The following is a 109,368-nucleotide window of genomic DNA, read 5'->3' as shown; positions in this document are numbered from 1 at the left end:
CGGCTTCAAGCGCCCAGCGGATGGTATCGAAGCCCAGCTTCTCGGCGCCGCCCACCTCCAGCCAGTGCATGCCGATCAGGATGGCAGGCTTCTTGTCGCTTGCCGGGCGCGCGGCCGGCGGAAAGTGCCCCGAACCCTCGCCCCGCAACAGACCGCGGCTTGTCATCTTGCTGTCGCGACGCTTTTTGCGCCGCATTTCCGCAAGATAGCGGATCTTTTCATAACCGATCGGCCAGGCTGTGAACAGGCGGGCCAAGGGGCGCACGGGCCGCCAGCTTGCGTCAGTCTGCTTGGCTTCGGTCGGAGTCGGACGGCGGGGAATCGACAGGATGATCGTCACTTCCGGGGAATCCACCCCGGCACCCGGACGGGTGACCCGTCCCAGGTATTCCGGGCTGAGGTGATGCGGGCGGAAGGTGAACGGCCCTTCGATGATGCTGGGTGCACCATGGATCGGATCCTTGCCCTGATAGAAGATGAAGGTCAGCTTCTGCGTGGGATAAAGCCGCGTATAGATCGCCATCGCCTCGGTGATCTCGTGGTCGATATGCGCGCTTTCCGTTCCGAAAGCGGGAGGTGTCATGCTGGTCATGCTGTCTCGGATCTCAATTCGGCTTTCAACTGCCACATCTTCACGAAGCTTGACAGATAGCAGGTCGCCACCGGCGATGAAACTGCCTAGACCCGCTCGGGCGGGGTTGTGCTGCACGGTTGCCCGGACAAGCGCGATCATGCTAACGCGGTCGGCGATCGGCCGGGCTTGATGCGGGTTTCTGCCATTCTATAGCCATGAGTAAGCCGCGAATGCCCCAGCCCCCCATGACCATCGCCGCCGCCGTCGTCACCCATGACAGGCTGCCCAAGCTGGTCGAGACGATCCGACGACTTCAGGCGGAACCGCTGGATCATGTCGTGATCGTCGACAATGCATCGACGGATGGCACTGCGGAATGGCTGGCGGGCCAGGATGATCCACGCATCATGGTGCATCGAAGCGACAGGAACCTGGGCGGCGCGGGCGGCTTTTCCATCGCCATGCAGATCGCGCGGGACCGGACCGATGCGGATTGGGTGGTGGTCATGGATGACGACGGAAGACCCCAGCCGGGGGCCATCGACGCCTTTCGCGCCATGGACCTGTCGGGATGGGACGCGATCGGGGCGGCCGTCAGGCATCCCGACGGCGCCATCTGTGAAATGAACCGCCCCTATCGCAACCCATTCTGGCATATGGGCCGCTTTGCCCGCACGCTGATCCGCATGCCCTTGGGCAAGGGGCGCGCGGGGTTTCACCTGTCGGATGCAGATTACCGGGCGGGCGGTCCGATCCTGCCCGTCGACATGTCCAGCTTCGTGGGCCTGTTCCTGTCCCGTCACGCGCTGTCACATGCGGGCCTGCCTGACCCGCGCCTGTTCATCTATGGTGACGACCAGCTTTACACCTTGCAGATGCGCCGCAAGGGACTGCGCATCGGCTTTGCCCCGGATATCGGGTTCGAACATGACACCCTTGCCCTACAGGGCAAGACGGGGCTGGTCCTGCGTCCCTTGTGGAAGGTGTTCTACATGTATCGCAATGCGCTGATCGCCTATCGCGTGGCGGCGGGGCCGTGGTTCTGGCCCTTGGTGCCGGTGCTGCTGCGAAAATGGCGTCGCAAGGCGGTCGATTACGGCGATGATGCCGCAACCTTCCGGGTCATGCTGAACCTGGCGGTCCGGGACGGTCTGGCCCGCAAGCTGGACCGCCCGCATGAGGAGATCCTGCGTCGTTCGGGATCTGAGTGACCAAGGCTGCGCCCTAATCCAGATGCCCTGCGATTTCGCGGCCCAGGGCAAAGGCGCGCTGTTCCAGGATGACGGGCGTTTCGCAGACATAGGTCAGCGATTTCTGCCGGTCCTGGAAGATGCGCATGTCCCAGTCCAGCGCCTCTTCCTCGACGTCGATGGCGTCGAAATCAGGGCTGGGGGCGGCCTGCATTTCCTCGAACCGGGTGCGGCGGTCCTTGATGCGATCGGCCAAGGCCACCTGCGCGCGGCCATAGCGTGATATCCCCGCGATCAGCGCGCTGCGATCGCGTTCGATGCGCGTAAAGATCGCCTGCATCAGGGCGGTCAACTGCCGGTCGTCGGCACCTTGGGCAAAGTCGCCGATCAGCGTGGCGGCCTGATCCAGGGGCAGACGGCGCTGTTCCAGCCTTGCGGCCAGCTGGGCGATGGGGGGCGTTTCCGCCAGCTCCATCACCTGTTCGTCCGGCACCGGTCCCGTCCACAGCTGCCCCAGGGACAGGTGCGGCTGCTTGCGCTGGATGCAGGGCCAGTCGGGGTCGCTGCCTATCGCGGCATGGGCGGGTGCCGCAGCCAACAGGGCCAACAACAGGGGAATGCGGATCATGAGGGTCCTCCTTTCCGACGGGCCCAGAGGCCCTTTTGCGGATCATACATGAAGACCGCCGCCCCGAAGAACCCCGCCAAACATCCCATGACCACCGCCAGCGATGTCCAATTCACCTGCAGATAAAGCGCAAAGCGGATCAGTTCGACGGCATGGGTGAAGGGGTTGAAGGCGCAGATGTCATGCAACAGCGGACTGCTTTCGCGCATCCGCCACAGCGGATAAAGCGCGGATGACGCAAAGAACATCGGGAAGATCACGAAGTTCATCACGCCCGCGAAATTCTCCAGATGGCGGATGGCCGATGACAGGAACAGCCCCATCGCCCCCAGCATCAGCCCCGACAGGATCAGCGCCGGGATCACCGCGACATAGCCCCATGCGGGCGGCGTGATGCCCCAGAACCAGGCGATGGCCAGAAAGGTGAAGACCTGGATGATCGAGACGATCACCCCCGCCACCAGCTTGGACCCCAGCAGGAACCAGCGCGGAAACGGACTGACCAGCAGCGTGCGCATGGCCCCGGTTTCGCGGTCATAGACCATCGACAGCGACGACTGCATGCCGTTGAACAACTGGATCATCGCGACCAAGCCGGGGGTCACATAGACTTCGTAGAGGACATAGGTCTGATAGGGCGGCGTGATCGACAGGCCCAGAACCGCGCGGAAGCCGGCGGCGAAGATGAAGAGCCAGACCAGCGGCCGCACCAGTGCCGCCAGAAAGCGTCCACGCTGGTTGACGAAGCGCAGCGTCTCGCGCCGCGCGATGCCCAGAAAGGCGGTCAGCCACCCGGTCACGGTGCCACCCCGGTCATGTCCAGAAAAGCTTGGGTCATCCCCTGCGATCCTGCAATGGCATCGGCTCTGCCCCGGCGCAGCACCTGGCCGCGGTGCAGGATCACCAGGTCGTCGTCGGGGGCAATCTCATCCATGATATGCGTGGCCCACAGCGCCGAGACCCCGTCGCGGGCGATCAGGCGGCGGGTCAGGGCCAGCACCTCGGCGCGGGATTTCACGTCAAGGCCCACCGTTGCCTCGTCTAGCAGCAGCAGGTCGGGGCGATGGATCAGGGCGCGGGCGATTTCGGCCCGGCGGGACTGGCCGCCGGACAGGGCCGTGACGCGGGCATCGGCCTTGTCGGCCAGATCGACCTGGTCAAGCACCTGCGCGATGCGGGGGCGCGCGATGCGGCCCGGAATACCGTGCAGGCTGGCGTGATAGATCAGGTTCTGACGGATCGTCAGGTCCGCATCCATGGCGCGGGTTTGAAAGACCACGCCAAGGCGCGCCAGGGCCTTGGACGGTTCGCGCCGCAGGTCGTGGCCACCCACGCGGATCACGCCGGACCGGTTGTTATAAAGCCGCGTGATCAACGAAAACAGCGTCGTCTTGCCCGCCCCGTTCACGCCCAACAGCGCCGTGAAGCCGCCGCGCGGGACGGTCAGCGAGACATCCTGCAAGGCCTGAACAGCCCCGAAATTATGGCTGACATGGTCGATTTCCAGCGCGGCTGCGGTCATGATTACTGGATGTTGAAGACGGCTTGCAGACTGTCGCCCGTAGAGCCCGGCACTGACAAGGTGTATCGACCGGGCAGCACCGCGACAAAGCTGAGGACCGCCGTGCCGTCGGCATCGAATTCGATGCTGTGCACGCCCATCGGCCGGATCTCGGTATCGCCGATGACGATCTCGTTGATCCAGATCGCGCGGAAGAAGTCACCGCCCGACAGGGCCAGCTCCTGGCTGCCATCGGCCACGATGTTGATGCGATAGTAGCCGCCCGACTTGATCGTGTATTCGCCGCCCGCGACGGGCTGACCGGATGCCAGCGTCAGGGGTGCCAGATCGGTGCGGTTTTCCCGCGCCAGAAGGCCCGAGAAGCCGTAATCGAACATGCCGGTCGCGTCATAGGTCCCCTTGGACGGCGCCTCTTCCTCGTCGTCATCATCATCTTCGTCCGCCTCCACGGCCTCGCCCGATTGGGTGCCCGCCTCGGCGGGTTCGCCCACCACGGCATCGCCGCCGGGGACCTGCTCGGCAGAGGCGTTGGGGGCCGCGGCATCCTGGGCGATGGCGGGCACCGCCAGGATCAGGGCCAAGGCGGCACCGGACATCAGTTTCGTCAGCGTGGTCATGGAATATCTCCTCCTCAGGATATGCAGGGATGCCGGATCAGTCCGGGGCGACGACGACACCCCAGGGCTGCTGCCCCACGGGAACAGAGCGGACGACCTCGTTGGCGGCCACGTCGATGATCGACACGTCGTTGGAATTGCCGTTGGTGGTATAGAGGTATTTCTCGTCCGGGCTGAAGGCCAGCTGCCAGACACGCTGCCCGACCAGCAGATAATCGATCACCTCGTCAGTGGCGGCGTCGATCACGGCGACCCGGTTGGCCGGCCCCAAGGCCACGAACAGCTTGGACCCATCGGACGTCACGCGCGCGCCGACCGGCTGGATCGCCTCGGGCAGGACACCGGGAATGTCGAAACTGATCTTCTTGGTAATCTGTTGCGTGACCGGGTCGATGACGCTGACCGTGCCTCCGATTTCCGAGGTCACATAGAGCTTGCTGCCATCGGCCGTGTATTGGGCAAAGCGCGGGCGGCTGTCGACCAGGACGTTTGCGGTGATCTCATAGGTCTCGGTGTCGATGAAATGCGCCATGTTCGTCGTTTCCGACGTGTTGATCACCACCCGGCCATCGGGGCTGACGCCCATGCCTTCGGGTTCGACGCCGACAGGAATCTCCGCCAGCATCTGGTGGGTCTTGGTATCGACCACGGTGACGATGTTGTCGTCCTCATTGGCGATGAACAGCGGATTTCCCGACGGGTGCAGCACGAAGAGTTCGGGGTCAGGGCCGGATGGCAGGGTGTGCATCTCTTCCATCGTCTGGGGGTCGAAAACGCGCACCAGGTCGTCATCCGACACACAGACGTAAAGCTCGGTTCCATCGGGGCTGATGGCGATGCCGCGCGGCCGGTTGCCGGCGGGATAGGTGCCGATCACCTCGAAGCTTTCGCCGTCCAGCACGGTGATGTCGTTGCTGCGTTCATTGGTGATAAAGACGCGGTTGGCAAGCGCGGGCTGGGCGGCGCAGATCAGCGCCGCGGTGGCAAGCAGATGTTTCATGACGGGTCCTCAAAACGGCATTCGGTTTCGGCGCGGTCCACGCCCAGCGTGTCCAGCTGGCTGGTCTGATGCAGATATTGTTCCTGCGGGCTGACCGAGGTGGTCAGATCGCCCGTGGTCAGCAAGATCGGCTGGCGCACCTGGTGATCCCAGTCGCGCACGGTCAGCGCCTGTCCCTTGAAGCCCGCCACATCGAATTCGGGCGACAGGATGAAATCGCGCAAGGTGTCGGGATCGCCGGAATTGGTACGGGTCGCGGCCTCTCCGATGATGCGCAGGGACAGCCAGGCTTGATAGTCGGCCTCGCGCATGCGGCGGTTGGCCAGGGCCTCGAAGCGGTTCTGGAACTGGGTCGCGCCCCAGGCCTCCATCGCGGGATGCCAGCTGCGGGGGACCAGTCCGGCCGATCCCGCCACGGGGCGTGGATCCCAGGTCAGATAGGGCAGATAGACGGCGAAGACGTCTGCTTCGTCGGCGGTGATGACGATGTCGTGGTCCTCGGCGCGTTGGGTAAAGACAGGCATCTGCGACTGGACCTGCACATGACCACTGTCGGTGCGCCTTGCGCCGCCGGTATCCTCGAATTCGCGCTCCTCGACGATCTCGGCACCGAACTTGGCCGCGGAGCGGCGATAGGCCTCGGCCATGGCCTGATCCTGTGGATGGCTGCCATGGATCAGCATCCAGCGCGGCCAGTTCTTCCACATCAGGAATTGCGTCAGCCCGTCGGCCAACATGGCCCGGCTTGGCGCAACATGGATGGTGTTCATCCGGCAATCGACGCCGCGCAGGTTGTCGCCGCGTGCCATCGCGTTGATCAGCATGGCGCGGTCGCCCACCTGATCGGCCAGCGCCAGCGTGACGTCGTCGTCCGCCATGACCACGATGAACCGGATGTCCTGATCCAGCAGGTCGCGCATGCTGTCGGCCGCCGTGTCTGGCGTCGCGGCCACCGTCACCGTCTGGAAATCCTGCCCCATGAAGCGGCCGGTCGTGTCATTGTCGTCGGTGGCCAGATCCGCCCCGGCAAAGCCCAGATCCTCGGGCGGCAGCTCCAACCGCGATATGGGCGGCAGGCCGGGGTCGTCGACCCGCAGGACGGCGGCGCGAATGACCACGGGTTCCGGTGCCTGGGCATGAACGGGCTGGGCCAATGCGCAGGCACCGGCCAGAATCCCTGTGATTCCCTTGAACATTGATTGTCTCCCTGAAGGACATGGTGATCATCGCGGGGCCTTGCGGCAAGCCGGTTATTGTTCCCGTCCGACACGGGAACTTTTTCCCTGCACCCTTGGTCGCAGAGATATCAGGCTTTGGTCTTATGGACGACGCGGCGCGCGCGGGTTCAAGCTTGTCGCATGACCATCAAACATCATATCGGGGCGCTTGCCCTTGCCGTGGCTTCGCTGGCGATGTCGTCCCAGCACGCTGCGGCGCAGGATTTGACACCCGGCCCCGCCGCGTGGTTCGGCATCCATTTCATCGACACCTCGACCGAGGGTGACATCAATGGCCCCCGCCAGGATGAAACCGACCGTGTCGCCATGACCGAGGATTACGTGGCCGGCCTTTTGACCGAACGCGGTTTCACACTGACCGAACCCGCCCCCGAAGACGTCGCCCGCATCAGGAACCCCGCCCATTCCAACGGCGCCGACACCCGGATCGCCGCGGAAATGGGGTCGCGCTATGCCATCACCGGCGAGGTGCAGAAGACCTCGAACCTGATCCAGTCGGTGAACCTGCGCATTCGCGATGCCGAAACGGGGCAGACGCTGCGGGCGGGGGCGGTCGATATCCGCGGCAATACCGACGACGCCTTTCAGCGCGGCTATCGCTATCTGTTGAAGAACATCATTTTCCGGGAGGATACCAAGGAATGAGGAAGACCCAGCTTGTTGCAGCGACGCTTGGCGCGGTGATGGCCATGACCGGGATCGCATCCGCGCATGGCCCGTCACGTCTGAAGACCGAGCAGAGCGTCGTGCTGGACGCCACCCCCGCCGAAGTGTGGGAGGTCATCGGACATTTCGACGACATGAGCTGGCACCCCGCCGTGGCATCGACCGCAATGACGCCCGAGGGCGCAGCCGCCGATGTTCCCGACGAATCGACCCGCGTCCTGACTCTGGCCGCCGAAGGCGATCCGACGATCACCGAACAGCTGATGGCCATCGACAATGACAAGATGAGCTATAAATACATGATCACCGAGGTCGATACGGCAGTCCTGCCGGTCACCAACTATTCCTCGACCCTGATGGTCAAGGACAAGGATGGCCAAGCCGAGGTGACGTGGAAGGGAGGCTTCTATCGTGGCTTTCCGAACAACGATCCCCCGGCCGAACTGAACGATGATGCAGCCATCGCGGGGGTCGACGGCATCTACAAGTCTGGTCTTGATGCCTTGGCCGAACGGTTCGGCAAGGCAGAATGAGGCTGCCCCTGCTGCTGGCGCTGCTTGCATCCCCGGTCATGGCCGGGGATCTTGCGTTCGTGACCTCGCAGAACGGGAATGCGCTGTCGGTCGTCGATCTTTCCACGGGCGACGTTACTGCCGAAGTGGTCATTCCCGACGCCCCTGCCCCTGTCGCGTATGATGCGACAAGTGGTCGGGTTCATGTCATCGCCGCCAATACCGGGCGGCTGCATGTGCTGGACAAGGCGGGCCGACTGCTGTTGCAGGCGGATCTGGGCGAAGGGGCCTTTGGAATCGCGACCGGGCCGGACGGTGCTCTCTTCGTCGCGGACTGGTTCGGGGCGCGGCTGATGCGGCTGGACCGCGATTTGCAGACCCTCTGGCAGGTCGCCACTGGTCCCGCGCCCGCAGGCGTGGCGGTCAGTGCCGAAGGTGCGCTGGTGGCCACCGCCGATCGCGATGCCGATGCGGTCGGCATCTTCGACGCGACCACGGGTGATCTGCTGCATCGGGTCGCCACTGCCGGTCCGCATCCCTTCGGGATCACGTTCCATGACGGGCTGATCTGGACGGCGGATGTGATGGGGGACCGCGTTTCGGTCATCGATCCGGTTGCCGGGCGCCTGGTGGGGCAGATCCCGACCGGCAGCCACCCCTATGCCGTGGCCTTTGCGGCGGGGCGTGGCTTTGTCACCAATCAATATGACGGCAGCGTCACGGTCTTTGATGCCGACAGCCACGCGGTCCTGGCCACTGTTGCCGTCGGGGATTATCCCGAAGGCATATCCCCCCTGCCCGACGGCAGCGCTGTGGCCATCGCCAACTGGGACAGCGACACGCTGAGCATTCTTGATGCGACCGACCTGACGGTGACCATGACGGTGGATCTGCCGTCGGGACCGCGGGCCTTTGGCGTCTTCACGGGACCGCCGTGACCAGCGACGCGCCCCCTTCCGCCAGCCAGTCATCCGTGCCGCCTGGAAACCAATAGACCGGAGAGAACCCCCATTCGACCGCACGGCGGGCGGCGTTCCAGCTCATCCAGCATTCTTCGCGGCAAAAGATGACCAGTGGCCGGTCGCTGTCCCCCTGTGCGGCAGTCAACCCGTCGCGCAGACGGACCTGTTCCTCGGGGGACAGCGCCTGATAGCCGGTATTCCACAGCCAGATCGCGCCCGGAATGGTCTGATGCGGAGGTTCGCGCCAGATCGTTCCTTCCGGCAGGCCCTCGGGGCGCAAGGTGCGCGGAAAGACGTCGACAAAGATGGCCTGCCCGGCCTCGTGCAAGTCCAAGGCCTGACTGCCATCGATGACCTGCGCGCCCTTCAGGGTATCCGGAACGGGCGCGCGGTAAGGCTCTCCGCGATAATCGCCCGGTTCGGGAATGCCTTCGGCGGCGGCAGGCAGGGCCAGCAGCGCAGCCAGCACCGCCGCGCGGATCATGGCATTACCTGCTTGCCGAAATCATCCACCAAAGGCACGCCCGCTTCGTGCAGGATCTGGTTGATGCCGTCCTGGTTGCGGCGGATCAGGCTGTTCAATTCCCGTTTCCATTCCTGCTCTTCCAGCCGGACACCCATGGTGATGCGGTAAAACAGCCTGGGATTGCCGTCTTCATGCAGCAGGGGGGTGAATTGCAGGTCCGGATCGTCCTTGACCAAGGGCCCGGCCAAGGGTCCCCACAAGACGGCGATGTCCAGATCGCCGGATCGGATATTGTCCAGCATGTCGCCCGTGGGGTCCTGGACGCGCCGGTCGACGAACAGGTCGGCCCCGCGCATGTTCGCCGCCAGACCGTTTCGCGCCAGATGGGTCGCGGGCGGCGTGCCTGCGACGACACCGATATCGGCATTCTTCAACGCCGGGTCCGACAGCCGGTCGACCCGAGCCAGATCGCCGTCGCGCCGCGTCACCAGCCCATAGACCGAGGTGTAGTAATGGTTGGTGTTCTGCACCAACTCATCACCCTGGGCATAGCCGATGACGACATCACAGGTCCCCGCACGCAGCGTCTTGGTGATGAAACCCATGCCCGATGGGAACCAGGCATAGGTGACGGGCCTGTCCAGCAACTGCCCGAAATACTCGGCCAGCTTGTTTTCGAACCCCGTTCCGTCACGCGTGGTGACGGGGGCATTGGCGGGGTCGGCGCAAACGCGGAACTGGTCGGCCGACCTCAGGTCGGCAACCTGGGCCGATGCGGGGACTGCCGCCATGGCAGCCAGCATCAGCCCCTGTCGGAGGATACGCATCACATCTCCATGCAGGAATCTTCAAGCGCGGTGTATTCCTCGGGCTTGTCGGCACGTTCGGCGGGACGGCCGCGACCGATCGTTTCAGTGCCGTGGGCGACCAGATACGTGTAGATGTCGTCGATATAGCACCAGACGTTCTTGTTGGTGCCAAAGGCCGGCATGACCGAATTGGTGCCTTGCCGTCCGGATGCCACGACCTCCATGAAGTCGTAATAATCCATGCGCAGCACCGATTCCTTCAGGGCGGGCGCATAGGTCGATCCTTCGCCGTCGGGACCGTGGCAGACATGGCATTCGGCATGGTAACGGCGGAAACCGTTGAATGTGGCGAAATCGACGACGCCATCTTCCACCTTGAAGGTGGGGATGCCTTCGTCATTGCGCCAGCGACCATCCGTCATTTCGACCGCATCGGTGCTTTGGCCGTTTGCCAGGACGTGCGCGCCCTCGGCGGCGGACTGACCGTCCGAGCCCTGGGCTTCGGTGGTCTCTGCGTCGGGGCTGTCCGGCGCGGCTTCGGTTTGCGCCATGGCACTGGTCGCCAAGGTCGCACCAAGAACCAGCGCGGTCAGGCTGGTGATGGCTTTCATCATGGATATCCTCCCATTCATCGGTCTGCCTGCTCTCCTCAAAACAGAACCGCCCCGAGCTTAACCCCGGGGCGGCCCTTTCACAGATCAACTTCCAGTTTCCGGAACGAAAGTATTAGCCGTTCGTGGCACCTTCGGCCGGGGCTTCCTCTTCCATCGGGGCGGCTGCGGGTGCGTCGGCTGCACCTTCACCGGCCGGCTGTCCCATCGAGGCCGGTTGTGCGGTCGCATTGCCGTCACCCGGCAGTTCGAAGACCGTCAGCTGGCCGCCCAGTTCGGTATAGTCGCTGAGTGCGGCGTATCCGCCCACGGCGCCCAGACCGTCATTGGGGTTGGTCAGACCGGCCGCCAGGCCGATACCTGCCCAGCCGCCCACGCCCGAGAGGACGGCGATATATTGCTTGCCGTCATGTTCATAGGTCATGGTGTTGCCGATGATGCCCGACGGCGTCTTGAAGCTGTAGAGCTCTTCGCCAGTTTCGGCGTCGACTGCCTTCAGGTAACCTTCCAGTGTACCGTAGAACACCACGTCGCCCGCGGTGGCCAAGGCACCCGACCAGACCGAGAACTGCTCGGGCAGGGACCACTTGATCTCGCCTGCAGTCGCATCCCAAGCGATGAAGTTACCCATGCCGCCATGGCTGTCGGGGGCCGGATACATCGACAGCGTTGCGCCGACATAGGGCTGACCCGCGGTATAGGCGACGCGGAAGGGTTCGTAATCCATGCAGACGTGGTTGGTCGGCACGTAGAACAAACCGGTCTTGGGCGAATAGGACGCCGGCTGCTGGTCCTTGGAGCCCAAGGCCGCCGGGCAGACGCCCGTGGTGTTGGTGTCCTCGCCATTCTGCGAGGTCGAGTATTCCGCAACCACCTGCGGACGGCCGTACTGGTCGGATTCCTTGTCCATCACGACTTCGGTCGCCCAGTTGACGGCGGGGTCGTATTTCTCGGCGACCAGCAGTTCACCCGTCTCGCGGTCCAGTGTATAGCCGAAGCCGTTGCGGTCGAAGTTCACCAGCAATTTGCGCATTTCCCCGTCGATTTCCTGATCGACAAGGATGTTCTCGTTCACGCCGTCATAGTCCCATTCGTCATGCGGCGTCTTCTGATAGAACCACTTGGCCTCGCCGGTATCGGCGTCGCGGGCCATGATGGTCATCGACCACTTGTTGTCGCCCGGACGCTGGCTGGGGTTCCAGGTCGAGGGGTTGCCGGTGCCGTAATAGACCAGGTTCAGATCCGGGTCATAGCTGAACCAGCCCCAGGTCGTCCCGCCGCCGATCTTCCACTGATCGCCTTCCCAGCTGTTCAACGAACTGTCCGCGCCGACGGGCTTGCCCAGCGACATGGTCGTTTCGGGGTTCACCAGCATTTCCTCGTCCGGGCCGACCGAATAGGCCTTCCAAGCTTCGGTGCCGTCGGCAAGGTTATAGGCTGTCACGCGGCCACGAACGCCATACTCACCGCCCGACACGCCGACGATGACCTTGTCGCCCACGGGCAGCACGGTGGCGGTGTTGGTCTCGCCGACCGAAGGATCACCGGTCTTGATCGACCACTTCTCCTCGCCGGTCTTGGCGTCCAGCGCCACCAGCGTGGTGTCGGCTTGGTGCGACAGGATCATCCCATCGGCATAGGCGACGCCGCGGTTCACGGTGTCGCAGCACATCACGGCAATGACTTCGGGATCCTGCTGGGGTGTGTGGCGCCACAGGATCTTGCCATTGTCGTTCAGGTCAAGCGCGAAGATATTGTTGGGGAACGGGGTGTGGACATACATGATGTTGTCCACCACCAGCGGGCCGCCTTCATGGCCGCGCAGCACGCCCGTTGAGAAGGTCCAAGCCACGCGCAGATCGCCGACGTTGTCGCGCGTAATCTGGTCAAGCTCGGAATAGCGCTGGTTGGCATAGTCGCCCGTCTGGATGGCCCATTGTTCCGGCTTGGCCGTCTCGGTCAGAACGCTTTCGTTGGCGTAAGCCGACGCGCCCGTCAAAAGCAGCGCGACTGCCGCGCTGTTCAACAGCTTTTTCATTGAGATGCTCCTCCGCTGGATTTTGTGCCGCGGTGTTTCCTCCTCCCGCGGCTGTCCATAATCCAAGTGTTGGGCGGGCATCCCCTTGCGTCAATCGAACGCCCTGCCCTTTGCCCCTAAAGTCTGATGGGCAAACGGCAAGGCGTCCGGGAAGTTTCGGCAAACGGCTTAAAGGAGGCGATCGGCGTGCCAGAAGACGTGATCGCCCATGAAGCTTTGCACGAAGAAGTAGCTGTGGTCGTAACCCGGCTGCATGCGGAACTGGCCGGGCTGGCGGCGCTCCATCATGGCATGGGCCAGCGATTCGGGCTTCAGCAGGTCCAGGAACTGATCGCCGCTGCCTTGGTCGATCAGAATCTCGCCGGGATAGCCGCGTTCGCGCATCAGCAGGGTCGCGTCATGGGCCCGCCATGCGTCACGGTCATCGCCCAGATAAGCCGTCAGCTGCTTTTGGCCCCAATCGGATTCGCTGGGGTGGGCGATGGGCGAAAAGGCCGAGACGCTGCGATAGCGGTCGGGATGGGTCATCGCGATGGTCAGCGCGCCATGCCCGCCCATGGAATGGCCGGTGATGCCCATCGCGTCGCGGTCGATGGCAAAGTTGTCGCCGACCAGTTCGGGCAGTTCATGGACGATGTAATGCCACATCTGAAAGTTCGACTTCCACGGGTCCTGCGTGGCGTTGACATAGAAACCCGCGCCCTGCCCCAGATCATAGGCGTCATCGTCGGCCACGCCCTCGCCGCGGGGCGAGGTGTCGGGAAAGATGATCGCGATGCCGGCCTCGTCGCAATATTGCTGGGCGGCGGCCTTGGTCATGGCATTTTCATGGGTGCAGGTCAGGCCCGACAGATACCACAGGACCGGGACGCGACCATATTGCGCGATCTCGGGCAGGAAGACCGCGAATGTCATGTCGGTCCCCGTCGCCTGCGAACGATGGCGATAGACGCCCTGCGTTCCGCCAAAGCTGCGGTTCTCGGAAAGGGTCTCTAGGCTCATGGGGTCTCTCCCTTCAAGGTCTGGAACATGACCAGCCCGTCGACCGGCCCATGCTGTGGGTGAAGAAACGCAGCCGGAAGCCGCCCGACAATGGCAAATCCGGCCTTCTGCCACAAATGGACGGCATCTTGGTTGGTCGAGACGACGAAATTGAACTGCATTGCCCGGAAACCCTGATCGACGGCCCAGGTCTTGGCATGGTCCACAAGGCTGCGCGCAATGCCCTTGCCGCGGGCATCGGGATGGGTGGCAAAGGATGCATTGGCCACATGCGAACCGCCTGCGGGGCGGTTGGCGCCGACATGGCTGGTGCCCAGGATGCGGCCATCCAGTTCGGCCACGAAGGCGGTGAAGGGTCGGGCGAACCAATCCTGCAGCGCTTCGTCACGTTCCACGTCGCGCGGCATGCAATAGGTCTCACCGGCGCGATAGACCGGGCGCAGGATGTCCCAGATCGCGTCATGATCGTCTTTGGTCGCGGGGCGGATCACCGCCCCGCCATCGGTCGTCATGCCAGTTCATCCACGCTGCGGATGACCTTGCCCAGCAGGCCATAGTCCAATGCTTCCTGGGTGTTCAGCCAGAAGTCGCGGTGGGTATCTTGCTCGATCTTCTCGACCGACTGGCCGGTGGCATCGGCGAAGATGTGGTTCAGGCGATCGCGCATCAGGCGCACCTGTTCGGCCTGGATCATCATGTCCGAGGTCGTTCCACCGATCCCGCCCGAGGGCTGGTGGATCAGGAAGCGGGTGTTGGGCAGGCAGTAGCGGTTTTCCTTTTCCGCCGCGACGAAGATCAGCGCGCCCGCGCTTGCCACCCAGCCCGAACCGATGGTGCGTACGGTGGGGCGGATGAACTTGATCACATCGTGGATCATGTCGCCCGATTCCACGTGACCGCCAGGCGAGCTGATCAGCATGTTGATGGGTTCGTCGCTGTCCTCGGCCAAGGCCAGCAGATGCGCGACGGTGCGCTGCGCCAGCTTGTCGTTGATCGGGCCGGCAACGATCACCGTGCGCGACTTGAAGTAGAGTTTGCCGATCTTGTCGCCTTCCGGCAGACCCAGACCACCGTCCTTGTCGCCCTTGGGCTGGCGGTCGTCGTCTTCTTCGTGATCGTCGTCGTCATCCAGCCACTGATGGCGCATGGGCCTGCTCCTTGTTCTTACTCATGCCGACGGCGGGACCGCGCGGCCCCGCCGTCCTTTTACCTAAGCAGCGATGAAGGATCAGTAAAGGACGACCGAGCGGATCGATTCACCCTTGTGCATCAGATCGAAGCCCTTGTTGATGTCATCCAGCGACATGGTGTGGGTGATCATCGGGTCGATCTCGATCTTGCCTTCCATGTACCAGTCGACGATCTTGGGAACGTCGGTCCGCCCGCGCGCGCCGCCAAAGGCCGTGCCCTTCCAGACGCGGCCGGTGACCAGTTGGAACGGACGGGTGCTGATTTCCGCGCCGGCTGCCGCCACGCCGATGATGACCGACACGCCCCAGCCCCGGTGGGTGCATTCCAGCGCGTCGCGCATCACCTTGGTGCTGCCGGTGGCGTCAAAGCTGTAATCCGCGCCGCCGATCTGGTCGAAGGGGGTCTTGGTCATCTCGACGATGTGTTGGACGATGCCGCCTTCGATTTCCTTGGGGTTGACGAAATGGGTCATGCCGAAACGCTCGGCCATTTCCTTCTTGTCGTTGTTCAGATCGACGCCGATGATCATGTCGGCGCCCGCCAGGCGCAGGCCCTGGATCACGTTCAACCCGATGCCACCCAGGCCGAAGACGACCGCCTTGGCACCGATTTCCACCTTGGCAGTGTTGATGACCGCGCCGATTCCGGTGGTCACGCCGCAGCCGATATAGCAGATTTTGTCGAAGGGCGCGTCCTCGCGGACCTTGGCGACCGCGATTTCCGGCAGCACCGTGTGATTCGCGAAGGTCGAGCAGCCCATGTAGTGATAGATCGGCGTGCCATCCAGCATGCTGAAGCGCGTCGTGCCATCGGGCATCAGGCCCTTGCCTTGGGTCGCGCGGATCTTGGTGCACAGGTTCGTCTTGCCCGACAGGCAGGACGCGCATTCGCGGCATTCGGGGGTATAAAGCGGGATCACGTGATCGCCGACCTTCAGCGAAGTGACGCCCTCGCCCACCTCGACCACGACGCCGGCGCCTTCATGGCCCAAGATGGCGGGGAAGATGCCTTCCGGGTCGTCGCCCGAGCGGGTAAATTCGTCGGTGTGACAGATGCCGGTGGCCTTGATCTCGATCATGACCTCGCCGGCCTTGGGGCCTTCCAGGTTGACCTCCATCACTTCCAGCGGCTTGCCAGCCTCGAGGGCTACGGCGGCACGGGTTCTCATAGTGTCGTCTCCTATCGCTCAGGTCGGGCGTTGGTCAGGCGGAAGGGGCCGGTTGGCGGCCCCTCTCCTGTTGTCAAGGTTGTGGACGATCCGGTTCAGGCAGGCAAGGCACCCGACCGCTTGGCGACATGGGTCGCGATCGCGTCCATCAGGGGTGGCGACAGGGCATCATAGGGCTCCAGTCCCAGCTCGCGCAGGCGCGACCTGATGCCATCCATCCGCGACGGATCGACCCCGGATTCGATGACCGAACTGACGAAGGCGGCAAATTCCGGCGCCGACCAGCCGCTGTCCCCCGACAGCTCGGTATGCACGAAATCAAGGCCGTAGAACGGATGGTCCTTGTTCTCGATCCGACCGAACATGTGGACGCCGCAGTCGCGGCAGCGATGCCGCTGGATCGCGGCCGATTCGTCGACGATCTCCAGCTTGTCTTCGTTTTCAAGGACGCGGACACTGTCGCGCGACACGACGGCGACCTGACTGAAGGTCGCCCCATCGGGCTTCCAGCATTTGGTGCAACCGCAGACATGATTATGGGCCGTCTGCGCGCCGACCGAGACCTTGACCGGATCCGTGCTGCAGTGGCAGGTCAGGGTTCCGCCCGAAAAGCCCGAGTTCCCCTGTTTGACGCCGTGATCCACGGCGGGGTGAATCTTAACGTCTTCAGTGCTGGTCATGGTCCCCTCCTCCAGTTGACCGAACGTTGGTCAGGGTCGCGCCGATGGGAACATTCGGCAAGTGAGAGGAAGGTTGTAGCAGCCCGCGCCGACCAGGGGCGCGGGCCGATGGCAAGGCTCAGCTTGCCGGGGTCGAGGACACGCCGACCTTGGCCGGGCGCAGCAGGCGGTCATGCAGGCGGAAACCGTTATCCATGACCTGGATGACTTCGCCCGCGGTGGTTCCGGGCGCAGGGGCCTCGAACATGGCTTCGTGGAAGCTGGGGTCGAACTTTTCGCCCAGCTCGGGGCGGATGATCGTAATGCCATGCTTGGTAAAGACATTCGACAATTCGCGCAGGGTCAGATCGACCCCTTCGATCAGGGCCGAAGCGGCGGCGCGCTGTTCATCGGTCGCGGCGTCCAAGGCGCGGGTCAGCGCGTCATAGACGGGCAGCAGGTCACGCGCCAGGCGCGAGCCGCCATAGTTTTCCGCGTCGCGACGATCCTTGTCGGCCCGCTTGCGCGAGTTTTCCGCATCGGCCAGTGCGCGCATCCACTTGTCGCGCAATTCGTCGCGTTCGGCCGTCAGGCGCGCGACCTCGTCATCCTGGGCGGCCAGCGGGTCGTCCAGAAATTCATCCATCGGCTGTTCGTTCTGCTCGGTCATGTTCTTCATCCTTTCCGGCCAGACAGCACCCGCCCGACCAGCTGCGCGGTATAATCGACGATCGGCACGATCCTGCCATAATTCAGCCGGGTCGGTCCGATGACTCCGACCGCGCCTACAATCTTACGGTCGGCATTCATATAGGGTGAAACGACCAGAGCGGAACCCGAAAGTGAAAAAAGCTTGTTTTCCGACCCGATGAAGATGCGAACGCCCTCGCCGCGTTCGGTCAGGTCCAGGAAGTCGACGATGTCGCGCTTGCGTTCCAGATCGTCGAACAGCACCCGCACCCGGTCGATATCGGCGACCTCGCTGTCCAGCAGATGCGACCGGCCCCGCACGATCAGCCGCGGATCGGCGGATTCGGCCCCCCAGAGCGCGATGCCCGATTCGACCAGTTCCGCCGCCAGCACGTCCAGTTCGCGCCGTCGGGTGGTGATCTGCTGGGCCAGCTGGCCGCGCAGTTCGGCCAGGGTCTTGCCCTCGGCCATGGCATTGAGAAAATTCCCCGCCTCGCGCATCGATGACGGCGTCTGGCCTGGCGGCGGCGTAAAGATGCGGTTTTCCACGTGACCGTCGGCAAAGACCAATACCACCAGCGCGCGGTCCGGCCCAAGGCTGACGAATTCGATGTGTCGGATCGGGGCCTCGTGCTTGGGCATCAGGACCAGGCTGGCCCCGCGCGTGATCGAGGATAGGGCCGTGCTGACCCGGTCCAGCAACACGCCGGTTTCGGGATCGTCATTGCCAAGCGTCTGGTCGATGGCCGCCCGGTCCTGGGGCGCGACCTGATCGACCTCCATCATCCCGTCCACGAAAAGGCGCAGGCCCTGTTGGGACGGCATCCGCCCCGCCGAGGTATGCGGACTGTCCAACAGCCCCATGAATTCCAGATCCTGCATCACGTTGCGGATCGTCGCGGCGCTGACCTTTTCCGTCAGTGCCCGCGTCAGGGTGCGCGAACCGACAGGCTCGCCCGTGTCCAGATAGCTTTCGACGACCCGGCGAAAGACTTCGCGGGACCGATCGTTCAGCTGGTTCAGCAGCGTTTCCTGGCTCATGTGCCTCGTGGGGTTGCGTGACGGTGCCCTCGGGCGATATTGGGCGGGTAATCTTCACGAAAAGGATGAATCATGCGCCCCTCTGGCCGGAATCTAAGCGAAATGCGCCCGATTTCAATTGAAACCGGGGTGATGCGCCACGCCGAAGGGTCATGCCTGATCCGTTGCGGCGATACGCACGTCCTTTGCACGGCCTCGATCGAGGATCGTCCGCCGCGTTTCCTGAAGGGCACCGGCCTTGGCTGGGTCACGGCCGAGTATGGCATGCTGCCCCGCGCCACGAACAGCCGCAATCGTCGCGAAGCCGCATCGGGCCAGCAAACCGGCCGCACCCAGGAAATCCAGCGCCTGATCGGGCGCAGCCTGCGTGCGGGCATCGACCGTTCGGCCTTGGGTGAACGGCAGATCACCATCGATTGCGACGTGATCCAGGCCGATGGCGGCACGCGCTGTGCCTCGATCACCGGCGGTTGGGTCGCGCTGCGCCTGGCGGTGAACAAGCTGCTGAAGGCGGGCACCATCACCACGGACCCGATTATCGATCACGTCGCGGCGGTCAGCTGCGGCCTTTATGCGGGTCAGCCGCTGGTCGATCTGGATTACGCCGAGGACAGCGAGGCCGGCACCGACGGCAATTTCGTCCTGACGGGTGCGAACCGCCTGATCGAAGTGCAGATGTCGGCCGAGGGCGCGACTTTCACTCGGGATCAGATGAGCCAGCTGCTGGACCTGGCCGAAGGCGGCATGGCCGACCTGGTCGCCGCGCAGAAGGCCGCCATCGCATGAGGAAGTTCACCGAAAAGCGCCTGCTGGTCGCCACCCATAACGCCGGCAAGCTGGCCGAGATGCGGGCCCTGCTGGCGCCCTATGGCGTCGAAGTCGTCGGCGCCGCCGAGATGGGCCTTGGCGAACCCGCCGAGACCGAGGACAATTTCATCGGCAACGCGCGCATCAAGGCCCGCGCCGCGATGGAGGCCACCGGCCTGCCCGCCCTGTCCGATGACAGCGGCATCAGCGTCGATGCGCTGAACGGCGCCCCCGGCGTCTATACCGCCGATTGGGCCGAGACCGGAAATGGCCGCGATTTCCCCATGGCCATGAACCGCACCTGGGACGAGCTGGAGGCCGTGAACGCCCCCACCCCGCGGCTTGCGCAGTTCCGCTGCACGCTGGTCCTGATGTGGCCCGATGGGCATGACGAGGTCTTTGAAGGCGTGCTGCCCGGTCAGGTCGTCTGGCCGCCGCGTGGTGCCGAGGGTCACGGCTATGACCCGATCTTCATGCCCGACGGGTACGACGTGACCTTGGGCGAGATGGCGCCCGAAGCGAAGAATGAACTGAGCCATCGCGCCATCGCCGTGGAAAAGATGATCAAGGCCGCCTTTACCTGACGGCTGCGGCCCGTCCCGGTGATTGGGGCGGGCCGGCAATTCAGGACGGACGCCCCCGCCAACCGGGGGAACAGGATATTCCCGACATGACCCCGACTTCCAACGACTGGCGCGCAGGTGGCTTTGGACTGTATGTCCATTGGCCCTTCTGCGCCGCGAAATGCCCCTATTGCGACTTCAACAGCCATGTCGTCGCCCATGTCGACCAAGCCCGATGGGCGAAGGCGCTGACGTCCGAGATCGCACGGCTGGCGGCCGAGATTCCCGACCGCCATCTGGGCAGCATCTTTTTCGGGGGCGGAACGCCGTCATTGATGATGCCCGAAACCGTCGATGCGGTCATCCGGGCGGCGCAGGCAGGCTGGGGCTTCACGAATGACATCGAAATTTCGCTGGAGGCGAATCCCACCAGCGTGGAAAAGGCGCGTTTTCAAGGTTTTGCGGATGCCGGGGTGAACCGCCTGTCCATGGGCATCCAGGCCCTGAACGATGACGACCTGCGCCGGTTGGGCCGCATGCATTCGGTCGCCGAGGCCCGCGCGGCCTTCGATGTGGCGCGCGACACTTTTGGACGGGTCAGCTTCGATCTGATCTATGCGCGGCAGGGACAGGACCGGGCAGCATGGCGGGCCGAGCTGCGAGAGGCCTTGTCCATGGCCGTCGACCACCTGTCACTGTATCAACTGACGATCGAGCCGGGGACCGCCTTCGGTGCCCGCGCCGAAATTGGCAAGCTGCGGGATCTGCCCGATGATGATCTGTCCGCCGACATGTATGCCGACACGCAGGAAAGCTGCGCCAAGGCCGGCATGAATGGCTATGAGACGTCGAACCACGCGGCACCGGGCTCTGAAAGCCGCCACAACCTTGTGTACTGGCGGCAGGGTGATTGGGCCGCCGTCGGCCCGGGCGCCCATGGTCGCCTGACCCTGCCCCATGGCCGCGTCGCGACCGAAGCCCATCGTGCGCCCGGTGCCTGGATCGATGCCGTCGAGCATCACGGAACGGGCGAGCTGCCGCGAGAGTTCATTCCCCATGAAGAACAGGCGACCGAGTATCTGTTGATGGCGATGCGCCTGAGCGAGGGAATGGACATGGACCGCTTTGCCGCTTTGGCAGGTCAGCCGCTGAGGCCGGAGGCGATCGCGTCACTGGCCGATCTTGGCATGGTCCGGGCGATTGAAAACCGATTGCAGGCGACCGATGCCGGACGCCCCGTCCTGAACGCAATCCTGCGCGAACTGGCCCTCTGATCCATGCGACGCAGATTGTGGCTGATGATCGGCTGGCTGTTCATGAGTATGGGCATCATCGGCATTGCCCTACCCGTGGTTCCGACCGTGCCGTTCTTGCTGGTGGCGGCATGGGCATTCGCGCGATCCTCTCCGGTGTTGAAACAACGGATACTGGATCATCCGACTTATGGTCCGCCGGTTCGTGCTTGGCAGGAACGCGGCGCAGTGGGTCGTGTGGCGAAAATATGGGCGGTCTCGGCCATGTCCGCCGGGGTGGCCTTGTCGTGGTGGGTCGGAATGCCAGATTGGGTTGTCGCAGTTCAGGGCGCGATCTGTGCCAGTGTCGCGATTTTCCTGATTACGCGCCCTTGTGCCTGACGCATAGGTCTGCTGGAAGACGTGACCGCCCCCACCAGATAAGGTGTCAGCCTCGTCCGCCCAGAAGCTGACAAAGTTGGTCGAGCTGATCTAGGTCCTTGTAACTAATCACCAAATCGCCGCTGGCATCGCTTTTGTGGCTGATCTGGACCTTCATCTTCAAATGCGCGGTCAGATCGCCTTCCAGAGCACGGGTATCGGCGTCCTTTTCACCCGCTGAACGCCCTTTGGACCGCGGTTTGTCCGGCGTCGGCTCGGCAAGCTTGCGCACCATCTCTTCGGTCTCGCGAACCGACATGCCCTTTTCGATGACACGGCGTGCCAGTTGCGTGGCATTCGGTGCCGTGATCAAGGCCCTGGCGTGGCCTGCGCTCAGCTTGTTGTCCTTGACCATGTCCTGAACGGGTTCGGGAAGGTTAAGAAGGCGCAACAGATTCGCGATATGGCTGCGGCTCTTGTTCAGCGCTTCCGCCAGCCGTTCCTGGGTGTGTCCGAAGCGGTCCATCAACTGACGGAAACTGGCGGCTTCTTCGATGGAATTCAGATCTGCGCGCTGGATGTTTTCGATGATGGCAACTTCCAGAACCTCGGTATCCGACATGTCACGGATAATGACCGGGAGTTCATGGAGTTGCGCCATCTGCGCCGCACGCCAGCGCCTTTCGCCGGCAACAATCTGATACAGCCCCTGATCTTGCGGATGAGGGCGAACGATCAAGGGCTGCAAGACACCCCTCTGCTTGAGGGATGCCGCAAGTTCCTGCAAAGCTTCGGGGTCGAAACTGCGACGGGGCTGGTCAGGGTTGGCCGTAATCTGTTCGATCGGGATCAGAACACGATCCTTCATCGCAGGGGCCGGCGTATTCGGCGCAGGATCGGAAAGATCCATGTCGGCCATCAGGGCGGACAAACCGCGACCAAGCCCCCGCTTTGCTGCTTTGCTGTCAGACATCACGCCGCCTCCGTCACCAGTTTCAACCGTCCGCAAAATTCTTCGGCAAACTGTCTGTAAGCCAAGCTGCCTTTTGAATTCGGATCATAGCTGAGGACCGGTTGCGCATGCGATGGCGCCTCGGAAACGCGGACATTGCGCGGGATCACGGTCGGATAGACCAGATCCCCCAAGGTTTCGCGAACGTCGGCTTCGACCTGTTGGGAAAGATTGTTGCGGTAGTCCGACATTGTCAGCAGAATCCCGTTGATTCGCAAAGCCGGATTGGCAGTCTGGCGGACATGCTTGACGGTCCCAAGAAGCTGAGACAACCCCTCTAACGCATAGAATTCAGCCTGAAGCGGGACCAGAACACTGGTTGCAGCGACCATGGCATTGACCGTCAACAACCCCAACGCGGGCGGGCAATCGATCAGAACGATCGTTCCGGCCGGTGCCTGGCGCAGTTGCTTGCTGAGCAGACGCATGCGATCCGGTGTCTGTGAAAGTTCAACATCTGCGGAAGCCAAATCTGATGTCGCAGGCACGACTTTAAGATTCGGGATATCTGTCGCCATCGCGGCCTGAACCAACCCGGCCTCACCGGTCAGTAGGTCATAGACGGTGAACTCTCTTTGATCCGTCGTCAAGCCCAGTCCCGTGGACGCGTTACCCTGCGGATCAAGGTCCACCAGAATGGTTGGCCAACCGGCTTGGGCCAAGGCGGCGCCAAGATTGACCGCTGTCGTCGTTTTCCCGACTCCCCCCTTTTGGTTTGCGATTGCGACGATATGCTGCTCACGCATGAGAGACTCCGGATATTTTCAGAATTGCGGCTTCTGGATCAGTTCTACTGGTAAATGTTTCAAGATCAAACTGCCAATCGTCTTTCGCCTCTTTGACCTCATCGCGCCAAGACCGGCCCTTCATCAGAAGCGCGGTTCCAGCCAGGGACAGATGACGTTCAACGAATTTCAATAGAAGCGGCAAGGCTGCCAATGCGCGTGCTGACATGACATCGGCCCCTATAGGTGCAAGGGTTTCAATTCTTTCGCTGATCACGGATATGTTGGTCAGGCCCAGTTCTCTGGCGACGGTGCGTAAGAATTGGCATTTACGTTTGTCGCTTTCCACAAACGTAAATGCAGCGGGCTCATTCCGGTAGGCAATGGCCAAGACCAACCCGGGCAGGCCGCCCCCACTGCCGATGTCAACCCATTTTCCCGTTGGTCGATGGATGATGTCAACCAGCTGCAGACTGTCTTCTATGTGGCGAAAGCGAAATTCTTCCAAAGTCGCAGGAGCAACCAAATTGATTTTCGGGTTCCAGACGCGGGTGATCGCCTCATACTTGCGAAACAATTCTTCTGTTTCACGTGAAACATTCATCATGCCGACGCCCGCTGTTTTGATTTCAACATGGCGATCAGCAGCGTCAGCGCCGCTGGCGTCATTCCCTCAATCCTTTCCGCATCAGCAAGCGTCGCTGGACGATATTCGGAAAGCTTCCGAACCAATTCTGCGGATAGTCCACCAATCAAGGAATAATCGATATGGTCGCCCAAAACGGTGCGTTCATTCGCTCGTATCGAAATTGCATCCCGTTGCTGTCGATCCGTATACTGGGAATAAAGGGCATCGTTTCTGAGCTGATCCAGTGTTTCACGTGAAACATCCGCCAATTCGGAAACCACGCCAGCCAACAAAGCATGATCGATCTCTACCATTCCCAGCAAGGTAAAGGCAGACCTCATCTGTCCATCAAGGCGAACCTTGAACCCCGCCTTCGCCAGATCATTCGGTGATAGTTTGACGCCCTCCAGCATACTCCTTGCCGTATCATATGCACCCTGTCGAGCTTCGTAGCTTTCCTGACGTTCAAAACCGATGCAACCCAGTTCCAAGCCAATCGGAGTCAGTCGCTGATCAGCATTGTCGGCGCGAAGGCTCAGGCGGAACTCGGCGCGTGATGTAAACATGCGATAGGGCTCCGTCACCCCGCGCGACACCAGATCGTCGATCATGACACCGATGTAGCTTTGCGTTCTGCTGAAGGTATATCCATCACGACCTTGGGCATATAGCGAGGCATTCAATCCTGCGACTAGACCCTGCCCGGCGGCCTCTTCATACCCTGTCGTGCCATTGATCTGCCCGGCCAGATAAAGCCCTTTAACAGAACCAACCGCTAAGGTTCTATTGAGGCTGGTTGGGTCCACGAAATCATACTCGACCGCGTATCCAGGCTGAAGAATGACTGCATTCTTCAATCCGACAATCGAATGAATATACTCCTCTTGAACATCCAACGGCAGCGAAGTTGAGATGCCGTTAGGGTAGACCGTGTCATCCTCCAAGCCCTCTGGTTCCAAGAATATCTGATGAGATTCCTTATCCGCAAACCTGACGACCTTGTCCTCGATCGACGGGCAATATCTTGGCCCCCTGCCGGAAATATGCCCACCATACATGGCAGATCGATTTAGGTTATCGCGGATGATGGCATGGGTGCGTGCGTTGGTATGTGTAATTCCGCAAGAAATCTGCGGCGCATCCGGTGCGGAGTTTAGATAGGAAAACACAACCGGCTGCTCGTCGCCGGGCTGCATCTCCAACGCCGACCAATTAATGGTTTTCCCATCCAAACGGGGGGGTGTGCCGGTCTTTAGTCGAGAGGTTGGCAGACCGAATTTTTGCAACGAACGGGCCAAGCTATTTGAGGCATCATTGCCCCATCGTCCCGCCTGACGGCTGACATCACCAATATGAATGACACCGTTCAAAAATGTCCCGGTAGTCATAACGGTCGCCTTCGCGGTGATGGACTGCCCATCTGCCATCATGACACCAGAAACGATGGCTTTACCACCGATGAACGATGCGACCTCGCCGAAGATCAGTTCAACGCCCGGATAGTTGCTCAGAATATCCCACGCGACCTTGCGATAGATCTTGCGATCCATCTGTGCCCGCGGTCCTTGAACCGCTGGCCCTTTGCGACGGTTCAACAATCTGAACTGTATCCCGGCCTTATCTGCGATCCGACCCATGATGCCATCCAAGGCATCTACTTCACGCACCAAATGACCTTTGCCCAATCCACCGATGGCAGGGTTGCAGGACAAAGTTCCAATATCTTCCTTGCGCATCGTGATAAGGGCAACAGATGACCCCATTCGGGCAGCCGCAGTTGCTGCCTCTACACCGGCATGACCTGCCCCGATAACGATGACATCGAAATGTTTCACGTGAAGCAATCCTTATTTCCCGATGCAGAAGGACAGGAATATCTTGTCAAGGTAGTCCTCGGCATCGATTCGGCCAAGCAACCTATCCAAAGCGTGATTAGCCTTGCGAAGCTCTTCGGCCAAAAGCTCGACCGGTAAGTGATGCGTGTTCTCAAGCGCATTCGCCGCCATCTGCAGCTCATTCAACTGACGCTCATGGCTGACAATGCCCGCACCCGCCACTCTATCTTTCAACCTGTCAAAGATCTGATCCAGCACGGCATCAATTCCCGCCCCCGTCACAGTGGAAATCGCCTGTTCGGTCGCACCGGACAAGTCGGCCTTGCCGCGCAGTACGATATCCCCTGGATGCCAAAGATCTACAATTGCATCACCGCTGTCGGACAAGTGAACCCGCAGATCAGCCGCGAAGGCTCTTTCGCGCGCGCGCTCAATCCCGGCGAGTTCGATCTCATCCTCGGATAGACGCAAACCTGCCGTATCCAAAAGCGTGACAGGCAAACCCTTAAGATCCAGTCGTAATTCGATCACGTCACGGGTCGTGCCAGCTACGGTCGAGACAATTGCAACATCGCGCCTTGCTATCCTATTGATAAAGCTCGACTTTCCGGCATTCGGCGGCCCGACGATCGCAACCTCGAAGCCTTGCCTGATGCGCTCTGCCGCCGAAAAGCCTGCAATTTCCCTGCTGATTGACGCATGTAGACGTTCAATCAATGCATAGGCTTCCGCAGGAACCTCGTCAGGGACATCTTCATCGGCGAAATCCACGCTGACTTCAACGAGGGCTCCCGCCTCAACCAACCAGGACCGCCATTCGGCGGTTCTTGTGGCAAGTTCCCCGCTGGTCGCCCGCATGGCCAGCCTGCGCTGTGCTTCCGTCTCGGCAGCAAGAAGATCGCCCAGACCCTCAATCTCGGCAAGATCCATGCGCCCGTTCAGGAAAGCGCGTCGTGTAAACTCACCCGCTTCTGCCAAACGGGCACCGTGTTCCAGCAACGCGGTCGACACCCGGCGCGCGATGACCGGTGCACCGTGCAGATGCAGCTCGACCACTTCCTCTCCGGTAAAGCTTTGACCGTCCTGGAACCACATCGCCAGAACCTGATCGACTGTCTCATCGTCGATCGTCAGGTTGCGGAAATATGCATGGCGCGGCGTCTTCATCGAACCGACCAAACCTTCGGCAACCGCCCGGGCGCCTTCACCGCTCAGTCGAATGACGGAAACTCCCCCCCGCCCGGGCGGGGTGGCTTCGGCGAAGATCAGGTCCATGTCTGCCTCGTCAGGCGTTCATCGAGTCGAAGAACTCGGAGTTGCTCTTGGTCTGCTTCAGCTTCGAGATTAGGAATTCCACCGCATCGGTCGTCCCCATCGGGTTCAGGATTCGGCGCAGAAGATAGGTCTTTTGCAGATCCTTGCTGTTCACCAGAAGCTCTTCCTTGCGCGTTCCGGATTTCAGAATGTCCATCGCCGGGAAGACGCGCTTGTCGGCGACCTTGCGGTCCAGCACGATCTCGCTGTTACCCGTGCCCTTGAACTCCTCGAAAATGACCTCGTCCATGCGCGATCCTGTGTCGATCAGGGCTGTCGCGATGATGGTCAGGCTTCCGCCTTCCTCAATGTTGCGTGCGGCACCAAAAAATCGCTTAGGACGCTGCAGTGCATTCGCATCGACACCACCGGTCAGAACCTTGCCCGAGCTGGGGACGACAGTGTTGAATGCCCTACCAAGTCTTGTGATAGAATCAAGCAAGATGACAACATCTCGCTTATGCTCTACCAGCCGCTTGGCCTTTTCGATCACCATTTCCGACACTGCCACGTGCCGGCTGGCCGGCTCGTCGAAGGTCGAAGACACGACTTCGCCACGCACGCTGCGCTGCATGTCGGTGACTTCCTCGGGGCGTTCGTCGATCAGCAAAACGATCAAATAGCACTCAGGGTGATTCTTCTCGATCGAATTGGCGATATTCTGCAGCAGAACCGTCTTGCCGGTCCGCGGCGGCGCCACAATCAAGGACCGCTGGCCCTTCCCGATCGGCGCAACCAGGTCGATGATCCGGGCGCTGCGATCCTTGATCGTGGGATCCTCGATCTCCATCGTCAGGCGGTCATTGGGATAAAGCGGGGTCAGGTTGTCGAAGGCCACCTTATGGCGAGCCTTTTCAGGCTCCTCGAAGTTGATCTGCTCGACTTTCGTCAGCGCGAAATAGCGTTCGTTGTCGCCGGGCGCGCGAATCACGCCCTCGACGGAATCACCGGTGCGCAGCGAATGCTGGCGGATCATGTCGGGGCTGACGTAAATATCATCGGGACCGGGCAGATAGTTCGCCTCGGTCGACCGCAAAAAGCCGAATCCGTCCTGAACGACCTCCAAGACGCCTTCGCCGCCGATATCCCAGCCCTCTTCGGCATGCTCCTTCAGGATCGAGAACATCATCTCGCCCTTGCGCATGGTCGAGGCGTTCTCGATTTCCCATTCCTCCGCCATGGACAGCAGATCGGCCGGGCTTTTGGCCTTCAGGTCAGAGAGATTGAGGCGTTCTTCGGTCATATTGGCGCAAACTTTCAGCCGCACGACGAATCGTTCGGGGAAGGAAAAGTATTCTGGGAATCCTGCACCGGACGGCCAGGGTTGCGGGGCATTTAAGCGCCGCCCCGCCACGAGTCAATCTTTTCGATCAGAACTTGACGATCACCGCGGTGACGATCGCCACCATCAGCAGGGTCGGCAATTCATTCATCATCCTGTAGTTCCTGCCTGATTTCGCCTTTCCCTGCGACAATCTGCGGCGCTCGGCGGCGCACCACATGTGAAATGCGCTCATCCCCACGACGCCCGCCGCCTTGACCCAGGGCCAGATCAGCGACCAATCGACGATTCCCGGCGTCATCACCATGGTCAGACCGCTGATCCAGGTCGCGATCATGGCCGGGTTCATGATCACGCGCAGCAACTTGTCTTCCATGACGACAAAGCTGGACCGCGGCTCGGCCAAGTCTGCGCCCCGTTCGGCGTGATAGACGAACAACCTGGGCAGATAGAACAGCCCTGCCATCCAGGAAATGACGGCCATGACATGAAATGCCTTCACCCATGGATAGATCACGAACAGCCAGTCGAACATGCGCACCTCTCTTCTTCTCACTTAAATAAAAGAAAGAAGAAAAGGAATGTTGTTGAAGTAGGGGCTGTGGATAGCAGGATTATCGTGTTTTTCACAAACGCATCCCCAGAATCTCCGCCTGTGGATAAACGTGTTGAAAATTTCGATCGTGAAAAGAAAATCTTTTGTAAACAAAGTTATCTTGTGTGGATAAGTTTGCGGATAATGATTTGGCGAACGATTCGTCCACAATCGGCGATCTGGACGACATCAAGTTGTGCACCTGTGGATCAGCAGGGTGGGTTCGCGCTTCGTTCCAGGGTGAAATTCAGCACCTGACAGGGATTGACGCAGTTGCCACCAAGCGCCGGGCCGATTCCCCCCGCTTTTTGTCCACAGGGTTCGGCAGCCCATGGATGTTCCGGGGCGCGCCTTCCGGGCCACAAGCCGCGTCTTGTGCATTCTTTGGCCTTTTTTCGCGGCATTTTGGGACTTAGGCTGGCAGGACCACGAAGCCGCCAGCGACAAGGTCCCCATGACGGACGAGATTCCCGCCAGCCAGATCATTCACGCCCCCCTGGCCGGGGTGATCGGCATGCCCATTGCCCATTCCCGGTCCCCGCGTCTTCATGGACATTGGCTGAAACGCTATGGGCTGGCGGGCCATTACGTGCCGATCCCGGTGATGCCCGAACACCTGGCCGAGGTTTTGCGTGTGCTGCCCCGCGCGGGCTTTGTCGGTGCCAACGTGACCATCCCCCACAAGGAGGCCGTGCTGACCCTGGCCGATACGGTCACCGACCGTGCCGCGCTGATCGGCGCGGCAAATACGCTGATCTTCCGTCCCGATGGCAAGATCCACGCCGACAACACTGACGGCTATGGCTTCATCGCCAATCTTCGCCAATCCGCCCCCGACTGGCAGCCTGCCGCCGGTCCGGCAGCTGTCATCGGCGCGGGCGGGGCTGCGCGGGCGGTCGTGGCTTCGCTTCTGGACAGCGGCGTCAGGGAATTGCGGATCACCAACCGCACACGTCTGCGGGCCGAACAGATCAAGGCCGAATTCGGCGCCCGGCTGGTGGTCTATGATTGGGCGCAGGTCGGTCACATGCTGGAAGGCGCGATGACGGTGGTCAATGCCACCTCGCTTGGGATGGAGGGCAAGCAGCCGCTGCGGGTACCGCTGGATGCGCTGTCGCCCGACGCCCTTGTCACCGATCTGGTCTATACGCCGCTGATGACCCCCCTGCTGATCGACGCCAAGGCCCGCGGGTGTCACGTCGTCGACGGCCTGGGCATGCTGCTGCATCAGGCGGCCCCCGGATTCGAGCGCTGGTTCGGCCAGCGCCCCGAAGTCGATGACGAAGTACGCCGGATCGTCCTGGAATGACCTATGTCCTTGGCCTGACCGGCAGCATCGGCATGGGAAAATCCACCACTGCGCAGATGTTTCGCGACCTTGGCCACCCGGTCTGGGACGCGGACGAAGCCGTCCACATGCTCTATGCCGAACAGGGGGCGGCGGTCGCGCCGGTTTCCGCGATGTTTCCCACGGCACTGTCCGGTGCCATGATCGACCGGGCGGCCTTGCGGCAGGTCCTGGCGCGCGACGATCAGGCCCTTGCGCGGCTGGAGGCCATCGTCCATCCGCTGGTGGCGCGCGATCGCCAGGATTTCATTGCCATGAATGCCGATGCCCCGCTGGTGGTGCTGGACATCCCGCTGCTGTTCGAAAGCGCCAGCCCCCCCGATCTGGATGGCGTGGCGGTCGTCTCGACAGATGCGACGACGCAGCGCGACCGGGTCATGGCGCGGCCCGGCATGACCGATGACAGCTTCGCGATGATCCTTGCGCGCCAGATGCCCGACGCCGATAAGCGGGCCCGCGCGGATTGGATCATCCCCACCGAAACGCTGCAGGGCGCCCGCGCCGCCGTGCAGCAGATCGTCTCAGAGGTCACTTCCCATGCGTGAGATCGTCCTGGATACGGAAACCACCGGTTTCGACGCCGAAAACGGCGACCGCATCGTCGAGATCGGCGCGCTGGAGCTGTTCAACCACCTGCCCACCGGCAAGACCTTCCACGTCTACATCAATCCCGAACGCAGCATGCCCCAAGGCGCCTTCGAGGTGCATGGCCTGGGCGACGAATTCCTGGCCGACAAACCCAAATTCGCCGAGGTGGCGCAGGGATTCATCGACTTCATCGCCGATGACGCCCGGCTGGTGATCCACAATGCCAGCTTCGACATGAAATTCCTGAATGCCGAACTGAAACGCGCGGGCCATAGGCCGATTCCGTTCGAACGCGCCCTGGACACGCTGATGATCGCGCGGGAACGCTTTCCCGGCTCTCCGGCGACGCTGGATGCGCTTTGCCGCCGCTTCGGGGTCGACAACTCGAACCGCGAATTGCACGGCGCACTTCTGGACAGCGAATTGCTGGCCGAGGTGTACCTGGAGCTGATCGGCGGCCGCCAGCCCGACCTGGTGCTGGCGCAGGCGGGTAAGGACGACGACGAACCCGGCATCGACGGCCAGATGCGCCCCCGCGCACAGCGCCCCAAGCCCCTGTCCCCCCGCCTGACCGAAGCCGAGGCGCAGGCGCATGCCGATTTCGTGGCCAAGCTGGGTGCGGAATCGGTTTGGGCGCGTTACCAGGCAGGCTGACGCCAGCCTTGCGCCCGTAGCCTTGCGGCATCATGCTGGCGAAAAAGGGACATGGGGCGGCATGATCGACTGGCTAAGGGATATCGGCAGCTTCTGGGGGTCCATCTTTGAACGGATGGATCAGACCCACATGACCCTGATTGCGGCGGGCGTGGCCTTTTATGGCATGTTCGCTGTCTTTCCGGGGCTTGCTGCCATCATCGCCCTCTGGAGCCTATGGTTCGATCCGGCGGTCGTGCTGACCTATCTGGACGTTGCCCACGAATTCCTGCCTGACGGTGCGTCCACCATCGTCGACGATCAGGTCACCTCGCTGACCTCGAACGGGCAGACGTCGGTCGGATGGACCTCGTTTTTGTCCTTCATGATCGCAACCATCGCAGCGCGCGCGGGTGTCGATGCGCTGATCCGCGGGTTGAACGCGGCCTATGGCGTCAGGGCGCATTCGACGATTTTCGGCTTCGTGTTGGCCTATGGGCTGACGCTGGTTATCGTGGGCATCTCGCTTGCGGGGCTGGCGACGATCGTCATCGTGCCGGTGGTGCTGAATTTTTTCGTGGTGGCACCTGTCAGGTCGCTGATGATCACGGCCCTGCCTTGGGCGGGGATGTTCCTGCTGGTCATCCTGACCATCGGCATCCTTTATCGCTATGGCCCGAACGTGAAGACGCCGCGCACACCGATCTTTACCTGGGGGGCCTTGTTCGCGGCCATGCTGTGGGCGGCGGGATCGATCGCCTTTTCGGCCTATCTGGGCAGCTTCAACAGCTATAACCGCATCTATGGATCCATCGGCACAGTCGTGGCGCTGCTGATGTGGCTGTATCTGGCGGGGTTTTCGGTCCTGCTGGGGGCGCTGATCAATGTCGAGCTGGCCCGTCGCCGCCGCCTTAATGCCGCGCGCGAGGCTAGGCGCGGTTTTGACGAATTGCTGGCCGAGAAGAACAAGTGAAAAAGGGCGCCCCCGATGGGCGCCCTTTCTGGTCCTTAGGCTTCCAACCCTTCGGTCGAGGCAAAGAACATCGCCTGGCTGACCGCCGAACGAACCTGCTCCTCGCTATAGGGCTTCGAGATCAGGAAGGCCGGCTCGGGGCGGTCCCCGGTCAGCAGGCGCTCGGGGAAGGCGGTGATGAAGATCACCGGGATGTCGCCCATGCTGCCCAACAGCTCGTTGACCGCATCCACGCCCGACGATCCGTCGGCCAGCTGGATATCCGCCAGGATCAGGTCGGGGCGGTGTTTGCCGGCCAGGTCGATGGCGGCGGTATGGGTGCGTGCGACGCCCGTGACCTCATGGCCCATCGCCTGAACGATGCCCTTCAGATCCATGGCGATGATCATCTCGTCCTCGATGACCATGACCTTGCCGCGCAGGGTGTTGCCCATCTCGTTCAGCGCGATCTGGACCAGCTCTTCCGCCTCGGCGGTGTCGATCTGCATCACGCGGGCGATCTGATCGGGGCGCAGCTCCTCGATCGTGCGCAGCAGCAGGGCTTCACGGGAATTGGGCGTCAGGCCGCGCAGGTGGTCCTGCGCCCGGCGTTCGCGCGCGGTCATGTCGGCCTCTTCCACCGGCTGGCCGGAACTTTGCCAGATCGCGTGGAAGGTCTTGAACAGCGCGATACGCAGATCGTCTTCACCGTCAAGCACGCTCCGATCCGACAGGATCGCTTCAAGCGTGGCGGCCGCATAGTTGTCACCGGCACTTTGGCTTCCGGTCAGGGCACGCGCATAGCGGCGCAGAAACGGAAGCTGTTGGCCGATCGATTGGGCCAGATCTGCAGCAGTCATCACACAGTCCTTTATTTCGTCTATTGCAAGGAACCATCTAGCCCCCCTATCGGTTGCATGGATGTGCGCACAAGTTTGTCGGGACTAACATTATTATGACGCCAAAGCGAGACGACCGTAGGAAAGCGGCTGTGGAAAAACAAATAGATGAAAACTTGAAACGAGTTTACGAACAGGATGCGACCAGCGAGGTTCCTGATCGATTCCTCGAGCTTCTGCAGAAGCTCAAGGAACAGGGATGACGTTTTACAGGTCCAATTTTTTTCCCGACTTCTTGTTCGACGGTGCCTCTCCCTTATGACGAATACAGCCCTGCCCGATCCGCGCGACCAACTTGTCGACCATCTTCCGGCGTTGCGGGCCTTTGCCCTGTCCCTGACGCGTGAAGGCGCTGCGGCCGACGATCTGGTGCAGGACACCATCGTCAAGGCGTGGACCAACATGGACAAGTTCCAGGCCGGCACCAATTTGCGTGCATGGCTGTTCACGATTCTGCGCAACACATTCTATTCCGCCCGCCGCAAGACCAAGCGCGAGGTCAGCGACAGCGACGGCATCCATGCCGCGCGTCAATCCACCCGTCCCGACCATGATGGACGTTTGGCATTGCGCGACTTCCGCTTTGCCTTTGACCGCCTGCCCGACGAACAGCGCGAGGCCCTTATTCTGGTCGGTGCCTCCGGTTTTTCCTATGAGGAAGCCGCCGACATGACCGGGGTGGCCGTTGGAACGGTCAAGTCCCGCGCCAATCGCGGCCGCCGCAAGCTGGCCGAACTGCTGCACCTTGAGCAGGGTGAAGATCTCAACATGACCGATCAGGCAACGCTGGCGGTGATGGCTCAGAACAACTCCAGCTCTCGCTGAGTTGGGGCGATGTTGCGGCGCATCTCAAGCCAACTGGAATTCACGCGCAGGCTTGGATTCCGTCTTGGCGCGCTGCTTTCCGTCGCCATCCTGCCCATTGGCCTGATTTCTCTGGTCCAGAATCTGCATCTGTCGCAGGAAGCCGAACGCAGCGCCGAGATCGCGCTGCTGGGCCGAACCGCCTCGGCGGCATCGGGCGAACGGGCGTTGTTGCAAAGCGCGCTTGGTTCCGCGGACGCCTTGGGGCCGGCAATTCTTGAAACGCTGGACCGCCCCGAGCAATGTGCCGAACTGCTGCGGAATTTCGTGCAGCGCAGCGGGACCTATGTCCACGCGGGTTTTGTCCCGGTCAATGGCGTCATGAGGTGCAGTTCAGCCATCGGAAACCCGCAATCGACCCTTGCGGCTGCCACGGAAGTCAACGTCTCTTCCGATGAAGCTGTCGTGGAATTCTTCGAAAATCCGGTCACCTCCGTAACATCGCTTCGTCAAGGGTCAATGTCGGGACTGGCGGTGGTTGTGGTGCAGCAGCCACTGTACCAAGACAGTGAACTTCTGGGCTTTGTCGCCCTGTCGCTGTCGCAGGACCTGTTGCGCTCTACCCATGCCATGGATTTCGGCACCGAGGGTACGCGCGTCATGACCTTCAACAATCGGGGCCGGGTTCTGAACGGCGATGATCTGGCCGGAGGCGTGACCAAGGACCTGCTGCCCCGCGACCGCGATCTGGTCGGCCTGCTGGGTCGCGGCGAGCGGACCTTCCGTGCGATGGCCAACAACGGCGAAACCCGTGTCTTCACCGTCGTCCCGGTCATTCCCGGGCTGGTCTATGCCCTTGGCAGCTGGAGTCCGCAATCTGCCGGCGTGGGCGTCTTTCAGCTGTCGCGGTTTGGCGCGGTCCTTCTGCCCGCGGCGCTGTGGGTGGTGTCGCTGGCCGTGGCCTATTTCGCGGTCTTCCGGCTGGTGCTGCGCCACATCACCGTCCTGCGCGGTCAGATGCGCCGTTTTGCCATCGGCAACCGTGATACTGCCCCCCCGGTCCTGCTGGATGCCCCGACCGAGATCACCGATGTCAGCCAGACCTTCCACAACATGGCCCGCATCCTGATCCGCGACGAGGAAGCGATGGAAAAGGCCGTCGCCGAAAAGACCATCCTGCTGAAGGAGGTCCACCACCGGGTGAAGAACAATCTTCAGCTGATCGCCTCGATCATCAACATGCAAAGCCGGCTGATCGATGACCCCGATGCCAAGCAGGTGCTGCGTTCGGTCCAGGATCGCGTGGCGGCACTGGCGACGATCTATCGCAATCTCTATCAGGCCGAACAGCTGGATGCGGTTGATGCCGACATGCTGATCACCGACATCATCGGACAGCTGACGAACGTCACGCAGGGGTCGGGGCGCAGGCTGGCGATCCAATCCGACATCCAGCCCCTGACCATGATGCCCGATCAGGCCGTGCCGCTGACGCTGCTGGCGACCGAGGCCTTCACCAACGCCCTGAAATACGCGACCAAGCCGCAGGGGGGCACGCGTCCCTGGGTCAGTGTTTCGTTGACATCGCCCGGACCGGGGCTGGGTCGGTTGCAGGTTGCCAACTCGGTCGGGGCGGACCCTGCCGAAGGCGGCACCGGCCTTGGTACCCAGCTGATCGAGGCGTTTTCCATGCAACTGGAGGGCGATGTGGAAACGCGCTCGGAACCGGATCGCTATGTCCTGACCATGACCTTCAAGCTGGCGCAGGGCCACCACGATACGGGGGGCGATACGCGCAACGTCGTCCTGACATCGGCGGCCAAGGCCGGTTCGCGCCACTGAGCCCGGCATTTCTTGCGCGCGGCCGGGGTGGGCGCTTGCGTCGCTGCGGCGGTGGCCTATCTTGACCAACATGGAACACGAACAAAGCTATGATCTGGCGACGGGGCGCGGGCTGATGGCCTGCCCCAAATGCGACGCCCTGCATATCGAGGAAGAGCTGGAGCTGGGCGAGACCGCATGTTGCACCCGGTGCGGCACGGTCATGGCCAAGCCGCGCGACGGCGCCTTCGTGCAGCTGATCGCGCTGGCCTTTACTTCGATGGTGCTGCTGGTGGGCGCGGTCTTCTTTCCCTTCCTGCAGGTCTCGGCGATGGGGTTCGGCAATGCCAGCTCACTGTTCGACGTAGCCTTGGCCTTTGCCGACGGGGTGCTGCTGCCCTTGGTCATCGCCGTGCTGGCGATGATCATAGGCCTGCCGATCGCGCGCGCCTTCCTGCTGGTCTATGTGCTGGCACCCTTGGCGCAGGGGCGCCCGCCCCACCGCCATGCCGCCCGCGCCTTCCGCTGGTCCGAGGTGATGCGTCCTTGGTCGATGGCCGAGATCTTTGTCATCGGCACCGCCGTGGCGCTGGTCAAGGTGGCGGGACTGGCATCGGTCCATCTGGGCCCGGCCTTCTGGGCCTTCTGCGCGCTGATCTTCGTCAACATCGCCAGCCGCGCCTTCATGTGCCAGACCTCGATCTGGGACGCGATCGAGGATGCAGGCCAAAGCGTCGAATTCCACGGCAAACCCCGCAAGGCCAAGGCATGAGCGTTCCTTCCGAACATGACGTCCCCGTCATGACCGCCCATCGCGCGGGCCTGATCGGCTGCCACAGCTGCGGTCGCGTCTGGACGCAGGATCACGACCAATGCCTGCGCTGCGGGGCGCATCTCTCGCCGCCCGACCGCCGCAGCCTGCAAAAGGTCTGGGCCTGGTGGTTCGCCGGCCTGATCATGTACATCCCCGCCAACCTGTTCCCGATGATGAGCACCCAGACCTTCGCGGGTCTTGCAGGCAACTCAGAATCCACCATCATCGAAGGCGTGATCGAGCTGATCCATCACGGCAGTTATGACATTGCCGTCATCGTCTTCGTCGCCTCGATCATCGTTCCGATGGGCAAGTTCCTGGCCATCGGCTGGCTGGCCATCGTCGCGGGCCGACCTGCCACCGTCGATCAGGCCCATACCCGGCTGAAGATCTATGAGGTGGTCGAATTCATCGGCCGCTGGTCGATGATCGACGTCTTCGTGGTGGCCATCCTGTCGGCACTGGTGCAATTGGGCTTCGTGGCATCGGTTCACCCTGGACCTGCGGCAGCCTCCTTTGCACTGTCGGTTGCCTTCACGATGCTTTCCGCGCAAAGCTTTGATGCGCGATTGATCTGGCGCGGCCTGCCCTTGCGGTCGAAAAGCGATTGATGCACCCCGAAACGGACCCTGACGGCCAAGGACAGCGACCAAGATGACTGATACGCCCCCGCCCCTCAAGCCGGCCAGCCCGGTGCGCAAGACGGCCACCCGCGCGGCCCAGGCAGGCGTGAACGTCATCTGGATCGTGCCCATCGTCGCGCTGATCGTGACCTTGGGCATCGCCTGGAACGCCTTCCGCGACCGTGGCAGCCTGATCGAGGTGGAATTTGCCGACGCGACCGGCATCACGCCCGGCGAAACCTCGTTGCGCTTCCGCGAGATCATCGTGGGTCAGGTCGAAGGCGTGTCCTTCAGCGGCGATCTGTCCAAGGTGATCGTCTCGATCCGGGTGGACGGGGATGTCGCGCAATATATCGATGCGGATGCCAATTTCTGGATTGTCCGGCCCCAGGTCAGTGCGCAGGGCGTGACGCGCCTGGATACGGTGCTGTCGGGGGCTTTCATCGAAGGTTATTGGGATTCGGAGGTCAACGAGGTCACGACCGAATTCACCGGTCTGGAACGCCCGCCGCTGGTCCGGGGCGACCAGCCCGGCACCTGGGTCACATTGTCGATGCAAGGCGCGGATGGCCTCAGCGAGGGGGCGCCGGTGCTGTATCGCGGCGTCCAGGTCGGCCGCGTGGAAAACATCCGCCTCTCTGACAATGACGACCGCGTCTTGGCCGATGCCTTCATCGAGGCGCCCCAGGATTCCCGCCTGACCACGGCCAGCGTATTCTGGGACACCTCGGGCTTTTCGCTGTCCCTTGGCGCCCAAGGGGTCAGCTTCAACGTGAACTCTCTGTCATCGGTCCTGCAGGGGGGCATCGCCTTCGATACGATCACCAGCGGCGGCAATCCGATCCGTCCGGGGCATGAATTCCCCGTGCAGGACGATGAAAGCATGGCCCGAAACACGCTGTTTGCCAGCGACGATACCGAACGGCTGCGGGTCGGCATGCTGATCGACGATTCCCTGCAGGGGCTGGAAAAGGGCGCCGACGTTCAGTTCCGCGGCCTTCGTGTCGGTCAGGTGACCGATCTGGCCGTCAGCGTCACGACGGGCGAGGGCGACGATACCCAGGTCAAGCAGTTGGTCACCATGGCCATCTCGCCGGGCCGCATGGGCCTGCCCGATGATGCCACCGCCGAGGACGCGTTGGCGCTTTTGTCGCGCGAGGTTGCCGATACCAGCCTGCGCGCCCGCGTGGCCAGCGCCGGCTTCCTGGGCACCACCCTGATGGTCGAACTGGTGCAGGTCCCGGACGCGGCACCCGCCACGTTGGATGCCGATGCCGAACCCGTCCCGCTGATCCCTTCGGTCGAAGGGGATCTGGACGATTTCACCGCCAGCGCCCAAGGGCTGGTCAACCGCATCGGCAACCTGCCCATCGAGGAATTGCTGAACTCGGCCCGCGACGCGCTGGACAGCGTCACCGCGCTGGCCAGTTCTCAGGACACGCGCGCGATCCCCGCCGCTCTGCGCAAGGCGATCGAGGACGGCAATGTCGCCTTGTCCGACATCAGCAGCATCACTACCGATCTGCGCGACGCCGAAAGCGGCCAGACCATCGCCCAGATGCTGGAGGACGCTTCGGCCGCCTTCAAGGCGGTCAATGACGCAGCCGTCGACGTCCCCGAGATGGTCGATCAGATCAACGAAGCCGCCGCCTCGGTCGAGGAATTCGGCTTTGCCGAGGTCAGCCTGCAGGTCGAGGGCATCCTGGCCGACCTGCGCGCCATGCTGGGCAGCGAGGATGCCGAGGCCCTGCCCCGCAACCTGTCGAACACGCTGCAGGCCGCAAGCGGTCTTCTGAACGATCTGCGCGACGGCAACGCGGCCGGCAGCCTGAACAACGCGCTGGATTCCGCCAGCGCCGCGGCCGATGAAATCCAGCGGTCCGTCCAGCAGCTTCCCGAACTGGTCCGCAGTCTGCAAACCACGGCCGCGCAGGCCAATTCGCTGTTTGCCAGCTATGGCAACCGTTCGGCCTTCAACAACGAACTGATCGGGGCGCTGCGCGAATTGCGCCGCGCGACGGAATCCTTCGGGTCGCTGGCCCGCCTGATCGAACGCAACCCCCGCGCCTTCATCTTGGGACGATAAGACATGACGACATCCTTCCTTCGCCTGCCGCTGATCGCCCTGTCGGGACTTGTCCTGCTGGGGGCCTGTTCGGACCCGGAAAAGACGGGACGCTACCTGCTGGACCCGCCGACCGACGGCGTGCGCGTGGCCAACCGTCTTGGCACCGCCGAACTGAAGGACGTGTCCCTGCCCGAATATGCGGCCAACCAAGAGGTCTCGTTCCAGACCGAGGACGGGGCGGTCAGGTCGAACCCGGACAACCTCTGGGCCGACACCCCGGCACGCGCCTTCACGACGACCTTGGCGCGCGCCATCAGCGACGTGTCCGGCGCCACCGTCATCGGAGAGCCCTGGCCCTTGGCCGAACCCCCGGCCCGCGTGGTCGAGGTTCGCGTCGAACGCGCCTTGGCGCGGACCGACGGCATCTATCAATTGTCGGGGCGGTATTTCGTCTCTGACGACGGGCTGAAGGGCAGCGGGGCGAACCATGCCCGCAGTTTTGACATCCGGGTTCCCATGACCTCGGCCACCCCGGCGGGCACGGCGGATGCGGCCAGCCGGGCGATCGCGCAACTGGCGCAGCAGATCGCCACCCTGTCCGGGCCGGGATCGACCATCGCCACCAGCCAGCCTGCCGCCAACGATCCCTTTGATCTGCCGCCGCTGTTCTAAGACAAGATCGAAGGGGCCGGCAGGATCCTGCCGGCCCCCTTCCCCAAGGGCGTCCCAAAAAAACGAAAAGTAACTGGTTACTCGATCTTGCCCTAGGGAAATGCGGCCCGGCGCAATGCGTCGCCGGAAATCCTGATATCTGCGTCTTCGTCACGCCCCAGCACGTGGGTGATGACCGGCAGAACGAAGTGATCGAAACATGACCGGTCGGGATTGAAGGCCCCGGGGGTGCCGATCAGCGAATCATACTTGACGGCGCAGCCTTCACGCAGCGCCACGGGCCCCCGCCCGCAACGTCCGGCGGCCCGTGGCATAGGCTTTGACCGTAGCGGCGCGCTGCACATGGTCCAGGGCGCGGCTGTCGGGATCATGATCCACGGTGCGATCGGTCCGGTCGCGGTAATGGGGGTCGTAAAGGCGGCCTTGCCGGGCTTCGCGGGGAAAGCCCCGCAGGACCTCGTCGCGCTGAAGCGATACGTCATGCAGACCCGGCGCGGCATTGGCGGGCAACGACAGGTGCCACAGGCCGGGCTTGATCAAGGCCTCGCCCGGCTTGTCGGGGCAGCTGGGCTGCAGCACCACGGTCACCGCCTGCCGATAACCGCCACCCGGCAGGGCGCTGGTCCCGTGATAGGCGCGCGCCATGTCATGCCCGTCACCATCCTGCAGATGGGTCACCTGACCGGCGGCGATTAAGGCGGTCCAGGCCGGTCCAAAGCCCGGACCCGCCAAGCCGATCTGCAAAGGCTTGTCAGGGGGCGTCTGCAGGACCGGCCCCCAGATTTCCAGCGGCGTGAGGGTGCGGTCGTCGGGCGGCACCTGCCAGCCAAGCGTTCCCCCCACCTGCAACGTGCCCCGAAGCCGCGCCATGCGGTGATTACCACTGGGCAGGACGATATGAACCGGCCCCAGATCATTGGCCTGATGATCGGCGATCTGGTCCAGCAGCCGCTTGATCACGCTGGTGCCGTCGTGGGGGCCGGCGGTCAGACTAAGGCTGTTGTTCAGCACCACCGGCAGGCGGACGCTGTTACAGGCAAGGCCGCGGCGGGTTTCAATTAGGCAGAACAGGCGACGCGCCCGCGTGATGACGAACAGGACCGAGGCGACCAGCACCCGCGGCGCCAACCCGCCCGAACTGTCTGCGATGACCTTCGGGCCAGGTTCACGCCGATCAGGGGCCGGTTGCGCGCATCCTGATCGCCCGGCGCATGGCCGGCCGCCAGCAACGCCACGGCCGCGCCGTGACAGGCGGCAAAGGCGGCCGCGTGCGTGGTCTGGCGGGTCATGTCCACGACCCCTGACAGGCGATAGAGGCTGTCTTCGGTCGGAATGGTCCCGGATTGCAGCTGCGCTAGCCATGTGCCGATTGCGGCGCCCCTCAGTTCGGTCCCGGCAGGCAGGTCGTGACCCGGACCGTGCGGGTCGAACCGTGCATCCTGTACCCACAGCGCGGCGACGCGGCCGAGGGTGGGCGTCAGGCGCAGGCGTTCGTGCACGAAGGGGATCGCATCATCGATCACCCCGATGATGCACCCCCCGTCGGGATCGGGCAGCCCGTCATCCTCCGGATAGGCCAGACGGGGATCGGTCAGGTCCGCCCCGTCCAAGGCGCGCGGTGCGGGATTGATCGCATCGATGGGCAGGACCAGCCCCGGCGGTCCCAGCTCCACCACCGGCAGCGCATTCCCCTGCGATCCGGTCCCATGCCCGAACGCCCGCGCGATCAGGTCCGACGGCAAGGCATCCGCGTCAGGCGGGCTGTCACTGCGGGCGAACCAGTCCTCGGCGCAGCCGCTGTGGTCGGGCGCCGTGCGGGGGGCGGGATTGTTCCAGGCGGGGGGTGCTCTCAGCTCCATCGCGTGTCCCATTCCTGCTGCGCGGCGGAGACCGGGCCCGACTACAGGGGCGCAGGGACGACGAAATCGGCCTGGTCCCGAACCTGGTCGAGCCGTCCTTTCCCGTCACCATCATGTCCAGCACGCCATAATGGAAATTGCGCGGCTGGTCCCCGGCATCGACGAACCGGCGCCCGTCGAAACTGGCGGCCGCCATCGCCCCGACCGGCATGGCCCGTGCCAGAAGCCACCGCCCCAGCTGGATGCCCAGCACCGCCCCCGCCACGCTGTCGGCGGGGAAATGCACCCTCGCCACGGTCCTGTTGACCGCGATCCGGCAGGCCAGCCAGAACAGCTGGTCGGTGGCCGTGACGGGTGCCCCCGACGTCGGCAACCCCGTCAGCAGTGTGGCCAGGCAAAAGGCCTGCGTCGCATGGCCACTGGCAGCGAGGGGTGGGTGGGGCAGGCGATGATGGGCTGCATCCGGTCGCTGAACTGGGTCGGGCGCGGGCAGGCCAGGGCCAGCTTGACGCGCATCACCGCCTGCGTGGTCAGATCCAGCGCGATCCGCAGCATTTCGGTGATCCTGTCGCAGCGGTCAGGCTGCAGCATGACGACCGATCCGAAAAAGGGCAGCTGGCTGCCGGCTCGGACCTCGATCTCGGCGGCGCGGTCGGCGCGCAGTTCGGCGTAATTGCCCACCAGCGGAACGGCCGCGCAAAACTGAGACAGGCCGGGGCGGTCGATGGTGACCAGCGTTCCGCCGCCATGGGAAATTGTCGCCGTCAGAGGGCGCCGGTCTGGGAATCGTCGGGGGTGGAATGGGTCACGGCCAGCCCCTCGGACAATTCGCCCAGCAGGACGGCGCCGCGGTGGTCGGGATGCATCCGCATCAGCCGGTCCCCCGTTGGCAGGATCACGGGGCCCGGCGGATCACCGACCAGCTGTTCAGTCCCCGAGATGGCGTCGCGGCTGCGCATCAGCGCCAGCACCATCTCCAGCGGGGCGTTGTCACCGGCTTCGGACATCTTGGCATGTTTGGCTTGCTTGGCGTGAAACAGGGACATGGCAACTCGCGACAAAAGGGTGATGGAACATCATTAACCTATCACACGAACGCGTGAACGGCTAAGCCTGTTGCCAGTTCCGCTGACAGGACCCGTTCCGTATGCCGATACTGACCTTTCGCCTGATGGGCCCGGTCGAACTGACCGGCCCCGCCGATATGCGCCTGACCCCGCGCAGGATGCGGGCGCGTGGCGCCTTGGCGGTGATCGGCACGGCGCGGTCCATGCGCATCACCCGGGCGCGCCTGCAGGACCTGCTGTTCAACGAACGCAACCCCGAACAGGGCAATGCCAGCCTGCGCCAAGTCCTGCGCGAGATTCGCATTAACCTTGGTTCCAATCGTGATGCCTTGCTGACCGGGCCGGGCCGGGCTGGGCTGGACTCCGCGATGCGCGCCAGGCCGGACAGGTCCGTGCCGTCACTGCGATCGAATCTTATCTGCCGGATCTGGTTCTGGGAACGCCCGTCTCGACCAGCCAGGATGCGATGGTTCTAGCCACGATGATCTTGTCCGAGGCCGCGGGCCGCACCGCTGACTTGTTGCCCGTCGCGATCCATGACGCCGATGTGGTGCCACGGGGTCAGCATATCCAGATCACGTCGCTGGCCAGCCTGCAGGGCCAGGTCGTCAATCTGTCGGCCATGCTGATGCACCGCCTCTGCGGTCACAGCGGACGACCTGCCCGATTGGCGATTTGGGTGCGCAGATGGGCGATTTCACTGGGCGCTGCTGTCTGGCGATGGTCTAGGTGGTGGATCAGGGGCGCGCGCTGGGGGCGGCGGGGGGCGGATCAGGTGCTGGAATGGCCGGGCGACAGCATCACCCCCACGGTGACCCTGTCGCTGCGCGCCTGGATCCGCACGACCTATGCCTTCGAGCGCCTGACCGACGATCCCGGTCGCGCCATCGCCGAGGCGGCCGAGCTGGCCGCCCGCGCGCGTCAGGCCGCGCCGTTCCACGCCACCGCTCTGGCGGCCAATTCCGTCATCGAGGCCTATCTGGACCGCCACCAGATCGCCTATGGCCTGGCCCGTCAGGCGGTGATGGCCGATGGTCAGAACCCGCTGGCGCGGCTGTCGCTGTCGCGCGCGCGGGCAGGTATCGACCGGCTGGAGCAATTGGCCTCGGAGGCGCAGGCCGGGCTGGATCAGGCGCTGTCCAGCCTGAACCCCGCGAGCACCTGGGGATCGGGGTCGCTAAGATGCGCGCGGGCGACCTGCCCGCCGCCATCCATCACCTCGAGGCCGTGCATCGCTTCGCGCCCGACAACCGCCCCGCGCTGCGCTTTCTGGCGGCGCTGCGTTACGCGGTCAAGGACCAGGCCGGCGCGCGCAATGCCCTGCGCGCCCTGCAGCGGCTGGAGCCGGATTTCAGCCTGGATCTGATGGGCAGCGACGGCTATCCGGTCGACACGCTGCGCAGGCTGGGCCAGTTGCAGGTCGCGAAATCGCGGCTGGTCTAGGCCAAGGCTTCCAACAGCTGGCGATGCAGCGTGGGACCGGCGACGATCAGCCCGTCCACCTGTGCGCGGGGGCTGTTGAACTGCATCGGCCTGCCGCGCCGGTCGGTGACGCGGGCACCTGCGCGCTCCGCGATCAGGCTGCCCGCCGCGATGTCCCATTCCCACGCCGCCCGAAGCGACAGGGCGGCGTCAAAGCGCCCTTCGGCGGCCAGCGACAGCCGCCAGGCCAACGAGGATCGGAATTCGCGCTGAAAACCCGGCATGGCACCGCTGCGCCAATATTGCCCGTCCGAGATGCCCCGATAGGTCAGCACCCCCGCCCCGTCGATGTCGCGATCGGTCGGCGCGATGGGCTGGCCGTTCAGCAGCGCCGGGCCGTCGGCAGTGGCCGTATAAGTCAGATCCAGCACCGGCAGATGCACCACGGCGGCGATGATCCGGCTGCCGTCCGCGATGGCCAGCGAATGGGAAAACCCGTCCTGCCCGTCGATGAAGGCCCGTGTGCCGTCGATCGGATCGACGATGAAGCAGCGCTGCGCGTCCAGACGGGCGGGGTCGGCCTCGCTCTCTTCGGACAGCCAGCCGTAATCGGGGCGGGCGGCGGTCAGCATGGCCAGCATGGCGTCGTTGACGGCCAGGTCGGCCTCGGTCACGGGGCCTGCGCCCCCGCCCTTGTCCCATGCGACCGGGTCGCGGCGCCAGAATCTCAAGGCGATCTGGCCCGCCTCATGGGCGGCGCGGATCAGAAGGTCCAGGTCGTCGCTAGGCGCCTGCAACGGTCATCCCCTGCACCAGCAGGCTGGGAACCTGTACGCCGCGCCAAGGCAGCGCGTCATCGGCCGCCACCAGCGTCATCAGCATTTCGCGCAGGTTGCCCGCGATGGTGCATTCGTTGACGGCATGGGTGATCTGGCCGTTCTCCACCCAGAAGCCAGCCGCGCCACGCGAATAATCCCCCGTCGTCGCATTGATCGAGGCGCCCAGCATCGATGTCACCACCAGCCCGCGCCCCATTTGCGCGATCAATTGATCCTGGCCGACATCGCCCGGCGTCAGGATGACGTTGCTGTTGGCGGGGGAGGGCGCCGATGCCAGCCCGCGGGCCGCCGAGGCGGTGCTTTCCAGCCCCAGCTTGCGCGCCGTCGCCAGGTCCAGCGTCCAGCCCTGCAGGATGCCGCCCGTCACGATGTCGCGGGGGCGCGTGGCCAGCCCTTCGGCGTCGAAGGGGCGCGACGAGGGATAGCCGGGGCGGTGCGGGTCCTCGGACAGGGTCATGTGGGCTGGCAGTACCTGTTCGCCCATGTCGCGACGCAGCCAGCTGGCCCCCCGCGCGACTGCCGAGCCGTTCACCGCCGACAGCAGATGCGCGATCAGCGATGACGACACGCGACGGTCGAACAGGATCGGAAAGGCCCCGGTGGGGGGCTTGCGGGCCCCGGCGCGCGCCAAGGTGCGTTCGGCGGCCAGAAGGCCGATCTCCTCGGGGGTGGGCAGGTCGGCTGCGAAGACGCGGGATTCGCCCGCATAATCACGTTCCATCCCGGTGCCCTCGCCGGTGATGGCGACGGTGGAGATCACGTGACCGGTCCGCGCATAGCCCCCCGAAAACCCGTTCGAGGCCGCCATCCACATCCGCCGGTGGCTGTAGCTGGCATTGGCGCTTTCGATCTGGCTGATGCCCTTGACCGACAGGGCCGCCGCCTCGGCCCGCAGGGCCAGGTCCTGCAGATGGGCCGGTTCGGGTTCGGGCAGGTCGTCGCAGATGCGCAGGCCCGACGCGTCGCGTGTGGTGGCCAGCTGATCCGGATCGGCCAGGCCCAGGGTGTCGTCCACGGGGGCCTCGCGCGCCATGGCGACGGCGCGGGCCGCCATCTGGGCGATGGCATCACGGGAATGATCCGAGGATGACACCGCCGCCTGCCGTCCGCCGATCAGCACGCGCAGCCCGATATCGACGCTCTCGGCGCGTTCGGCCTGTTCCAGCGCGCCGCCGCGCACGTCGATCCCTACCGATCGGCCATCGACCGCAAGGGCATCCGCCTGGTCGGCACCGGCGCGGCGGGCCGCATCGACCAGCGCCTCGGCCAGATGTTTCAGGCGGTCGGGATCGGCGGAAAAGGCGGTCATGCAATGCTCGTGTTCATGAATGGGGTTGAGGGGCCACGATCGCAGGGATCGCGGCCCGTCAGGGGGGCATCGTTACTTGACCTGCTGGCCGTTTGCAAAGATCGAGCCGCCTTCGCGGAATTCTAGCTCGGTGGTCAGGGTTTCAGGGTCGTCCTGGGCGGGGCGGGCGAACATCGCCATCATCATGCGCAGGCCCATCATCTGCTGTTCGGGGGCGATGCCCATGGCCACGGCATTGTCCAGAAGCGCGTTGATGCCGGTAAAGCGGCCCTGCACCGTGCCGACGGGCTGGCGGGGATCGTCGCCGAAGGCCAGATCGCCGGTGATGTCGGCGGTTGCGCCCACGGCATCCAGCGAGATGTCCTTGATGGTCAGCTGACGCGGCAGGAAGGGCGCCTTGTCGGATTCGGAATCGGCGAAGCCGGGATCCAGGAAGTCGGTGACCAGCACGGCCATGCCTTCCAGGTCGATGTTCAGGCTGGCCGGATCATGGGGCAGCGTCGATTGCGGATCGATCGCCTGCCAGATCTGGTCGTTCAGGGCCAGGTCCTTCAACCCATAGGCCAGCGCAAAGGGCTGTTCCTGTTCGGACGCGATCATCGGCATCGCCAGCCGGAAGGTGTTTTCCGCCGCCGTGTATTCGATCGGGAAGGGCAGATCGTCCGAGGTCATCTGCACCGCGATCTGTTCGGCCTTGCCGTCATAGCTGAGGCTGTCCTTGTCCATCGCCATGGCCATGGTGCCGTCTTCGATGCCAAAGCTGCCTTCGGCATTGTTGGTGCGGTCTTCGGCGACATCATGGGATGTGGCGCGGAAATCGCCCTGGACCTTGCCCATCGCGAAGGTGACCTGCCCCGAATACCCGGCCTTCAGCGCCCCCGACGGGTCCGAGGCCATGTCGAAATCGCCTGCCGGAAGGGTGCCCTGCCCCTTGAACTCCAGGTCGTCCAGCGTGACGTTCGACACAAAGCTGTCCATCGGCAGGTTCTCGGGATCGGGCCGCGGCGCGTCCTCAGGCTGATCGGCGGACTGGTCGGCAGGCTGATCTGCGGGGTCGACATGCGCCGGCCCCGAGGCATTGATCGCCATGACGGTCGTGGCCACCGTTCCCTCGAAGCTTTGGCTGCGGGTCCCGTCCTCGGCCTGCGATGTGGCCTGTTTCGCGGCCATGTCGGTCAGGGTGATGGTCAGGGGCGTTTCGTTGACCTTGTCCTGGCTGCGGCCGTTCACGATCATCTTGGGCACGGTGATGGCATGTTCCATCGCCTCGGGGGTGCCGGTGGTCAGGGTCTCGTTGCCAGGGGCGTCGATGGACATGGTGAAGCCGACCGGCTTGTCATCCTCGGTGCGGCCCTTCATCTGCAGGTCCATCTGGCCCTCGACGACGGATCGCACATCGCCGCCACCGGTCTGCTGCATGACGATCCTGGGGATGGTCAGCGTCATGTCCTTTTCGCCTTGGCGCGGCGTCAGCACCAGGTCCGTGACCGTCAGCGTCTGTCCCGCATCATCGGTCGCCCCGACCTGCATGTCATAGCCCATCTGGCCATAGGTCTGCTGCAGGCTGTCCCAGACCTGGGACGGGGTGACATCCGCCAGCACGGGCCCGGCCCCGATGATCAGGGCGATGGCAGAGGTGGCAATCGGGCGATACATGGCAAAAACCTTTCGGACGCTTGATGTCTGACGAATTCTTGCCACAGTGACCTTCAAAGTTGAAGGGAACTGTTCGTGATCCGCAGCCAGATGACGCAGGGCCTGTGCCTGCTGACGATCGACCGGCCCGACAAGGCCAATGCCCTGACCGAAACCATGTTGGCGCAGCTGACCCTGGCCCTGCGGCAGGCGGCGCGCGACGGGGCGCGGGCGGTGATCCTGACCGGCACGGGGCGGGTCTTTTCGGCAGGCGCCGACATGCAACAGGCGCGGACCGGGCTTGCGACATCGGTCGAATGGGAACGCCTGTCGGGGCAGGTGGCCGCGATGCCCTGCCTGACCATCGCGGCGCTGAACGGCACGCTGGCTGGGGGCGCCTTCGGGATGGCGCTGGCCTGCGACATCCGGCTGGCGGTCCCGCATGCGGCCTTCTTCTATCCGGTGATGCGGCTGGGCTTTCTGCCCCAGCCCTCGGATCCGGGGCGGCTGACGGCGCTGGTGGGACCTGCAAGGGCGCGGATGATCCTGATGGCGGGCGCCCGCATCGCCGCCCCCGAGGCGCTGTGCTGGGGCCTGATCGACTGCATCTGCCCGCCCGAGGACCTGATTCAGACGGCGCGCGATCTGGCTGCCGATTGCCTGGGCGCGGACCCCGCGCATGGCGCGGCGATCAAGGCCCTGTGCGATCACGCCGCCGGTCAGGCGAACCCCTTGCGCGATGGCCGGTGAAACGGCAGGCGGGCCCGTGACGGCCGCATCATGTGTCGGGCCATCGCGCGGCCGCATGGAACGATGTTCCGGCGGCGCGGTTTTCTGGCAATGCGCTGTTTCGATCGCCGCATGACCATGCCAAAAGATGTCCTTATTTGGGTGCCGACGGTTGTGCAGCCGGGGACAAGCCCGCATCTAAGGGTCAAGAACACAAGGAGAATTTTGATGCGCAACATCGCCGTCGCCGCCGCTTTGGCCCTGACCACCGCCCTGCCCGCCACCGCTGATACGATCCGCGTGGGCATGTCGGGGGGCTATTTTCCCTTCACCTTCACCCGCGCCGATGAATTGCAGGGTTTCGAGGTGGATTTCATGCGCGCCATCGCCGAGGAAACCGGCGACGAGGTGGAATTCGTCACCATGTCCTTTTCGGGCCTGATCGGTGCGCTGGGTTCGGGGCGCATCGACACCGTCGCCAACCAGATCACCATCACCCCCGAGCGCGAGGCGACCTTCGCCTTTACCCAGCCCTATGTCTATGACGGCGCGCAGGTCGTCGTGAAGAAGGGCAACGAGGACACCATCACCGGCCCCGAGAGCCTCAAGGGCAAATCGGTCGCCGTGAACCTGGGCTCCAATTTCGAGACCCTGCTGAACGAACTGCCCTATGCCGATGAGATCGACATCCGCACCTATGAAAGCAACATCACCCAGGATACCGCGCTGGGCCGGATCGACGCCTTTGTGATGGACCGGGTGTCGTCCTCGCAGGTGATCGCGGAAAGCCCGCTGCCGCTGGCCTTGGCCGGTCAGCCATTCTCCGAGATCCGCAACGCCCTGCCCTTCCGCAACGACGATGAAGGCAAGGCCCTGCGCGACCGCGTCGATGCGGCCATCACCACCCTGAAGGAGGACGGCACGCTGGCCGAGATCTCTCAGAAATGGCTGAATGCCGACGTGACCCAGCCTGCCCAGGCTGAAGACGCCCCGGCCGAATAACATGCGGGGATTGGACACCGCCTACATGCTGGACCTGATCCCCGTGATCGCCAGCTATGTGCCGCTGACCCTGTTCATGGCCATCGTGGCGATGATCGCCGGCCTTGCGCTGGCCATCGTCATGGCGGTCATCAGGGTCATTCGCGTGCCTTGGCTGCATCGCGTGGTGGCGGTGTTCATCAGCTTCTTCCGCGGCACGCCGCTGCTGGTGCAGCTGTTCCTGTTCTATTTCGGCCTGCCGCAGCTGGTGCCGGCGCTGAACAACCTGGACGGGGTGACGGCGGCGATCATCGGGCTGACGCTGCATTTCTCGGCCTATATGGCCGAAAGCATCCGCGGTGCCATCCTGGGCGTCGACCGCAGCCAGTGGGAGGCCGCCCAATCCATCGGCATGACCCAGAAACAGGTCCTGACCCGCATCATCCTGCCGCAGGCGTCGCGCACCGCCGCGCCGACGCTGATGAACTATTTCATCGACATGATCAAAGGCACCTCGCTGGCCTTCACGCTGGGCGTGACGGAAATGATGGGCGCCGCGCAGAAGGAGGCCTCCAGCACTTTCCTCTATCCCGAGGCATTCCTGGTGGTCGCGGTTTTCTACTGGGTCATTGTCGAGGCTCTGTCCGTAGGACAGCGGCAGTTGGAAACGAGGCTTGGAAAGGCGGTATCGCGATGAGCTGTCAGATCGACATCGATGGGCTGGTCAAGCGTTTTGGCGACAACACCGTGCTGAACGGCATCGACCTGTGCCTGCAGCCGGGCGAACGCGTGGCCATCATCGGACCGTCGGGCACGGGAAAATCGACGCTGCTGCGCTGCCTGAACTATCTGGACCGCCCCGATGAAGGGCGCATCACCGTCGGCGACCTGACGGTCGATGCCGCCAAGGCCCAGAAATCCGATATCCTGGCGCTGCGACGCCGGACGGGATTCGTCTTTCAAAACTATGCGCTTTTCGCCAACAAGACGGCGCGCGACAACATCATGGAGGGGCTGACCACCGTTCGCGGCTGGTCCAAGCCCAAGGCACGCGAGCGCGCGGACGACATCCTGGCGCAGATTGGTCTGGCCGACCGGGGCAACAGCTATCCCGCCGCCATGTCGGGCGGACAGCAGCAACGGGTCGGCATTGGTCGGGCGATGGCGCTGGATGCGGATCTGCTGCTGTTCGATGAACCGACCAGCGCGCTTGATCCAGAATGGGTGGGCGAGGTTCTGGACCTGATCCGTCGCATTGCCGACGGGCGTCAGACCATGCTGATCGTGACCCATGAAATGCAGTTCGCCCGCGAAATTGCGGACAGGATCGTCTTCATGGAAGGGGGACGGATCGTCGAACAGGGACCGCCGTCGCAGATCTTTGGCAACGCGCAGGACGACCGCACAAGGGCCTTCCTGCGCCGCGTAGGATGATCAGAGGCCGGCAACCTCATAATAAGCTTCGGTATCGGCCTGATCGTCAAAGCCAATGCCCGACGCGATGATGCAACTGGTTTCGTCGCCACGCGTGGCAACCAGCGTCCACGTTCCCAACTGGTCCGACCCCCACAGATGGGTGCCGTCGGCATTGGCCGTATCTATGGGCAGTTCGTTGAAATCATGTTCAAGCGTGTCGGCGATTTCGGCGTCGCTGGCGCAATAGGGCTGATCTTCGGTCGCTTGCGACGACAGGGGCATGGTCTGGACGTCGCGCAGCAGCGTGGCGGTGTCGGTGCCCTTCATCGCGCTCCAGCCCTGGATGGGGTTGCTGGCGGTCGCGGCCAAGCCGGGCATGGCCGTCAACAGCGTCACGCTGCCGACCATTGCAAGGCGGGCGATGCGGTTTGCGGTGCGGATCATGGGTTTGGCCTTTCTTTGCGTTCCGTGCGTCGTCATGTCAGTAAAACGCGGGGTTTCAGCGCAAAGTTCCCCTGTCCCTATGGTCAGGCCCATTGCCGGGCCAGGCGTAGGCGCGCCTGAAGCCCCTCGGACCGGTGCAGGAATTCCAGCCGACCGCCATGCTGCGCGGCGATGGTCGAGACGATGGCAAGGCCCAGGCCCACCCCCGAATGGGTACCTGCATTCTCTCCACGCTGAAAGGCGCCCGTCAGCCGCGCCATGTCGGTTTCCGTCAGGACCGAACCGCGATCGGTGACGCTGATCCAGGCCTCGTCGGCGGTGGCGTCGACGCTGACCACCGCCTCGCGGCCGTATTTCAGGGCGTTGTCGATCAGGTTCGACAGGGCCCGGCGCAGGGATGTCGGCTGGCCGCGCATGATCACCGCATGGCTGTCGGCAATGGGCCGCGTCACCGCCCGCGCAAACAGCGTGCCCGCGCGGGTCGGACGCGGCGCCGGGGCCGCCAGCGTGACCGCCAGCCCCACATCCTGGTAATCGGCCACGACCGCCTCGGCCAGGGATGTCAGGGACAGGCGGCGGAAGGGTTCGTCCCCGATCTCGGCGCGGGTATAGGTCAGAACGCCGTCGATCATGGTCGTCATCTCGTCGATATCGCGATCCAGCTTGTCGCGCAGGACCGGGTCCTCGATCAAAGCGGTGCGCAGGCGCAGGCGGGTGGCGGGCGTGCCCAGGTCATGGCTGACCCCCGACAGCACCATGGCCCGGTTTTCCAGCGCCGCGCGGTCCTGGGCCACGAACAGGTTCACGGCATGGGCGGTCTGACGCAGTTCCTCGACCCCGCCGACGGGCAGGGCGGCATTGCGGGCGCGGTGATCGCCAAGGGCGGATGCAAAGGCGGTAAAGGCACCCGATACCTCGGCCACCCAGCCCAGCATCAGGCCCAACCCCGCCAGCGCGATGACGCCCCCCAGCAGGCGCATGTCCGCAGGGGCCGCGTCGCAGCCCCAGACCGAATCGCCATCCACCCGCATCCAGGGGCCGGTATCCATCTGCACGAACAGGCGCGGATCGCTGCAGAACCGCGCCAGGGTCCGCGTGACCGAGGCCAGCCCCGCAGCCTGCGTACCCCCGCCCACGCTTTCCACCCGCGACGCCGGATACTGGATGTCCGGCGACTGGATGCGCAGCGACAGGCGCGCGCCACGCGCCAGGTCGGGCCGCCCGCCGCCGGTCAGGGTGATCAGCGTTTCGCGCCAGCCGGCGGGCAGGGCCGGGGGGGTACGCAGCTGCGTCAGGCTGACGCCCGGCGGCAGGGCGCTGCCGTTATCCAGGCTGTCATGCAGGGCCAGCCCCGCCACATAGGCTTGGGTCAGATGCGCCCGCCAGGCCGCGTCGCTGGCCATCCAGGTCCAGACCGCCCCGCCCCCGAACAGCATCGCCAGCACCACCCACAGGCTGGCCAGCCGCCGCAGGCTAAGCCGTGCCATCGGCCGAAACCTGGGTGGCCAGGACATATCCCGTGCCGCGTTCGGTGCGGATCAGGGCGGGGTCGGTCTTGTTGCGCAGCCGGCCCACCAGCACATCGATGGCGCGGCCTTCGGCAGCATCGTCATCGTCCAGTGCGGCGGCGATCTCCTCTCGGGTCAGGGGGATCTGGGGATTGGCCAGAAAGATGCGCAAAAGCGCGGTCTCGCGCGCGGACAGGGAAACCTGCCAGCCGCCGGGCGCCGTCACCTCGTCGCGGCCCGCGTCATAGCGCCAGCCCTGAAAGCGCAGCACCCCTTCGCGGCGGCGATGGGTCAGGCTGGGGGCGCGCCCGGCGCGGCGCAGCACGGCGCGGATGCGCGCCAGCAGCAGGTCGGGATTGAAGGGTTTCGCGATGTAGTCGTCGGCCCCCACCTGATAGCCCGCCATCCGCTGGTGATCGGCCGACAGCGCGCTGACCATGATGATCGGCACGTCCTGCGCGGCCCGGATCTCGGCGCAAAGCGCCACGCCGTCATCCTCGCCCAGGGACACGTCCAGCAGGATCAGGTCCACCCGCCCCGCCTTCAGCGCGGCCAGCGCCCCCGCCCGGTCCTGGGCGGTGGTGACGTAAAGCCCCTGCCGTTGCAGATAGGCGGCCAGCATCGCGGCCATGTCGATGTCGTCTTCCACCAGCAGCAGACGGTGCAGGCTCATGCGCGGGTCCCCCTTGTCCGACGCCTTACCATCGCCGGGCGGGGCTTCGGTAACAGTTTGTAACGTCACGCCGGGATTTCTTGTCAGCGCATGGCTGGGATGCGTTGCGGGCATGGCTGCCCATCTGCCATCATGATCCCAGCAGGCAGAGGACCGAATCCGCCTGAACAAGATCTGGGAGGATCCATGTATTTGAAATCCGTTCTGGCGGCCTCGACCGCCGTGATGCTGGCCGGCCCCGTGATGGCCGAACCGACCGCCGAAGTCCTGCATTGGTGGACCTCGGGCGGTGAAGCGAAATCAGTCGCCGTGCTGCAGGATCAGTTCAAGGCCGAAGGCGGCACCTGGACCGACATGCCCGTCGCGGGCGGTGGCGGCGATGCCGCGATGACCGCGCTGCGCGCACGCGTCCTGTCGGGCAACGCCCCGACCGCCGTGCAGCTGAAGGGCCCCGCCATCCAGGAATGGTACGAGGAAACCGGCCTGGCCGACATCAGCGCCGTGGCCGAGGAAAACAACTGGGCCGACGTCCTGCCCGCCCAGATCGCCGAGCACATGAAGTGCGAAGGCCAGTGGTGCGCAGCCCCCGTCAACGTCCACCGCGTGAACTGGCTGTGGGGCAACAAGCAGATCCTGGACGAGCACGGCATCGAGATGCCGACCACCTGGGACGAATTCAACGCCGCCGCCGAAAAGCTGCAGGCCGCCGGCGTGACGCCGCTGGCCCATGGCGGCCAGAACTGGCAGGACGCGACCATCTTCGAGACCGTCGTGCTGGGCCTGGGCGGCCCCGAGTTCTATCAGAAGGCACTGGTCGACCTGGACCCCGAGGCGCTGCAATCGGATACCATGAAGCAGGTCTTCGACGAGATGCGGACCATCCGCGGCTATGTCGACGACAACTTCTCGGGTCGTGACTGGAACCTGGCCACCGCGATGGTCATGAACGGCGAAGCCGCCTTCCAGATCATGGGCGACTGGGCCAAGGGCGAATTCTTGGCCGCGGGCAAGGAACCGGGCGTCGATTTCGTCTGCGCCCAGACCCCCGGCGAAGGCTTCCTCTACAACGTCGACAGCTTTGCCTTCTTCGAGCTGGACGGCGAGGAAAAGCAGCAGGGTCAGGCCCTTCTGGCCAAGCTGATCATGGGTCCGGAATTCCAGAAGACCTTCAACCTGAACAAGGGCTCGGTCCCGGCACGCACCGATGTCGCGCTGGACGATTTCGACACCTGCGCGGTCGAATCGAACAAGGCGATGAACGCGGGTGCCGAAGACGGATCGCTGCTGCCCAGCTATGCCCATGGCATGGCCCTGCGCGGCGCGCCCGCCGGTGCGATCACCGACGTGGTGACCGCGCATTTCAACAGCGACATGTCCTCGGACGATGCCGTGCAGCAACTGGTGGATGCCGTCGCCAACGCGATGTGATCACCGCATGACGGCCCCGCGCCTTGGCCGTGGCCAGGGCGCGGGGTTTTTCTTTGGGAGTAGTCCGACAATGGAATGGCTTGAACGCAACGTACCCAAGATGGTCCTGGCGCCGTCTTTCGTGGCGATCATGATCTTCGTCTATGGCTTCATCGCCTGGACGGCCTGGATCAGTTTCACGAAATCGCGCCTGATGCCGAAATACGAACTGGACGGCATCAACCAGTATGAACGCCTGTTCGCCGCGCCCCGCTGGGATGTCGCGATGAACAACCTCTTTATCTTCGGCGGGCTGTTCATCGTCATCTCGATGCTGATCGGTCTGGCGCTGGCGATCTTCCTGGACCAGAAGATCCGGGCCGAGGGCGTGCTGCGCACCATCTACCTCTATCCCATGGCGCTGTCGCTGATCGTCACCGGCACCGCGTGGAAGTGGATCCTGAACCCGGGCTTGGGCATCCAGGAGACCGTGCGCGGCTGGGGCTTCGAGAACTTCACCTTCGACTGGATCATCCGCCCCGACATGGCGATCTATGTCATCGTGCTGGCGGCCGTCTGGCAGGCATCGGGCTTTGTCATGGCTCTGTTCCTTGCGGGTTTGCGGTCCGTCGATGGCGAGATCATCCGCGCCGCCCAAGTGGACGGCATCCCGACGCATCGCATCTATTCCGCCATCATCATCCCGACGATGGCCCCGATCTTCCTGTCGGCTTTCATCGTACTGGCCCACTTGGCCATCAAGGCCTTCGACCTGGTGATCGCGCTGACCGGCGGGGGCCCTGGCTATGCCACCGACCTTCCCGCGACCTATATGTATGCCATGGCGTTCTCGCGCGGCGACCTGGGCCAGGCGGCATCGTCGGCCATGATCATGATGATGGTCATCTTCGCCATCGTCGTTCCCTATCTCTACAGCGAATTGAGGCCGCGCCATGACAAGTAAGACCATGCTGCGCCTCGGGCTGTACCTGATCCTGATCCTGTTTGCCCTGTTCTACCTGATGCCGCTGTTCGTCATGCTGACGACCTCGCTGAAAAGCCTCGAGGAGATCCGGACCGGCAGCCTGCTGTCCCTGCCCCGCGACATCACCTTCGCCCCCTGGGCCGAAGCCTGGTCCACCGCCTGTGCCGGCACCCAGTGCGAGGGCCTGCGCCCGTTCTTCTGGAACAGCGTCCTGATGGCCGTCCCGGCAGTCGCCATTTCCACGGTGGTGGGCGCGCTGAACGGCTATGTCTTCGCGCAGTGGCGCTTCCGCGGCGCGAACCTGTTCTTCGCGATGATCCTGTTCGGCTGCTTCATCCCCTTTCAGGTCGTGCTGCTGCCGATGGCGCAGATGCTGGGCCTGATGGGGCTGGCGGGCACCATTCCCGGGCTGATCTTCGTCCACGTGATCTATGGCCTGGGCTTCACCACCCTGTTCTTCCGCAACTACTATGTCACCATTCCCCAGGAACTGGTGCGGGCGGCTAAGGTCGACGGGGCGGGGTTCTTCCGCATCTTCTGGTCGATCTTCCTGCCGATCTCTCTGCCGATCATCACCGTGTCGGTCATCTGGCAGTTCACGCAGATCTGGAACGACTTCCTCTTCGGCGTCAGCTTCAGCGGGGCCGGGTCGCAGCCCGTGACCGTCGCGCTGAACAACATCGTCAACTCCACCACCGGCGTCAAAGCCTACAACGTGGACATGGCCGCGGCGATCATCGCAGCCCTTCCCACGCTGCTGGTCTATGTCGTCGCCGGAAAATACTTCATTCGCGGCCTGACCGCCGGTTCCGTGAAAGGGTGATCCCATGCCGATCCTCGAAATCGACCACCTGCAGAAATCCTATGGCGAAACCCATATCCTGCACGACATCAACATCAGCATCGACGAGGGTGATTTCCTTGTGCTGGTCGGGCCTTCGGGCTGCGGCAAGTCCACGCTGCTGAACTGCATCGCGGGGCTGGAACCGATCAGCGGCGGCGACATCAGCATCGCGGGGCGCAACGTGACCGGCGTTTCCCCCAAGGACCGCGACATCGCCATGGTGTTCCAGTCCTATGCGCTCTACCCGACAATGTCGGTCGCCAAGAACATCACCTTCGGCATGAAGGTGCGCGGCGTCGACAAGCCGACCCAGGAAAAGAAGCTGGCGCAGGTCGCCAGCCAGTTGCAGATCGAGCCGCTGCTGCACCGCAAGCCCGGCCAGCTGTCGGGCGGCCAGCGCCAGCGCGTTGCCATGGGCCGCGCCCTGGTGCGCGATCCCAAGCTGTTCCTGTTCGACGAACCGCTGTCGAACCTTGATGCCAAGCTGCGTGTCAGCATGCGGACCGAGATCAAGAAGCTGCATCAGGACCTGAACGCGTCGATCGTCTATGTCACCCATGACCAGATCGAGGCGATGACGCTGGCCACCAAGATTGTCGTCATGAAGGGCGGCGTGATCCAGCAGATCGGCACGCCGGCGGAAATCTACAACCGTCCGGCCAACATGTTCGTAGCCGACTTCATGGGCAGCCCGGCGATGAACCTGATCCCGGCCAAGGTCCGCGCCGAGGACGGCCAGACCCGCATCCAGATCGAGCGTCCGGGCATGGAGCCGCTGGTCATCACCGATCCGGTCGCGCGCAACCTGCCTGCCGACATCATCCTGGGCGTCCGCCCCGAGGACATCCACGAGGCCACGGGCAACGCTCACCTGCCCGGCACCGCCCATGGCGCGGGCGGCGACGTCATGATCGACATTGTCGAACCGGCCGGTGCCGACACCTTCGCGGTGGCGCAGCTGGGCGGCAAGGCCGTGACGGCCCGTCTGCGGGCGGAAAGCGCCGTCAAGGCGCGCCAGGCCTTCCCGCTGGCATTCGACCTCTCGAAAGTGTCGTATTTCTCGCCTAAGGATGGCGAAAGGCTGAACTGACGGGGGTGTGACGGCGATGGCTATGCTTTTGGGCGATGTGGGCGGGACCAATGCGCGGCTGGCGATCGCCCGCAACGGGACCATCGATGCGGCGACGGTCACCCGGTTCCGGGGCGACGATTTCGCCAGCTTCGACGATGTGGTGCGCCAGTTCATGGCCGAACAGCACCAGCCGCACGTCTCCTCGATGTGCATCGCCGTTGCCGGTCCGGTCAGCGGGGGTCGGGCCAACCTGACCAACCGCGACTGGTCCTTTGACGAAACCAATCTGGCGCGCCTGACCGATGCCGATCATGTGCGCCTGATCAACGACCTGACCGCGCTTGGCTATGCCACGCCGGTCCTGTCGGGCGACGGCGTCAGCCTGCTGCGTCCCGCGCCTGCCGAACGGGCCCGCAACGGCCAGTCGCTGGTCGTGGGCCTGGGCACCGGCTTCAACGTCTGCGCGGTGCGCGTGCTGCCCGGCGGCGCCATCACCGCGCTTGAGGCCGAAGAGGGCCATACCCACCTGCCGGCCAACATCATGGCCATGCTGGTGGACCGCGTCGGTGCCAATGCCGCCGCGGGCTTCTTTTCGACCGAGGAGACCTTTGCCGGGCGCGGGTTGTCGCGTCTGCACGCCGCCATGACCGGCACCGACCCCGTTCGCAGCGAGGACATCGCCGCCGCGATGGAGACAGGCGATCCGGATGCCATCGCGACCTATGATTTCTTTACCGAACTGGTGGGCCTGCTGTGCCGCGAGCTGTCGCTGCGCTTCATGCCGCTGGAAGGCCTGTTCCTGGCAGGCAGCGTCGGGCGCAGCATCGCCGACCGGATGGAGCTGTTCACCCCCGCCTTCCTGTCGCAGACGCATATGGGTCACATTCCCGCGAACACGCCCGTCATGCTGATCCGCGACGACATGGCCGCCCTTCACGGTTGCCTGTCCGCCCTTGGCTGAATCCCGCTGTCCTGAATAAAGGTTAACGCCCGACCCCCGATTTTCCTCAAGTACCAGTGGATTTCGGGGGGCGATCCTGTTTGAATTGCCCCAAGCAAGAAAAACAGGGCAGGCGCGATGCGGGCATATCTTAGGGCAGTTCTGGTGGCTTCGACGGCGCTTGTCGGCGCGGGGGCGGCCTTGGGGCAATCGTCATCCCCCTTCTCGGGTCTTTTCGGGCGCGACAGCCAAGCCGACGGGCCGGTCGCGCTGGATATCCGGGTGGCGGGCAACGAAGAGGGGCTGGACGACAAGATCCGCTCGACATCGCTGGTGGCGGGTGCCCTGAGAGAGGACCGGACCACCGGCCAGGACGTGCTGGCCGCCGCGCGCGGCGATTACGCCCGCATCCTGGGCCTTCTTTATGACGAGGGCTATTACGACGGGGCCGTGAACATCCTTCTGGACGGGGTCGAGGCATCCGAGGTGGCGCCGCTGGACGCCCCCGAAGTGGTGCGTCAGGTGACCGTCAACGTGGACCCTGGCCGGATCTTCCGGTTTTCGCGCGCCCAGATCGCCCCCGTCGCCCCCGGGTCCGAGATCCCGTCCGATTATGCGGTCAACGAGGTTGCAGGCACCGGCACCATGCGCAGCGCCGCCCTGGCCGGGGTGGAAGGCTGGCGCAATTACGGCCACGCAAAGGCCGATGTCGGCGCCCAGGAGATCACCGCCGATCACGACACCCGCCGCGTGGACAGCCGCATCGCGCTGGAACCTGGACCCGCCGTCAGCTTTGGCCGGATGAGCGTCGCGGGCAACAGCCGCCTGAACGAACGCCGCCTGCGCAAGATCGCGGGCTTTCCCGAAGGCCAGCGCTTCGACCCCGAGGAACTGGACACCGTCCGCAAGCGCCTGCGCCGCAGCGGCGTCTTTTCCGCCATCACCCTGCAGGAAGCCGAGGTCCTGAACGCCGACAATTCCATGGATGTGGACCTGACGGTGGTGGAGCAGAAGCCCCGCCGCATCGGCGCGGGCTTCGAGATTTCGAACACCGACGGGGTGCTGGTGTCGGCCTATTGGATGCATCGCAACCTGCTGGGCGGCGGCGAACGCCTGCGGGTGGATGCCAAGGTCAAGGATATCGGGTCCCAGACCAGCGAACGCGACGACGAGGTGACGATCCGCCTTGACCGTCCCGCCACCCTGACCCCCGACACCACCGCCTTCGTCGAACTGGAAACCGCCCGCATGCGCGAGGAGGATTACGACGAGGATCGCGCCAGCATCGGCATTGGTCTGGAACACATCTTCAACGACCAGCTGACCGCCGATACCGAGCTGGAATACCAGTATTCCCGCGTCTTCGATGCCAATGGCCAGACTGATTTCAAGGTGCTTGCCCTGCCAAGCGAAATCATCTGGGACAAGCGCGAGGAACCCAACAACGCCAAGCGCGGCTTCTATCTGTCGGGCGACCTGACCCCCTTCGTGGGCTTTGGCGATACCGGGTCGGGCGCGCAGCTGCTGGGCGAGGGGCGGGTCTTCCGGTCCTTCGGGACCGACGACAAGTTCACGCTGGCCGGACGCGCCCGCGCCGGCACCATCCTTGGCAGCGAGATCGCCGAGACGCCGCGCAACTATCTGTTCTTTTCGGGCGGCGGCGGCACGGTGCGCGGCCATCCCTATCAGGAACTGGGCGTCAACGCGATCGAGGGCCCCGAGGGCGGCGCCATCAAGACTGGCGGCATGAGCGTGGCGAACGCCACCGCCGAGATCCGCTTCCAGGTGCGCGAAAAGATCGGGCTGGTGACCTTCTACGACTATGGCCAGGTCTGGACCGACGGCAGCTTCGGCGGCGACAGCGGCAGCCATTCGGGCGCAGGCGTCGGGGTGCGTTACGATACGCCGGTCGGTCCCCTGCGCTTTGACATCGCAGCTCCGGTCAGCGGGGACGACGACAACGGCGTTCAATTCTATCTTGGACTGGGGCAGGCATTCTGATGCGCAAATTCTTCATCCTGGCCTTTGCCATCCTGTTTCCAGTCGCCGTCATGGCCCAGAGCGTCGCCGAAATCTCCAGCGAGGTGGATGACGACAAGGGGTTCCTGACCAACCTTCTGGAAAAGAATCTGTCGGGCGAGGGCCGTCAGGTCCAGATCGACGGTTTCGAGGGGGCGCTGTCCTCTCGCGCGACCTTCCGCGAGATCCGCATCCTGGACAATGAAGGGGCATGGCTGACCCTGCGGAACGGTGCCATCCAGTGGAATCGTTCGGCCCTGCTGCGCCGCCGGGTCGAGATCGCCGAGCTGTCGGCCGAGCAGATCCTGCTGCCGCGCCTGCCCCAGGGCGGCGAGGCCGACGTGCAGGCCGAGGCTCCGGTCTTTGCCCTGCCCGAATTGCCGGTGTCCCTGAACATCGAGAAGATCCAGGCGGACCGGGTCGAGCTGGGGGAACCCGTGATCGGCGTCGAGGGGGCCTTGCGCATCGCGGGCGGCCTGTCCCTGGAGGGCGGCGAGGGCAAGGCCCAGTTGACCATCGACCGGCTGGACGGACCGCGCGGGGAATTCGTGCTGGATGCGGGCTATTCGAACGAAACGCAGGTTCTCAGCCTGAACCTGGCCTTGGATGAGGCCCGTGACGGCATCCTGGTCAATCTGGCCAATATCCATGACCGTCCGGCCGTCACCGCCCAGATCAGCGGCGAGGGCGAGATTCGCAATTTCGCCGCCGATATCCGGCTGGCGACGGATGGCACGCAGCGCATCACCGGCCGTGTCAGCGCCAATGGCGAGGAACGCCAAGGCGCGCCGGGCACCGCCTTTCGGTTCCAGCTGGGCGGCGATGTGGCCACCCTGCTGGCCCCTCAGAACCGCGCCTTCTTCGGCAAGGAAACCCAGCTGCTGGCCGAGGGCTGGCGCGCCGAGACCGGGCGCCTTGAGATCCCCACCCTGGATATCAGCACCGAGGCGCTGCGCGTGCAGGGCAACCTGTCCACCAATGACCAGTCCGCCCCCCAGACCGCGCAGCTGATGATGATGCTGGGCCGGGATGCGGATGCCGAACAGATCCCCGTGCAGATGCCCTTTGCCGGTCCCGATGCCACGGTCGAAAGCGGACGCCTGACATTGGATTACGACGCGGCCGAAGGCCAAGGATGGGTTCTGGAAGGGCGCGTCGGCGCCTTGGACACGGGCCAGGTTCAACTGGGCGCGGTCGACCTGACCGGCAAGGGGGCGGTCATCCTGACCGATGGCGCCCTGTCCGAGGTCACCGGCGCGCTGGATTTCGCGGCCCGCAACCTGGGCTTCGACGATGCCGGCCTGGCTGCGGCCATCGGCCGCCAGATCGAGGGCGAGGCCGATTTCAACTTTACCCCCGGCAATGCCATCGACATTTCGGATGTGCGGATCGACGGGGCGGATTACGGGCTGGGGGGCAACTTCCTCGTCTCGGGCCTGTCCAGCGGCATCACGCTGTCGGTCGATGCCGATGCCCGCTATGACGATCTTGCGCGCCTGTCGACGCTGGCCGACCGGCCCATGTCGGGCCAGGCCGATGCCAGCGTGCTGGGCTATTACACGCTGCTGAACCAAAGCTTCGACATCGATGCGCAGGTGGTCGGCAATGACATCGCCGTGGACGTGCCGCAGGCCGATCGCCTGCTGGAGGGGCGGTCCACCATCGACCTGAAGGCGCGCCGCGACGAGGTCGGGATCGAAATCGAGGATCTCACCGTCAACGCCAAGCGCCTGACCGCAACCGCCCAGGGCCTTGTCAGCAGCCTGTCCAGCGATCTGACGGCGCAGATCTCGATGCCGTCGCTGGCGGATGCCGACCCCTCCTATGGCGGGTCGCTGGAGGCCGAGGCCCAGCTGAACGGCCCCCAGGGGCAGCGCCGCCTGACCGTCAGCGGCCTGGCCGAGGATCTGCGGATCGGGATCGAGGCATTGGACAACGCCCTGTCGGGCAAGACCAACCTGACCGCCATCGCCGCCGAGACCGAGGCCGGCTATCAGCTGGAGACCTTCCAGCTGTCCAACCCCCAGCTGAGCGCCGAGGCCGAAGGCAGCTTCGCCCAAGGCGCGCTGGACGCGGTCGCGAATTTCGAGCTGGTGGATCTGTCCGCCATCAAGCCGGAATGGTCCGGCAACTTCACGGCCCAAGCCACTCTTGGCGAAGACGACGGCACGCGGCGCATCGCCGTCACCGGGACCGGCCAGAACCTGTCGCTTGGTCAGTCGGGCGTCGATGGCGCCCTGACCGGTACGACGCAGCTGGCGGTTCGGGCGACCGAAAAGGATGGCGTGGTCACCATCGAGGACGGCAGGCTGGAAAACGACCAGATGTCGGCCGATCTGCAGGGCACCTATGGCGAGGGCGTCACCGATATCAGCGGCAATGTCGATGTCGCGACGCTGGCACCCTTCGGGCCGGGCTGGCGCGGGTCGCTGACGGCCCAAGGCAGCTTCCAAGAGGCCGGCGACGGCATTCGCCGGCTGGACCTGACCGGAACCGGGCGCGATCTGTCCTTCGGCCAGGCGCAGGTCGATGGCGCCCTTGCGGGCGAGACGCGTCTGGCCGTCACGGGCACCGAACAGGACGGCATCTTCACCATCCAGAACGCCCAGATCGAAAACCCCCGCCTGACCGCCGAAGCGACGGGGCAGGTCGGGGCGGGCGCGACCGATGTCACGGCGCAGGTGAATGCCAGCGATCTGCGCTTTGTGGGCAATGGCATCCGCGGGGCGGTCACCGCCGATGCGCGGATCACCGATGACGGCACCACGCGCCGGGTGACGGCCAATGGCGCGGCCAACGGGCTGGCCATCGGACAGCCCCAGATCGACCCTGTGCTGGCAGGCACAACCCGTTTCGACCTGGTGGCCAGCATGGATGGCGAAGGGCTGTCGGTTCAGCGGTTGGATGTGGAAAACCCGCAGCTGCGGGTGAATGCCGACGGGTCGCCAGCCCAAGGCATCAATCTGGATGCGCGGCTGGCCAATCTGGGGCTGATCGTCCCGGAATTTCCGGGACCCGTAACCGTGGCGGGAACGCTGCGCGAAGAAGGCGCAGACGTGACCATGGACCTGCGCGCCACGGCACCGGGCGATGCCGATCTGCGCATTGCAGGTCGCGCAGCGCGGGACGGGTCGGACATGGATATCGCCATCACCGGCAGCGCGGATTCCGCCCTTGCCAACAGCAGCCTCAGGACGCGCAGCGTCTCGGGTCCGTTGGCGATCGATCTGCGGATTAACGGGCAACCCTCGTTGCAGGCGCTGACCGGGCAGGTGCGGTTGCAGAACGGCCAGATGGCCGATCCGGGGCTGGGCCTGCGGCTGGACGGGATCAATGTCACTGCCGATTTCAACAACGGGCGGATCAACGTCGATGGCGTGTCGAACGTGTCGGCGGGGGGCGGCTTGTCGCTGCGCGGTCCGGTCGATCTGACGAACCGCACCGTCGATATCGCCATCGGCCTGAACGACGTGGTCCTGCGCGACCCGAACCTCTATCAGACCCGCCTGTCGGGCAACATGCGGATCGCGGGGTCGATGACGGCCGGACCGCTGGTGTCGGGCCGCATCGATCTGGGCGAAACCGAGATCCGCATCCCCTCGACCGGGCTGGGCGGGGCAAAGGCCATCCCAGACATCACCCATGTCGGCAGCCAGCGCCCCCCCGTGCGGGCGACGCGCGCCCGCGCCGGTCTTGAGGGTTATCCCAGCCAGGCCGCCCGTGATGCGGGTCTGGCCGGTCCGCCCGCCACGCCGCCCGCCAATCCGCCGCGCCTGGATCTGGTGATCAATGCGCCGAACCGGGTCTTCATCCGCGGCCGGGGGGTGGATGCCGAACTGGGCGGCGGCTTCCAGATCACCGGCACGCCGCGCAACGTGATCCCGATCGGCAACCTGGAACTGATCCGGGGCCGCGTCGATCTGCTGGGCAACCGGTTCGATCTGACCGAGGGCCTGGTCGAATTGCAGGGCAGCCTGATCCCCGTCATCCGTCTGGTTGCGGAAACCGAGCGGGACAGCATCACCACCCGCATCATCATCGACGGAGAGGTTCGCGACCCCGAGATCACCTTCGAATCCTCGCCCGAGCTGCCCCAGGAGGAGGTCCTGTCGCAGCTGCTGTTCGGTCGCGGGTTGGACAGCATCAGCCCGCTGCAGGCGGCGCAGCTGGCCAATGCCATCGCAGTTCTGGCGGGCCGGGGCGGCGATGGGATCATCGCCAACCTGCGCGAAAGCGCGGGGCTGGACGATCTGGACCTGACGACGGACGATGACGGCAACGTGCAGCTGCGCGCGGGCCGCTATCTGTCGGAAAACGTCTATACCGACGTGTCGATCGGCGAGGGGGGCAAGACATCGATCAACCTGAATCTGGACATCACCAAATCCCTGCGGGCGCGAGGATCGGTGGGCAGCGACGGGTCATCCTCGCTTGGGGTGTTCTACGAACGCGATTACTGAGGCCGTTCCCAACCATGCAAAAGGCCCGCAACATTGCGTTGCGGGCCTTTTGCATGGTGCGCCTGTCCTCAGCGGGCGGCGACGGCGTCCTGCAGCTCGGGATCGCCCTGCCCCAGGTTCAACGGCTGGCCCGACCCGACCCGGAACCGCAGCATCCGGCGTCCCCCCGTCAACGGGCTGACCGTCCAGCCCAGCAGCTGCCCCTGGGGACCGGCCATGGCGCCGCTGACCTCTGACCGGCCATCGGGCGTCAGCAGCGCCTCGCGCAGGGCGACGAAACCCGGTCCCATCGTGCCGCCATCGTTCCATGACAGCATCGCCTCGGAGAGGGTCGTGGCGGGGCGTTGCCACAGGTCGCGATAGACCTGATTGTCCAGCAGCAGCTTGCCATCGGGGGCAAAGACCGCCAGCGCGTCGTCCAGCGCGTCCAGCACATGCGAGCCCAGCAACAGGTCGGCCCGGAACTTGCGCGTCAGCGACATTTCCGAGGTGATGTTTTCAAAGAGGAACGCCACCGCGCCATCGGGATGGGGACGGCCCGTCACGCGATAGGTCTGGCCACCCGGCAGGGACCACGTTTCGACATGGTGGCCATGGGCGGCGGCGCTTTCCAGATTGGCCATGTGCTGGCGCCAGCTGCGATAATCCTTGGGTTCGGGGACCATGCGCTGTTCGCGAAGCTGATCCAGGAAATCGAACAGCGTCGGACGGGCGGTCAGAAAGCCGGTGGGCAGGCGCGTCAGGTCGATCAGAGACGGGTTGAACAGTTGCAGCTTGCGGCTTTGGTCAAAGATCGCAAGGCCGATGGGAAGATCGGCAAAGGTCTTGGTCAGGGTCTGGACGAATTCGCGCAGTGACCGTTCGGCACGCACCGCCGCATCGGCGGGCAGGGCGAACATCATCAGCTGATCCCCCAGGCGGTGGCTGTGGCAATCGTACCAGGACACGATGCCCTTGTCCTCCAGCGCGGCGCGGCGGGTGCCGCGGCCAGCGCCCGGAACGGGGCGCGGGGTGTCCAGCAGCTTGGGCAGGGGCCAGCCTAGCGCGCCTTCGCTGCGCGCCTCGGCCCGGCGCAGATAGGCGGCGTTGGCCCAGGTCACGCGGTCATCCTGATCCAGGCGCCAGACCAGCATCGGCGTCTGGTCCAGGGCGCCGCGCAGCAGGTGCAGCTCCTCCTCCAGCGCCTGGAGGGACATGGAATCGACCACGGTGCCGCAATGCTGGGACTGGGGGTCGGTGATGGTGACGCGCCACATGTGATCGCCCAGATCCTCGGCCAGAAGCCGCAGGGTGGCGCTGCCGTGGCCGTGCTGGCCCAGCAGTTCGATCCGGCCCTGATGGGGCAACTGGGCCAGCCGTTCGGCCGCATGGCCAAAGCGCGGCCCGACCCATTGCATCAGGCGCAGCCAGTCGTCATCCGGGACGGCCACGCGGTCCAGAAGCGCTCGCGCGGGGGGAGTCGCATCCACAAGGGTGTTGTGGCGGAACAGGAACACCACCGGCTGCACCTGACCGTCAAGCGCGGCTGCGGTCCGGGACGACCTGCCCTGCCCCGGTACGGGCCGGTATCGGTCCCAGAGCCGGATCAGGCCCACCGCCAGCAGGACCGAAACCGTCCCGCAGAAAAGCGCCGTCAGCACCAGTTGCGTCCCTTGCATATCCACAAAAACCATCCCCTTTCATGTCGATCCGAGCATAGGACAGGCGTGCTTAACAAGCTGTTAAGATGCTCACGTGGCGATGGAGGGATTCTGGGACAGGGCGGCGCGATCCTCGGACCGGATGCGGTCCAGCGGCCAGCGCACCGAAACGATCGCGCCGGGGCCGCCGTTGGCGAAGGTCAGCCGGGCACCGGACCGCTCCAGCAGGGTCTTGGCGATGAACAGGCCCAATCCCATCCCCTCATAGCTGCCGCGCTGAACCTCGGAGCGGCGGCTGAGATAGGGGTCCCCGATCCGCGACAGCAGATGCGGCGGATAGCCGGGTCCGTCGTCGCGCACCGTCACCGTCAGCGCGTTCGGCGTCACCTGTGTTTCGATGACTACCCGGCTTTCGGCGAAATCGACGGCGTTCTGAATCAGGTTGCGCAGGGCGTGGATGATGGCGGGGTCACGCCGGATGACGGGACCCTCGGCCAGGATCTCGATGATGGGGCCGCGATCGGCATGGGGGCTTGCGGCATCCTCCAGCACGGCGCGCAGGGGGGCCGCGCGCATATGCAGGTCGTCCTTGCCCGCCTGCCCCATGCTGCGCAGGATCCGGGCGCAGCGGTCGGCGGATTCGCGCAGGGCGATGGCATCAGCATGCAGGTCCGGGTCGTCCTGCAATTCGTCGGCCAGTTCCCCCGCGATCAGCTTGATGGTGGCCAAAGGCGTGCCCATTTCATGGGCGGCGGCGGCCACGACACCGCCCAGATGTTGCAGGCGCTGTTCGCGCGACAGGGCCATCTGCGTGGCAAAGAGCGCGTTCGACGTGTCCGACAGCTCTGCCGTGACCCGATGGGCATAGCCCGCGAAGAACACCACGCCGATCACCAGCGCGACCCAGTGGCCCAGCTGCAGGATCGGCTCCATCCGCAGGATATCGCCATCAGGTTCGCGCAGGGACAGGCCGAAGACCGCCGCGATCGAGATCAGCGCCACCGTCGCCAGCCCAAGCGCCATCACCTGCCGCCCGTTCAGCGATGCGGCAGCAATGGTCACCGGCGCCAGCACCAGCAGCGCGAAGGGATTGGCCATGCCCCCCGTCAGCGCCATCAGCGCCGAGATCTGCACCAGGTCGAAGCTGAGCTGCAGCACCGCGCGGCGCGGCGAGGTCCGCTTGGCCGGGCGCAGGAACAGCCACAGGTTCATCGTGATCGAGGTGGCGATCAGCGCGATCACCGGCGCCTTGACGAACCCCACCCCCATGCACCACGCCACGATCACTGCCGCCATCTGTCCGCCGATGGCGAACCAGCGCAGCAGCACCAGCGTGCGCATGCGGATCGGCTCGGCCATCGGGGCCTCGGCCATGGTCATCTGGAAGTCGGATCGGTCATCGGCAGGGGACGTGTCGGTCATCATCGGCCTTTGCTGCGACGTCACATGCCTTGATAGACGGGGCACGATAGGCGATCAATGCGCGGATTTGACGCCCATCGAACAGGAGACCCCCGCATGGTCGACCGCAAAATTCTGCTGATCGGATCGGCAGCGACGCTTGCCGTGCTGGTCGCCGGCACGGTCTTTCTGACCCAGGGACGCAGCGGCGACGCGTTCGCGCAATGCACCAACAGCGCGGTATCGGGGGGGATGGAGAGTTTCGGCACCGATTTCACCCTGACCCGCGATGACGGCGAACGGGTGACGGCGGCCGATGTCTTTACCAAACCGTCGCTGCTTTATTTCGGCTATACCTTCTGTCCCGACATCTGCCCGCTGGACAGCGCGCGCAATGCGGATGCCGCCGAATTGCTGCGCCAGCAGGGAATGGACGTCCAGAGCGTCTTCGTCACCGTCGATCCCGCGCGCGACACGCCCCAAGTGCTGGCCGATTATACCGACATGTTCTCGGACCAGATGATCGGCCTGACCGGATCGGAGGATGAGATCGCGGCAGTGAACAAGGGATGGCGCAATTATTTCAAGCTGCAGAACGAGGAAGACCCGGAATATTATCTAGTCGATCACATGACCAATACTTATCTGGTCATGCCCGGAAACCAGACCGTCGAATTCTTCAACCGCGATGCGCCTGCCGAAGATGTCGCCGACAGCGTGGGTTGTTTCGTCAAGGCCGCCAGCTAAGGCAAATTGTCACATATCTTTGAAAATGGATGATTCAGCATCCATTTAAATGATCGGATGAACAAAGGGTAATCAGGGTGGAAAACATGAACGCGCAGATCGGTCCCGACCCGTCGCTGTTGCTGGTCGATGATGACGAAATATTCCTGACCCGCCTTGCCCGCGCCATGGAAAAGCGGGGTTTCCAGGCGGAAACCTCGTTGACGGTGGCCAGCGCGCTGAACCAGATCCGCAAGAAGGCGCCTGCCTATGCCGTGGTCGACCTGCGGCTGGAGGACGGAAACGGGCTGGATGTCGTTGAGGCGCTGCGTGAAAAGCGCCCTGATGCCCGGATCATCGTCCTGACGGGATATGGCGCGATCGCCACGGCGGTGGCGGCGGTCAAGATGGGCGCGACGGATTATCTGGCAAAGCCCGCCGATGCCAATGACGTCACCTCGGCCCTGCTGTCATCGGCCGAATTGTTGCCGCCCCCGCCGGAAAATCCGATGTCGGCGGATCGCGTCCGTTGGGAGCATATTCAGCGGGTTTACGAACAATGCGATCGAAATGTCAGCGAAACCGCACGCCGGCTTCATATGCATCGCCGGACATTGCAGCGGATTCTTGCCAAAAGAGGCCCACGATAAATATTTGTGTATTCTGATCTAAAGGATATATTGAATTCATTTCTTTTCAGGGTATATCAAAGACAATAATGCAACCCGGAAAAGAAAAAGCAGACAAATGAGCATTGATTTCGATAAGATGTCCCTGAAGGAAATGCGTGAATTGCGGACCCGTCTGGATCGTGCAATCAATTCCTACGAGGATCGCAAAAGGCGCGAAGCGCTGCAGGCGATCGAGGAAGCTGCCAAGGAACACGGGTTCAATCTGGCTGAACTGACCGGGAGCAAACCGCGTCGTGCGGGCACCGTCGCGCCGAAATATGCCAATCCCCAGGATCCGACGATGACCTGGACGGGTCGCGGTCGCAAGCCGCGTTGGGTTCAGGAAAACCTGGCTGAAGGCAAGGAACTGGACGACCTGCTGATCTGATCGGTTACGATCTGTCGAAGTTGCAAAGGGGGGGCATTGCCCCCCTTTTTCAATGGCCGCGATCCATCAGCGCGATCAGTTCGGCAAAGCGCGCCAGATAGGCTGCGCGGGTCTCTGCGGGTGGACGCAGCGTGATCTGCCAGTCCTGCGGCGCGGTCAGGGCGGGCACGGGAAACAGGCGGCGGGCTTCGGTATCGGCAAAGCCCGCGATGGTCGTCGCCTCCAGCCGCGCCGAAATCCGGTCCGCCATCTTGATTCGTTTCTTGACCAGTGCCGGCAGCACCGCAGGCAGCCCGAAACGGCGGTGGATGGCCGAGGCCAGCCGTTCATCCATCATCCCGTATTCCTGCCCCAAGGCCGATTTCACCGGCGAGATCATGTCCCCGATGACATATTCGGGTGCGTCATGCAGCAGGGCAGCCAGACGCCAGCAGGCCTCGGAATCGGGATGGGCATGGCTGAAGATGCGCTCAACCAGCAGCGAATGTTCGGCCACGGAATAAGGCCAGTCGCCGCGCGTCTGGCCATTCCAGCGCGCCACGAAGGCCAGCCCGTGGGCGATGTCCTCGATCTCGATGTCGAAGGGCGTGGGGTCCAGCAGGTCAAGCCTGCGGCCTGACAGCATCCGCTGCCAGGCGCGCTTGGGCCGGGAGGCCATCGGGTCTTACGACAGGCGCTGGTCGGCGGGCGCCTGCTGGTTCTGCTGGGCGCGACGTGCCAGTTCCTGGCGGTACAGCGCCACGAAATCGACCGGGTCCATGTTGAAGGCGGGGAAACCGCCGTCGCGGGTCAGGTCGGACACGATGCGGCGCACGAAGGGGAACAGCATGCGCGGGCATTCGATCATCAGGAAGGCATGCAGCTGATCCTCGGGCACGCCCTCGATCTGGAAGACCCCGCCGTAATCCAGTTCGGCCAGGAACAGCGTGCTGCCCTCGGTCTTGTTGGTTGATGTGACGCGATACTTGGTGATGACCTCGAACTGGTTGTCCGCACCGCGCTTGCGGGCGTCCAGGCTGACCTGGACCGAGATCTCGGGCTGGACGTCACCCGAGGGCGCGCCTTTCTGGGCCACCATGTTCTCGAACGACAGGTCGCGGACGAATTGGGCCAGGATCCGCATGCTGGGCGGCTGCTGGGGTTGCGGTTTCGCCTCGGCGCCGTTCTGTGTGGTCTCGTCGGACATGGTCTTCCCTCACCTTATTTCATCGTCTTGCGACGCTTCTATCAGGCAGGTTACCTGCCCTCAATGGCGCGTCCAGCCCGATTTGCCCGGTGGGTTCAGTTCCGGTGCGTCGATGCCCTGATCGTCGCGATCGGGATCGGCGACGGTGAATTCGCCGTCGATGGTTCCATCATCTGGTCGGGCACCAGGACCGGCACCCGGATGTGCGCGACTGGGGTGGGATCCGAATTGGCCGCCCATCTGCGTCACGGTGACACGGCTGGCGACACGCTTCATGACCCCGTCGCGGAATTTCGGGATCAGCAGCAACAGGCCAAGCGTGTCGGTGAAAAAGCCAGGTGTCAGCAGCAGCATGCCCGCCACCAAGATCATCACGCCATGGGCCAGAGGACGCGTCGGATCGCGCATTTCCCCGAAGCTGGACTGGATTTCCCGCCAGGCCTGGGCGCCTTGGCTGCGCATCAGGCTGGTCCCGATGATGGCGGTCAGCACGACGATGGCCAGGGTGGGCCACAGCCCGATCAGCCCGTCCACCTGGATGAACAAGGCGATCTCGATGATGGGGACGGCAAGAAACAGCCAGAACAGCCGCATGGATTTTCCCTTCCTTTCGGCGCACAAACTGGACTTGCGCCTGTGCGGTCCCTACATAATGTCCTGACCGCCATTTACAAATAAACGTTTCGTCCCCGAGGTTGCCTGCATGTCCAACCCCCTTCTCCAGCTGCTTGTCCTTGCCGGCATCGCGATCTTCCTGATCCTGCGGCTGCGAAACGTCCTGGGCACCCGCGACGGGTTCGAGCCCCCGAAGGTCGAAAGGCCAGCGACCGGTCCCTCCAAGTTCGAGGTGATAGAGGGTTCCGCCGATCAGGTGGATCATGACATCCAGGATCATGCCGAACCGGGAACCCCCGCCGCACAGGCCTTGGCCGCGATGAAGCGGGTCGAGCCCGATTTCGGCGTGCGCGATTTCCTTGGTGGCTCGCGCCAAGCCTATGAGATGATCCTGATGGCCTTCGAACGCGGAGACCTGTCCGAAGTCCGCCCCTTCCTGTCAGAGCCCGTGGCCGAGGCGTTCCAGTCGGTCATCGACCAGCGCACCGCACAGGGCCAGACGGTCGAGGCGCAGTTCCTGGGTACCCGCGACACCGCACTGGCATCGGCCGAATTCGACCAGGCGACCGGCATGGCCGAAATCACCGTCCGTTTCGTGGGGGAACTGATTGCCGCGACGCGCGATGCCGACGGCAATGTGATCGAGGGCGACCCCAAGGTGGCGCGCAAGCAGAAGGATCTGTGGACCTTTGCCCGCCATATGGGCGAAGCGGATCCCAACTGGCAGCTTGTCGCGACTGGCTGATGCGACGCCGCAAGGGGCTGACGCCCGAAGACAGGGAAATCTGGTCGCTTGTGGCCCGCTCCGCCACACCCATGCATCAACGGCCCTTGCGGCCGCTGGCCCCTGAGGATGACCCTTCGGCCAAACCCCAGACATCGCTGACGCCCCCCAAGGCACAGCCCCTGCCCCGGTTTCGCCTTGGCCAATCGGCACCGACCCCCGCCCCGCGCATGCCCAAGCCCTCATCGCCCGCCGAACGGCTGGCCGGGGCAGAATTGCGCATGGATGCCAAGACCCACCGCAAGATGAGCCAAGGCAAGCTGCGCCCCGAAGCGCGGCTGGACCTGCATGGCATGACCTTGGCGGCCGCCCAGCCCGAACTGATGCATTTCATCATGTCCTGCCATTCCGCGGGTCTGCGGCTGGTGCTGGTCATCACTGGCAAGGGGCGGGGCGATTACGGTCCGCTGCCTACGCGACCCGGCGCGCTGCGCCACCAGGTACCTTATTGGCTGCACAGCCCGCCCCTGTCGATGGTCGTGCAGCAGGTCAGCGCCGCCCATTATCGCCATGGTGGCGAAGGGGCCTATTATGTCTATCTGCGACGCGGCGTTTGAAGACCCCGAATTTCACGATCCGGACAAAAAAAACGCGCCCTTCTGGGCGCGTTTTTCTTAACCATCGCAGTTCCTGAGATCACAGCGCTCGGCTGGATTTTGGCCCTGCAAAATACCAGATGATGAAACCAATGACCGGCAGCACAAGGATCAGCAGAATCCACAAAACTTTCGCCTTGGTGCTGGTGTTTGTGTTGATTATCTGTGCGATCGCCCACACGTCCAGCACGAAGATGATGACACTGAATAACCAACCCATCTGAACCGTCCTTCGCTGCAGTCACCCACCAAACACCGTTTCTCGGGTCTGGTTCCCGATAATTTACAAAACGTAGCGCGAAAGGTCCGTTGATCGCGACAGGTCGCCCAGATGCTTTTCGACAAAGGCGTCGTCGACGCTGATCGTCTCTCCGCCACGGTCGGGCGCGTTGAAGGAAAGCTCCTCGAAGACGCGTTCGATCACGGTGTAAAGACGGCGTGCGCCGATGTTCTCGACCGATCCGTTGACCTCGGCGGCGATGCGCGCAAGGGCCGCGATGCCGTCATCGGTAAAGGTGACTGTCACCTGTTCGGTCGCCATCAGGGCGGTGTATTGCCGCGTCAGGGCATTGTCGGTCTCGGTCAGGATGCGCACGAAATCGGCCTCGGTCAGGGCGCGCAGCTCGACCCGGATGGGCAGGCGCCCCTGAAGTTCGGGCAGCAGGTCCGACGGCTTGGCGACGTGGAACGCCCCCGAGGCGATGAACAGGATGTGGTCGGTGCGCACGGCGCCATGCTTGGTGCTGACGGTCGTCCCCTCGATCAGCGGCAGCAGGTCGCGCTGCACGCCCTCGCGGCTGACATCGCCGCCGCGGCCTTCGGTCTTGGCGCAGACCTTGTCGATCTCGTCGATGAAGACGATGCCGCTTTCCTGGACGCTTTCCAGTGCGGCGGTCTTGATCGCCTCGTCGTCCAAGAGCTTGTCGGCCTCTTCGGCAATCAGCAGGTCATAGCTTTCGGCGACGGTGACCTTGCGGCGCACGCGGCGACCGCCGAAGGCCTTCATCAGCCCCGACAGGTCCATCATGCCGCCCATCTGCTGGCCGGGCTGGCCGGGCATCTCGATGCCGCCAAGCGGGTTCGAGTTGTCCTGCAGCTCCAGTTCGATGACGGTATCGTCCAGCTGACCGTTCTTCAGCTTGTCGCGGAACATCTGGCGGGTGCCGTCGCGGGCATCCTTGCCGGCCAGGGCCTCGATCACGCGATCCTCGGCGGCCTGACGGGCACCCGCCTTGACCTCCTCGCGCATGCGTTCGCGGGTGTCGATGACGGCGGCGTCAACCAGGTCGCGAATGATCTGTTCGACATCGCGCCCGACATAGCCGACTTCGGTGAACTTCGTTGCCTCGACCTTGATGAAGGGCGCATTGGCCAGCTTGGCCAGGCGGCGGCTGATCTCGGTCTTGCCGACGCCGGTCGGTCCGATCATCAGGATGTTCTTGGGGTAAACTTCGTCGCGCAGGTCATCGCCCAGCTGCTTGCGCCGCCAGCGGTTGCGCATGGCCACGGCCACGGCACGCTTGGCTTCTTGCTGTCCGATGATGAAACGGTCCAGCTCGGACACGATCTCGCGCGGGGTCAGGTCGCTCATGGGGGGAATCCTTTGTTGCCTTGGTCGAAACGGGTTTAGCTGTCCGCGATTTCGACGGTCAGGCGGCCGTTGGTATAGACGCAGATGTCGGATGCGATCGCCATCGCCTTGCGGGCCACGGCCTCGGCGTCCAGGTCGGTCTCCAGCAGACCGCGCGCGGCGGCGAGGGCAAAGTTCCCGCCCGAGCCGATGGCGGCCACGTCATGTTCGGGTTCCAGCACGTCGCCCGCCCCGGTCACGACCAAGAGGTCGATGCCGTCGGTGACGATCAGCATGGCTTCCAGGTTGCGCAGGTACTTGTCGGTGCGCCAATCCTTTGCCAGGTCGACGCAGGCGCGCTGCAACTGGCCGGGGACGGCCTCCAGCTTTTTCTCAAGCCGTTCCAGCAGGGTGAAGGCATCGGCGGTCGATCCGGCAAAGCCCACGATGACGTCGCGGCCACCAGGCGACAGGCGGCGGACCTTGCGGGCCGTGCCCTTCATCACCGTCGGTCCGACACTGACCTGACCGTCGCCGGCCACGACGACCTTGCCGCCGCGCCGCACCGCCAGGATGGTGGTGCCGTGCCAGCCGGGGAATTTGTCATCTGCCATGGGGCTCTGCTCCGAGAATATTTGCGTTGGACAGCAGATATGAAGCCCCTGCCCGGCTTGCAACCCGTTGATAATCACGCATTCGCGCCCTAGCGTCGCCGCCATGGACCGCGAAAAGCTGCTGACCGTCTATCTGCATCCGCCGATCCTGCAGACAGCGCAGGCGGGCAAGCTGGGCTTTCTGAACCGGATGACCGCGCTCTTGACCGCGCGCGGCTGGCAGGTCGGGATCGAGCGGTCCGGCAAGGCGGCGCGGGCCGCGGCCCACGCCCGTCCGGGCTTTGCGCTGTTCAACATGGAAAAGCCCACGCATGACCGGGCGCTGACCTTCCGGCTGGCCTATCACTATCCCTTCTGGCGGCTGGAACCCTTGGCCGAACGCTGGCGCTGGCCCGTGGCGCTGGCCCCGTTCGAGGCGGCGGACATCGACCATGCCCGCGCCCGCGATTTCGCGCGTGCCCTGCGCGACCGCGTTCTGCCCGGTCCGCCGCCCGTCCGGGGCGATCACGTCCTGATCCCGCTGCAGGGGCATATCCGGCGCCAGCGCAGCTTTCAGGCGGCCAGCCCTTTGCAGATGGTCCGCGATGTCGCCGCCACCGGCCGCCCCTGCTTTGCGACCCTGCACCCCAAGGAGGTCTATGACGATGAGGACCGCGCCGCGTTGCACGACATCGCCGCCCGTCATCCCAACCTGACGATCGGCGGCGATACCAAGGCCCTGCTGCGCGATTGTGCCTTCGTCGTCACCCAGAACAGCAGCGTGGGTTTCGACGCCCTGATCCTGGAGAAGCCCGTGGTGCTTTATGCGCAATCGGATTTCCACCACATCGCGCTGAACGTGGCGCAGATGGGGGCCGACAAGGCGCTGGAGCGAGCGGCCAACCACAAGCCGCCCTTCGCAAAATACCTGGACTGGTTCCTGCGCCGGACCAGCTTGGACATGATGGCCTCTGACGCCGACGACCGCCTGCTGGCGGCCATGAAAAAAGGCGGCTGGCCCGTCTGAGGGGCCGCCGCCTTTCATTGTCATCGCGTCACGCGATCAGATGGATTCGTCGATCCAGCTTTTCAGTGCCGCCTTGGGGGCCGCGCCCATGCGGTTCGACACCACTTCGCCGTTCTTGAACATGAACAGGGCGGGGATGCCGCGAACGCCCAACTGGGCTGCCTGTTCGGGGTTTTCGTCGACATTGACCTTCACGATCTTGATCTTGCCGGCATATTCATCCGACAGTTCTTCCAGTGCGGGGCCGATCTGCTTGCAGGGGCCGCACCATTCCGCCCAGAAATCGACGATGACTGCGGTCTCTGCCTGACGCACTTCGGCGTCGAATTCTGCGTCGTTCACATGCACGGTGGCCATGTTCAGCTCCTGTATCTCTCGGGCCGGAAGGGACCGGCATCGGTTCATTTCAACAGCTAGGTTCCGAGGCCGCTTTGGTCAAGGGGCGGCCATCACCTGATCCAGCGCCTTGTCCATCACCGCATCGGGCAGTTCCATCAGTTCGGCCGTCTGCGTCCACAGGACCGCCACGCGCACGGGCCGGTCTGTCCAGATGCCCTGCAGGGCCAGCCGATAGGCCGCCATCTGGCGCAGGATGCCCTCGGGCGTGGCCTCGGGGGTGGCGGGAACGGCGCTGTTCGTCTTGTAATCCACCGCCATGATGTGATCGGGGGCGACGACCAGCCGGTCGATGATGCCGTTCAGGATGCGACCGTCGGGCAGGGGGGTGGTCACCGCGACCTCGGGCAGGACCTGCGTGCCGGGGGCGGGGCGCAGGACGGCGTCCAGCGCGGGGGCTTGGATCAGCGCCTCTGCCTCGGCCAGCAAATCGTCCAGTTCCTCGGCATCGGGCAGGCCGCCCTCGGCGCCCGCCAGCAGGGTTCGGGCCAGCCCCGGCCATGCGCCCTGCGGATGATCCGGCAGATGTTCCAGCAGCAGGTGCAGCCGCGTGCCGCGCAGCATGGCCGCGTCGCGATCCCCCTGCGTGGCCGCCGCGATCACCTTGGCCCCGCCCAATCCCGTTGCCGTCAGGACACCGACGTAATCGGCAGGCTGGGGCGGCATGCGCATCGCCCAATCGGGGGCGGGCTGATGGGGCAGGGGGGCCGCATGTCCGGTGACCGCCTGTTCGGGCCAGTCGCCAAAGGACAGGCGCAGCCCGTCGCCCAGGCCCGGCACGCTCAGCGTGGCGCGGGTCAGGTCGGCGCGCGTCGCGCCTTCGGCGATCATGCTGTACCAGCTCTCGAGGCCGTCGCCGGTCTCGCCCGCCGCCGCCACGATCAGCCAGCTTTCCGCCCGCGTCATCGCAACATAGAGCAGCCTTCGCCGTTCCTCCTCCTGGCGCTGGTCCCATTCGGCCACGGCCAGCGCTACGGCGTCGCAACGATCGCCCGCCGCGCCCTTCCAGACAGGCCTGTCATCGACCCGCACGATGCGCTGGCGGCTGTCGGGGCGGCGTTTTTGGGTTTCGGGCAGGATCACGACGGGGCTTTCCAGGCCCTTGGACCCATGCACCGTCATCACCCGGATCAGCCCGCCCTCGCCACTGGGCAGTTGGCGCTTGACCTGCACGTCATCGCTTTGCAGCCAGACAAGGAATCCTGTCAGCGAGGGCGTCTCGACCTGTTCATAGGCCAGCGCCTGCGACAGCAATTCGTCGATGCCATCCTCGGCCTCGGGGCCAAGACGGGCCAGCAGGGCGGCGCGGCCCCCGTGACGGGTCAGCAGGCGGGCAATGATGTCATAGGGGCGCACGTAATCGGCCCGCCCCGCCAGATCGTTCAGAATATCCAGCGCAACAAGATGTTGTGATTCGCGCAACTTTGCCCACAAGAATTCGCCCTTGCGCCGTTGCGCCAGCCGAAACAGGTCGTCTTCGGACAGGCCGAACAGGGGGGATCGCAGGGCGGCTGCCAGCGACAGGTCATCCTCGGGCGTGGCCAGGACCGACAGGGTCGCGGTGATGTCGCGAACGGCCAGTTCCGCCGCCAGCTTCAGCCGGTCGGCCCCCGCCACCGGCAGGCCCGCGGATTTCAGTTCCGCGATCAACGCGCCGAACAGCTCGCTGCGCCGCTGCACCAGGATCTGGATGTCGCCCGGGCCGATGGGGCGCAGATCGCCCGATTTCGCGTCCAGCATCGGCGTGCCCAGCATGTCGCGGATCTGGCGGGCGATGATGCGGGCCAGTTCCGTATCCGCGTCGTTTTCGGCGGGCGCATCGACGGGCTGCTTCCAGTCGGGGCGTTCGGGACTGTCGGGTTCGGGCAGGGAGGGCCAGATGTCCACGCGGCCGGGCAGGGTGCCGCGAAAGGCGACATGGCGCGGCGGATCGCCCAGGCCCTGGGCCGCATCGCCGTGAAACACCGCGTCGACCAGCGACAGGATGGCCGGAGAGGACCGGAAGCTGTGCGCCAACCCGCGCTGCTGCATCGGCTGCTGAACGGCGGCAAAGTCGGTGTCGAAGCTGTCGCGCATGGCCTCGAAGACGGCGATGTCCGCGCCCTGAAAGGAATAGATCGACTGCTTCGGGTCGCCCACGACGAACAGGGTGCGGGGCCGGTCATGCGCGCCGTCGCCTCCGGTGAATTCGTCGGTCAGGCGGCGGATGACGCGCCACTGGTCAGGGCTGGTATCCTGCGCCTCATCGACCAGAATGTGGTCAATGCCGCCATCCAGCCGCCACAGCACCCATTGCGCCATGCTGGATTCCTCCAGCAATTGCGCCGTGCGGTGGATCAGGTCGTCGAAATCCAGCCAGCCATGCGCGGTCTTTTCCGCCGTCATTCGGGCAGTGAAAGCGTGGCCGAAGCGGTGCAGCGCCAGCGTCCGTTCGGCGGTGGCCAGCGCTAGTGCCTGGGGGCGGGCCAGTTCGACCCGGGTCATCAGGTCTTCCAGATCGTTCATGAAGGGCGCGCAGGCCCCTTGGCGCAGATCCTTGGTGGGGACGCTGCCGATCTTGGCGCTGAAGGGGACCTTGGCGCCACCGCCGGTCAGCAGAGAGCCGCAGAGGATCCACAGATCGGCCATGCCCGGATCGCGCCAGCGGCCCTGCGACAGGGCGGCGGCCAGCTTGGCATCGGTGGATTTCCCGGTCCTCAGCACCGGGATCAGCGCGTCGAACAGGTCGCTCTCCGTGCCGGTGAAGACATCCGCCAGCAGGGCGTCGGCCGTCATGCCCGGCGGCAGGTCCAGCGCGCGCCAAAGCGCATCGGCATCGGGGGGCGCCTGGTAATCGACCTGCGACAGGCCGGCCAGAAAGCCGTCCAGGTTGTCGCCCGATTGCAGGCGGGTCAGGTCGCGGATGGCGGGATCGCCGGCCTCGGCCATGTCCTCGATGATCTGGGCGCGCAGCGCGCGGGCGCTGCGGTCGTCCAGTTCGGCAAAGCCCATCGGCACGCCCGCTTCCAGCGGAAAGCGCCGCAGCAGCGCCGCGCAGAAGCTGTGGATGGTCTGGACCTTCAGCCCGCCCGGCGTTTCGATGGCGCGGGCGAACAGGCGGCGGGCCTGCGGCAGGTCGGGATCGCCCGCCTCGCCCAGCTGCGCCAGCTCGGCGCGCAGCTCGGCCTCGGGCAGCATGGCCCATTTGCCAAGCCGCGACAGCAGGCGGTTCTGCATCTCGGTCGCGGCGGCCTTGGTATAGGTCAGGCACAGGATGCGTTCGGGCGCGGTCCCCGCCAGCAGCAGGCGCGCCACGCGGTCGGTCAGCACGCGGGTCTTGCCCGACCCCGCATTGGCGGTCAGCCAGGTGGTGCGGGCCGGATCGGCGGCGGCGATCTGGTTCAGCGTGGCCTCATCCATGATCGCCCACCTTTCGCGGCTCTGCAGTATCGGTCAGCGCCCATTCGCCGTATCGCGCCAGATGATCGTAATCGCCGGCATAGGAGGTCTTTTCGGGCGCGCGCATGGCGGTGAAGCCCGCCCATCCGGTCAGATAGGCCTGGATCAGTTCGACGAAACCGTCCCAGGTCCCGCCCTCGATGGCGTGGTCGTGTTCGCGGTCAAAGGTGCGCCCCTCGCCGCCCAACTGGATATAGCGGATGGCCCCGACATCGACCGGCCCAAGCGCGTCAAAGCCGCCGCGGCGGGCCATCGCGGCCTCGAGCATCAGCTGCTTGTCGAAATGCCGGATCTGGGCGTCGGTGGGCGGCGTGCCGGATTTGTAGTCATAGACGACGACCTGACCGTCATGCAGCAGATCGATCCGGTCCGGCTTGGCGGTCAGGGTGAAATCCATCCCCGGTACGGACACCCGGCCCCGGTTCTCGATGACGGTGGGCGTGCCTTCGGCCAGGCGCGCCAGTTCGTCGGCCACGATGCGTTCGGCGATGCCCTCGATCCGGGCGGCCCAGAAGGCGCGGGCCGTGGGCCACGGAACCTCGCGATCCAGCGTCTCGCGGGTGATGGCCAGGAATTGCGCCTTCAGCACCTCGGGCGGGGTGTCGGGGGCAGGGCGGGTCTTCAGCAGCGCCTCAACGATGGCATGCAGGGTCTGGCCGCGTAGGGATGCGTCGGCTTCGGGGCGCAGGGGCGGCAGCGGGCGCAGGTTCAGGACCCGCTTGGCATAAACCGCATAGGGGTCGCGGATCAGCAGAGAGATGTCCGTGACCGGCAGTTCCTTGAACGGCGGCCCCGGCGGCACGGGGGATGGACGTCGCGCGGGCGGGACGGTTTCGGTCGGCCGGGCCACGGCCTCGGCCATCTCCAGCCAGCGATTGCCGCGGTCGCGCATGGCAGCCAGCGCCTGCGGACCGTTTCGGTCGGGCAGGCCGCCCATCAGGTTCATCATCCGGTTCAGCCAGCGCGAGGGGATGGTCTCGGCCTCGGCATCGCGGCGCGCACGGGTCAGGATGACACGTTCGGCGGCGATACCCTGCTGGAAGTCATGCGCCGCCAACCCGATCTGGCGTTCGGGCACCGGCAGCCCTGCCGCAAGCCGCATCTGGCGCGAGAGCCACGGGTCGGGCGACAGGGGCTGCGGCCAGCCGCCCTCGTTCAGGCCAGACAGGATGACGGTGCCATTGGCGTAAAGCCGCGCCTCGCGCGGGCCGTGGATGCGCAGGCTGTGCCAGGCGGCGACATCCTCGCGCACGGCCTTGGCCTGCAGTTCGGTGATCAGCAGCGCACAGAGGTCGTTCGGAGCCACGTCCGGCCCGTGGTGGGCATGTTCCAGCAGGTGGTCCAGCACGGCACGCGACATGGTGCCGGCCTTGTCCTGCCACAGGCGGGATTCCTCGGGGGTGCCGCCCGGACCTGCGGCCAAGGCCTCGGCCAGATCGATCACGTCGCGCAGGCGGTCGGGCAGGGGGCGGGGCGCGCGGTCGCGGGAAAGGGGCGTGATGCGGTCCAGCATGCCGGCCAGCCATTCCGCCCAGATCTTGCGGCTGTCATCGCCCTTGGTCGCCCAGTCCGTCAGCGTCGGCGCATCGGGAAAGGCGGGCCCGTATTTGCGCAGCTTCAGTTCCAGGTCGCGCGTGTGGCGCAGGATGTCGTTGCGCCCAATCACCTGCGATCCGGTCGCCGTCAGCGGATGCTTCAGCAGGATCAGCAGGCGGTCGACGGTCAGCGCCTCGCCGAACAGCGCCGCGACCTGGCGCAGGAACAGGCCCGGTGCGGTCAGCGGCAGGGGGCGGCCCGCGCTGTCATCGGGCAGGATGTGCCAACGGTCCAGCGCCGCCGTCACGCGGCGGATCAACCCGCTGTCGGCGGCGATCAGGGTGACGCATTCATCGCGTTCGGCGGCGTCGCGCATGACCAGGGCGATGGCCTCGGCCTCCTGGCCCGGCTGGTCGGCCTCGATCAGGGTCAGGTCGGCGGTGGCGGGAATCAGATCGGGCAGGTCGGGGCCTTCGGCGATCCACTGGTCGGTGACGGGGGCGGGGCGCAGGGCCAGCGACAGCAGCCGGTTGCGCGCCGGGGATGCGGGCTGCGCATCGGTCCAGCGCGCTGGATAACCCGCATCGCGGATCAGCGGGGCAAAGCGCGATTGCGGGTGGTCGTCGGCGGCGTTGCCCAGATTGTCCCAGACCGATTGCGGCTGGTCGAAATCGAAACCGGGCAGCACCACGGCCCCCTGCGGCAGCGCGGCCACCGCCTGCATGTAAAGCCGCGTCGCCCCATGCGACCCGGTCGAACCCGCCACGATCACCGGCCCCTCGGGCAGGTTCAGGCCCTGCGACCATTGGGCCAGCGCCTGTTCGGCGGCGGCGCGCTGGCGGGCGGGACGGTCGCGCCAAGGTTCGTCCAGATGGAATTCGGCGGCGATGCGCAGGAAGGCCAGCGCGTTCTGCCAATGGCGGGCGTGATCGCCGGTATCGATGCTTTCCAGGTCGGTGATGTCGCGGCCTTCGGTCTGCATCTCGGTCATCAGCAGCGACAGCGATTGCGCCAGGACCGGGATGGCATGTCCCGCGCCCAGATCGGGACGCAGCCGGACCATCCGGTCGATCAGCCGCGCCAGTTGCAGTCGGCGGGCCAAGGGCGCCTCGGGCAGGTTCGGCATGGCCAACGGCCCCGGATCGACCGCGGTGATGGTGCGCAGCTTGGGCAGCAGCAGCGGTCCCGCGCGGTCGAAGGCGCGGCGGATCTCGCCCATGGTCTGGGATGCGTTGACCAGGATGGTGACGCGGGCCAGCGCCTCGGGCGGTTGGCCCGCCATGCGGTCCAGCAGGCCGCGCACGAATTCGCGGGCGAAATGCACACCGGGCGGAAGGGCATAGAGGCCGCGCATCGGATCAGTCATCCAGCAGCGCCTGCGCCATGGGGATGGCTTCGGGATAGCCGACATCGCACCAGCCGCCCCGATGGATCGTGCCGAAGACGCGCCCCCTGGCGATCAGCCGGTCCCACAGGAGGTTCAGCGAAAACACGGCGTCGGGAATATCAGCCAGCAGGTCCGGACGGATGATCTGCGCACCGGCATAGACGAAATCGCCCTTGCGGGTCAGGCCCCCGTCATCCGTCATGCTGAAATCGCCCGCACCCTTGCGCGCCGTCGCCTGGGCTAGGGGGATCAGCGCCAGCAGCGCGTCCATGCGGTCCCCGTCCCACGCCGCCTGCAAGGCCGAGAGCGGGTTCGGCCCCGTCCAGACCACGTCGGGGTTCAGCGTCATGACCGGACCCCGGCCCAGCAGCGGCAACGCTTGGCGCAGACCCCCGCCGGTATCCAGGATGGTCTGCGGTTCGGGGCTGATCGCCACGTCCTGCCCCGCCAGGTGGTCGGCGATCTGTTGGCCCAGGTAATGCGTGTTCACCGCGATGGGCGCGCATCCCGCATCCCGTCCCAGATCCAGCGCGCGGTCCAGCAGGGTGCGGTCCCCGACCCGGATCAGCGGCTTGGGGCAGGTGTCGGTCAGCGGGCGCATGCGCGTGCCAAGCCCCGCGGCAAAGATCATCAGCGGCAGGGGCATCGGGCACGGATCCTTTCGATCAGGTCGGCGTCGGGGGCGGGCAGGGCGTTCACCTGCGCGGCCAGTTCGGTCAGCGCGGGATGGGCGAGGTTGCGTTGGACATAGCCCCAGACCCGCGGCATGAAATCCAGGTAGCGCGGCTTGCCGTCGCGCAGGCAAAGCCGGGTAAAGATACCCATGATCCGCAGGTTGCGCTGGGCCCCCAGCAGGGCATAGGCGGCGCGGAAGGCGTCAGCGTCGACCCCGGTGGCGGCCAGATAGCGGTCGATGGCGCGCGTTTCCAGCGCGGGGTCTACATCGCGGCGGGCATCCTGCAGTGCCGAGACCAGGTCATAGGCCGGGTGGGCCGCGACCGCATCCTGGTAATCGATCAGCCCAAGGGGAGAGGCACCGCGCCAGATCAGGTTCTCGGCGTGGAAATCGCGCAGGGCCAGCACGGGCGGCAGGACGGCCAGTGCGTCATGCAGGCGCGCGATCAGCGGGGCGATGCCCGCGCCGGCTGTCCCGTCCGTCACGCCCGCGGCCTGCGGGTACCAGTCGGCGAACAGCCCGACCTGATCAGCCAGCGCCGCGCCGTCCAGGGCCGGGACGAAACCCGGAACCGGCTGACGGTGCAGGTCGACCAGCAGATCGGTCACCCGGTCATAGATCAGCGGTGCCATGCCCGGATCGCATTCCAGCACCCGCGCCACCAGGTCGTCGCCCAGATCCTGCACCAGCGCCAGGCCGCTGGCCTGGTCCTGCGCGATGATCGCGGGGGCGCCGAAACCGTGCCCGGTCAGCCAGTCGGTCATCGTCAGAAAGGCGGGCATGGCCCCCGCGGGGTCGTCCATCAGGATCGCGCGGCCCTGCGGCCCCTCCAGCCGGAAATAACGCCGCGCCGAGGCATCGCCCGCCAGCGGCAGCACCCGCGCATCCGCCCAGCCCGCCTGCGCGACGAAGACCGCGCAGGCCGCCATCCGGTCCGCGCCGTCGAAGTCCAGGTCGATTCGGCGCAGGTCGGGATCGGGGCAGGGGGTCAGGGTGATCCGCAGCGGGTCGGGCGGGGCCATGTCCAGCCGGTCGGGCCACTCGATCAGGCAGATGGCGTCCTGCATCGCCTCGTCCAGGCCCAGCTCGAACAGCTCGGACGGGTCGGTCAGGCGATAGAGATCCGCGTGCCAGATCTGGCTGCCCATCGGGTCGTCATAGGTCTGGACCAGCGTGAAGGTGGGGCTGGGCACATCCTCGGCCAGATCGCCTTGGCGCGCGCGGATGAAGGCGCGAGCGAAATGGGTCTTGCCCGCGCCCACCGGGCCCTCCAGCAGGATGGTGGCGGGCGGCGCGATCTGGGCCGCCAGCATGCTGGCAAGGGCGGCGGTCAGGGTTTCGTCGGCGATCAGGCTTGTGCTCATGGGATGGTTCTAGCCGCTTGGAACGCCGGGGGGAACAGGTCAAGAAACCGTGGGATGCGGCGCCACCCGGCGCGCGCTAGGCTGACAGCAAAGGAGAAGAACCGATGATCCGCACCGCCCTTGCCCTGATGCTGTCGGCCACGCCCGCGCTGGCCACGCAGGAATATATCCTGCCCACGCTGTTCGACGTGACCCGCGTCGCGCCGGACGACGTGCTGAACATCCGCGCCGATCCGAACGGCAGCGCCCCCATCATCGGCACGCTTGCCCCCGAGGCCACCCGCGTCGAGGTGGTCGAGGAACGCCGGGGCTGGGGCCGGGTCAATACGGGCGAGGGGTCGGGCTGGGTATCGATGCAGTTCATGCATTATCGCACCGATGTCTGGGAGGAGAACGCCCTGCCCGCGGGCTGGCAATGCTTCGGGACCGAGCCCTTCTGGACGGTCATCCCGCAGGGCGATCAGCTGGTGACCGCCATGCCCGGCCTGCCCGACGACATGCGCCCGCTGCGGGCCGTGCTGTCCACCGGGGTCTTTCGCGACCCGACCCGCGCCGTGACGGCACCGGGGATGACCCTGACCACCACGCCGCAGATCTGTTCGGACGGCATGTCGGACCGGCTGTTCGGGCTGCAGGCACTGGTCGTGATCGATGGCGACAGCCACACGCTGCTGCGCGGCTGCTGTTCGATCCATCCCTGAAGGGCCGGTCAGCCCGGCAGGCCCAGCACATCCATCATGTCGTATTCGCCCGGACCCTTGTCCTGACCCCAGATCGCCGCGCGGATGGCCCCGCGGGCAAAGATTGCGCGGTCGGTGGCCAGATGGCGCAGCACGATGCGTTCGCCGTCGGCGGCGAAGATCACGTCATGTTCGCCTACCACATCGCCGCCGCGGATGGCGGAAAACCCGATGCTGCCGGTTTCGCGCGCGCCGGTGATACCTTCGCGGGCGGGGGTGCGCAGGGCGTCCAAATCGGCGCCGCGTCCCTCGGCGGCGGCCTTGCCCAGCATCAGCGCGGTGCCCGAGGGCGCGTCGACCTTGTGGCGGTGATGGGTTTCGACCACCTCGATGTCCCAATCGGTGCCCAAGGCGGCGGCGACCTTGCGCGTCAGACCCACCAGCAGGTTGACGCCCAGGCTCATGTTGCCGGCGCGGATGATGGGGGCATGACGGGCGGCGGCGGCCAGATGGTCCAGATGGCGCTGTTCCATGCCGGTGGTGCCGATGACATGCACGGCGCGGGCCTGGGCGGTCAGTTCGGCAAAGGCCACGGTCGCGTCGGGGGCGGTGAAGTCGATCACCGCCTGTGCCTGCGCGATGGCCGTCACCGCATCGTCGGTGACCGCGACACCCACCGGCGCGCCGCCCATGGCCTGCCCGACATCCTGGCCGATCCAGTCATGGCCCGCGCGTTCCAGCGCACCCGCCAGCCGGACCTGCGGGTTGTCCAGGATCAGCCGGATCAGCATCTGCCCCATGCGGCCCGATGCGCCCGTGACCACGATCCCGGGGCGGGTCGGTGCGTCGGTGTTCTGAAAATCGCTCATCTGTCACCCCTGTTGGCTTTTACAGCGTCATATCCCGTTGCGGGCCGGCCCGCGACCCCCTACATCGGGGCGCATGGCACAGAACCGCAATTCCCAAGATCGTGGCCCGTCGCAGCGTCAGCTGCGGGTGGGCGAAGTGATCCGCCGCAGCCTTTCCGACGTGCTCATGCGCGCGGATGTGCATGACCCGGATCTGAATCGGCATTCCATCACCGTGGGCGAGGTTCGCATGTCGAACGACCTCAAGGTGGCGACGGCCTATGTCCTGCCCCTGGGCGGGCGCGACGCGCAGGACGCCCTGGCGGCGCTGCGGCGCAACACGCCCGAACTGCGGCACCTGATCGTCAAGGGCATGACGCTGAAATTCGCGCCCCAGCTGGTCTTCCAGCTGGACGAAACCTTCGACCGCATGGACGACACCCGCCGCCTGTTCGAGGATGAACGCGTGCGCCGCGACGTCGAGGCTCCCGACGACGATGCGTCCGAGGAAGACGATGATCGCTGATCTGCCGCGCCGTCTTGCGGTGGCTTTTGGCATGCTGGTCGCGCTGGCGATCCCGGCGGGGGCCGCCACCTGCGACCGCGTCGATCATGATGGACAGGGCTATGTGATCTGCACCGTGCCCGCCGCCGATCAGGGCGACCTGCGCCTGTGGCAGGACGGCCCGGACGGCAAGCCGCTACGCAATTTCGCCAATATCCGGCGCAGCCTGCGCGAGGGCCAAGCGCTTGGCTTTGCGATGAATGCGGGGATGTTCCACCCCGATTACCGCCCCGTGGGCCTGCTGGTCATCGATGGAGAGGAACTCTCGCCCATCGTCACCGGCGCCAGTGATGGCAATTTCGGCCTGCTGCCGAACGGTGTCTTCTGTGCGGGCGGCGCGCGTCCCTTCCAGGTGATCGAATCCCGCGCCTTCGCGGATCTCCGCCCCGACTGCCGCATCGCCACCCAATCGGGGCCGATGCTGGTGGTGGATGGCGACCTGCATCCGCGTTTCCTGAAAGACAGCGACAGCCGCTATATCCGGAACGGGGTCGGCGTATCACCCGACGGGCAGACGGCCTGGTTCGCCATTTCCAACCGTCCGGTGACATTCCATGAATTTGGCCGCCTGTTCCGCGACGGGCTGGGCGCGCGCGATGCGCTCTATTTCGACGGGTCGATTTCGCGGCTTTACGCCCCGTCGGTCAACCGTGCCGATTTCGGGCGCAGCATGGGGCCGATCATCGGTCTGGTCGGACAGGACTGACGTCGTGGCCGGTTGACGGCAACCTCAGGCGGGGCTATCCCCCCGCCCCTTGATTTTCAGGAGTTTCGGATGGCGCGCAAGAAGGGCCGTGAGGTCAATGGCTGGCTGATCGTGGACAAACCCGCAGGGATCACATCGACCTCGGTCGTGGCGAAGGTGCGGTGGGCGCTGGACGCCAAGAAGGCGGGCCATGCGGGGACGCTGGACCCCGATGCGACGGGCGTTCTGGCCGTGGCCCTGGGCGAGGCGACCAAGACCGTCCCGGTCATCACCGATGCGCTGAAATGCTATGACTTCGTGGTGAACTGGGGGTCGGAAACGGCCACCGACGATGCGTCTGGCGATGTGGTCAAGAGCGCCGATGCGCGCCCGACGCGCGATCAGGTGCAGGAGGCATTGGCCGCCTTTACGGGCGAGATCATGCAGATCCCGCCCGCCTATTCCGCCGTCAAGGTCGATGGCGAACGCGCCTATGACCTGGCCCGCGAGGGCATCGAGATGGAACTGGCTGCCCGCCCCTTGTGGGTCGAGAGCCTGAAGATGCTGGATGCCGACGACAACACCGCGCGGCTGGAAATGGTCTGCGGCAAGGGCGGGTATGTCCGCTCGATCGCGCGCGACCTGGGCCGCGCGCTTGGCTGTCTGGGCCATGTCGCGCATCTGCGCCGCACCTGGTCCGGCCCCTTCGAGGCCGAGAACGGCGTCGCCTTCGACAAGATCGACCGCGAGGCGCAGGAATGGCTGGAAAGCCAGCTGCTGCCGCTGGAAACCGGCCTGACCGACCTGCCGATGCTGCGCGCCACGCCCGAAGGTGCGACCCGCATTCGCAACGGCAACCCGGGCGAAGTGACCAACGGCGCCGAATGGGGCGAGCTGGTCTGGGTCGCGGACGCCACGGGGCCGGTCTGCATCGGCCGCTATCAGGGCGGCACGGTCCAGCCGGAACGCGTCTTCAACCTCTAGGTTGAAGACCGCACATCACCTTGGGCGGCGCGCGCCTTGGAACGGCCCATCCCCTGATGCATCGATGCGGGCGATGGCATCGGGGATGGATTCGCGGATCACCGCCATCTGCCACGCGGTCGCGTGGATCATCATGTCGGGCGACAGGGCAATGGCCACGTGGCCCGGCCAGAACAGCAGGTCGCCGCGCCGGATATCGTCTGTCACCTGAAAGGCGTCGCGCTGCAGGTCGCTGTCGCCGGGGCAGGCGATGCCGCATTCGGTCAGCGCCAGTTGCGCCAGCCCCGAACAGTCGATCCCCGACCGGCTGTTGCCCCCCCATAGATAGGGCGTGCCCAGCATGGTTTCGGCCACCTGCACGGGGTCGTCGGCCAGCTGGTCGCCCACATGCTGGGCCGGGACGAAGCCGCCGTCCGCCAGTTCGGCAAAGCCGCCCGCGATCCCCGTCACCGACAGCCGCGATCCGCGGGTCAGGGACAGGCGTTCCGGCCGCTTCATGTCCGCGGCGGGATACACATGGGTGGCGGGGGCGGTGACGCGATGGGTCAGCGCGGGCAGGTCGTGGGTCAGCGCATCGGCGCGCACCCAACCGCAATATCCGTCCAGCGCCGATTGGATGAAGACCATAGCGTCACTCTCCTCGATCACCGTCAGGTCGGTGCCGAAGACCAGCTGCCGGTCGCGGCGGCCATCGGGGGCGGTCAGCAGATCGGACAGCGGCACGGCCAGCCGCGCGGGGCGTCCGGCGGTATAGGCGGGGCGATCCAACTGGCCGCGCAGGCTCTCCAGCGCGACGCGGTCGGTGGCGGGGGTCAGGCGACGATCCATGATCAGGACAGGATCTGCGGCAGGGCGGCCAAGATGGCCCGCGCGCCTTGGCCGACGCCACCCTTGGGGCGCCCAGGCGCGGCAGCGGGCTGCCAGCCATAGATGTCCAGATGCGCATAGCGGCCCGCACCTTCGGCAAAGCGCTTCAGGAACAGCGCCGCCGTGATGGACCCTGCCATCCCGCCCGAGGGCGCATTGTCCAGATCGGCGATGCCCGGTTCGATCATGGCTTCGTATGGTTCCCAGAAAGGCATGCGCCACAGCGGGTCGCCCACCTGCATCGCCGCCGATTGCAGTGCTGTCGCCGTCGCATCGTCGTCGCAATAGAAGGGCGGCACATCCGGCCCCAAGGCCACGCGCGCGGCCCCCGTCAGCGTCGCCAGCGAGATCATCAGGTCGGGGCTTTCCTTGGCCCCGAAGGTCAGGGCATCGGCCAGGACCAGACGGCCTTCGGCGTCTGTGTTGTTCACCTCGACCGACAGGCCCTTGCGGCTGGTCAGGATGTCGCCGGGGCGGAAGGCATTGCCCGCGACGCTGTTTTCCACCGCGGGGATCAGCACGCGCAGACGGATGCCCGCCGCGGCCCCCGTTTTTACCAGCATCTTCAGCAAGCCAAGCGCGGTCGCGGCCCCGCCCATGTCCTTTTTCATCAGCCCCATCGAGGCACCGGGCTTGAGGTTCAGCCCGCCCGTGTCATAGCAGACCCCCTTGCCGACCAGCGTCAGCATCGGTCCCTGGTCGCCGATGCGGATGTCCAGCAGGCGCGGTTCACTCGCCGAAGCGCGGCCGACCGCGTGGATCAGCGGGAAATTGGTCTTGAGCAGGTCCTTGCCGGTGGTCACCTCGATCCGGGCGCCCAGGTCGTTGCACAGCGCGCGGGCGACCGTTTCCAGCTTGTCGGGTCCCAGGTCGCTGGCAGGGGTGTTGATCAGGTCGCGGGTCAGGAACTCGCCCCCCGCGATGGCCAGCGCGCGATCGGTATCGGCGCCTTCGGGGCAGACCAGGCGCGGGCCCTGTCCCTGCGAACCGGCATAGCGGGTGAAACGGTACTGGCCCAGCAACCAGCCAAGCGCCAACTGATCGGCAGTGAAACCGTCGGGCTGATGGGCCAGATGCCAGTCACCCTTGGGCAGGGCATGGGCGCGCGCGATCTGAAAGCGGTCGCGCCCGGCGCGGCCCCGATCGCCCAGCCCCATCAGTGCGCCGCGCAGGCCGCCGTTCCCATCCGGCAGCAGGCAGATCTGGCCCGCCTGCGCGGCAAAGCCGGTGGTCTGCGGCCAGGTGCCGGCCTCGGCCTCGGGGGGCAGGTCCTCTCCGGCCCAGACCAGCCAGAGCGGGCGGGTCGCATCAGAGGCGGGGGCGAATTCGGGCGTCATGTGATGTTCCTTCGCAAATCGGCGCCAGCCTACATGCCATGCCGCCTGCCGCAACCCCAACCGCCCCATCAGGGCAGGGCGGCGCGGTCCCAGATGGCGGTCAGCGATCCGTTGCCGACCCGCTGCAGCCGGCGGCGGATGGCGGCGATGGCGGGCTGATCGCCATGTTCCGCCGCCCCGCCCAGATCCATCGCCACCCCGGCCAGCGAGACCAGCCCGATCTGCCAAGCCAGGCGCGACATGCGTTCGGCCTCGGCCACGGCCTGCGCCAGGTCGTCCGCGGCCAGCGCGGTTTCGACCGTGCCCAGGATGCCCGCCAGTTGTTCCAACGCCATGCAGATCACCTGCTGGCCTGCGGTTTCGCCCAGTTCGGCCATGATTGCGGCCACGCGTGCCCTGTCCACACGCGCAGGCTCTGCCAGCGTCAAAGCCGTGATCCGTGCCATCCGCACCTCCGTCGGGTCTTGCCATTCCTTTGGGGAAGATGGCGGGAACCCGTGAAGAAAGCCTTGCCGTCCGCGCAATAAACCTCTCGAATTTGGTTCAATTCCGGCCTATTGCACTGTTCCAGAAAGCGAGGTTCCAGATGCACAACCTGTCTCCGTTGCCCCAATATCTGATCAAGCGCTATCAAGGGTGGAAAGCCACGGCGCATGCGGAAAACCATGCCTGGTACCGCCGACTGGCCGATGAGGGTCAGCGCCCCCGCGCCATGGTGATTTCCTGCTGCGACAGCCGCGTCCATGTCACCAGCATCTTCGGTGCCGATTCGGGCGAATTCTTCATTCACCGCAACATCGCCAACCTGGTGCCGCCTCATGCGCCCGACGGGTTGCAGCACGGCACCTCGGCGGCGGTCGAATACGCGGTCGAGGCGCTGAAGGTCGCGCATCTGATCGTGGTCGGTCACACCCGCTGCGGCGGCGTCGCGGGGTGTCACGCCATGTGTTCCGGCGCGGCCCCCGAGCTGGAGGAAAAAACCAGCTTTGTCGGTCGCTGGATGGACATCCTGCGCCCCGGCTATGAGCGCGTGAAGGATCTGCCGCAGGATCAGCAGGTCAGCGCGCTGGAAAAGGAAGCGGTCCTGGTCTCGATCGAGAACCTGATGACCTTCCCCTTCGTGCGCAGCGCCGTCGAGGCGGGCACCCTGTCGCTGCACGGCCTGGTCCATGACATCGCCGAAGGCACCTTGCTGCAGGCCGAGGATGCGGGAAAGACCTGGGCCGCCGTCTGAGGCCACGCGATCACCCGAAAGGAAGGGGCGGCAAGGCTGATGCCTGCCGCCCCTTTTTTCGTTCCGGTGACGCGAAGGGCGATCAGCCCTTCTTCAGGACCTTGTTGCCCAGCAGTTCGGCGATCTGGACGGCGTTCAGCGCCGCGCCCTTGCGCAGGTTGTCGCTGACGCACCAGATGTTCAGGCCGTTCTCGATCGTGCCGTCCTGACGGATGCGGCTGATGAAGGTGGCGAAATCGCCCACGCATTCGACGGGCGTGGTGTAGCCGCCGGGTTCGCGCTTGTCGACGACCATGATGCCGGGGGCCTCGCGCAGGATGTCGCGGGCCTCGTCCTCGTCCAGGAAATCCTCGAACTCGATGTTGATGGCCTCGGAATGGCCGACGAAGACGGGGACGCGGACGCAGGTCGCGGTGACCTTGATCGACTTGTCCATGATCTTCTTGGTCTCGGCGACCATCTTCCATTCTTCCTTGGTCGAGCCGTCATCCATGAAGACGTCGATCTGCGGGATCACGTTGAAGGCGATCTGCTTGGGAAATTTCGACGGTGCGACTTCCTGACCCGGGACATACATGCCCTTGGTCTGGTTCCACAATTCGTCCATGGCATCCTTGCCGCCGCCCGACACCGACTGATAGGTCGAGACGACGACGCGCTTGATGCGGGCGCGATCATGCAGCGGCTTCAGCGCCACAACCATCTGCGCGGTCGAGCAGTTGGGGTTGGCGATGATGTTCTTCTTGGAATAGCCGGTGATGGCCTCGGGGTTCACTTCCGGAACGATCAGGGGGACATCGGGGTCATAGCGATAAAGCGAGCTGTTATCGATCACGACGCAACCGGCCGCCGCCGCGATGGGGGCGTATTTCTTGGTCGCATCCGATCCGATGGCGAACAGCGCCATGTCCCAGCCCGTGAAATCGAACTGCTCGATGTCTTTGATCTTGAGAGTCTTGTCGCCAAAGCTGACTTCGGTTCCCTGGCTGCGACGCGATGCCAGAACGGCAATCTCGTCAATCGGGAACTGGCGCTCATCAAGGATGTTCAGCATTTCGCGGCCCACGTTTCCGGTGGCACCTGCGACGACGACTTTATAACCCATGTTCCGGGGACTCCTTCTCCTGCGGTCGTCGGCGTTTACCGCAATTGCAGGGTCATTGGAAGGGCTTGGCCCCTAGCGGACCAGCGTCAGGCGGGAATCGCTGTGCAGCAGGTCCTGCACCCAAGCCGCTTCCTCGCTGAAATCATGGGGCACATCGGCGGCGGCCCGGCGGCCCGACAGGCTGAGGCTGGCGAAGAAATCGAACCCGTACAGCGTCAGCGTCGCCAGCGGCCCGCGCAGCAGCAGGTCGATCATCATGGCGCCCGTGGTGGGCGGGGCGGACAGCCGGCCGCGCAGGGCCTGATAATCGGTCAGGGGATGCAGATAGAACCCCGCCCCGCTGGCCGTGCGCCAGTCCAGCCGCTTGCGCTTGGGCGACATCCACAGGATGCGGTCGGGGTCCAGCCGCGCGCGATCCGCGTCAGGCAGGCGCGTCGCCAGCGCCAGCCAGTCGGTGCGGCTGCCGTGGCTGGCCGCGCTTGGCATGGGGGCGCGGTTGATGCGCACCACCAGGTCGGCGGCGTCGATGGCCGGGCCGTGGGACGCCTGCGCCAGCGAACGCGCATTGCCGATCAGCGCGACATGGCGGCCGTCCAGATCGGCCAGCAGGTTGCCCTGCGGGATCGACATGCGGGCAATGCGGGCGTCATTGCGCATCAGCCTTGCGGCCATGAAGTCCAGGCGCGACAGGGCGGGGGCAGGCAGATCGCTCATGGGCGGGCCAGCAGGTCGTGATAGATGTCCACCAAGGCGCGGGCCTCGCCCTCGATGGCGTGGTTGGTGGCGACATGGTCGCGGGCGGCAAGGCCAGCGGCGGCACGGGCCGCATCATCGCCCAGCCAGCGGTCCAGGGCGGCGGTCAGGGCGGGCGCGTCATCCTTGGGGACCAGGCTGCCGGTCTCGCCGTCGCGGATCAGCGTTTCATAGGCGCCGACGCGGGTGGCGACTGTGGGCACACCGCATGCCATCGCCTCGAGCGGGGTCAGGCCGAAGCCCTCCCACCGGGCGGGGGCGGCAAACAGGTCCAGTGCCTGGTAATGCCGCACCACTTGGTCCCAAGGCAGTTCGCCCAGAAACCGGATGCGGTCCGACAAGTCCGCGGCCTTGATCCGCGCCAGCAGGTCGTCGGTGAAGGCGCGATTGTCCTGGGTGATGCGGCCGGTGAAGATGATCTGGGCGCGCGGGTGTTTCGGCAGCAGCTCCAGCCCCGCCTGCACCAGCAGATCGACGCCCTTCTGCGCCCTCACTCGTCCGAAACAGCCGATCAGCACGGCGTCGGGGTCCAGCCCCAGTTCGTCCCGCAGGGCGGCGCGGTCGGGGGCGGGGTGGAAGACCTGCGTGTCGACGCCGTGCAGGATGACGGTGGCGGGACGCTCCAGATAGCTGGCCGCCTGCGGCGAGGTCGCCACCAGCGCGTCCTGTTGCCGGATCAGCCAGCGGGTGAAACCGGTATGGCTGCGCTGAGCGGCGGAGGTGAACAGCAGCCGGTATTTCCGGCGCAGCACCCGGCGCAGGATCAGCCCAAGCGCCATTTCCGTGTTGCGCCGCGCATGCCAGACGCGCCAGCGGTCGCGGGGCAGGGTGGCCGCGCGGGTCAGCGGGATGTGGGGGACATCGTCGGGCAGGCCGGGGCCGGTGGCGCGGATGGCGATCATGCGCGCCTGCACGGGGATCAGCCGAACCACGGTGGCGGTCACGCCGGACAGCCGCCGCTTCAGGTTCGGGGCCACGACCAGGGGGGTGTCATCCATTCTGGGCCTCGGGCGTCAGGAAATACAGCAGGAACCCGACCACCAGCGGGATCAGGAAGAACAGCCACAGCATAGCGAAGGCCTCGGCCGAGGGGTAGGCCGCCTGCGCCGACCCGAAGACCGGCCGTGATGCGAATTGCATCACCCCCGCGCCCCCGATGGAAAACATGTTCAGGAAGGTCACGCCCCGCCCGACCAAATGCCGCGGCAGGAAGGACTTGCCATGCGCCATCAGCAGCGGATAGCCCGACCCGAAAAAGCCCAGCACCACCAGCAGAGCCGCCGCCCATGCAGGCCCCAGGCCCGGCGCCAGCCACATGACCGACAGGGCACCGATCATGACGGCGGTGAACAGCAGCATCGCCCGCCGCGCACCCCCCATCAGCCGCGCGGCGGGGCCGGCCACGAAGCTGCCGACCACCATCGCCAACCCCATGGCCAGGGTATAGCGCCCGATCTGCGTGGCATCCGCCCCATGCACCTGTTCCAGCCACGGTCCCGCCCAAAGCCCGCGGATCGCCGCGGCCACGGCATAGTTCACCGAAAACAGCGGCAGGATGAACCATAGCGCCCGCAGTCGCAGGATCTGCGCGACCGAACCCTGCGGCTGGTCCGACCCAAGCGCCGCGGGATCGCGGACCTTGGCCAGAACCAGCCCCGCCGCCATCAGCGTGACCGCCGCCAGCCCCCACAGCGTCGCGCGCCAGCCAAGCGACTGGATCACCCAGACCAGCGGCGCGGCGCCCAGGATGTTGCCAAGCGATCCGAAGCCCACCAGCACCCCGGCCAGCGTGCCGAAGGCAGCCGCCGGATATTCCCTCGCAAAGATGTAATAGGGCCCCATCAGCGCCGGCGAACAGCCGATACCCAGCAGCGTCATGGCGACATGAAGGTGCCACGGTGCGCCTGCCATCGCGAAGACGACTGCCCCGCCTGCACCGCCCAAGGCCAGCAGCAGCCCCACGGTCCGGCGCGGCCCCCATCGGTCCAGCGCCGCCCCGACCGGCAGCTGCATCAGCGCGAAGGCGATGAACCACAGCCCCGATGACAGCGCCAGATCCCCCGCCGTGGCGCCCAGCTGGTCGCGCAGCGTGGGCGCCAGAACCGCCAGAAAGGCCCGATAGAACTGGCTGAGCATGTAGCCCAGCACAAGGCTGGCAAGCCCCGCAGAATATGCCGGCATGTGATCCTCCGCTTCCCCAGGTCAGGCTGGGGCATGGCGGTGGATCTTGCAAGATGTGCAAGACGCGGGGCGGTCAGTTCGCGGCGTCGTTCCGGGAGGGGTTGTCCTGAGCTGCGCTGTCCTGAGGGTCGTCGCCGGGTGTCGCGTCGCCTGGGGCCGGTTGCGGCGCGGCCTGGGTGGCGGATTTCGTGCCGCCGCCCATCGCGACCAACTTGTCGACCGTGTCCTGAACCCCCGGGCCCAGATCGGCGCAGGCCTGCGGGTCGTCCATCACCGCGAAGGCGGGGCGGAAATATTCACGGTCATAGGTGATCGGGTCCAGCGCCAGCTTGCGGGTCAGGGCATCGGTGGTACCGGTCATCAGCTGCCAGGCGCCATCGTCCACATCGTATTCGGGGCAGTTCGACGTGATCACGTTGGCGCGCGCCAGTTCATGGGCCAGCTGGGTGGCCTGCGCGTCGTCCAGCCCCGACACATCGGGCAGCGGCACGACCAGCCTGTCGCCCGGTATCCCTTCGGCGCCCTGTGCATGGGCAGTCGCAAGGGGCATGGTTGCACCGGCCGCCATCAGGACGGCCGAGATGATCCGCAAGGTTCTCATCGCGTTTCCCATCAGTCACTCTGCATCCAAGGTCGGCCAGCGGATGCCCGTCTGCAAGGCAACTCACCGTGAACGGCGCCGTGATCTTGACCATGCGGCAGGGCTTGTCTAACCCGAAACGACATGCGCCGAGGCCGGCGCCAAAGGAGGGATCATGTCCGACCACTACTCGCTTCTCATCCTGCCCGGCGACGGGATCGGCCCCGAAGTCATGGCCGAGGTCGTCAAGGTCATCGGCTGGTTCGAAAGCAACCGCGGGATGAGCTTCGATGTCAGCCAGGACCTGGTCGGCGGTGCCGCCTATGACGTCCATGGCGTGCCCCTGGCCGATGCCACCATGGCCAAGGCGCAATCCGTGGACGCGGTCCTGCTGGGTGCCGTGGGCGGTCCGAAATACGACGTGCTGGATTTCAGCGTCAAACCCGAACGCGGGCTGCTGCGCCTGCGCAAGGAAATGGACCTGTTCGCCAACCTGCGCCCCGCGCAATGCTTTGACGCGCTGGCCGATTTTTCGTCCCTCAAGCGCGAGGTGGTCGCCGGTCTGGACATCCTGATCGTGCGCGAACTGACCAGCGGCGTCTATTTCGGCGAACCGCGCGGCATCCATGCCGACGACAACAACCCCGACAACGAAGGCGGGCGCGTCGGCATCAACACCCAACGCTATACCAGCGGAGAGATCCGCCGCGTCGCGCGTTCGGCGTTCGAACTGGCCCGCCGTCGCGGCAACAAGGTCTGTTCGATGGAAAAGGCCAACGTGATGGAATCGGGCATCCTGTGGCGCGAAGAGGTGCAGTGGGTCCACGACAACGAATATCCCGACGTCGAACTGTCGCACATGTATGCCGATAACGGCGCCATGCAGCTGGTCCGCCGTCCGCAGCAATTCGACGTCATCGTGACCGACAACCTGTTCGGCGACATCCTGTCGGATGCGGCCGCGATGCTGACCGGTTCCCTGGGCATGCTGCCTTCGGCCAGCCTGGGCGCCAAGATGGAAAGCGGCCGCCCCAAGGCCATGTACGAACCCGTCCATGGATCGGCCCCCGACATCGCGGGGCAGGGCAAGGCCAACCCCATCGCCTGCATCCTCAGCTTTGCCATGGCGCTGCGCTACAGCTTCGATCAGGGCGATGCGGCGGCGGAACTGGAACGCGCGGTCGAACGCGTGCTGGCCGACGGCGTGCGCACCGCCGACCTGATGGGCCCCGAGGACGGCACGCCCGTCAGCACCGCCGAAATGGGCGACCACATCATCGCGGCACTGTCGAAAGGGGTCTGATGGCACTGTCGGGAAACGTCAAAGGGGCACTGCTGCAGCTTGCGGCCATGGGCCTCTATGCTACGCATGACGTGATCATCAAGTCGCTGGGGGCCACCTATCCCGCGCTGCAGATCCTGTTCTTCGCGTCGCTTCTGTCGTTTCCCCTGGTATCCATCATCCTGATGAGCAATCCCCAACCCGGGACCCTGCGTCCCGTGAACCCGGGTTGGGTCATTCTGCGCACCATCTGCGCGGTTGTGGCGGGCATGGGGGCGTTCTACGCCTTTTCGACCCTGCCGCTGACGCAGGTCTATGCGATCCTGTTCACCACGCCCCTGCTGATCACCATGTTGTCGATCCCGATGCTGGGCGAACGGGTGGGCCTGCATCGTCTGGGCGCGGTCATCGTCGGTTTGTCGGGCGTGCTGATCGTCCTGCGCCCCGGCACCCAAGACCTGCAGCTGGGCCACCTGGCCGCCATGTGCGGCGCCGTGGCCAGCGCCGTCGCCGCCATCGTCATCCGCCGCTTGGGGTCGCGCGAACGCCCGCTGGTCCTGATGATGTGGCCGATGCTGGGCAACTTTTTGGCCACGGGCGCCGCGCTGACCATCAGCTATCAGCCGATGCAGCTGCATCACCTGGCCATGACGGGCATCATCGCCAGCCTGGGGCTGATCGGCAGCTTCCTTGTCATCCAAGCCTATCGCGCGGGCGAGGCCACAAGCGTCGCGCCCATGCAATATTCGCAGATCCTGTGGGCCACGGGCTATGGCTGGTTCCTGTTCGGTGAAACCGTCGATCTGCCCACGATCGTCGGGGCCGGCGTCATCATCGCATCGGGCATCTACATCGTCGTCCGCGAGGGAAGGGGCGGCGTCTCGGTGAACCGCCCCGTCACTTCGTCCCGGCTGCGCAGTGAAACGGTGACCACGCCCAAATCCACGATCTTGCAAAGATTGTGGCCGCATCGCAGCTGATTGGGGCTTGCATTTACCCCTGTTGCGCGATACCTGCCCCACCTACGGTCGGAGCGTAGCGCAGCCTGGTAGCGCACCTGCTTCGGGAGCAGGGGGTCGGAGGTTCGAATCCTCTCGCTCCGACCATTTTCCCGATTGTGGTTTGCCACTGAAGTCTTCCTCAAGTGGCCACAATTCTTCCTTTGCGGCAGCAAGGCTGACGTAGTTTGGAAGCGTTACAGGCGGTACCCCGCACTATACTAACTACCTGAGACAACGGTCTACTATCCTCCCCGCTTCAATCTGCGAGCTAGGGGCATGGCAAGACGCGATCAGAGGCTCCCGAATGCGAAAGCAGATCGAGCAGAGTTCATTGCAGCTTCGCAGGAAAGGGCTAGTCGGCGCGGCAGCGAGCAATCTCTAGAATCGCCGGGCAGCTTTCGGCCCATAGCGGCCGGTCGACCCTTACCAAGAGCCATCGTGCAGTTTCTCCAGACCGGACGTTGGTGTTCCCCGTAGCGGGATAGTCGCGGCGGCGTCTGCCGTGCGGGACTAAGCCGCCTGTTACTTGATCAGGATGCTACTGCTCATTCCTGTGCTGCGCTGTTGTGCTGGATCGCCGGTGGTTTGGGCCAAAGGGTGCCCAGTAAAGCCTGCCAAGCCGCGGCCCACGAAAGTTACCGCAACATCGGATACATTTCGTCCATCTGGTGTGAAGAGACACGTTAATGAACCTTCTGCGTCTCCATAGCGGCCCTCGAATTTGGCCCCCGGATAGACCGCGAGGTATCCACTCTGCGTTTGAACGATGGAGTTTGTGCCAAGCGAAATTTTTTGTAGACCTTCAAAGCTCGGGGTAATTTTCTCAAGCATGGCGGAAACACATGCTGTGTCACGTGATGCAAATTCTTGGTCAGTGTAAGAGTAGGATTTTGTGACAGCGGGGGAGGCTGCCGCATATGACGAAAAAGCCAGAACTAGAATTGCTGAAAACATAGGGAGCTTCATTACTTCATCCTTTGAGGCGACTTCTAATCATATACTTACCTTGCGATTGCTGACCAGCATCGCGACGGGCAGCTTGGAGCTCTTCACGTCGATCTGCCGTCCTTGGCGACGCCACTGGGGCGCGGCAGCCTCCGACCCGTGCTCCTGGCCCATTGCCGCCGGTCGACGACTGGCAGATGCTGCCATGCAGCTTCCCGAAACTGGACGTTCGTGCTGTCGCAGCGAGATCGGCAGGTCACAGTCTACTTCGCGGGACAAAATGACGGTTGCTCTTATTGCACGTCGAAGTCGATACGGTCACGGGTTAGAATGTTCCACCCCTGGACGATGGAAAGCGAACTGTTGGAGCCAACGTCTTTACAGTACGCCTCTCCATCCATCAGCACGTTCAGTTTTCTGCCCTTGAGATCCTCGGGCCCTAAGAATTCTGTACAGGAAGCGTTCGACACGGGCACAGCGAGCACGCTATTTTCCTTCGCTCCCTTGCAGCGCTGCAAAGGCTCTCCAATCAAATCGTAGCCGACGAGGCAGACTTGCGCGTAACCGTCAAACCGCGGGTCGTTCAGGAGAATTTCCTGCCCGCTCAAAAGTTCGGATAACATTACGGGCCGTTGAAGAGCCTGTGCTTCTCCAGTTTCTGTCGCCTGTAGAGTGACAGCGCACACTGCTAGCGGGACTGATGACAGAGCCAGACAGATTATAGTCGTAGATTTCAATGCGCACCTTTTATGTCGTCTTCCGGCATTGCCCAGGTTTCTTATGGTGAAAGCTTTGGTTGGTTGGCTGCCCTACGACAAGTTAGCGTCATGCTATCTATGCAGATGACTGCGGAGAGCTCTTCACGTCGATCTGCCGCCATTGGCGACGCCGCAGGGCCGCGGGAGCCCTGGACCCGCGCTTTCGGCCCATTGCGGCCAGATGGCCCCTGTCTGGCGCCGCGATGCCCCCCCCCAGACCGGACGTTCGTGCTTGGCGCGGCGAGATCGTCGGGTCACAGTCCGCTCTGCGGGACCAAGCTGTCATTGATCCGTAGTAAGAATTCTGTATGCAGGAGCAAAAGGCTTGCAGATGACCGCGATCCCGACAAAGCAGTCATTCGCTGCATTTGCACTGCGGCCACCCTTATCGCGAGGAGTGCGCGGTTGGAGAGCGAAAAGCGGCCGTTCGCTGCATCTGCTTTAAAACTTCTGTTTCATGATATCACCCAGACTGATGCGCCCGCAGCACGAGACTTGGCAACGGGGGCGCCAGAGACTACGAAAGATCCATGAGCCAATTCACGCCCAACATGACTAAGGCCGCCCATCGAAATTGGGATGCTGCTGAGCGAAACAGGAACGCAGCAGCACCTGACCGAACGACCGCGGGCTATCTCTATGGGATTGCCGCAGAGTGCGCGGTCAAGGCTTTGTTCCGCGATATTCCTTGGACCAACGACAGCAAAGATGGGCCTGTTTACGCTCACTTCCCTCAACTCAGAACCAAGCTCCGCGACGCGATTTCTGGCCGTGGGGCGGCGAAGCTTGCACGCTTTACCGATCAACGGTTTTTGGAGGGCTGGACTATCGACATCCGATATAGCGACGGCACACGTCCAGACCACGCAACATTAGAAAAATGGCGCTCGGATGCGGAAGTAGCTCGGGCTGAATTGCTATGAAAGACCCAATTCGTTTCGATACCAGCCTCCCTCGGTTAGTGGCCAGTCTGAAAGCGGCATATCCTGGAGATCTGGCCACGACAGAGCCCATCGTGATCCGGGATTTTGAAGGCCGCCTTGGCGTTATTCTGGACATCAATGGAGCAGATCTCGAAGGGTTAAACAGTGCGGTCGCCGAGCGCCTTGGCCCATATGCCCGCTCAGAAGACCCCGTGCGCGGACGCGACGCGGCTGGCGTTGCCCGGATTGTCGCGGAGGCCCAAACCGCAGTCATTCTGAACATTGACGGCGTAAACCTCCGACTTCTCGACCGCCGGATTGTTGGAGCAGATTGGATGGCACGTCCCGTGCTCGAGCCAGGCGCGGTGCCCCGGGTTGCGTTTGTCAGCATCAAGGGCGGTGTTGGCCGTTCCACGGCTCTTTCTATCGCGGCGACGCATCTGGCCCAAGCGGGTTTGCGGGTGCTCACCGTGGATCTCGACCTCGAAGCTCCGGGGCTCGGCGCGACACTATTGAAGCGAGAAGAACTACCCACGTATGGCGTTGTGGATTGGCTCGTCGAAAACGGTTTCTCCGGGACTGATGGCGCGTTCCGCGCCGATTGCATTGGCAGGTCATCCCTTTTGGACGGAATTTCGGTCGTGCCTGCCTTCGGCAGCCAAACTTTAGCACATCCCGCCGATGCGCTTGCGAAGATCGCCCGGGCAAGCCTCGAAGACATGCGCGACGGCACCTCATTGTCCCTTCGCGAACAACTGCAAGAAATGCTCAGTAGCTTTGAGGCTACCGGCGACTACGACATTGTATTGATTGACGGGCGTGCGGGCCTGCATGAAACGACGGCGGCCCCGGTCCTTGGGCTCGGAGCGAAAGTGCTCCTCTTTGGGATTAATGAGCCGCAGACCTTCCAAGGCTATGCCTTCCTTCTAGCTCACATCCGCGAACGTATTCAGGGGGGCACGAACTGGGAGGAGAACGCTTGGTTTGTGCAGGCCAAAGCGGAATCCTGGGACGCGGAGATCGCGCAGGAGCGTTTCAACGCGCTTTGGACTAAGGAGGAAGAGACGCTTGAAAAGCCCGAAAAGCTCGGACCGGACGATCTCGAGTTGGTCTGGGCCGACGATGACGAACCGGCCCCCCTGCCCAAGGACCCAGTGCCGTTGCTACGCATCCTTCACGATGAGCGCTACCGCAGCTTTAATCCGGTTGAAAACCGCGTCCAACTTGATGAGCGGCTCGTGCAGTCGACTTTCTCGGATCTTCTGGAGTGGTTCGACAATCAGTTGGAATTGGGCAAATGACCATTCGCCAAAGATCCCGCCTCACCAAGCCGGAGGATATTTCCGCGATCCGCGAGGCCATTGCACGGTTTGACCCTAGCGCGTCGACGACAATTGTTGGAGCGGACAAGGCCAAGGTGCGGGACGTCTTTGCGCCTACGGCCCATAGCAAAGCGCTCGATCCCGCGACAACGCTTGTTCTCGGCGCGCGCGGGGCGGGTAAGAGCTTTTGGGCGAGCGTGCTCTATAATCAAAATACAAGGCAGCTCGCTGCCGAGCTCTACCCACGGCTCGAACTCTACAAGCTTCGGGTGGAGATTGGATTTGGTGGCGTGGGCCGCGCGGGCGTGTCTAAGACCGTCATCGACGAACTGGTGCCCCAAGGAGAGGAGAAGACGACCGCAGGCCTCTTCTGGCAAGCTGTCATAGCAGGCGCGGCCCTCGGAGTGACCGAGCCCAATCAGAAGCACACCCCTTCAGACATGCTTAACCGATTTACGGATCCCCAAGATTGGGTCGATGCCATGGCGGAGGTTGATGACGAACTCACCAACCGGGGCGAGACTCTTCTCATTGTCTTTGACGCGCTCGATGCTCTTTCGGAGGATTGGGGACGGCTTAGCGGGCTCATTGACGCACTGATGCGCTCGGTTTGGGAATTGCGCGGGTTCAATGCGATCCGGGCCAAGCTCTTCATGCGACCGGACCAGTTGAGCGAGCTCACGCTAAGGTTTGTGGAACTGCCGAAGTTGCGTAGCGGAGCGGCCAGACTCAGGTGGGGCCAGGCGGATCTCTACGGGCTGATGTTTGCGAGATTGGCTTTTGACAAAGAGGCGGGGGAGGCCTTCCGTCGTTTCCTCGTTGCCTGTGGCTTGGGCAAACCGCCGGAAGAACAGGAGAAGCTTAGGACCTGGAAGCTGTCCAGCGATGAAACCCAGCAAGAAAAGCTTTTCGAAGCCATGGCGGGTAACTTCATGGGCTCAGGACCGCGGAAGGGAAAAACCTTCGACTGGCCATATAACCATTTGTCAGATGGCCTTGGAGATGTGACGCCACGCAGCTTTCTCATCCTAATGCAAAATGCTGCGGAACGCTCCCAATCCCGAGATGCAGACGCCCTTGTCCTTCTGCCGCAAACAATCCGCGATGGCCTTCGAGAAGCCTCAAAAGTTCGTATCGAACAGCTCAACACGGAATACCCCTGGATCAAACGGGTCCTTCAACCGCTCGCGGGTCTTCGGGTGCCGGCAGAGCCACAGGTCTTCTTTGACGCGTGGATAGAGAACGCAACGGTAGAAGCCGCCGTGAAAATTGCACGTAAAGAAAATGCCCTTCCTCCGGTGCCGATCGGTTCAACTCGGAAATCTAACCTGCCGAATAGAGAGCTCGATCTTGCCGAACGCTTGTCCAAGATGGGTGTCCTCACAAGCCGCCCGGACGGACGCTACGACATGCCCGACCTTTTCCGTATTGGCGCGGCGCTTCTGAAAAAGGGCGGGGTCACTCCGAAAGTCTGAGGCTGCAGATATTCGCTTTCTCAAGGCTGCACCGCAGCGAATGTTCAAATTGGCAATGTCCGCTTTGGGCCGAGTGCGTCGGTCGAGGGCTGCCCTAGACTGTTGTCGTCAACAAGGCCGGCAGATCGACTTGAAGAGGCGTATTGTAAAGACGTTGGCTCCAACAGGTCGCTTTCCATCGTCCAGGGGTGGAACGGTCTATGCGAGACCTGAACAGCAGCCTTGCCGCCATTCCGGTGTCAGGAGAGCGCTACACCGAAGAAGGCATGAAGGGGGTGAACGTATGACCCGCAGCGCGCGGCTGGCACAGGCCATGGATCTTCTGGAGCAGCTTGAGGGCGGGGCGCCGGCAAAGGTTGAAGCCAATCTGGACGCGTTCTCACCCGACGCCGCGGAGCTGGTGCTTGGCTATGCCTTTACCGACATCGTCAGCCGGAAGGGGATCGACCTGCGCACACGGGAGATGCTGACGGTCGCCATGTTGGCCGCCATGGGCACGGCCCCGGGGCAGCTGGAGTTTCACATCCGCGCTGCTCTCAACACCGGCGTGACACGCGAAGAGGTTATCGAGATCATCTTGCAGGTTTCCGTCTATGCTGGTGTTCCTGCCTGCATGAATGCGATCAAAGCGGCAAAAAGTGCCTTCGCTGCCTGCATTGTGTGATGTGAACAGATCATTACAGGCTCGTCTCGCATAGCTGCCGCTCGCTCGCTGTGGAATTGGGTCTGCTATGCGGGACCTTGCTGCCTTTTGCCGCGATACTTGCGTAGTCTGCTTTCCGCCGAAGCCTGATATCAAGGTTCAAGTGCGCAAGCGGCGATTTTCGGCGTCACCGCAGCACCCCATTTCTAATTTTATTAACTATATACCAACCGTATGGTATGTTCTGGGTATGCCAAGATCAACCAAGCAATCCCCCGAGCGCGGTGATGCGCGCACACGCCTTCTGGAAGGCGCGCGCGACGTGATCCGCCGCAAGGGGTTCGCAGCAACCTCAGTCGATGATCTCTGCCAGTCGGCCGGTGTCACGAAGGGTGCGTTCTTCTATCACTTCAATACCAAGGACGCGCTTGGCGTGGCGGCAGCGAATTTCTGGTCCGAGACAACCAGCGCAATCTTTGCCAGCGCGCCTTATCATGAGCCTGACGATCCGCTGGAAAGGGTTCTGGCCTATCTCGATTTCCGCAAAGGCCTCATCGACGGTGAGACGTTTGAATACACCTGCCTCGTCGGCACCATGACGCAGGAGGTGCATGATAGCGCGCCCGCGATCCGGGATGCCTGCGCCGCCAGCATCTTCGGCCATGCCGCCACGCTTGAGACCGACATCGAAGCGGCGCGCAAGCAGCATAATATCGACGCTGACTGGACTGTCGAGAGCCTTGCCCGCCACACGCAGGCGGTTCTTCAGGGTGGGTTCATCCTCGCCAAGGCCACCGGAGACCCTGACCTCGCCCGTGAAAGTGTTGATCACCTCATCCGCTATGTACGCGGCCTGTTCCGAGTGGGGCCAAATACATCTGAAACCAACTACGAGAAATCATCATGGCCGGCCAGCAAATCACCCCGGAAAAGATCGTTGCCGCCTTCGAATTAACTGCCGCGAGGGAGCCAGCGCATGGGTAAGGCAACACAGATCGGATGTACCTGTGGCCAGACCTGCCTTGAAGTCGAGGGGAGGCCCATCGCAAGCGTCGAATGCTGTTGCAACTCCTGCCGCGAGGCGGCGGGAAAGATGCAGGGCCTTGAGGGCGCACCCCGGACCTTGACCGATCACGGCACGACGCCCTTCGTCATGTATCGCAAGGATCGCGTGCGTTTTCTTGTGGGGGCCGCCAACTTGGCCGGGTTCCGCTTGTCGCCCGAGGCCCCCAGCACGCGGGTGATCGCCACCTGCTGCAACACGCCTGTCTATCTGGAGTTCAAAGGCGGACACTGGCTGAGTCTCTACAGTGGACTTTGGCCATCCGGCACAAAGCCTGAGCCCACGATGCGCACGATGACCTCCGATCTCCCGGAAGGTGCCACGCTGCCAGACGACATTCCCAACGCCAAGAAGCAGAGCCTCGGCTTCTTCGCAAAGCTCTTCGGGGCCTGGGTCGCAATGGGGTTCCGTTACCCGAAAACGCCAAACCTTGGAGAGATCAATGTCTGACGCCGACGAGAAAATCGAGATCGAGTGCATCACGTCACCGCATCACGTTCAACGAGTGAACAAGGCGAAGTTCATCGCCATGCGCGATGCTTTGCTTCCGGTGCTGCCATCCGAGGCGCCCGGTATGTCCGTCGCAGAGGCTAAGGCCGCGCTGTTGCCGAACCTGTCACAGGAATTGTTTCCGGGCGGCGAGAAGGCCGGGTGGTGGCTGAAGGCGGTGCAGCTCGACCTCGAAGCGAAAGGCGTGATCGAGCGCAGCGGCAAGGGAGCGGTCCGGCTCTTCAGGACAGGGAAATCGACATAACACGATTGGTCAATGTACCCGATCGATAGAGATGGCGGCGGCACCATACCTGACATTGACGCAACGCGCAGCATTCATAAATTAGGGCTCTTCGCGCCTATCTCTTAGCGCCTCCCTGGCGGCGGCTATGCGGGACCGAGAAGACATCCGCCCAACCTTCCAGTATGCGCCATTGTAGTGAAGAAAACCTGAGGACTTTTGCATGAGCAACCTGACTATCCGTGCTGCAGAGCCAAGGGATTGCGAACAGCTTGTGGCGCTAGTCAATCTGCCCGGATACCGTCATGGAACCCTTCGGACGCCTTTTCAATCAACTGAATGGATGCGGAAACGTCTTGCGAGTGCCCCACTGGGGTTCACAGAAATTGTGGCAGAAAAAGATGGCGCGATTGTAGGAAAAGCCGGCCTGCAACAGTTTGAAGATCGCCGTCGACACGCAGGGACCATAGGGATTGGAGTCCATGATGACTTCCAAGGCAATGGCATAGGTTCGGCGTTGTTGTCCGCTCTGGTCGATGTGGCGGACAACTGGCTAGCAATTACAAGACTTGAGCTGATGGTTAATGCGGACAACGTATCGGCTATTCGCCTTTATGAGAAAGCTGGATTTGAACGTGAGGGGCTTATGAAGGCCTTTGCGTTCAGGGCTGGAGGTTATGTGGATGCAATCGCCATGGCGAGAGTGATCGCTCAGAAGTCTATCTGATGGTCCGCAGTGGGTTCCTCGCGTCGCTGCGCGGTCGCGACACTGGCGGCAGCTATTGTGGAACCTTTAAGACATTGACCAATGGCAGGCTCGCCATGAGTGTCCTGCTTAGCAGCGCCCGTCATCATAGGCTTCTGGGAGGTGGCGGGTGCTGGTTCGCGTTCGACTCCCGCGTCCGGACGCCACAATGCGAATGGCAGTCGATGGAAGCCCTCATGAGCGGCAACTAAAGACTTTCAATGAGCATCTCTTCACCCAGAGGAAGGACCGCGCAGATGCTGCAAACAAAGAACCTTAAGCTGTGCAGCGCGCGCCGAGTTGATGTGCCTGATCTCTTTTCATTCCTCGGCAATGCGTCAGCGATGGCATTTACGCATGTGGACCACTCGCTGCAGGACTGCCGTCGCCGGGTGCTGGTCCATGAGTATTTCCGGCGCCGCCACGGCTGCGCACCTTGGGTGGTCAGGGAAAGGGGCACAGACAGGATCATTGGCTGGGGTGGGCTCTATCAAGATCCGTTTGAGCCGGGCTGGGGTTTCGAGGTCGGATACTTCTTTCATCCCGAAGCTTGGGGCAAAGGATACGCCTCCCAACTGGTCGCCGCGGGCCTTGCTGTGGCGAACGATGATCTAAAGCTCCCGGAAGTGTATGCCATGGCCCATCGCGAGAACCGCGGCTCGCAACGCGTTCTCGAAAAGGCAGGCTTCATCTTCACAAGACCGCTCCCGGAGCGAACGCGGGTGCTGTATTGCCGAAGCCGCTGATCATAGCTGACAGTCGGCTTTGGGCTCTATTTAGACGCCGCCGGGTGCAAATATTAGAAGCTCCTCGGAACAAAGCCGCCAGCCAACACTTGGACTGCTATACGCACCATGTTGTCTGTCTTTCTGGTGC

General features: G+C 64.3%; 116 protein-coding genes and 1 tRNA gene (1 of these 117 only partly in view). 55 read left to right on the top strand and 62 right to left on the bottom strand.

Annotated elements, in window-relative coordinates; all coding sequences use genetic code 11:
• A protein-coding gene (locus tag DKT70_RS04470; protein WP_158529944.1) for a glycosyltransferase crosses the window boundary here: on the bottom strand, positions 1–583 show its beginning. Its footprint begins 1,022 nt before the window's first position; 583 of the gene's 1,605 nt are visible here — the first part of the coding sequence; it begins with the start codon at positions 581–583; its stop codon lies beyond the left edge, outside the window.
• 221 nt (positions 584–804) lie between these two features.
• Between DKT70_RS04470 and DKT70_RS04465 the strand changes: the two genes are divergently transcribed.
• Positions 805–1,785, top strand: a complete 981-nt coding sequence (locus DKT70_RS04465) for a glycosyltransferase (RefSeq protein ID WP_233490418.1) — start codon at positions 805–807, stop codon at positions 1,783–1,785.
• 13 nt (positions 1,786–1,798) lie between these two features.
• Here DKT70_RS04465 and DKT70_RS04460 read toward each other — a convergent pair whose 3' ends face one another.
• The 6 genes from DKT70_RS04460 to DKT70_RS04435 are packed head-to-tail and all read right to left on the bottom strand — an operon-like array spanning position 1,799 to position 6,727.
• Positions 1,799–2,392, bottom strand: coding sequence for a hypothetical protein (locus DKT70_RS04460; protein WP_111558015.1), 594 nt, complete (start codon positions 2,390–2,392; stop codon positions 1,799–1,801).
• Positions 2,389–3,192, bottom strand: coding sequence for an ABC transporter permease (locus tag DKT70_RS04455; protein ID WP_199559528.1), 804 nt, complete (start codon positions 3,190–3,192; stop codon positions 2,389–2,391). Before DKT70_RS04455 ends, DKT70_RS04460 begins: the two co-directional genes overlap by 4 nt.
• Positions 3,189–3,914, bottom strand: coding sequence for an ABC transporter ATP-binding protein (locus DKT70_RS04450; protein ID WP_111558013.1), 726 nt, complete (start codon positions 3,912–3,914; stop codon positions 3,189–3,191). Before DKT70_RS04450 ends, DKT70_RS04455 begins: the two co-directional genes overlap by 4 nt.
• A 2-nt stretch (positions 3,915–3,916) precedes the next feature.
• On the bottom strand, positions 3,917–4,531 hold the full coding sequence (locus DKT70_RS04445) for a cupredoxin domain-containing protein (protein WP_233490417.1): 615 nt from the start codon (positions 4,529–4,531) through the stop codon (positions 3,917–3,919).
• Positions 4,532–4,568: 37 nt separating this feature from the next.
• Entirely contained in the window at positions 4,569–5,531 is a 963-nt protein-coding gene (locus tag DKT70_RS04440; RefSeq protein ID WP_111558012.1) for a YVTN family beta-propeller repeat protein, read from the bottom strand.
• On the bottom strand, positions 5,528–6,727 hold the full coding sequence (locus DKT70_RS04435) for an ABC transporter substrate-binding protein (RefSeq protein WP_111558011.1): 1,200 nt from the start codon (positions 6,725–6,727) through the stop codon (positions 5,528–5,530). Before DKT70_RS04435 ends, DKT70_RS04440 begins: the two co-directional genes overlap by 4 nt.
• A gap of 162 nt (positions 6,728–6,889) precedes the next feature.
• Between DKT70_RS04435 and DKT70_RS04430 the strand changes: the two genes are divergently transcribed.
• Genes DKT70_RS04430 through DKT70_RS04420 form a run of 3 tightly spaced genes read left to right on the top strand, consistent with a single transcriptional unit; the run spans position 6,890 to position 8,885 of the window.
• On the top strand, positions 6,890–7,414 hold the full coding sequence (locus DKT70_RS04430; RefSeq protein ID WP_111558010.1) for a DUF3280 domain-containing protein: 525 nt from the start codon (positions 6,890–6,892) through the stop codon (positions 7,412–7,414).
• Positions 7,411–7,968, top strand: a complete 558-nt coding sequence (locus DKT70_RS04425) for an SRPBCC family protein (RefSeq protein WP_111558009.1) — start codon at positions 7,411–7,413, stop codon at positions 7,966–7,968. The genes DKT70_RS04430 and DKT70_RS04425 overlap by 4 nt, the downstream gene beginning before the upstream one ends.
• Positions 7,965–8,885: a YncE family protein gene (locus DKT70_RS04420; RefSeq protein ID WP_111558008.1), complete on the top strand. Its 921-nt coding sequence runs from the start codon at positions 7,965–7,967 to the stop codon at positions 8,883–8,885. Before DKT70_RS04425 ends, DKT70_RS04420 begins: the two co-directional genes overlap by 4 nt.
• Here DKT70_RS04420 and DKT70_RS04415 read toward each other — a convergent pair.
• The 11 genes from DKT70_RS04415 to hrcA form a co-directional block, all read right to left on the bottom strand.
• A complete protein-coding gene (locus tag DKT70_RS04415; RefSeq protein WP_111558007.1) occupies positions 8,869–9,393 on the bottom strand; it encodes a PQQ-dependent catabolism-associated CXXCW motif protein in 525 nt (174 codons plus the stop codon). The two genes, DKT70_RS04420 and DKT70_RS04415, sit on opposite strands and share 17 nt — an antisense overlap.
• Entirely contained in the window at positions 9,390–10,202 is an 813-nt protein-coding gene (locus DKT70_RS04410) for a quinoprotein dehydrogenase-associated putative ABC transporter substrate-binding protein (protein WP_111558006.1), read from the bottom strand. Before DKT70_RS04410 ends, DKT70_RS04415 begins: the two co-directional genes overlap by 4 nt.
• The gene (locus tag DKT70_RS04405; RefSeq protein WP_233490416.1) at positions 10,202–10,795 is read right to left on the bottom strand and encodes a c-type cytochrome, methanol metabolism-related; all 594 of its coding nucleotides are present in this window, start codon (positions 10,793–10,795) and stop codon (positions 10,202–10,204) included. The genes DKT70_RS04410 and DKT70_RS04405 overlap by 1 nt, the downstream gene beginning before the upstream one ends.
• Before the next feature lie 115 nt (positions 10,796–10,910).
• Positions 10,911–12,833: a methanol/ethanol family PQQ-dependent dehydrogenase gene (locus tag DKT70_RS04400; protein WP_111558005.1), complete on the bottom strand. Its 1,923-nt coding sequence runs from the start codon at positions 12,831–12,833 to the stop codon at positions 10,911–10,913.
• Between the two features lie 168 nt (positions 12,834–13,001).
• Positions 13,002–13,835 carry an S-formylglutathione hydrolase gene (gene fghA / locus DKT70_RS04395; protein ID WP_111558004.1) on the bottom strand — a complete coding sequence of 278 codons (834 nt, stop codon included), beginning with the start codon at positions 13,833–13,835 and terminating at the stop codon, positions 13,002–13,004.
• Positions 13,832–14,347 carry a GNAT family N-acetyltransferase gene (locus DKT70_RS04390; protein WP_111558003.1) on the bottom strand — a complete coding sequence of 172 codons (516 nt, stop codon included), beginning with the start codon at positions 14,345–14,347 and terminating at the stop codon, positions 13,832–13,834. The genes fghA and DKT70_RS04390 overlap by 4 nt, the downstream gene beginning before the upstream one ends.
• Positions 14,344–14,982: an ATP-dependent Clp protease proteolytic subunit gene (locus DKT70_RS04385; protein WP_111558002.1), complete on the bottom strand. Its 639-nt coding sequence runs from the start codon at positions 14,980–14,982 to the stop codon at positions 14,344–14,346. Before DKT70_RS04385 ends, DKT70_RS04390 begins: the two co-directional genes overlap by 4 nt.
• A gap of 81 nt (positions 14,983–15,063) precedes the next feature.
• Positions 15,064–16,194, bottom strand: coding sequence for an S-(hydroxymethyl)glutathione dehydrogenase/class III alcohol dehydrogenase (locus DKT70_RS04380; protein ID WP_111558001.1), 1,131 nt, complete (start codon positions 16,192–16,194; stop codon positions 15,064–15,066).
• Between the two features lie 95 nt (positions 16,195–16,289).
• Positions 16,290–16,874: an S-(hydroxymethyl)glutathione synthase gene (gene gfa, locus DKT70_RS04375; RefSeq protein WP_111558000.1), complete on the bottom strand. Its 585-nt coding sequence runs from the start codon at positions 16,872–16,874 to the stop codon at positions 16,290–16,292.
• Positions 16,875–16,992: 118 nt separating this feature from the next.
• Complete coding sequence (locus DKT70_RS04370) at positions 16,993–17,499, bottom strand: nucleotide exchange factor GrpE (RefSeq protein ID WP_371328435.1); 507 nt, start codon at positions 17,497–17,499, stop codon at positions 16,993–16,995.
• Positions 17,500–17,528: 29 nt separating this feature from the next.
• Entirely contained in the window at positions 17,529–18,584 is a 1,056-nt protein-coding gene (hrcA, locus tag DKT70_RS04365; protein WP_111557999.1) for a heat-inducible transcriptional repressor HrcA, read from the bottom strand.
• A gap of 72 nt (positions 18,585–18,656) precedes the next feature.
• On the opposite strand from hrcA, the gene rph reads away from it, so the two are divergent.
• The 4 genes from rph to DKT70_RS04345 all read left to right on the top strand — a co-directional run bounded on the left by rph (position 18,657) and on the right by DKT70_RS04345 (position 21,588).
• Positions 18,657–19,370: a ribonuclease PH gene (gene rph / locus DKT70_RS04360; protein WP_111557998.1), complete on the top strand. Its 714-nt coding sequence runs from the start codon at positions 18,657–18,659 to the stop codon at positions 19,368–19,370.
• Positions 19,367–19,975 (top strand): RdgB/HAM1 family non-canonical purine NTP pyrophosphatase, encoded by a 609-nt coding sequence (gene rdgB / locus DKT70_RS04355; RefSeq protein ID WP_111557997.1) that lies wholly within the window; start codon positions 19,367–19,369, stop codon positions 19,973–19,975. Before rph ends, rdgB begins: the two co-directional genes overlap by 4 nt.
• An 86-nt stretch (positions 19,976–20,061) precedes the next feature.
• Positions 20,062–21,228 (top strand): radical SAM family heme chaperone HemW, encoded by a 1,167-nt coding sequence (hemW, locus tag DKT70_RS04350; protein WP_111557996.1) that lies wholly within the window; start codon positions 20,062–20,064, stop codon positions 21,226–21,228.
• Between the two features lie 3 nt (positions 21,229–21,231).
• Entirely contained in the window at positions 21,232–21,588 is a 357-nt protein-coding gene (locus DKT70_RS04345; protein WP_111557995.1) for a YbaN family protein, read from the top strand.
• Between the two features lie 46 nt (positions 21,589–21,634).
• Here DKT70_RS04345 and DKT70_RS04340 read toward each other — a convergent pair whose 3' ends face one another.
• The 7 genes from DKT70_RS04340 to hemJ form a co-directional block, all read right to left on the bottom strand.
• Entirely contained in the window at positions 21,635–22,540 is a 906-nt protein-coding gene (locus DKT70_RS04340; RefSeq protein ID WP_111557994.1) for a ParB/RepB/Spo0J family partition protein, read from the bottom strand.
• Positions 22,540–23,325 carry a ParA family protein gene (locus DKT70_RS04335; RefSeq protein ID WP_111557993.1) on the bottom strand — a complete coding sequence of 262 codons (786 nt, stop codon included), beginning with the start codon at positions 23,323–23,325 and terminating at the stop codon, positions 22,540–22,542. Before DKT70_RS04335 ends, DKT70_RS04340 begins: the two co-directional genes overlap by 1 nt.
• Positions 23,318–23,911: a 16S rRNA (guanine(527)-N(7))-methyltransferase RsmG gene (gene rsmG, locus DKT70_RS04330; protein WP_325048028.1), complete on the bottom strand. Its 594-nt coding sequence runs from the start codon at positions 23,909–23,911 to the stop codon at positions 23,318–23,320. The genes DKT70_RS04335 and rsmG overlap by 8 nt, the downstream gene beginning before the upstream one ends.
• Positions 23,908–25,767, bottom strand: a complete 1,860-nt coding sequence (gene mnmG, locus DKT70_RS04325; protein WP_407672189.1) for a tRNA uridine-5-carboxymethylaminomethyl(34) synthesis enzyme MnmG — start codon at positions 25,765–25,767, stop codon at positions 23,908–23,910. Before mnmG ends, rsmG begins: the two co-directional genes overlap by 4 nt.
• Before the next feature lie 12 nt (positions 25,768–25,779).
• Complete coding sequence (gene mnmE / locus DKT70_RS04320; RefSeq protein ID WP_111557991.1) at positions 25,780–27,042, bottom strand: tRNA uridine-5-carboxymethylaminomethyl(34) synthesis GTPase MnmE; 1,263 nt, start codon at positions 27,040–27,042, stop codon at positions 25,780–25,782.
• 10 nt (positions 27,043–27,052) lie between these two features.
• Positions 27,053–28,324 carry a transcription termination factor Rho gene (gene rho, locus DKT70_RS04315; RefSeq protein WP_108500774.1) on the bottom strand — a complete coding sequence of 424 codons (1,272 nt, stop codon included), beginning with the start codon at positions 28,322–28,324 and terminating at the stop codon, positions 27,053–27,055.
• A gap of 127 nt (positions 28,325–28,451) precedes the next feature.
• Positions 28,452–28,898, bottom strand: coding sequence for a protoporphyrinogen oxidase HemJ (gene hemJ, locus DKT70_RS04310; protein WP_111557990.1), 447 nt, complete (start codon positions 28,896–28,898; stop codon positions 28,452–28,454).
• Positions 28,899–29,412: 514 nt separating this feature from the next.
• Here hemJ and DKT70_RS04305 point away from each other — a divergent pair.
• The 4 genes from DKT70_RS04305 to DKT70_RS04290 all read left to right on the top strand — a co-directional run bounded on the left by DKT70_RS04305 (position 29,413) and on the right by DKT70_RS04290 (position 32,500).
• Positions 29,413–30,267 (top strand): shikimate dehydrogenase, encoded by an 855-nt coding sequence (locus DKT70_RS04305; protein ID WP_111558208.1) that lies wholly within the window; start codon positions 29,413–29,415, stop codon positions 30,265–30,267.
• Positions 30,264–30,851, top strand: a complete 588-nt coding sequence (gene coaE, locus DKT70_RS04300) for a dephospho-CoA kinase (RefSeq protein WP_111557989.1) — start codon at positions 30,264–30,266, stop codon at positions 30,849–30,851. Before DKT70_RS04305 ends, coaE begins: the two co-directional genes overlap by 4 nt.
• The gene (gene dnaQ / locus DKT70_RS04295) at positions 30,844–31,548 is read left to right on the top strand and encodes a DNA polymerase III subunit epsilon (RefSeq protein WP_072296752.1); all 705 of its coding nucleotides are present in this window, start codon (positions 30,844–30,846) and stop codon (positions 31,546–31,548) included. The genes coaE and dnaQ overlap by 8 nt, the downstream gene beginning before the upstream one ends.
• A gap of 61 nt (positions 31,549–31,609) precedes the next feature.
• On the top strand, positions 31,610–32,500 hold the full coding sequence (locus tag DKT70_RS04290; protein ID WP_111557988.1) for a YihY/virulence factor BrkB family protein: 891 nt from the start codon (positions 31,610–31,612) through the stop codon (positions 32,498–32,500).
• A 35-nt stretch (positions 32,501–32,535) separates the two neighbouring features.
• Here DKT70_RS04290 and DKT70_RS04285 read toward each other — a convergent pair whose 3' ends face one another.
• Positions 32,536–33,339, bottom strand: a complete 804-nt coding sequence (locus DKT70_RS04285; protein WP_111557987.1) for a response regulator — start codon at positions 33,337–33,339, stop codon at positions 32,536–32,538.
• 95 nt (positions 33,340–33,434) lie between these two features.
• Between DKT70_RS04285 and DKT70_RS18620 the strand changes: the two genes are divergently transcribed.
• The 7 genes from DKT70_RS18620 (at position 33,435) to DKT70_RS04245 (ending at position 40,180) form a co-directional block, all read left to right on the top strand.
• A complete protein-coding gene (locus tag DKT70_RS18620) occupies positions 33,435–33,581 on the top strand; it encodes a NepR family anti-sigma factor (protein ID WP_111558207.1) in 147 nt (48 codons plus the stop codon).
• A gap of 55 nt (positions 33,582–33,636) precedes the next feature.
• Positions 33,637–34,203, top strand: a complete 567-nt coding sequence (locus DKT70_RS04275; protein WP_072296755.1) for an RNA polymerase sigma factor — start codon at positions 33,637–33,639, stop codon at positions 34,201–34,203.
• A gap of 9 nt (positions 34,204–34,212) precedes the next feature.
• A complete protein-coding gene (locus DKT70_RS04270) occupies positions 34,213–36,024 on the top strand; it encodes a sensor histidine kinase (RefSeq protein WP_111557986.1) in 1,812 nt (603 codons plus the stop codon).
• A 70-nt stretch (positions 36,025–36,094) separates the two neighbouring features.
• On the top strand, positions 36,095–36,775 hold the full coding sequence (locus tag DKT70_RS04260) for a paraquat-inducible protein A (RefSeq protein ID WP_111557984.1): 681 nt from the start codon (positions 36,095–36,097) through the stop codon (positions 36,773–36,775).
• Positions 36,772–37,428 (top strand): paraquat-inducible protein A, encoded by a 657-nt coding sequence (locus tag DKT70_RS04255; protein WP_111557983.1) that lies wholly within the window; start codon positions 36,772–36,774, stop codon positions 37,426–37,428. Before DKT70_RS04260 ends, DKT70_RS04255 begins: the two co-directional genes overlap by 4 nt.
• A gap of 43 nt (positions 37,429–37,471) precedes the next feature.
• The gene (locus DKT70_RS04250) at positions 37,472–39,526 is read left to right on the top strand and encodes a PqiB family protein (protein WP_111557982.1); all 2,055 of its coding nucleotides are present in this window, start codon (positions 37,472–37,474) and stop codon (positions 39,524–39,526) included.
• Between the two features lie 3 nt (positions 39,527–39,529).
• Positions 39,530–40,180, top strand: coding sequence for a PqiC family protein (locus DKT70_RS04245; protein WP_111557981.1), 651 nt, complete (start codon positions 39,530–39,532; stop codon positions 40,178–40,180).
• Between the two features lie 92 nt (positions 40,181–40,272).
• Here DKT70_RS04245 and DKT70_RS04240 read toward each other — a convergent pair whose 3' ends face one another.
• The 6 genes from DKT70_RS04240 to DKT70_RS04220 all read right to left on the bottom strand — a co-directional run bounded on the left by DKT70_RS04240 (position 40,273) and on the right by DKT70_RS04220 (position 43,085).
• On the bottom strand, positions 40,273–40,458 hold the full coding sequence (locus DKT70_RS04240; protein ID WP_111557980.1) for a hypothetical protein: 186 nt from the start codon (positions 40,456–40,458) through the stop codon (positions 40,273–40,275).
• Positions 40,445–41,308 (bottom strand): hypothetical protein, encoded by an 864-nt coding sequence (locus tag DKT70_RS04235; RefSeq protein ID WP_111557979.1) that lies wholly within the window; start codon positions 41,306–41,308, stop codon positions 40,445–40,447. Before DKT70_RS04235 ends, DKT70_RS04240 begins: the two co-directional genes overlap by 14 nt.
• Positions 41,239–42,039 (bottom strand): hypothetical protein, encoded by an 801-nt coding sequence (locus tag DKT70_RS04230; RefSeq protein ID WP_146612594.1) that lies wholly within the window; start codon positions 42,037–42,039, stop codon positions 41,239–41,241. The genes DKT70_RS04235 and DKT70_RS04230 overlap by 70 nt, the downstream gene beginning before the upstream one ends.
• Positions 41,945–42,412 carry a hypothetical protein gene (locus DKT70_RS18805; RefSeq protein WP_407672188.1) on the bottom strand — a complete coding sequence of 156 codons (468 nt, stop codon included), beginning with the start codon at positions 42,410–42,412 and terminating at the stop codon, positions 41,945–41,947. Before DKT70_RS18805 ends, DKT70_RS04230 begins: the two co-directional genes overlap by 95 nt.
• 5 nt (positions 42,413–42,417) lie before the next feature.
• Positions 42,418–42,720: a hypothetical protein gene (locus DKT70_RS18300; RefSeq protein ID WP_233490414.1), complete on the bottom strand. Its 303-nt coding sequence runs from the start codon at positions 42,718–42,720 to the stop codon at positions 42,418–42,420.
• An 83-nt stretch (positions 42,721–42,803) separates the two neighbouring features.
• Positions 42,804–43,085 (bottom strand): hypothetical protein, encoded by a 282-nt coding sequence (locus tag DKT70_RS04220; RefSeq protein ID WP_111557976.1) that lies wholly within the window; start codon positions 43,083–43,085, stop codon positions 42,804–42,806.
• A 101-nt stretch (positions 43,086–43,186) separates the two neighbouring features.
• Here DKT70_RS04220 and DKT70_RS04215 point away from each other — a divergent pair, with 101 nt between their 5' ends.
• Both DKT70_RS04215 and DKT70_RS17755 read left to right on the top strand, forming a co-directional pair.
• The gene (locus DKT70_RS04215) at positions 43,187–43,582 is read left to right on the top strand and encodes a hypothetical protein (protein ID WP_111557975.1); all 396 of its coding nucleotides are present in this window, start codon (positions 43,187–43,189) and stop codon (positions 43,580–43,582) included.
• Positions 43,583–43,587: 5 nt separating this feature from the next.
• On the top strand, positions 43,588–44,472 hold the full coding sequence (locus tag DKT70_RS17755; protein WP_146612592.1) for a hypothetical protein: 885 nt from the start codon (positions 43,588–43,590) through the stop codon (positions 44,470–44,472).
• Between the two features lie 73 nt (positions 44,473–44,545).
• On the opposite strand, the gene DKT70_RS04205 is transcribed toward DKT70_RS17755, so the two are convergent.
• The 3 genes from DKT70_RS04205 to DKT70_RS04195 form a co-directional block, all read right to left on the bottom strand.
• Positions 44,546–45,325, bottom strand: coding sequence for an inositol monophosphatase family protein (locus DKT70_RS04205; protein WP_111557973.1), 780 nt, complete (start codon positions 45,323–45,325; stop codon positions 44,546–44,548).
• Positions 45,312–46,676, bottom strand: coding sequence for a TldD/PmbA family protein (locus DKT70_RS04200; protein ID WP_111557972.1), 1,365 nt, complete (start codon positions 46,674–46,676; stop codon positions 45,312–45,314). The genes DKT70_RS04205 and DKT70_RS04200 overlap by 14 nt, the downstream gene beginning before the upstream one ends.
• A 72-nt stretch (positions 46,677–46,748) precedes the next feature.
• Positions 46,749–48,332, bottom strand: a complete 1,584-nt coding sequence (locus tag DKT70_RS04195) for a DUF2125 domain-containing protein (RefSeq protein ID WP_111557971.1) — start codon at positions 48,330–48,332, stop codon at positions 46,749–46,751.
• Positions 48,333–48,422: 90 nt separating this feature from the next.
• Here DKT70_RS04195 and DKT70_RS04190 point away from each other — a divergent pair, with 90 nt between their 5' ends.
• The 4 genes from DKT70_RS04190 to DKT70_RS04175 all read left to right on the top strand — a co-directional run bounded on the left by DKT70_RS04190 (position 48,423) and on the right by DKT70_RS04175 (position 51,455).
• Positions 48,423–49,061 (top strand): enoyl-CoA hydratase/isomerase family protein, encoded by a 639-nt coding sequence (locus DKT70_RS04190; protein ID WP_111558206.1) that lies wholly within the window; start codon positions 48,423–48,425, stop codon positions 49,059–49,061.
• Positions 49,062–49,268: 207 nt separating this feature from the next.
• Positions 49,269–50,042, top strand: a complete 774-nt coding sequence (locus DKT70_RS04185; RefSeq protein WP_111557970.1) for an amino acid ABC transporter substrate-binding protein — start codon at positions 49,269–49,271, stop codon at positions 50,040–50,042.
• Position 50,043: 1 nt separating this feature from the next.
• Entirely contained in the window at positions 50,044–50,718 is a 675-nt protein-coding gene (locus DKT70_RS04180) for an amino acid ABC transporter permease (RefSeq protein ID WP_072296770.1), read from the top strand.
• Positions 50,715–51,455, top strand: a complete 741-nt coding sequence (locus DKT70_RS04175) for an amino acid ABC transporter ATP-binding protein (RefSeq protein ID WP_111557969.1) — start codon at positions 50,715–50,717, stop codon at positions 51,453–51,455. Before DKT70_RS04180 ends, DKT70_RS04175 begins: the two co-directional genes overlap by 4 nt.
• Here DKT70_RS04175 and DKT70_RS04170 read toward each other — a convergent pair whose 3' ends face one another.
• The 3 genes from DKT70_RS04170 to DKT70_RS04160 all read right to left on the bottom strand — a co-directional run bounded on the left by DKT70_RS04170 (position 51,456) and on the right by DKT70_RS04160 (position 54,062).
• Complete coding sequence (locus tag DKT70_RS04170; protein WP_111557968.1) at positions 51,456–51,881, bottom strand: hypothetical protein; 426 nt, start codon at positions 51,879–51,881, stop codon at positions 51,456–51,458. It abuts the gene before it with no gap.
• Positions 51,882–51,964: 83 nt separating this feature from the next.
• A complete protein-coding gene (locus DKT70_RS04165) occupies positions 51,965–53,368 on the bottom strand; it encodes a sensor histidine kinase (protein ID WP_158529940.1) in 1,404 nt (467 codons plus the stop codon).
• The gene (locus DKT70_RS04160; protein ID WP_111557966.1) at positions 53,355–54,062 is read right to left on the bottom strand and encodes a response regulator transcription factor; all 708 of its coding nucleotides are present in this window, start codon (positions 54,060–54,062) and stop codon (positions 53,355–53,357) included. The genes DKT70_RS04165 and DKT70_RS04160 overlap by 14 nt, the downstream gene beginning before the upstream one ends.
• 186 nt (positions 54,063–54,248) lie before the next feature.
• On the opposite strand from DKT70_RS04160, the gene DKT70_RS04155 reads away from it, so the two are divergent.
• The 7 genes from DKT70_RS04155 (at position 54,249) to DKT70_RS04125 (ending at position 65,789) form a co-directional block, all read left to right on the top strand.
• Positions 54,249–55,490: an ABC transporter substrate-binding protein gene (locus DKT70_RS04155; RefSeq protein ID WP_072296775.1), complete on the top strand. Its 1,242-nt coding sequence runs from the start codon at positions 54,249–54,251 to the stop codon at positions 55,488–55,490.
• Positions 55,491–55,560: 70 nt separating this feature from the next.
• Positions 55,561–56,433 carry a carbohydrate ABC transporter permease gene (locus tag DKT70_RS04150; RefSeq protein WP_111557965.1) on the top strand — a complete coding sequence of 291 codons (873 nt, stop codon included), beginning with the start codon at positions 55,561–55,563 and terminating at the stop codon, positions 56,431–56,433.
• Positions 56,423–57,277, top strand: coding sequence for a carbohydrate ABC transporter permease (locus DKT70_RS04145; RefSeq protein WP_111557964.1), 855 nt, complete (start codon positions 56,423–56,425; stop codon positions 57,275–57,277). The genes DKT70_RS04150 and DKT70_RS04145 overlap by 11 nt, the downstream gene beginning before the upstream one ends.
• 4 nt (positions 57,278–57,281) lie before the next feature.
• On the top strand, positions 57,282–58,388 hold the full coding sequence (locus DKT70_RS04140; RefSeq protein ID WP_111557963.1) for an ABC transporter ATP-binding protein: 1,107 nt from the start codon (positions 57,282–57,284) through the stop codon (positions 58,386–58,388).
• A gap of 16 nt (positions 58,389–58,404) precedes the next feature.
• The gene (locus DKT70_RS04135) at positions 58,405–59,331 is read left to right on the top strand and encodes a glucokinase (RefSeq protein WP_111557962.1); all 927 of its coding nucleotides are present in this window, start codon (positions 58,405–58,407) and stop codon (positions 59,329–59,331) included.
• A gap of 117 nt (positions 59,332–59,448) precedes the next feature.
• Positions 59,449–61,311, top strand: coding sequence for an autotransporter assembly complex protein TamA (locus DKT70_RS04130; protein WP_111557961.1), 1,863 nt, complete (start codon positions 59,449–59,451; stop codon positions 61,309–61,311).
• Positions 61,311–65,789 carry a translocation/assembly module TamB domain-containing protein gene (locus DKT70_RS04125; RefSeq protein WP_111557960.1) on the top strand — a complete coding sequence of 1,493 codons (4,479 nt, stop codon included), beginning with the start codon at positions 61,311–61,313 and terminating at the stop codon, positions 65,787–65,789. Before DKT70_RS04130 ends, DKT70_RS04125 begins: the two co-directional genes overlap by 1 nt.
• A 68-nt stretch (positions 65,790–65,857) precedes the next feature.
• Here DKT70_RS04125 and DKT70_RS04120 read toward each other — a convergent pair whose 3' ends face one another.
• Together DKT70_RS04120 and DKT70_RS04115 are read right to left on the bottom strand one after the other, a co-directional pair.
• The gene (locus tag DKT70_RS04120) at positions 65,858–67,429 is read right to left on the bottom strand and encodes a PAS-domain containing protein (protein ID WP_158529938.1); all 1,572 of its coding nucleotides are present in this window, start codon (positions 67,427–67,429) and stop codon (positions 65,858–65,860) included.
• 90 nt (positions 67,430–67,519) lie between these two features.
• Positions 67,520–68,851, bottom strand: coding sequence for an ActS/PrrB/RegB family redox-sensitive histidine kinase (locus DKT70_RS04115; protein WP_111558205.1), 1,332 nt, complete (start codon positions 68,849–68,851; stop codon positions 67,520–67,522).
• A 96-nt stretch (positions 68,852–68,947) separates the two neighbouring features.
• Between DKT70_RS04115 and DKT70_RS04110 the strand changes: the two genes are divergently transcribed.
• The 3 genes from DKT70_RS04110 to DKT70_RS04100 all read left to right on the top strand — a co-directional run bounded on the left by DKT70_RS04110 (position 68,948) and on the right by DKT70_RS04100 (position 70,615).
• The gene (locus tag DKT70_RS04110) at positions 68,948–69,577 is read left to right on the top strand and encodes an SCO family protein (RefSeq protein ID WP_111557958.1); all 630 of its coding nucleotides are present in this window, start codon (positions 68,948–68,950) and stop codon (positions 69,575–69,577) included.
• A gap of 86 nt (positions 69,578–69,663) precedes the next feature.
• A complete protein-coding gene (locus DKT70_RS04105) occupies positions 69,664–70,206 on the top strand; it encodes an ActR/PrrA/RegA family redox response regulator transcription factor (protein WP_072296895.1) in 543 nt (180 codons plus the stop codon).
• 118 nt (positions 70,207–70,324) lie between these two features.
• Positions 70,325–70,615, top strand: coding sequence for an H-NS histone family protein (locus tag DKT70_RS04100; protein WP_407672187.1), 291 nt, complete (start codon positions 70,325–70,327; stop codon positions 70,613–70,615).
• A gap of 49 nt (positions 70,616–70,664) precedes the next feature.
• Here DKT70_RS04100 and DKT70_RS04095 read toward each other — a convergent pair whose 3' ends face one another.
• The 3 genes from DKT70_RS04095 to DKT70_RS04085 are packed head-to-tail and all read right to left on the bottom strand — an operon-like array spanning position 70,665 to position 72,395.
• Complete coding sequence (locus DKT70_RS04095) at positions 70,665–71,273, bottom strand: HD domain-containing protein (protein ID WP_111557956.1); 609 nt, start codon at positions 71,271–71,273, stop codon at positions 70,665–70,667.
• Positions 71,274–71,279: 6 nt separating this feature from the next.
• Positions 71,280–71,801: a protein-export chaperone SecB gene (secB, locus tag DKT70_RS04090; RefSeq protein ID WP_072296786.1), complete on the bottom strand. Its 522-nt coding sequence runs from the start codon at positions 71,799–71,801 to the stop codon at positions 71,280–71,282.
• A 60-nt stretch (positions 71,802–71,861) separates the two neighbouring features.
• A complete protein-coding gene (locus DKT70_RS04085; protein WP_111557955.1) occupies positions 71,862–72,395 on the bottom strand; it encodes an FxsA family protein in 534 nt (177 codons plus the stop codon).
• 109 nt (positions 72,396–72,504) lie between these two features.
• On the opposite strand from DKT70_RS04085, the gene DKT70_RS04080 reads away from it, so the two are divergent.
• Positions 72,505–73,161, top strand: a complete 657-nt coding sequence (locus DKT70_RS04080) for a Tim44/TimA family putative adaptor protein (protein ID WP_111557954.1) — start codon at positions 72,505–72,507, stop codon at positions 73,159–73,161.
• Positions 73,161–73,757, top strand: a complete 597-nt coding sequence (locus DKT70_RS04075) for a Smr/MutS family protein (RefSeq protein WP_111557953.1) — start codon at positions 73,161–73,163, stop codon at positions 73,755–73,757. The genes DKT70_RS04080 and DKT70_RS04075 overlap by 1 nt, the downstream gene beginning before the upstream one ends.
• A 79-nt stretch (positions 73,758–73,836) precedes the next feature.
• Here the strand turns inward: DKT70_RS04075 and DKT70_RS04070 are convergent, their stop codons facing one another.
• The 3 genes from DKT70_RS04070 to hslV all read right to left on the bottom strand — a co-directional run bounded on the left by DKT70_RS04070 (position 73,837) and on the right by hslV (position 75,980).
• Positions 73,837–74,016, bottom strand: coding sequence for a PLDc N-terminal domain-containing protein (locus DKT70_RS04070; protein WP_111557952.1), 180 nt, complete (start codon positions 74,014–74,016; stop codon positions 73,837–73,839).
• A 63-nt stretch (positions 74,017–74,079) separates the two neighbouring features.
• The gene (gene hslU / locus DKT70_RS04065) at positions 74,080–75,387 is read right to left on the bottom strand and encodes an ATP-dependent protease ATPase subunit HslU (RefSeq protein WP_111557951.1); all 1,308 of its coding nucleotides are present in this window, start codon (positions 75,385–75,387) and stop codon (positions 74,080–74,082) included.
• A 35-nt stretch (positions 75,388–75,422) separates the two neighbouring features.
• Positions 75,423–75,980: an ATP-dependent protease subunit HslV gene (gene hslV, locus DKT70_RS04060; RefSeq protein ID WP_072296792.1), complete on the bottom strand. Its 558-nt coding sequence runs from the start codon at positions 75,978–75,980 to the stop codon at positions 75,423–75,425.
• A 103-nt stretch (positions 75,981–76,083) separates the two neighbouring features.
• Between hslV and DKT70_RS04055 the strand changes: the two genes are divergently transcribed.
• Complete coding sequence (locus tag DKT70_RS04055) at positions 76,084–76,986, top strand: capsular polysaccharide export protein, LipB/KpsS family (protein WP_111557950.1); 903 nt, start codon at positions 76,084–76,086, stop codon at positions 76,984–76,986.
• A 36-nt stretch (positions 76,987–77,022) separates the two neighbouring features.
• Here DKT70_RS04055 and trxA read toward each other — a convergent pair whose 3' ends face one another.
• The 5 genes from trxA to tsaE form a co-directional block, all read right to left on the bottom strand.
• Positions 77,023–77,343 carry a thioredoxin gene (gene trxA / locus DKT70_RS04050; RefSeq protein WP_111557949.1) on the bottom strand — a complete coding sequence of 107 codons (321 nt, stop codon included), beginning with the start codon at positions 77,341–77,343 and terminating at the stop codon, positions 77,023–77,025.
• 78 nt (positions 77,344–77,421) lie between these two features.
• Positions 77,422–80,781 (bottom strand): double-strand break repair helicase AddA, encoded by a 3,360-nt coding sequence (gene addA / locus DKT70_RS04045; RefSeq protein WP_111557948.1) that lies wholly within the window; start codon positions 80,779–80,781, stop codon positions 77,422–77,424.
• Entirely contained in the window at positions 80,774–83,722 is a 2,949-nt protein-coding gene (addB, locus tag DKT70_RS04040; RefSeq protein WP_111557947.1) for a double-strand break repair protein AddB, read from the bottom strand. The genes addA and addB overlap by 8 nt, the downstream gene beginning before the upstream one ends.
• Positions 83,715–84,389 carry a nucleotidyltransferase family protein gene (locus tag DKT70_RS04035; protein WP_111557946.1) on the bottom strand — a complete coding sequence of 225 codons (675 nt, stop codon included), beginning with the start codon at positions 84,387–84,389 and terminating at the stop codon, positions 83,715–83,717. Before DKT70_RS04035 ends, addB begins: the two co-directional genes overlap by 8 nt.
• The gene (gene tsaE / locus DKT70_RS04030; protein WP_111557945.1) at positions 84,374–85,783 is read right to left on the bottom strand and encodes a tRNA (adenosine(37)-N6)-threonylcarbamoyltransferase complex ATPase subunit type 1 TsaE; all 1,410 of its coding nucleotides are present in this window, start codon (positions 85,781–85,783) and stop codon (positions 84,374–84,376) included. The genes DKT70_RS04035 and tsaE overlap by 16 nt, the downstream gene beginning before the upstream one ends.
• Before the next feature lie 104 nt (positions 85,784–85,887).
• Here tsaE and DKT70_RS04025 point away from each other — a divergent pair, with 104 nt between their 5' ends.
• Positions 85,888–86,484: an SH3 domain-containing protein gene (locus tag DKT70_RS04025; RefSeq protein WP_111557944.1), complete on the top strand. Its 597-nt coding sequence runs from the start codon at positions 85,888–85,890 to the stop codon at positions 86,482–86,484.
• An 8-nt stretch (positions 86,485–86,492) separates the two neighbouring features.
• Here the strand turns inward: DKT70_RS04025 and dapB are convergent, their stop codons facing one another.
• Positions 86,493–87,332 (bottom strand): 4-hydroxy-tetrahydrodipicolinate reductase, encoded by an 840-nt coding sequence (dapB, locus tag DKT70_RS04020; RefSeq protein ID WP_111557943.1) that lies wholly within the window; start codon positions 87,330–87,332, stop codon positions 86,493–86,495.
• Positions 87,333–87,405: 73 nt separating this feature from the next.
• Here dapB and rbfA point away from each other — a divergent pair, with 73 nt between their 5' ends.
• The 3 genes from rbfA (at position 87,406) to truB (ending at position 89,545) form a co-directional block, all read left to right on the top strand.
• Entirely contained in the window at positions 87,406–87,837 is a 432-nt protein-coding gene (rbfA, locus tag DKT70_RS04015; RefSeq protein WP_111557942.1) for a 30S ribosome-binding factor RbfA, read from the top strand.
• A complete protein-coding gene (locus DKT70_RS04010) occupies positions 87,827–88,582 on the top strand; it encodes a phosphodiester glycosidase family protein (protein ID WP_111557941.1) in 756 nt (251 codons plus the stop codon). Before rbfA ends, DKT70_RS04010 begins: the two co-directional genes overlap by 11 nt.
• A gap of 69 nt (positions 88,583–88,651) precedes the next feature.
• The gene (gene truB / locus DKT70_RS04005; RefSeq protein ID WP_111557940.1) at positions 88,652–89,545 is read left to right on the top strand and encodes a tRNA pseudouridine(55) synthase TruB; all 894 of its coding nucleotides are present in this window, start codon (positions 88,652–88,654) and stop codon (positions 89,543–89,545) included.
• A 15-nt stretch (positions 89,546–89,560) separates the two neighbouring features.
• Here truB and DKT70_RS04000 read toward each other — a convergent pair whose 3' ends face one another.
• The 3 genes from DKT70_RS04000 to DKT70_RS03990 form a co-directional block, all read right to left on the bottom strand.
• Complete coding sequence (locus DKT70_RS04000) at positions 89,561–90,373, bottom strand: C40 family peptidase (protein ID WP_111557939.1); 813 nt, start codon at positions 90,371–90,373, stop codon at positions 89,561–89,563.
• 2 nt (positions 90,374–90,375) lie between these two features.
• On the bottom strand, positions 90,376–91,749 hold the full coding sequence (locus tag DKT70_RS03995) for a leucyl aminopeptidase family protein (protein WP_111557938.1): 1,374 nt from the start codon (positions 91,747–91,749) through the stop codon (positions 90,376–90,378).
• A gap of 68 nt (positions 91,750–91,817) precedes the next feature.
• Entirely contained in the window at positions 91,818–92,195 is a 378-nt protein-coding gene (locus DKT70_RS03990; RefSeq protein ID WP_111557937.1) for a hypothetical protein, read from the bottom strand.
• Positions 92,196–92,335: 140 nt separating this feature from the next.
• Between DKT70_RS03990 and DKT70_RS03985 the strand changes: the two genes are divergently transcribed.
• Positions 92,336–92,983 (top strand): carbonic anhydrase, encoded by a 648-nt coding sequence (locus DKT70_RS03985; protein ID WP_072296807.1) that lies wholly within the window; start codon positions 92,336–92,338, stop codon positions 92,981–92,983.
• Between the two features lie 82 nt (positions 92,984–93,065).
• Here DKT70_RS03985 and DKT70_RS03980 read toward each other — a convergent pair whose 3' ends face one another.
• The 5 genes from DKT70_RS03980 to DKT70_RS03960 form a co-directional block, all read right to left on the bottom strand.
• On the bottom strand, positions 93,066–94,088 hold the full coding sequence (locus tag DKT70_RS03980) for an aspartate-semialdehyde dehydrogenase (protein ID WP_111557936.1): 1,023 nt from the start codon (positions 94,086–94,088) through the stop codon (positions 93,066–93,068).
• 72 nt (positions 94,089–94,160) lie between these two features.
• Entirely contained in the window at positions 94,161–94,778 is a 618-nt protein-coding gene (locus tag DKT70_RS03975; protein WP_111558204.1) for a glycosyltransferase family 29 protein, read from the bottom strand.
• 20 nt (positions 94,779–94,798) lie between these two features.
• Positions 94,799–95,839, bottom strand: a complete 1,041-nt coding sequence (locus tag DKT70_RS03970; RefSeq protein ID WP_111557935.1) for a glycosyltransferase family 4 protein — start codon at positions 95,837–95,839, stop codon at positions 94,799–94,801.
• Positions 95,832–97,022 carry an MFS transporter gene (locus tag DKT70_RS03965; RefSeq protein WP_111557934.1) on the bottom strand — a complete coding sequence of 397 codons (1,191 nt, stop codon included), beginning with the start codon at positions 97,020–97,022 and terminating at the stop codon, positions 95,832–95,834. The genes DKT70_RS03970 and DKT70_RS03965 overlap by 8 nt, the downstream gene beginning before the upstream one ends.
• Positions 97,023–97,095: 73 nt before the next feature.
• On the bottom strand, positions 97,096–97,623 hold the full coding sequence (locus DKT70_RS03960) for a hypothetical protein (RefSeq protein WP_111557933.1): 528 nt from the start codon (positions 97,621–97,623) through the stop codon (positions 97,096–97,098).
• Between the two features lie 154 nt (positions 97,624–97,777).
• Here DKT70_RS03960 and leuB point away from each other — a divergent pair, with 154 nt between their 5' ends.
• The 3 genes from leuB (at position 97,778) to DKT70_RS03945 (ending at position 99,990) form a co-directional block, all read left to right on the top strand.
• The gene (gene leuB / locus DKT70_RS03955; RefSeq protein ID WP_111557932.1) at positions 97,778–98,905 is read left to right on the top strand and encodes a 3-isopropylmalate dehydrogenase; all 1,128 of its coding nucleotides are present in this window, start codon (positions 97,778–97,780) and stop codon (positions 98,903–98,905) included.
• Positions 98,905–99,864: a DMT family transporter gene (locus DKT70_RS03950; RefSeq protein ID WP_111557931.1), complete on the top strand. Its 960-nt coding sequence runs from the start codon at positions 98,905–98,907 to the stop codon at positions 99,862–99,864. The genes leuB and DKT70_RS03950 overlap by 1 nt, the downstream gene beginning before the upstream one ends.
• A 49-nt stretch (positions 99,865–99,913) precedes the next feature.
• Positions 99,914–99,990: transfer RNA gene (locus tag DKT70_RS03945), tRNA-Pro, on the top strand.
• A gap of 417 nt (positions 99,991–100,407) precedes the next feature.
• Here the strand turns inward: DKT70_RS03945 and DKT70_RS17750 are convergent.
• Both DKT70_RS17750 and DKT70_RS03940 read right to left on the bottom strand, forming a co-directional pair.
• Positions 100,408–100,851 carry a hypothetical protein gene (locus tag DKT70_RS17750; RefSeq protein ID WP_146612591.1) on the bottom strand — a complete coding sequence of 148 codons (444 nt, stop codon included), beginning with the start codon at positions 100,849–100,851 and terminating at the stop codon, positions 100,408–100,410.
• A 272-nt stretch (positions 100,852–101,123) separates the two neighbouring features.
• Entirely contained in the window at positions 101,124–101,453 is a 330-nt protein-coding gene (locus DKT70_RS03940; RefSeq protein ID WP_111557930.1) for a hypothetical protein, read from the bottom strand.
• Positions 101,454–102,118: 665 nt separating this feature from the next.
• On the opposite strand from DKT70_RS03940, the gene DKT70_RS17745 reads away from it, so the two are divergent.
• From DKT70_RS17745 to DKT70_RS03900, 9 genes are all read left to right on the top strand, one after another.
• Positions 102,119–102,511 carry a hypothetical protein gene (locus DKT70_RS17745; RefSeq protein WP_146612590.1) on the top strand — a complete coding sequence of 131 codons (393 nt, stop codon included), beginning with the start codon at positions 102,119–102,121 and terminating at the stop codon, positions 102,509–102,511.
• Positions 102,508–103,812: a tyrosine-protein kinase family protein gene (locus DKT70_RS03935; protein ID WP_111557929.1), complete on the top strand. Its 1,305-nt coding sequence runs from the start codon at positions 102,508–102,510 to the stop codon at positions 103,810–103,812. Before DKT70_RS17745 ends, DKT70_RS03935 begins: the two co-directional genes overlap by 4 nt.
• Positions 103,809–105,308 (top strand): hypothetical protein, encoded by a 1,500-nt coding sequence (locus DKT70_RS03930; protein WP_111557928.1) that lies wholly within the window; start codon positions 103,809–103,811, stop codon positions 105,306–105,308. Before DKT70_RS03935 ends, DKT70_RS03930 begins: the two co-directional genes overlap by 4 nt.
• Before the next feature lie 283 nt (positions 105,309–105,591).
• Positions 105,592–105,972, top strand: a complete 381-nt coding sequence (locus DKT70_RS03925) for a carboxymuconolactone decarboxylase family protein (RefSeq protein ID WP_111557927.1) — start codon at positions 105,592–105,594, stop codon at positions 105,970–105,972.
• 229 nt (positions 105,973–106,201) lie between these two features.
• Complete coding sequence (locus tag DKT70_RS03920) at positions 106,202–106,906, top strand: TetR/AcrR family transcriptional regulator (protein ID WP_111557926.1); 705 nt, start codon at positions 106,202–106,204, stop codon at positions 106,904–106,906.
• Between the two features lie 168 nt (positions 106,907–107,074).
• The gene (locus DKT70_RS03915) at positions 107,075–107,464 is read left to right on the top strand and encodes a hypothetical protein (protein WP_233490412.1); all 390 of its coding nucleotides are present in this window, start codon (positions 107,075–107,077) and stop codon (positions 107,462–107,464) included.
• On the top strand, positions 107,457–107,768 hold the full coding sequence (locus DKT70_RS03910) for a DUF6958 family protein (RefSeq protein WP_111557924.1): 312 nt from the start codon (positions 107,457–107,459) through the stop codon (positions 107,766–107,768). Before DKT70_RS03915 ends, DKT70_RS03910 begins: the two co-directional genes overlap by 8 nt.
• A gap of 202 nt (positions 107,769–107,970) precedes the next feature.
• Positions 107,971–108,474: a GNAT family N-acetyltransferase gene (locus tag DKT70_RS03905; RefSeq protein ID WP_111557923.1), complete on the top strand. Its 504-nt coding sequence runs from the start codon at positions 107,971–107,973 to the stop codon at positions 108,472–108,474.
• Between the two features lie 275 nt (positions 108,475–108,749).
• Positions 108,750–109,238, top strand: coding sequence for a GNAT family N-acetyltransferase (locus DKT70_RS03900; protein ID WP_111557922.1), 489 nt, complete (start codon positions 108,750–108,752; stop codon positions 109,236–109,238).
• The last annotated feature ends 130 nt before the right edge of the window (positions 109,239–109,368 follow it).

It is taken from the genome of Paracoccus sediminilitoris, from assembly GCF_003259195.1.
GTDB classification, from domain to species: Bacteria; Pseudomonadota; Alphaproteobacteria; order Rhodobacterales; family Rhodobacteraceae; genus Paracoccus; species Paracoccus sediminilitoris.
This window is presented reverse-complemented; position numbering and strand designations above follow the sequence as displayed.

Excerpts from the sequence above, each read along its gene's own strand:
- DKT70_RS04465 (WP_233490418.1), top strand. The coding sequence starts at position 805 with ATGCCCCAGCCCCCCATGACCATCGCCGCCGCCGTCGTCACCCATGAC.
- DKT70_RS04460 (WP_111558015.1), bottom strand. The coding sequence starts at position 2,392 with ATGATCCGCATTCCCCTGTTGTTGGCCCTGTTGGCTGCGGCACCCGCC.
- DKT70_RS04450 (WP_111558013.1), bottom strand. The coding sequence starts at position 3,914 with ATGACCGCAGCCGCGCTGGAAATCGACCATGTCAGCCATAATTTCGGG.
- DKT70_RS04445 (WP_233490417.1), bottom strand. The coding sequence starts at position 4,531 with ATGACCACGCTGACGAAACTGATGTCCGGTGCCGCCTTGGCCCTGATC.
- DKT70_RS04440 (WP_111558012.1), bottom strand. The coding sequence starts at position 5,531 with ATGAAACATCTGCTTGCCACCGCGGCGCTGATCTGCGCCGCCCAGCCC.
- DKT70_RS04435 (WP_111558011.1), bottom strand. The coding sequence starts at position 6,727 with ATGTTCAAGGGAATCACAGGGATTCTGGCCGGTGCCTGCGCATTGGCC.
- DKT70_RS04430 (WP_111558010.1), top strand. The coding sequence starts at position 6,890 with ATGACCATCAAACATCATATCGGGGCGCTTGCCCTTGCCGTGGCTTCG.
- DKT70_RS04425 (WP_111558009.1), top strand. The coding sequence starts at position 7,411 with ATGAGGAAGACCCAGCTTGTTGCAGCGACGCTTGGCGCGGTGATGGCC.
- DKT70_RS04420 (WP_111558008.1), top strand. The coding sequence starts at position 7,965 with ATGAGGCTGCCCCTGCTGCTGGCGCTGCTTGCATCCCCGGTCATGGCC.
- DKT70_RS04415 (WP_111558007.1), bottom strand. The coding sequence starts at position 9,393 with ATGATCCGCGCGGCGGTGCTGGCTGCGCTGCTGGCCCTGCCTGCCGCC.
- DKT70_RS04410 (WP_111558006.1), bottom strand. The coding sequence starts at position 10,202 with ATGCGTATCCTCCGACAGGGGCTGATGCTGGCTGCCATGGCGGCAGTC.
- DKT70_RS04405 (WP_233490416.1), bottom strand. The coding sequence starts at position 10,795 with ATGAAAGCCATCACCAGCCTGACCGCGCTGGTTCTTGGTGCGACCTTG.
- DKT70_RS04400 (WP_111558005.1), bottom strand. The coding sequence starts at position 12,833 with ATGAAAAAGCTGTTGAACAGCGCGGCAGTCGCGCTGCTTTTGACGGGC.
- fghA (WP_111558004.1), bottom strand. The coding sequence starts at position 13,835 with ATGAGCCTAGAGACCCTTTCCGAGAACCGCAGCTTTGGCGGAACGCAG.
- DKT70_RS04390 (WP_111558003.1), bottom strand. The coding sequence starts at position 14,347 with ATGACGACCGATGGCGGGGCGGTGATCCGCCCCGCGACCAAAGACGAT.
- DKT70_RS04385 (WP_111558002.1), bottom strand. The coding sequence starts at position 14,982 with ATGCGCCATCAGTGGCTGGATGACGACGACGATCACGAAGAAGACGAC.
- DKT70_RS04380 (WP_111558001.1), bottom strand. The coding sequence starts at position 16,194 with ATGAGAACCCGTGCCGCCGTAGCCCTCGAGGCTGGCAAGCCGCTGGAA.
- gfa (WP_111558000.1), bottom strand. The coding sequence starts at position 16,874 with ATGACCAGCACTGAAGACGTTAAGATTCACCCCGCCGTGGATCACGGC.
- DKT70_RS04370 (WP_371328435.1), bottom strand. The coding sequence starts at position 17,499 with ATGGATGAATTTCTGGACGACCCGCTGGCCGCCCAGGATGACGAGGTC.
- hrcA (WP_111557999.1), bottom strand. The coding sequence starts at position 18,584 with ATGAGCCAGGAAACGCTGCTGAACCAGCTGAACGATCGGTCCCGCGAA.
- rph (WP_111557998.1), top strand. The coding sequence starts at position 18,657 with ATGCGCCCCTCTGGCCGGAATCTAAGCGAAATGCGCCCGATTTCAATT.
- rdgB (WP_111557997.1), top strand. The coding sequence starts at position 19,367 with ATGAGGAAGTTCACCGAAAAGCGCCTGCTGGTCGCCACCCATAACGCC.
- hemW (WP_111557996.1), top strand. The coding sequence starts at position 20,062 with ATGACCCCGACTTCCAACGACTGGCGCGCAGGTGGCTTTGGACTGTAT.
- DKT70_RS04345 (WP_111557995.1), top strand. The coding sequence starts at position 21,232 with ATGCGACGCAGATTGTGGCTGATGATCGGCTGGCTGTTCATGAGTATG.
- DKT70_RS04340 (WP_111557994.1), bottom strand. The coding sequence starts at position 22,540 with ATGTCTGACAGCAAAGCAGCAAAGCGGGGGCTTGGTCGCGGTTTGTCC.
- DKT70_RS04335 (WP_111557993.1), bottom strand. The coding sequence starts at position 23,325 with ATGCGTGAGCAGCATATCGTCGCAATCGCAAACCAAAAGGGGGGAGTC.
- rsmG (WP_325048028.1), bottom strand. The coding sequence starts at position 23,911 with ATGATGAATGTTTCACGTGAAACAGAAGAATTGTTTCGCAAGTATGAG.
- mnmE (WP_111557991.1), bottom strand. The coding sequence starts at position 27,042 with ATGGACCTGATCTTCGCCGAAGCCACCCCGCCCGGGCGGGGGGGAGTT.
- rho (WP_108500774.1), bottom strand. The coding sequence starts at position 28,324 with ATGACCGAAGAACGCCTCAATCTCTCTGACCTGAAGGCCAAAAGCCCG.
- hemJ (WP_111557990.1), bottom strand. The coding sequence starts at position 28,898 with ATGTTCGACTGGCTGTTCGTGATCTATCCATGGGTGAAGGCATTTCAT.
- DKT70_RS04305 (WP_111558208.1), top strand. The coding sequence starts at position 29,413 with ATGACGGACGAGATTCCCGCCAGCCAGATCATTCACGCCCCCCTGGCC.
- coaE (WP_111557989.1), top strand. The coding sequence starts at position 30,264 with ATGACCTATGTCCTTGGCCTGACCGGCAGCATCGGCATGGGAAAATCC.
- dnaQ (WP_072296752.1), top strand. The coding sequence starts at position 30,844 with ATGCGTGAGATCGTCCTGGATACGGAAACCACCGGTTTCGACGCCGAA.
- DKT70_RS04290 (WP_111557988.1), top strand. The coding sequence starts at position 31,610 with ATGATCGACTGGCTAAGGGATATCGGCAGCTTCTGGGGGTCCATCTTT.
- DKT70_RS04285 (WP_111557987.1), bottom strand. The coding sequence starts at position 33,339 with ATGACTGCTGCAGATCTGGCCCAATCGATCGGCCAACAGCTTCCGTTT.
- DKT70_RS18620 (WP_111558207.1), top strand. The coding sequence starts at position 33,435 with ATGACGCCAAAGCGAGACGACCGTAGGAAAGCGGCTGTGGAAAAACAA.
- DKT70_RS04275 (WP_072296755.1), top strand. The coding sequence starts at position 33,637 with ATGACGAATACAGCCCTGCCCGATCCGCGCGACCAACTTGTCGACCAT.
- DKT70_RS04270 (WP_111557986.1), top strand. The coding sequence starts at position 34,213 with ATGTTGCGGCGCATCTCAAGCCAACTGGAATTCACGCGCAGGCTTGGA.
- DKT70_RS04260 (WP_111557984.1), top strand. The coding sequence starts at position 36,095 with ATGGAACACGAACAAAGCTATGATCTGGCGACGGGGCGCGGGCTGATG.
- DKT70_RS04255 (WP_111557983.1), top strand. The coding sequence starts at position 36,772 with ATGAGCGTTCCTTCCGAACATGACGTCCCCGTCATGACCGCCCATCGC.
- DKT70_RS04250 (WP_111557982.1), top strand. The coding sequence starts at position 37,472 with ATGACTGATACGCCCCCGCCCCTCAAGCCGGCCAGCCCGGTGCGCAAG.
- DKT70_RS04245 (WP_111557981.1), top strand. The coding sequence starts at position 39,530 with ATGACGACATCCTTCCTTCGCCTGCCGCTGATCGCCCTGTCGGGACTT.
- DKT70_RS04230 (WP_146612594.1), bottom strand. The coding sequence starts at position 42,039 with ATGGAGCTGAGAGCACCCCCCGCCTGGAACAATCCCGCCCCCCGCACG.
- DKT70_RS04220 (WP_111557976.1), bottom strand. The coding sequence starts at position 43,085 with ATGTCCCTGTTTCACGCCAAGCAAGCCAAACATGCCAAGATGTCCGAA.
- DKT70_RS04215 (WP_111557975.1), top strand. The coding sequence starts at position 43,187 with ATGCCGATACTGACCTTTCGCCTGATGGGCCCGGTCGAACTGACCGGC.
- DKT70_RS17755 (WP_146612592.1), top strand. The coding sequence starts at position 43,588 with ATGATCTTGTCCGAGGCCGCGGGCCGCACCGCTGACTTGTTGCCCGTC.
- DKT70_RS04200 (WP_111557972.1), bottom strand. The coding sequence starts at position 46,676 with ATGACCGCCTTTTCCGCCGATCCCGACCGCCTGAAACATCTGGCCGAG.
- DKT70_RS04195 (WP_111557971.1), bottom strand. The coding sequence starts at position 48,332 with ATGTATCGCCCGATTGCCACCTCTGCCATCGCCCTGATCATCGGGGCC.
- DKT70_RS04190 (WP_111558206.1), top strand. The coding sequence starts at position 48,423 with ATGACGCAGGGCCTGTGCCTGCTGACGATCGACCGGCCCGACAAGGCC.
- DKT70_RS04185 (WP_111557970.1), top strand. The coding sequence starts at position 49,269 with ATGCGCAACATCGCCGTCGCCGCCGCTTTGGCCCTGACCACCGCCCTG.
- DKT70_RS04180 (WP_072296770.1), top strand. The coding sequence starts at position 50,044 with ATGCGGGGATTGGACACCGCCTACATGCTGGACCTGATCCCCGTGATC.
- DKT70_RS04175 (WP_111557969.1), top strand. The coding sequence starts at position 50,715 with ATGAGCTGTCAGATCGACATCGATGGGCTGGTCAAGCGTTTTGGCGAC.
- DKT70_RS04170 (WP_111557968.1), bottom strand. The coding sequence starts at position 51,881 with ATGATCCGCACCGCAAACCGCATCGCCCGCCTTGCAATGGTCGGCAGC.
- DKT70_RS04165 (WP_158529940.1), bottom strand. The coding sequence starts at position 53,368 with ATGGCACGGCTTAGCCTGCGGCGGCTGGCCAGCCTGTGGGTGGTGCTG.
- DKT70_RS04160 (WP_111557966.1), bottom strand. The coding sequence starts at position 54,062 with ATGAGCCTGCACCGTCTGCTGCTGGTGGAAGACGACATCGACATGGCC.
- DKT70_RS04155 (WP_072296775.1), top strand. The coding sequence starts at position 54,249 with ATGTATTTGAAATCCGTTCTGGCGGCCTCGACCGCCGTGATGCTGGCC.
- DKT70_RS04150 (WP_111557965.1), top strand. The coding sequence starts at position 55,561 with ATGGAATGGCTTGAACGCAACGTACCCAAGATGGTCCTGGCGCCGTCT.
- DKT70_RS04145 (WP_111557964.1), top strand. The coding sequence starts at position 56,423 with ATGACAAGTAAGACCATGCTGCGCCTCGGGCTGTACCTGATCCTGATC.
- DKT70_RS04140 (WP_111557963.1), top strand. The coding sequence starts at position 57,282 with ATGCCGATCCTCGAAATCGACCACCTGCAGAAATCCTATGGCGAAACC.
- DKT70_RS04135 (WP_111557962.1), top strand. The coding sequence starts at position 58,405 with ATGGCTATGCTTTTGGGCGATGTGGGCGGGACCAATGCGCGGCTGGCG.
- DKT70_RS04130 (WP_111557961.1), top strand. The coding sequence starts at position 59,449 with ATGCGGGCATATCTTAGGGCAGTTCTGGTGGCTTCGACGGCGCTTGTC.
- DKT70_RS04125 (WP_111557960.1), top strand. The coding sequence starts at position 61,311 with ATGCGCAAATTCTTCATCCTGGCCTTTGCCATCCTGTTTCCAGTCGCC.
- DKT70_RS04115 (WP_111558205.1), bottom strand. The coding sequence starts at position 68,851 with ATGACCGACACGTCCCCTGCCGATGACCGATCCGACTTCCAGATGACC.
- DKT70_RS04110 (WP_111557958.1), top strand. The coding sequence starts at position 68,948 with ATGGTCGACCGCAAAATTCTGCTGATCGGATCGGCAGCGACGCTTGCC.
- DKT70_RS04105 (WP_072296895.1), top strand. The coding sequence starts at position 69,664 with ATGAACGCGCAGATCGGTCCCGACCCGTCGCTGTTGCTGGTCGATGAT.
- DKT70_RS04100 (WP_407672187.1), top strand. The coding sequence starts at position 70,325 with ATGTCCCTGAAGGAAATGCGTGAATTGCGGACCCGTCTGGATCGTGCA.
- DKT70_RS04095 (WP_111557956.1), bottom strand. The coding sequence starts at position 71,273 with ATGGCCTCCCGGCCCAAGCGCGCCTGGCAGCGGATGCTGTCAGGCCGC.
- secB (WP_072296786.1), bottom strand. The coding sequence starts at position 71,801 with ATGTCCGACGAGACCACACAGAACGGCGCCGAGGCGAAACCGCAACCC.
- DKT70_RS04085 (WP_111557955.1), bottom strand. The coding sequence starts at position 72,395 with ATGCGGCTGTTCTGGCTGTTTCTTGCCGTCCCCATCATCGAGATCGCC.
- DKT70_RS04080 (WP_111557954.1), top strand. The coding sequence starts at position 72,505 with ATGTCCAACCCCCTTCTCCAGCTGCTTGTCCTTGCCGGCATCGCGATC.
- DKT70_RS04075 (WP_111557953.1), top strand. The coding sequence starts at position 73,161 with ATGCGACGCCGCAAGGGGCTGACGCCCGAAGACAGGGAAATCTGGTCG.
- DKT70_RS04070 (WP_111557952.1), bottom strand. The coding sequence starts at position 74,016 with ATGGGTTGGTTATTCAGTGTCATCATCTTCGTGCTGGACGTGTGGGCG.
- hslU (WP_111557951.1), bottom strand. The coding sequence starts at position 75,387 with ATGAGCGACCTGACCCCGCGCGAGATCGTGTCCGAGCTGGACCGTTTC.
- hslV (WP_072296792.1), bottom strand. The coding sequence starts at position 75,980 with ATGGCAGATGACAAATTCCCCGGCTGGCACGGCACCACCATCCTGGCG.
- DKT70_RS04055 (WP_111557950.1), top strand. The coding sequence starts at position 76,084 with ATGGACCGCGAAAAGCTGCTGACCGTCTATCTGCATCCGCCGATCCTG.
- trxA (WP_111557949.1), bottom strand. The coding sequence starts at position 77,343 with ATGGCCACCGTGCATGTGAACGACGCAGAATTCGACGCCGAAGTGCGT.
- addA (WP_111557948.1), bottom strand. The coding sequence starts at position 80,781 with ATGGATGAGGCCACGCTGAACCAGATCGCCGCCGCCGATCCGGCCCGC.
- addB (WP_111557947.1), bottom strand. The coding sequence starts at position 83,722 with ATGACTGATCCGATGCGCGGCCTCTATGCCCTTCCGCCCGGTGTGCAT.
- DKT70_RS04035 (WP_111557946.1), bottom strand. The coding sequence starts at position 84,389 with ATGCCCCTGCCGCTGATGATCTTTGCCGCGGGGCTTGGCACGCGCATG.
- tsaE (WP_111557945.1), bottom strand. The coding sequence starts at position 85,783 with ATGAGCACAAGCCTGATCGCCGACGAAACCCTGACCGCCGCCCTTGCC.
- DKT70_RS04025 (WP_111557944.1), top strand. The coding sequence starts at position 85,888 with ATGATCCGCACCGCCCTTGCCCTGATGCTGTCGGCCACGCCCGCGCTG.
- dapB (WP_111557943.1), bottom strand. The coding sequence starts at position 87,332 with ATGAGCGATTTTCAGAACACCGACGCACCGACCCGCCCCGGGATCGTG.
- rbfA (WP_111557942.1), top strand. The coding sequence starts at position 87,406 with ATGGCACAGAACCGCAATTCCCAAGATCGTGGCCCGTCGCAGCGTCAG.
- DKT70_RS04010 (WP_111557941.1), top strand. The coding sequence starts at position 87,827 with ATGATCGCTGATCTGCCGCGCCGTCTTGCGGTGGCTTTTGGCATGCTG.
- truB (WP_111557940.1), top strand. The coding sequence starts at position 88,652 with ATGGCGCGCAAGAAGGGCCGTGAGGTCAATGGCTGGCTGATCGTGGAC.
- DKT70_RS04000 (WP_111557939.1), bottom strand. The coding sequence starts at position 90,373 with ATGGATCGTCGCCTGACCCCCGCCACCGACCGCGTCGCGCTGGAGAGC.
- DKT70_RS03995 (WP_111557938.1), bottom strand. The coding sequence starts at position 91,749 with ATGACGCCCGAATTCGCCCCCGCCTCTGATGCGACCCGCCCGCTCTGG.
- DKT70_RS03990 (WP_111557937.1), bottom strand. The coding sequence starts at position 92,195 with ATGGCACGGATCACGGCTTTGACGCTGGCAGAGCCTGCGCGTGTGGAC.
- DKT70_RS03985 (WP_072296807.1), top strand. The coding sequence starts at position 92,336 with ATGCACAACCTGTCTCCGTTGCCCCAATATCTGATCAAGCGCTATCAA.
- DKT70_RS03980 (WP_111557936.1), bottom strand. The coding sequence starts at position 94,088 with ATGGGTTATAAAGTCGTCGTCGCAGGTGCCACCGGAAACGTGGGCCGC.
- DKT70_RS03970 (WP_111557935.1), bottom strand. The coding sequence starts at position 95,839 with ATGGATGACACCCCCCTGGTCGTGGCCCCGAACCTGAAGCGGCGGCTG.
- DKT70_RS03965 (WP_111557934.1), bottom strand. The coding sequence starts at position 97,022 with ATGCCGGCATATTCTGCGGGGCTTGCCAGCCTTGTGCTGGGCTACATG.
- DKT70_RS03960 (WP_111557933.1), bottom strand. The coding sequence starts at position 97,623 with ATGAGAACCTTGCGGATCATCTCGGCCGTCCTGATGGCGGCCGGTGCA.
- leuB (WP_111557932.1), top strand. The coding sequence starts at position 97,778 with ATGTCCGACCACTACTCGCTTCTCATCCTGCCCGGCGACGGGATCGGC.
- DKT70_RS03950 (WP_111557931.1), top strand. The coding sequence starts at position 98,905 with ATGGCACTGTCGGGAAACGTCAAAGGGGCACTGCTGCAGCTTGCGGCC.
- DKT70_RS17750 (WP_146612591.1), bottom strand. The coding sequence starts at position 100,851 with ATGAAGCTCCCTATGTTTTCAGCAATTCTAGTTCTGGCTTTTTCGTCA.
- DKT70_RS03940 (WP_111557930.1), bottom strand. The coding sequence starts at position 101,453 with ATGTTATCCGAACTTTTGAGCGGGCAGGAAATTCTCCTGAACGACCCG.
- DKT70_RS17745 (WP_146612590.1), top strand. The coding sequence starts at position 102,119 with ATGAGCCAATTCACGCCCAACATGACTAAGGCCGCCCATCGAAATTGG.
- DKT70_RS03935 (WP_111557929.1), top strand. The coding sequence starts at position 102,508 with ATGAAAGACCCAATTCGTTTCGATACCAGCCTCCCTCGGTTAGTGGCC.
- DKT70_RS03930 (WP_111557928.1), top strand. The coding sequence starts at position 103,809 with ATGACCATTCGCCAAAGATCCCGCCTCACCAAGCCGGAGGATATTTCC.
- DKT70_RS03925 (WP_111557927.1), top strand. The coding sequence starts at position 105,592 with ATGACCCGCAGCGCGCGGCTGGCACAGGCCATGGATCTTCTGGAGCAG.
- DKT70_RS03920 (WP_111557926.1), top strand. The coding sequence starts at position 106,202 with ATGCCAAGATCAACCAAGCAATCCCCCGAGCGCGGTGATGCGCGCACA.
- DKT70_RS03910 (WP_111557924.1), top strand. The coding sequence starts at position 107,457 with ATGTCTGACGCCGACGAGAAAATCGAGATCGAGTGCATCACGTCACCG.
- DKT70_RS03905 (WP_111557923.1), top strand. The coding sequence starts at position 107,971 with ATGAGCAACCTGACTATCCGTGCTGCAGAGCCAAGGGATTGCGAACAG.
- DKT70_RS03900 (WP_111557922.1), top strand. The coding sequence starts at position 108,750 with ATGCTGCAAACAAAGAACCTTAAGCTGTGCAGCGCGCGCCGAGTTGAT.